Below are 112424 nucleotides of genomic sequence, written 5' to 3'. Positions count from 1 at the left end.
TGACCTTCGCCCTGGCCCTGACCGGCTGCGCCGGCGGCACCTCGCCCCACCCCAACAGCAACCTGGGCTGGAACCACCCCGGCATGCAGCTGGGCGGCGACAAAGGCCTGCCCCTGCGCACAGAAGCCCCATGCCGCAAGCGCGGCTGCGACAATGACAAGCTGTTTTTCAACCCGGGTAAAAGCGAGCCTAGCGTCACCACCATGCACCGCGGCTGGTAGGAAAATTCTTCTTTTAGGCCGGTGACTTAGGTCTTTTGCGAACATTCGCAAGGAAGTGGTTTACAGGCGCCAAACGATCGCTATAATGACGCCCCATTGCCGGTATAGCTCAGATGGTAGAGCAACTGACTTGTAATCAGTAGGTCCCGGGTTCGATTCCTGGTGCCGGCACCATTCAAGGTTCCATAGAAAGCTTTCAAAATCTCTGGAACCCCCGAAAAACCCGCCTTCTGGCGGGTTTTTTCGTTTTGGCGTTCCGTCGGATTCCGAGGGTAGCCAGCGCTAATAAGGGTACTTTTAAGGATACCTACCAATTCGACATTGGAAAGTACCCTTATGGCTCGCACAACGGCTCCCCTTACCGACAACGCCTGCCGCACTGCAAAGGCTCGCGAACGTGAGTACAAGCTTTTTGACGGCGATGGCCTTTACCTGCTCGTGAAGCCCAACGGTCGCAAAGGCTGGCGGCTCAGGTACGTGAAGCCCGATGGTCGCGAGGGCCTGACCTCACTCGGCAATTACCCGGTGGTCGGGCTGGCTGACGCTCGCCACAAGCGCTTCGAGCTCAAACAGCAGCTCGCCAACGGCATTGACCCCATCCAATCCAAGCAGCAGGCCAAGGTGCAAGCCGTAATCAATGGCCGTACCTTCGAAAGCGTTGCGCTCGATTGGTATGCCGGGATGGTGCCCAAGTGGGCGCCGGGCCACGCCAAGACTGTACTCAGCCGGTTGAAGACTCATGTATTCCCTTTGCTCGGTGCCAGGGCAATCGTTGAGTTGGACACCCACGACCTCATGCAGCCACTGGAGGCCGTGACAAAGCGCGGCACCATCGACGTGGCGCTCAGGATCAAGAACTACCTGCAAAGCATCATGCGCGAAGCCAAACGGCTGCGGCTGATCACGACGAACCCAGCCCACGACCTCGATGGCTCAATCAGAGCACCGCGGGTTACACATCGACCCGCACTACCCTTATCGCGGCTGCCAGAGCTACAGGCGCGCATCGACGGCTACAAAGGTCGCCCCCTCACGCGCCTCACCGTGATGCTGTCGCTGCACGTGTTCGTACGCTCCAGTGAACTGCGTTTTGCCCGCTGGGGCGAGTTCGACCTCCAGCGCGGCATCTGGGAGATCCCCGATACCCGCCCAGCGCTGGATGGTGTGCCCTTTTCCACAAGGGGTACAAAGATGGCCGGGGACATCCACGTTGTACCCTTATCGCCGCAGGCAGTGGCCTTGCTTGAGCAAATCCACGCGATCACCGGCATGTTCGAGCTGGTGTTCACGGGAGATGCCAAACCGTGGAAACCGATGTCCGAGAACACGGTGAATGCCGCGCTCAGGACGATGGGCTACGACACCAAGGTGGATATCTGCGGCCACGGATTCCGAGCCATGGCGTGCAGTGCGCTGGTCGAGTCGGGGCTGTGGTCAGAGATAGCGATCGAGCGCCAGATGAGCCACAAGGAACGCAACAACGTGCGGGCCGCTTATACCCACAAGGCCGAGTTCCTCGAAGAGCGCCGGATGATCATGACCTGGTGGAGTCGGTTTCTTGAGGCGAACCGCGAGGACCATGTGACGCCACATGAGTTTGCCAAGCAGACGGGCGAGAACGTCACGCGCCTTCGCAGTGCCAAGAGGACCGAGTAGCCCGCCGCACCACCACCTCAACTCGCTGTGAAGTTACCCACAGCACCGCATGAAGCTCCTCCGCGCGGGTCCTTTCAAACGGGGCTGCAAAGCCGCCCCGTTTGAAAGGACCATCCCTAAGAAAAAACGGCTGGCACAGCTTACGTCTGTGGAAAACCACTGATGTCCACCGGGGGGTAGTTTTATCCACAGGCGCTAAATCCCTGATATCGCGCTGCTTGACGAATATTGTCCACAAGCGTAGACCGGGAGTCGCAAGAGCTGTCGATGACAGCATCCCAGGTGACCCGAACCTTTAAGGTCACGCCGCTCCCGCGGTGGTTCACCCGCAAGTACGATTCGCGTCCGGCAGCTCGTACGGTCACTACCCATGTGATGGATGCCAACTCAATATCGTTGCCCCTGCGGCAACCACCCTACCCATCTGCTCAGCAGCAACCTATCCGCTTGGCCATTTCACGTGCGCCAACCTGCGCCCGTCTCTTTCACTGGAAAGAGACGGGCGCGTTTAACACTGCTGCAGCCCTCATAGCATTTGGCTTTGCGGCAACTTCACTCGTGACAATCGGCGTGACAAACGCCGATGTCACCAGCAACAGCGATGTAGATGATGGTGCCGCAGACCAAGGAATGGACTGCACCTGACTGACAGTCAGGCATGCCCCGGTCATCGCATTGCTGCGCTCACCCGGCTCAGGATCTCGCGGCACTGGTCTCGTCAGCCAATGCAGCCCCCACCCGCCCACCGGTAACGGTGTTCAGGAGGCCAGATCATGAGATGCCCTCGCTCCCGGACGTAAGGAGCCGCCAGTCCCGCGTTAGAGGACATCCCCACAGGTCGCAGGGGCCTTGATCCCTGATAACACTCAGCATTCTTGGCGGGATGACGTGGGACGAGGACTGGAGAGCCTAAGAAGAGGTGACCGATATGGCATTGGTGGGTAGACGCGGCGGGCGCAATTTCGGCTACGGCAGACAATTGAGCTACGCAGGGCCCCAGGCGCTGAAAGACATGTTCGGCGGCGGTCACTACGGCACGGTGAAAGCGCACTGTGATCGGTGGCAAGCATTCGTGAAGTGGTGTCGCTCCGAACAGGGCCCCGGTATCAATGATGCGCAGCAGATTGATCGCAAAGTGTTGGCCGACTATGCGGCGTATCTGCGCGACCTGGTTGGGCGCGGTGACCTCGCCGTTAGCACCGCACAAAACCGGCTATCCAGTGTTAACAGGACCATGGCGGCGCTTCGCGGTGATCAGTACGTGAAATTGCACAGCCCGAGCAAGGCTTTGGGTATGCAGCGCACCGGGGTTCGACAGTCGGTGCCACAGGGCCAAGACCGCGAACAGGTTAAGCAGATCGTCGATGCGCTTTGCAACCAACATCAACTACGGGCCGCCGCGATTGTTTTGTTGGCGCGAGCCACCGGCATGCGCTTGCGTGAGGCCATCTTGGCTGACCTGCCACGGCTAAGCCGTGAGGCTAACGACCTAGGCAGGATTAACATTCAGGATGGCACCAAAGGTGGCCGCGCTGGCGCCTCGGCGCCACGTTGGATTGCGGTGGATGACCATATTCGAGAGACGCTTGAGTTGGCACGGCAGGTGTCGCCTGTGGGTAGCCGCAACCTAATTGCGCCACACGAAAGCTACCTGAATTTTCTGCAAGAAAAAATCCGCCCGGCGCGGGTCATCCTGCATGCACACAACCTCAAGGGCTTCCATGAGCTACGAGCGGCGTACGCATGTGAGCGCTATGAACAAATCACCCAGCATCGGGCGCCTATCAACGGCGGCCAATGTTGCCTAGCAGATAGGAAAACTGATCGTGATGCACGGATGCAAATTAGCTACGAGCTTGGGCATGGTCGAATCGAAGTGGCCGCGGCTTATATCGGGGGACGAGCATGAGCAAACCATTCGATATGGAGTTGTTCTTGGCTGGCGTGCTAATCGGGTCGCACGCGACGCGCCGACGTCATTTGCGGCAGGCGAAAATCATCCAGGCTGAAATTGCAGAGCGCTGGCAGCGAGAAACACCTTGGGGTTGGCAGAAAAAGCATGTGGCCTGGTTTCTCGAAAATCGCATTAGCCACCGAAAGGAAGCAACACGGTATTACTATCTACTAACGGTCAGGCTGCTTACTCGACGATTAGTAAAATCGTGGATTTTCAATCTCTGAGGGAAACCTTCTATACCCCTAAGACCGGACAGGTCGGGTCGGGTCGGGTCGGGTCGGTGACTGAGCTTGCGCATGGCTGGATTCTGCCCAACAGATCATTTCCTCATTGAGGATAACTTTGCTATAAAGCACCATCATGGCCCAATGCCACCAAAACAGGGAAGAAGACGTGCGTAAGGTCTATCAGGAGCAACTGCAGAAAGCTGTTTCACTTTCCTCCCCAGGCGAATCGTTGAGTTATCTGTGCTCTATAATGCGTTCGCTCCTGCAATGCCTCTCGATCAGTGCATTAGAAACGGTCATCCAAGCCACTCCCTCTGTGGATGAGGACGTAGATCTGAAGCCGTTTCTGGACCGCTTCAGTCAGCCGTCTGACGGTTTGCCGGTAGAAATCCTAGATGCACTGGTACCTCGGATTCGCAGTCTGGTGTTTCGCAACTACTTCAATGGGTGGTACGAAACCTTGCCAGAAAGCCAGAGTAGCTTGGTTGAGGAATTGCAGCAGTGGGTTGCTTTCCGCAACGGCCGACCGGCGCACGGCGTCCTAGACGCGCCTACTACCGATCACTGGTCTACCAAAACAGCAGATCTAATCCGACGAATTTTAGCCCGCGCAGATGGCGTGCTACCCACTGCGAAGCAATCGGGATTGGCTGTTCAGATTGGTGATCTGTTGGTGCCGATCAATACACCATTGCTCGTGACCGGGCATGCTGTGGTAATCAAACGTATCGTTTCGCGTAAAGGTGTATTGAAGGCTCAAGGTCATCTGCTGTCGTGGACTGATGCACGCGAATTCACCAGCGACTTACAGCAAAGCAGCGTTTTCTCTGCTGAAAGCCAAACTGTGGAAAAATTTAGATGGACAGAAATCCCCACTCAAAATAGCTCGTTCTTATTGCTTAATAACATTCCAGGCAGGCAAACCTCAACGTTTGTTGGCCGAAGTAGAGAACTAGATAAGCTTAAGGCGTGGATGGGCGACATAGTTGACTCCAGGGCCTGCTTGGTATTTGGTGACGGTGGCTTTGGAAAAACGACTCTTGTACTTGAGTTCTTCAACAGCTTACTAGAGGGCTCTCTCGAGGCAGACTTTCCGCTGCCTTCGATCATCAGTTTTTACACAGCGAAACGAACCAAATGGACTGAACAAGGCCTCATACATTTCAAAGGTATTTCCGAGGCAATGGAGGACAGCGTAAGGGAGTTACTGTATAGCCTTACTCCTATTCTAGGCAAAGAGTGGTACAAGCATGACGGTCGATCACTCATTGACAAAGCGGCCCAAGCGTTTGCCGATGAAGGGTTTACGCGTAATGACGTACTATTGATCATCGACAATACAGAGACCTTGGCTACATCACAGGTTGATGCGCAAGAACTCGGTGACTTTATTTACATGGTCGCCAAAAAGATTGGCCGAGTAGTCATAACCTCTAGACGCCGGGAAATTCTCAATGCGGAACCACTTCCGGTCAGTCAACTTCCTGAGTCGGAAGCGTTCTTGCTATTACAAAAACTAGGATCTGAGTACGGCGCGCGTGCAGTTACTCAAGCCGGTGAAGCTCGACTGCGCAACGTGTGCGCTCAACTAATGTGCAAGCCACTATTGATCGACACGCTGGTTCGCTACATTGCACGATCGTCTTCTAGCATCCAAGATGGCCTTGATCAAATCCTAAAAAAAACCAATGACGAGCTCTTGGAGTTCTTGTACGAAGATGCTTGGGCACGTATGAATACTTCAGTGCAGAAAGTATTCATGACACTGGTCTCGTTAGCCAGCCCTCTAGACGGCAAATGTGTAGGGGATGTATGCACTCAGTTAGGCGTATTGCACGCCGAGTTCCAAGGAAGCCTCGGTGAAACTTACTTCGCTACCATCGTGGACCGAGGCGACAGCTACGATCTAGAGATTGTGGAATTAGCTAAGGAATTCTTCCGTCAAAAGAAGAAGAAATTACCAACTGACGTTTCGGAGCTCATCGACAAGATTGCTCTGAAGGTAGATAAACAGGCTACAGCTCGATTTGAAATAGAAAAAAGTTATCGCACTGACCGAGTCGCTGATGGTTTCAGGAATGAGTACGCAAAAGCCGCCAAAATTGCCATGATCAAAAAAGATCATCTCGCTGCCTGCGAGAATTTTGAGTTGGCGTTACTCGAAGAGCCGCTGAATGCTGCCCTACATGAACGTTATGCCTCGTTCCTATTTAGATCTTTGGGTAAGGCGGACGTAGCCTACCCCTATGCCGAACGAGCCACGACATTGGACGAGCACAGCGCAGATGCATGGCTAACACTTGGGCTGATAAAATACAAACAAGGTGACCTTGAGGGCGGCGACCGGGCCATTGACAAATCCTTAAAATTCGGAAAAACCGAACAACTTTGCGCGTTGAGAAAAGGGATTGCTCGCTATCACGCTGCCAAACAAGAAGTTTACAGCGGGCGCACCGTCAGAATCTTGAAAGAGGCAGAACTGCTAGTAGTACAGTCAACTAAGAGCAGGCACACCAATGACTTTTATCATCACAAGAACAAACGTGAAGCCGAGAAATACATTGTACTTATTCGCAATCTCTCGGATACTGTAAAGAAGCGGATCTCTGCGATGCAAACTCAACCTGACCGCTAAAAATAAGTTCGCTGCCGGCTGATGCTGGCAGCATCCCTCTAAGACTTATCATCCCAAAGCGATGCCACAACTACAAATCCATCGCTAAACACTTTCATCTTCAAAACCGATTGCATTTCCATCCGCAGTGAAAACAAACACGGAACCCACAAAACCTACCTCGCCCGGATTATAGAAATAGGTAAGGATAGCTATAGGGATAGAAGCTTCTTAATTCAAAAAATATTCCCAATTAAATCATGTATTTATGGAAATTTTCGACTCCTGGTGCCGCACCATACGCAGTATCAAAAAAGGCTCACCGAAAGGTGGGCCTTTTTTGTTTTCCCCCCGCAGCCCTCAATCCCTGCCTTACGGATGCCCTGAATCCACCACGATCGGTGTAGGAGCTGGCTTGCCTGCGATGGGCTGCGCAGCAGCCCCAACCACCCCAAGCAGAAGCAATTCTCTGATCACCAGCACAGCTCAAAAACAGACACACTCTCCAACACAAACGCTTTGACTCGCCAACCAATCCACACTACGATTTATCGCAAATTTTAGATATTTCTGCCGAGGCAAGCCGATGGCGCTTCAATTCCACGAAAGCCCTTTCCACGCCACCCACGACGCAGATACCGCCAGCAAAATGGCCTTGAAAATGGACTTGTCCATTTTCATCACTGACTGCATCAAAAAAATGGGCCTCAAACAGCATGATGCCGCAGCCAAGCTGAACGTAACCCAATCCCGCATATCCGAGCTTGCAAATGGCAAGATCGAGAAATTCACCTTGGACGCCATGATGGACATGCTGGACAAGCTCGGCTTTCGCACAACCCTGACCCTGCCCTCGAACGATGCCGGTTCACCGATCCAGATCGTGATCACCCAAACGCCTGGCAGCTAAACCCTGTATCCCATTTTTCTCAGTTCTTGCTTCAACTCCTTCATCCGCTGTTCGGCGACCTGCATCGCGTGCCGTTCGGACCTGTTGGTCGTTTTCACGAACGAATGCAACACGACGACCATGTCTGCAAATTTGGCCACATACACGCATCGGAATGCAGGGCTGCCGTTGATGATGAGCTCAATCGCACCCGCCCCGACCGACTCGGTCAACGACTTGATCGGCCGCTCTGGGTCCTGGCCATACTGTATGCGTCGCAGCCACGGCGAGATGCAGTATTGGGGACGGCATGGATGCCAAGAGGAGCGAATCTAGCGCAGTGGCTTGCAGTTGGCTGAATTAGAAATGTTTCGCGGTATACCCTGAAATATCGTGTTTCTCTCGCCCGCTGAAATCAGTTCGACCTCATTTGGGGCCGGCTACATCACGTTGTACCCCGCCGCATGCAGTGTCCTTGCTTGGGCAGATCCACACGATCACTGGCAAATTCGACTTGGTATTTGCGGGGGTTGCCGCACTCAGGACGATGGCTACGACACCAAGGCGGACATCTGCGGCCACGGGTTCCGTGCCATGGCATGCAGTGCGCTGGTCGAGTCTGGGTTGTGGTCGGAGACGGCTATCGAGCCTGTCAAACCACCCCATGCATGAAGAACTCAACCGGTACGCTGAAAAACTCAGCAAAGCCCTTTATCTGGGCAACCGTCATCTTCCGCTTGTTGTTCAGAATCTCGGATACCGCGCTCTGGGTCGCTATCGCCGACAGGTCCTTCTGCTTCACGCCCCTATCCGACAGCAGAAAGGCCAACGCTTCGGCCTGGCTCGCGAACGGCACCAATACAGACTCACTCTCATACTCGTAGACGCGGTCCGCTACCATCTCGGCAAAGCGTGCCGCAGCGTGGCCTTCGCTGTCCGCATGGGAGTAGAGCTCGTCGATCAAGGCCATGCGTGCCTCAAGCTCGGCATCGTCCTTGATGGGGTCATGGCAGGCGGCTAGAAGCTGGGCCATGGTTGCCATCTGAGTGTTCAGGCCATCGAGCATGGGTGAAATATTAGCGATGAAGGCATCTAGTCCATTGGCTTCGATTTTATCCCGCTTCATGTTGTCACCTGTCGAATTGAAATATCGCGCGGCCCAGGTTGCTACCTGATATCGCTTCTGCACCATTTGTCGTACTCGGCGTGCGACAAAATGGCCTTGATGTAGAGAGTACCCGTTCGCGCATTGAGCCACGCGATCAGGCGGCATTCGTTTTTCTTGATATCGAACACGTAGATATCAAGCGGCCCTTTGCGGCTGGCGGGCCTGAGTTTTGAGTGGGGGATGCGATCAACATTCCAGCCAGACACAGTGGCCCACGTCTGCCTCAACTGTTCAAAAGATTCGAACCGCAGCGTCGCCCTGTCGAAGGTCGTCAGCCACAGGCTTAGGGGCGCTTTCCACTGGCCGTGGACTTCAATCGCCTTGGTAACCGCCGCTTTCGTTATGACCCGCATTGTGTTGTCCCGGCGCACCAACATAGGGTGGAAAATATCTCCGATCCAGATATCTGTCAACCAGATATCTGGATGCGCGATGTACGGTGACCTGGCGATCGCCAATGGATTGATGCCCGTCAAACGACGGGCTGGGCGAGGAGTTTACGTTCAGAACAGGCAGCCCTGAGGGAGGATGAGCATGGCCAAGAGATTCCCCACAAACCCTCGCCACCCCGAGCGAATCTGCTGGGGTTGCGACCTGTACTGCCCTGCCAAGGCGCTAGCCTGTGGCAATGGCGCAGACCGGACCATGCATCCGGTGGAGCTGTTTGGCGAGGATTGGGATAGCTTCGAGGGCCAGTTGGAGAAGCCGGTTGATCCAGGGCAAGCGGTAGAGCCCAGGTAAGAAAGGGCCGCTTGGCGGCCCAGCGCAGGCCTTGAACCCAGCGCTGGTTCTGTGGAAGGGCTTGATCAGAACGCGGTGCTTACCGTCAACGACAGGTTACGCGGGTCGCCATAAATCGCCCCGGCATAGAACCCGTACTGGCTGTAGTAGTGCTTGTCGAACAGGTTGTTGGCGTGGAGGCTGACGCTGGTGTCGTCGGTCAGCTGGTACTTGGCCATGGCATTCCAGATGGCATAACCGGACCAGTTCACGTCAGTGGCACCATTGCTCACACCGTTAGTAGGCTGGCCAGCAGGGCTGGAGATGGCGCGGATGTTGGTCTGCGCAGTCACGCCGGCGCCCAGGGTCAGGCGGTCGAGCGGGCCGCTCAGGCGGTAGGTGGTGGAGGCCTTGAACAAGTGCGACGGGTCGCTGCGGCCGTCGCTGTCGACGCGGCGAAAGTGCAGGTAGGTGTAACCGGCGTAGACGTTCCAGTTGGGGGTCAGGGCGCCTGCGACTTCCAAGTCGATACCATCGGTTTCCTGCCCGGAGCCGGCCTTGTAGGCGCTGCCGCCAGTCGGGGTGGTCAGGTCGCCGTCCAACACGGCCTTGTTTTCCTGCTTGGTGCGGAAGTACGCCGCCGAGGCGTTCAGGCGGCCATCGAACCACTCACCCTTGATACCTGTCTCGTAGCTTTGCCCACGAATCGGCTCGACCTTGCTGCCGCTGCTGGTTTCAGACGTTTGCGGCGTGAAGATATCGGTGTAGCTGGCGTATACCGAGTAGTTGACATTGAGGTCATACACCGCGCCCAGGTAAGGGGTGACGATGCCGTTTTCTTCCTGGCTGCTGCGCTCGCCGGCCACGCTGCGGGTGACCGAGGAATAGTTGCTGGTGCGCACGCCAACGATCACCGACAACGGGTCGGTGATGCTCAGGCGGGTGGCGGCGTACATGCCCTGCAGACGGGTGGTGGTCTTGCTGTGAAGGCCGGTGCGCGAGGCGATGAGGTCGTAGTCGTCATCCACGCCATTGTGCCAGTCGGTCACCGGGAAGCCGTTGTTGGCGCGGAACTGGCAACCCAGTGCAGGCGCGCTGGTCATGCCGTCGCCGACCATGGTGCAGGTGTACTGGGGCGACCAGCCGACGGTGCGGCTGTCGTTGTAGCCGACCATCGCCTGGTGGGTGCGGCCAAACAGCTGGAACGGGCCAGACAGGTCGATCTGCGCCGACTGCTGGGTGGTGTCGCTGGAGCTGTGCAAACCATTCAGTACTGCGCCGCTGCCGTCCTGGTCCCAATAGCCGCCGTAGCTGCCGCGCCCGGCCGAATTCACCTTGGCAAGGCCGCGATGGTTCAGGGCTTCGGTGGTGGCCTGGGCGGCTTTCAGGTCCAGGGTCCAGTCGTTGTCGAAGCGATGCTCGAGCGAACCGAACGCAGTGCGGGTGGTGTACTCGCCAAAGCTCCAGCTGGGCACCAGGTTGGTGCTGCGCGGCAAGTCGGTCTTGCTGCCGTCGCGGTACCAGATCGGGATGTTCGCGCCCCAGCCGCCACCCACGACCTTGTTGTACTCATACTGGTAACCGGCGCCGAGGGTGGTGGCGTCGTCCAGGTCGAACTCGAAATTGGCCAACGCGGCGCGGGAACGTTCGGACTGGTTGTCGCGGAACGAGTTGGCATCCTGCTGGGTCATCACGAAGCGCGAACGCAGGCGGCCATCTTCGGACAGCGGCAGGTTCAAGTCAGCACCCAGACGACGCTTGTCCCAGCTGCCATAAGTGGCATAAGCGCTGCCGCCGAAGGTTTTGGTCGGTGCCTTGCGGATCAGGTTGACGGTGGCCGAGGGGTCGCCGGTGCCGCCCAGCAGGCCGTTGGCGCCGCGCACGATGTCGATGCGTTCGTACAGGTCCATGTTCAGCGCATTGCCGCTGCCACTGAAATCGGAGCCGCCCTGGGTCTGCAGGCCATCGACCTTCCAGTTGCTGATCGAGTAACCACGCGCGCGGTAGTCGGTGCGCCCACCCACCTCGGACTTGTTGGCCGTTACGCCTGGGGCGGTTTCCAATGCCTGCTCGATGGTGTGGATGTCGCGGTCATCCATCTGCTGGCGGGTGATGGTGGTAACCGATTGCGGTGTCTGCCGTGGCGTCAGTGCCAGGCCAGTGGAGCTGCGGGTGCTCTCGACCGTATAGCCCAACTGGCCGGCATCGTCGGCAGGCAGTACTGCGCTGTCTTCGATCTGTGTGGCGTCGAGTTCAAGGGGTTTGCCGTCGGCAGCCACTGCACCACCGCTGATGGCGACGGCAATGCAGAAGGCCAGCGGCTTGAGGCAATTGCCACTTTGACTGAAGGGGATGAACACTGGCGTGATGCTTTGGGGATTCATTTGGGAAGGCTTCGTATTTGCAGATGATTTTTTGTTAGGATTCTAGGGATCAGCCCTCCGGGCTCCAGACCCGACATGTACGGGGATGTAATTGAACGTAACGAGCGCCACCGGCCCTCACCGAACAGGTGTTTTTCTGCATGAGCACGACCCTGCTGGTTGTCGATGATGACGACGAGATCCGCGAACTTCTTTGTGATTACCTGACCGATGCCGGCTACAACGTGCTGGCGGCAGCAGACGGTCAACAGATGCGTGACCAGCTGGCCCGGCACAAAGTGGAGCTGGTGGTGCTCGACCTGATGCTGCCGGGTGAGGACGGCCTTAGCCTGTGCAGGCAGTTGCAGGCCACACCTGGGTTGGCAGTGATCATGCTGTCAGCCAAGGGCAGCACGCTGGACCGCATCATCGGTCTGGAAGTAGGCGCCGACGACTATCTGGCCAAGCCCTTCGAACCACGCGAACTGATCGCCCGGATCAAAGCCGTACTGCGTCGTCCGCAACGCCTGGGCACCTCTGCCGAAGAACCTATGGTGGACGCCCAGCTGTTCGCAGGCTTTCGCCTGGAACACGTCAAGCGCCTGCTCACCCGCCCGGATGGCGAGACCCTGACCCTGCCGCGCTCCGACTACCGTGTGCTGCGCGAACTGCTGGAAGCCAACAACCGAGTGGTCTCCCGTGACCAACTGACCCGCAGCGCGTTCGGCCGCGATCACCTGCCCGACGACCGCTCGGTGGACATGTGTGTCAGCCGCCTGCGCCAGCAGCTGCGCCGGGCGCCGGCGGGGACCGCGCAAATCCTGACCATCCGTAACGAAGGCTATTTGCTGAGTCTCGCCCCCCTCGCGGCTGGTGTCTGACATGCGCTGGTGTCACCGGCTATGGCCCCGCACCTTGTTTGGTCAACTGCTGCTGATCATGGTCAGTGGCACGCTGGTGATCCAGTTGATGTCGAGCAGCATCTGGTTCGACGTGCGTTTCGCTCAGGCGCTAGAGGTGCCCGTACGACTGGTTGCTGCACGCAGCGCCCCCCTGATTGCCCAGGCCGACTGCCACGGCGGTACGCTGCAGGCGCCAGCCCACTACCAGCTTCACTGCGTCGAAAGCCCGCCTGCGCAAGAGCATGACGAGCGCCGCGGGCACAGGCGGGTCGAGCTGTTGTTGCAGCAGGCCCTGAAGTACGAGCTGGGGCATGCCCAGGACGTACGCCTGATGCACGTGCAACTCACCGACGAGCTGGGCCAGCCGATCGTCTGGCGCAGCCTGTTCGGCCTGCGCACGGCCCAGGCGCATATCCAGTTCGCGGTGCCGCTGGCCGATGGCCACTGGCTGACCGTTGCGGGCCAGGAACTGCAGGGCTGGAGCGGCGAGTCGGCCTGGGTGCTGATCAGCGATTACCTGCTGCGGGTGTATGCGCTGCGCATCGTCGCGGTGTTGCTGGTGTGCCTGGTTGCCGTGCGCCTGTGCCTGCGCCCGTTGCGGCGCCTGGCCGATGCCGCACGCGGCCTGGGCAGCAACCTCGAGCAGCCTCCCCTGGCGCTGGATGGCCCGGAGGAAGTGCGCCAGGCGGCGCAGGCGTTCAACGCGATGCAGCAGCGGCTGATTGCCATGGTCAACGACAAGGCCTACTTCCTGGCCGCCGTGTCTCATGACCTGCGCACCCCACTGACCCGCATGCGCCTGCGACTGGAGCGCTTACCCGATGACGAACACCGCCAACGCCTGCAGCAGAACATCACGCAGATGGACAATATGATCGGTCAGGTTCTGGATTACCTGCGTGCCGGAGAGCAGCAGAACTTGCAGCAGGTGGACCTGGACCGGCTGGTGACGCGCCAGTGTGCGGACCTGGCGACTGACCAGGAACCACTGCCGGTGCACGGCCGGGTGAACAGCCTGCGGGGGGATGCCCTGCTGCTGCAGCGCTGCCTGCAGAACTTGTTGGTCAATGCGTTGCGTTATGCCAAGGATGTTTCTGTCACGCTGGAGCGGACCACCACAGGAGTGTTCATCCACATCGACGACCGTGGACCAGGCATTTCGCCAGCGCTGCTGCCGACCATCACCGACCCGTTCGTGCGCGGTGAGGGATCGCGTAACCAGGCATCCGGCGGATATGGGCTGGGGCTGAGCATTGCCCAGCGGATCGCCGCCAGCCATGGGGGTGAGCTGATATTGTCGAACCGTGAGAGCGGTGGATTGCGGGTCAGCATACTGCTGCCTGGCTAACGCGATCTTCTGTGGGAGCAGCCCCACACCATAGGACTGCGCAGGCCAGGGAATTCGCAATCAGGTAACAGTCTTTTACCGATTACCCAGGTTTTCCGTCCCCTGCGTTTGCCTATCCTAGGCCCGGTCATCCTGCCTGCGATGGACCCATGAAACACTCTCTTCCCAGCCGCTACGCCTGCCTCGTACTCTGCCTTGTCTTCACTTTCGCCAGCCTGCCCCTGCTGGCCCAACATGCCTGGCTGTGGCCGGTAACGCTGATCACCGCGCTGCTCAGCCTGGTCGGTCTGAATGACCTGCGCCAAAGCCACCATGCGGTGCGACGCAACTACCCGATCCTGGGCAATATCCGTTACCTGATCGAAACCATCCGCCCGGAAATCCGCCAGTACCTGATCGAAGGTGACGACGACAAGCTGCCGTTCTCCCGCTCGCAACGCTCGCTGGTCTACGCCCGCGCCAAGAACGAAAGCGCCGAGAAAGCGTTCGGCACGCTCAACGACGCCTACAAACCTGGTTTCGAATTCATCAGCCATTCCATGCTACCGGTGGCCACGCCAGACCCTGCGTCGTTCCGCATTGCCATCGGCGGGCCGCAATGCCGAATGCCCTACTCGGCCTCGATCTTCAACATCTCGGCGATGAGTTTCGGCGCCCTCAGCGCCAACGCCATCGCCGCGCTCAACCGCGGCGCGCGCATGGGCCGGTTTGCCCATGACACTGGCGAAGGCAGCATCAGCCCTTACCACCGTGAACACGGCGGCGATCTGATCTGGGAAATTGGCAGCGGCTACTTCGGCTGCCGCACCGAGGACGGTCGTTTCGATCCACAGCGCTTCGCCGAACAGGCCCGCTCGGCACAGGTGAAGATGATCGAGATCAAGCTCAGCCAGGGCGCCAAGCCTGGCCACGGCGGCATTTTACCGGGGCACAAGGTCAGCCCCGAAATTGCCGAGACCCGTGGCGTACGCGCAGGCGAGGACTGCATCTCGCCGGCGGCGCACAGCGCCTTCCGCACACCGGTCGAGCTGCTGCAGTTCGTAGCCGGCCTGCGCGAGCTTTCGGGCGGCAAGCCCGTGGGCTTCAAGTTCTGCCTGGGCCACCCTTGGGAATTCATGGGCATTGCCAAGGCCATGCTCGCCACCGGCATCACCCCTGACTTCATCGTTGTCGACGGCAAGGAAGGCGGCACCGGCGCGGCACCTCGCGAGTTCAGCGACAACATGGGCGTGCCGATGCGCGAAGGCTTGATGTTCGTGCACAACACGTTGGTCGGCCTGAACCTGCGCTCCAGCATCCGCATTGGTGCGGCGGGCAAGATCGTCAGCGCCTTCGACATTGCCAGCGTATTGGCCATCGGCGCTGACTGGGTCAATTCGGCACGCGGTTTCATGTTTGCCATTGGCTGTATTCAGTCGCAGAGCTGCCACACCAACAAGTGCCCGACCGGCGTGGCGACCCAAGACCCTCTGCGCCAGCGCGCCCTGGTGGTGCCAGACAAGGCCGAGCGGGTAGCCAGCTTCCACCGCAACACACTGCACGCACTGGCCGAGATGCTGGCTGCCGCAGGCCTGGAGCACCCTTCGGAGCTCAAGCCCAAACACCTGGCACGGCGCGTCAGCCCCAGCGAAATCGGGTTGTTTTCAGACTTGCACACATTCCTCAAACCAGGTGAGTTACTCAGTGGCTCGATCGAAAGCGAGTTTTATGCGCGGATGTGGCGGATGGCGCGTAGCGACAGCTTTGCACCGGAGACCGTAAGCCCAGCGCCGGCTCAAACAGTAACCGTTCGCCGAAAAGAAACAGCCCCGGCATAGGCCGGGGCTGTTCGATACATCAGATCAGAATCAGAAGATGCTGATCGGGTACTCGACGAATACGCGGACTTCGTTGCCGTCGTCGTTGTAACCGTTCTGCTGCACGGCGTTGTTGGTACGCAAGAACGAGCTACGCAGCTTGATCGACAGGTCCTTGGCCGGGCCGTCCTGCACCACGTAACGGATCTGGTTGAAGATCTCGCGCTCTTTACCTTCGCCGAAGCCTTGCGGGTTGGCGACGTTGCGGGTGTTGATGTTGTCACCCACCACGTAAGCCAGCTTGTAGGTCAGGCCCGGAATGCCGTAGGCACCGAAGTCCAGGCCGTAGCCCAGTTGCCAGGAGCGCTCGTCTTCGGCGTTGAAGTCGGACCAGTACGAGTTGGCCAGGTAGATGGTGGAACCACCGTCACCCACGCCGCCGGCGTTCTGGTAGAAGCCGTAGTTGTAGCCCGTGCTGCCAGTGCTGCGCTGGTGAGCGAGGGTGAACGAGTGCGCACCGTACGCGTAGGTGGCTGCAAGACTCCAGATGGTGTTGGAGTCGCCGTTCAGGCCTGCGGCTTTTACGTACTTGTTGTTGATGTCCGACTTGTAGCCGTTGAAGTCCAGGGTCAGGGACTGGTCGCTGGCGATCGGGAAGACGTAGTTCAAGCCCAGGTAGTGCTTCTTCATCACATCTTCGTTGTCGGCGGTGTACAGCGAAGCGGTGAAGTTGTCGGTGAACTTGTAGCTGCCACCTAAGACGTTGATCGACTTCAGGCCACCACCATCACGGCGCTCGGCGCTCTTGCGCGCTTCCTGGGTGAAGCGGCCGGCGTTCAGTTCCAGGCCCTGGATCTCTTTGGAGGTGATCAGGGTGCCGGTGAAGCTTTCTGGCAGCAGACGTGCATCGTCGTACTGCAGCACTGGCAGTGCTGGCATCTGGTCACCGTACTTCAGCACGGTGTTGGAAATGCGGAACTTCACAGCAGCACCACCACGCGCCAGGTTGTGCGGCGAGCTGGCGTTGCCTTCGGCATTGGTGGTTTCGTGCGGCTTGAAGAAGTCGACGCCGCCACCACCGTTGTGGCCTTTGCCGCCATCCAGGCGCACGGCGTACAGGCCGAATGCGTCTACACCGACGCCAACGGTGCCTTGGGTGAAACCGGAGGAGAAGTTGGCGATGAACGCCTGGCCCCATTCGATCTGGTCGTCGGTGCCATGCTTCTTGTCACGGTTGATGTAGGCGTTGCGCAGAAGGACGTTGGCGTGACTGTCCTCGATGAAGCCCTTGCTGTCAGCCTGGTCATTGGCCTGAGCCTGGGTCGCGGCGATCATCGCCAGGGCGACCAGGCTGATCCTGGTTTTCAACATGTTGTTTTCCTTATTTCTTAATCAAAAACGCGCTGCAATATGACGCCAGGAACCAACGCCCCTTCGTAGGTTCGACGCTATGCGGATCCAGCCGGGTGGGCCGACCGGTAATTTCACGGCGGCCCTTGGCAGCAGCTTGGCCAATACCATGGCCAGCAGGCGTTGGCCGAATCCTAGCCGTGTGCGATTACAAATGTCAAAAAGTCGTGAAATGCAGGTTGATATAACCGAAATTACCGGCCTGTCTGGTGCATTTCCATGCAGGTTTGCGCTATCAGCGGGCAATTTATCTTGTGTAGGAAATTGCCATTTGATCGAACGGACAATTTCCTGGGAGCAGGCAGAGCGTGGCCGCAGAGGCTGTTACAAACGGACACATATGTAAAGACAAGCCTTTACAAATACCCAAGCAAGAGCAAATAACAAGCATTACCATTCGCACTTTATTTTCAACTGCCCGTCCCGGATGTGCCCATGCTTGTACCCTGCCGTCTTTCACCCCTGACGCTCGGCCTGTCGCTGCTGTTCAGCGCCAGCCTGGCCAGTGCCGCCGCCACCACACTGCCGGAGTCGTCGGTTACCGCCGACAGCGAACGCGAGAAGGACAACCCGCGGGTGAAGGAGGTGAGCACCGCAACCCGCACCTCGACGCCCGTGCGTTATGTGCCGCAGGCCATCGATACGGTGAAAACCTCCAATGTGCTGGATTACGGCAGCAACACGCTGGGCAAGGCGCTGGAGGGTATCCCCAACGTCAGCAGCGGCGCCGACACCCGTTTTGACAGCGTACGCATCCGCGGCTTCGAGGCCAGCAACGACTTCTACCTGGACGGTATCCGCGACGACAGCCAGTACATCCGCGACCTGCACAACATCGAGCGGGTCGAAGTGCTGAAGGGGCCTGCAGCGGTACTGTATGGCCGTGGCAGCCAGGGCGGCATCGTCAACAGGGTCAGCAAGGCACCGGAGCCGGGTCGCCGCTCGACCATCGAAGCGCAGGCCGGCAGCGAAGACCTGCGCAGCCTGTATGCCGACCTCAGCGCAGACCCCAGCGACACGGTCAGCCTGCGCCTGAACATGGGCAACCAGGACAACAACAGCTTTCGCGAGGGTATCGACGGCAGCCGCCAACTGTTCGCCCCGTCGATCAGCTGGCAGATCACCCCCGACCTGAACTGGCTGGTGCAGTATGAATACAGCCGCTACAACCGCACACCAGACCGCGGCATCCCGAGTGTCAACGGCCGCCCGGCAGACGTCAGCCGCAGCGCCACCTACGGCGACCATCGCGACTACATTGACGACCGCGCCCAGTCGCTGCGCTCGCGTCTGAACTACCAGCTGAACGAAACCTGGCAGCTGCGCCACACCCTGGGCCTGTTCAAACTCGACAGCGAGTTCGACAACACCTATGTCACGGGCTACAACGCCGGCACCAATACCTTGACCCGCCAACGCTGGCAGCAGGACCTGAACACCCGCAACCTATTCAACAACCTGGAGGCCGAGGGCGACTTCGACACCTTGGGCCTTGAACACAAGCTGCTGCTGGGCCTGGAGTTCGGCAACCAGCGGCGCGATCCGCTGCTATACAGCGCCGGCAGCCAGAGCCTGCCAGGCCTGGGCAAACCCAGCCAGCCGCACAATGGTACGTTGGCGGTATCGAGCAACAACCACACCGTGGTCGACAGCCGCGGGGTTTATCTGCAGGACCAGATTCGCCTGAACGATCAGTGGCAGGTTCTCGCCGGCGTGCGCTTTGACCAGTTCGAAGTGGAAACCACCAACAAGGATGGCTTGCGCGAACCGCAGGACAGCAACAGCACCAGCCCACGCCTGGGCGTGGTCTACACGCCATGGCGCGACCATTCGTTCTACGCCTCGTGGAGCAAGACTTTCTCACCGGTGGGTGGCGGCTTGATCGGCATCACCCCAGGGGCACAGGGCAACACCAATAAAACCGACCCGGAAGAGACCCGGCAGAAAGAAATAGGCGTAAAGAGCGACTGGTTGGATCAGCGCCTGACCACCACCCTGGCCATCTACGAGCTGGAACTTTACAACCGCCGCACCCGCGACCCAAACGACCCGAACATCATCTTGCTCAGCGGCATGCAGCGTTCACGCGGCATCGAGCTGACTGCCACCGGCAACATCGTCGGCAACTGGTATGTACGCGGCGGCATTGGCCTGCAGGATGCGATCATCGTCAAGGACAATAACGGCCAGGAAGGCAACCGCATCAATGACGTGGCCAAGCGCAATGGCAGCCTGTTCGTGACCTGGAAGCCAGAATTGGGGTGGTACGCCGAAACCGGGCTGACACTGGTGGGCGAGCGTTATGCGGACAACCAGAACACCACGGTATTACCAGGGTATGGCCGTTGGGATGCACTGGCGGGGTATCGGACCCATGACTGGGATGTGCGGGCGGCATTGAGCAACATTGCTGACAAGACCTACTACAGCTCGGCGACCAGTGCGGCGCAGATCCAGGTGGGCGATCCGCGTAGCCTTGTGGTGACGGGTAGCTACAGTTTCTGATTTTAAGTTGCCTGTACCTGCCTCTTCGCGAGCATGCCCGCGAAGAGGCAGGTACAGGTGCAATCGATCAGTGCCACACCGCCATCAGCGCCTGCATCTCTGCTTCGCTGATCAACCCTTGGGGGTATCGCCCGGCAAGCAGACGTCGTGGGTCGGTCGTCCTGACCCTGATGCTTCCATGGTGTTTCAACCGCTTCGCCAAAAGCCTGAGCGATTGGCGATCAACTGCCGATGGGCGCAAAGCCGACTCACTTGCTGCGTTCATGTCCACACGTACTCCCTGGCCCGTGAGCGGCTAATTTACGTAGGTATTGTTACAGATCAGAGGCGCGGCCTGACCGTGCCATCTTGCTATCTGCTTGAAAAACAATACAAAACGTATGCCAGCTCGGCTTCCGGGCGTCGCCCGCGCAAAAAAGAGGCCCGTCACATGACGGGCCTCTCATTCATTACGGGCTCAGCGCTTGACCGGCGCCGGCTGCTGTTGGGTCAGGCAGTGAATGTTGCCGCCACCCAAGAGCAGCTCGCGGCCCGGGATCATCACCACCTCATGGTCGGGGAAGATCCTTGCCAGGATCGCTCTGGCTTCGGCATCTGCCGGGTCGTCGAAGCTTGGGGCAATGATGCCACCGTTAACAATCAGGAAGTTCACGTACGAACCCGCCAGGCGCACCGACGGGTCACGCTCCTGGCTGCCGGCGACCTGGTCGACACCGGCGCACTCTTCGGCAGTGGCAAACAGCGGGCCCGGGATCGGCATCTTGTGCACGATGAACTCGCGGCCCTTGGCGTCGCGGGTGTTCTTCAGCACATCCATGGCCGCGTGGCAGCGCGCATAGTTGGGGTCGTTGGAATCATCGGTCCAGGCCAGTAACACTTCACCCGGGCGCACGTAACAGCAGAAGTTGTCGACGTGACCGTCAGTTTCGTCGTTGTACAGGCCATCGGGCAGCCATACCACGGTGTCGACCGCCAAGTGATCGCGCAGCACCGCTTCAATCTGCTCGCGGCTCAGGTGCGGGTTGCGGTTGCGGTTGAGCAGGCATTCCTCAGTGGTGATCACGGTGCCTTCACCGTCTACGTGGATCGAACCACCTTCCAGCACAAAGCCTTCGGTCTGGTAGCGCTGGCAGCGCTCCATTTCCAGCACCTTGGCGGCCAGTTCCTCGTCGCGGTTCCAGGGTGCGTACAGGCCGCCATCGAAGCCGCCCCAGGCGTTGAAGCCCCAATCTACACCGCGCACTTCGCCATGGTCGTTGATGACGAAGGTAGGGCCGGTGTCACGCACCCAGGCATCGTCGTTGCTGATTTCAACCACACGAATGTTCGGCTGGTCGAGTTGGCGCCGGGCGTTCTCGTACTGGCCGGCGGAGACCGCGACGGTTACAGGTTCGAAACGGGCAATGGCCTTGGCCAGGGTTACGTGGGCAGCCTGCGCCGGCTTGCCGCCCAGACGCCAGTTGTCCGGGCGCTCCGGCCAGACCATCCATACCTGAGTTTGTGGGGCCCACTCGGCGGGCATGTGGAAACCATCGGCACGGGGCGTGGAGTTGAGGGTTTTCATGGGTGACCTCTGTGATGGCCCTGAGCCGGGTATGCTGGGGCGTTTGTCAATTTATAACCGATATATATCGATATTTGAAGCCTGAAAATCGAAGAATTCCGCGCCATTCGGCGAATTTAAATCGATAACAATCGACACCTATCAGCGCTGGTCTGGTGAAAGGAACGGCCTGCTGTCTACCATAGCCACACCTTATGCATCCTGTTACAGCTACGCGCGGAAATTTCCGGCAAGGCCGACTAGGGTCAATACTTGAACGACGGGCCAGCGAGCCGCTATGAACATCATCCCTACAGCAATCCCTGAAGTACTGATCATCGAGCCGAAGGTGTTCGCTGACAGCCGTGGTTTTTTCTTCGAGGCATTCAACGCCCGTGAGTTCTCAGAGCAAACCGGCGTGAACGTGACGTTCGTCCAGGACAACCACTCGCGCTCCATCAAGGGCGTGCTCCGTGGGCTGCACTACCAGGTGGCAAACACCCAGGGCAAGCTGGTGCGCGTGGTGCACGGGGAAATCCGCGATATCGCCGTGGACGTGCGCAAAAGCTCGCCAACATTCGGTAAATGGGTCGCGGTGCACCTGTCAGCCGACAACCATCGCCAGCTGTGGATTCCGCCTGGCTTCGCCCACGGTTTTGCGGTGATGAGTGAATCGGCAGAGTTCCTCTACAAGACCACCGACTACTACAACCCTGGCGCCGACCGCTGTATCCGCTGGGACGACCCGCAACTGGCCATCGACTGGGGGCTGCAGCAGCCACCGCTGTTATCGGACAAGGACAAGGTGGGCCTGCCATTGGCAGAGGCGGAAGTGCTGCCTTAACTAGCGCATAATTGCGTCAGACTTTTCTGGCGCATTTACCTGATGATTGCAAAGCCCACGCCCCCACGCCGTCCCCGCTGGCGCAGCCTGGCCCTGCTGGCGCTGATCTTGGCCCCATTACTATGGCCCCTGCATCACTTGGCCGAACGCTATTACCAGGAAGAACTGGCCTCGCAGAACCGCCAGACCCTCGACCTGTATGTCGCCAACCTGCTCGGCACCCTGCACCGCTACGAGACCTTGCCGCAAATTCTCGGCGACTTGCCAGCGCTGCGTGGCGTGCTGGCCGACCCTTTCCGCCTGGAAGCGGTGACCAACGCCAACCGCCTGCTCAAGGACATCGTGCAGAAGACCGGTGCCGAGGTGATGTACCTGATGGACGTCAGCGGCAACACCTTGGCCGCCTCGAACTGGGACAAGCACGACAGCTTCGTCGGCCGAAACTTCGCCTTCCGCCCTTACTTCAACGAAGCCATGGCCGGCCACCTTGGCCGCTTCTTCGGCCAGGGCACCACCTCGGCCAAGCGCGGCTACTTCTTTGCCGCGGCCGTGCGCGACCGCGAGCGGATCGTCGGCGTGCTGGTGGTCAAAGTCGATCTCGACCACACCGAAACCCTGTGGGGCCGTACGCCCGAGCAGCTGTTGCTGACCGATCACAATGGCGTGGTCATCCTGACTTCGCGGCCCGACTGGCGCTTCCGTGCTACCCGCACGCTGACCGACGCCGAGCGCCAGGCCATCATCGCCATCCAGCCCTATCCGACCCAGGCCCCACAGCCGCTGGTTCTCAACCCGCAGGCCTGGATCACCCAGACCCGCGACATCAAGGAAACTGGTTGGCAAGTCAGCATCCTCGCCCCGCGCACGCTGGTTGATCGCTCGGTGCAGACGGTAATGGCCATCGGTGCCGGTACGCTGCTGGTACTGATGTTGCTGGCAGGCCTGGTGATGCAACGGCGGCGCCATTACATCGACCGCATCGACTTCGAAGCCCGTGGCCGCCAGGAACTGGAAAAGCGCGTGGCCGAACGTACCGCCGACCTTGAAGGCCTGAACACCCGCCTGAAAAATGCCGTGCTGGAGCGCGAAAACGCTCAGCAGGAGGCAGTGCGCGCACAGGACGAACTGGTGCAGGCCGGCAAGCTGTCGGTGCTCGGCACCATGTCGGCCAGTATCAGCCATGAGTTGAACCAGCCCCTGGCCGCCATCCGCAGCTACGCAGAAAACGCCGAGATCCTGCTCGACCACCAACGTACCGAAGACGCCCGCGGCAACCTCAAGCTGATCGGCGAGCTGACCGGGCGCATGGCCTCGATCATTGCCCACCTGCGTGCCTTCGCCCGTCGTGACCGTCATGCCCCGGAGAGCGTGGCCCTGCAGCCGGCTCTGGACGATGCCCTGGCGCTGCTGGCCAAGCGCCGCCGGGCGATGGCCGTAGAGCTGATCCGCGACCTGCCGGAAGCCACCTTGTGGGTTCAGGCCGGCGAAACCCGCCTGCGCCAAGTGCTAGGCAACCTGCTGGCCAATGCCCTCGACGCCCTGACCGAAAAAGCCAACCCGCGCCGCCTGTGGCTAAGTGCCGAGCAGCGTGATGACTGCGTCTACCTGTACATCCGTGACAACGGCCCCGGCTTCAGCCGCCAGGCCCTGGAGCACGCCAAGGAGCCGTTCTTCACCACCAAGACCCGCACCCAGGGCCTGGGCCTGGGGCTGGCCATCTGTGAAAGCCTGATGCGCGCCCTGGGCGGTGAACTGCTGCTGGCCAACCACCCGGAAGGTGGCGCAATGCTGACTCTCCAGCTGCGGGTGGCCGCATCTGGCGCTACTTTGCCCAATTCGGAGGACCCCTCGGCATGACCACCGAGACACTGATCGACAGCCGAGCCCAGGTCATCCTGGTGGACGATGACCCCCACCTGCGCCAAGCCTTGAGCCAGACCCTGGACCTGGCCGGGCTCAAGGTAGTCGCGCTGGCCGAAGCCCAAGGCCTGGCCGAGCGTATCGAGGCCGACTGGCCCGGCGTGGTGGTCAGCGACATTCGCATGCCGGGCATCGATGGCCTGCAGTTGCTGGAACAACTGCACGGCCGCGACAGCGAACTGCCGGTGCTGCTGATTACCGGCCATGGCGATGTGCCGCTGGCGGTGCAGGCGATGCGCGCCGGGGCTTATGACTTCCTGGAAAAACCCTTTGCCACAGACGCCCTGCTCGACAGCGTGCGCCGCGCCCTGGCTTTGCGCCGGCTGGTGCTGGACAACCGTAGCCTGCGTCTGGCACTGAGCGACCGCCAGCAACTGGCAACCCGCCTGGTCGGCCATTCACCGGCCATGCTGCGCCTGCGCGAGCAGATCGGCGCTTTGGCCGGCACCCGCGCCGACGTGTTGATTCTGGGCGAAACCGGCGCCGGCAAAGAGGTGGTGGCCCGCGCGCTGCACGACCTGTCCAGCCGCAGCGAAGGGCCGTTCGTGGCGATCAACGCCGGCGCGCTGGCCGAATCGGTGGTCGAAAGCGAACTGTTCGGCCACGAGCCCGGTGCGTTCACCGGCGCGCAGAAACGCCGTATCGGCAAGTTCGAATTTGCCAACGGCGGCACGCTGTTCCTCGACGAAATCGAGAGCATGAGCCTGGATGTACAGGTGAAGTTGCTGCGCATGCTGCAGGAGCGAGTGGTCGAACGCCTGGGCGGCAACCAGTTGATCCCGCTGGACATCCGCATCATAGCCGCGACCAAGGAAGACCTGCGTCAGTCTGCCGACCAAGGGCGTTTCCGCGCAGACCTGTATTACCGCCTGAACGTGGCGCCGCTGCGTATTCCGCCACTGCGTGAACGCGGCGACGACATATTGGTGTTGTTCCAGCATTTCGCCGATGCTGCCAGCCAACGTCATGGCCTGTCGCCGCATGCGCTGCAACCCGCGCAACGCGCCCTGCTGCTGCGTCATGACTGGCCAGGCAACGTCCGCGAGCTACAGAACGCCGCCGAGCGTTTCGCCCTTGGCCTGGAGCTGGCACTGGATGGCCAGGCACCCTCGGCAGCAGCCCCGGCAGCGCCCATGCTCAGCGGCAACCTCAGCGAACAGGTCGAGCAATTCGAACGTTCGCTGATCGCCGCCGAACTGGCCCAGCCACACGGCTCCATGCGGAGCCTGGCCGAAGCACTGGGTATCCCCCGCAAAACCTTGCACGACAAGCTGCGCAAGCATGGCTTGAACTTCGACGGCGGCAGCGGCGGGCATGACGATCAAGAGGACAACCGTTAATGAGCACCGATAGCCAGTACCTGCAGTCCGTACTGCACAGCGACATCCCCCTGACCCGCGAAATGGGCCTGGAAGTGATCGATTGGCAGCAGCACACCCTGCGCCTGCAACTGCCGCTGGCGGCCAACGTCAACCACAAAAGCACCATGTTCGGCGGCAGCCTGTACTGCGCAGCAGTGCTGGTGGGTTGGGGCTGGCTGCACCTGCGCCTGCGTGAACTGGGGATCGATGACGGGCATATCGTCATCCAGGAAGGGCAGATCAGCTACCCGTTGCCAGTGACCGGCACGGCGGTGGCGCGTTGTGCCGCGCCAGACGAGAAAACCTGGGAGCGGTTCCTGACCCTGTACCAGCGGCGTGGGCGGGCACGGTTGACGTTGGAGACCACGGTGAGCAATGACGGCAGTGACGAGCCGGCGGTGAGGTTCAGCGGCCAGTACGTTCTGCACCGCTAGTACGACTAACGCGGCCTTTGTGGGAGCGGCCTTGCGGCCCTTTCGCGACGCAAGGCCGCTCCCACAGGATCGTGCCAGGCAGTTAGATGAGGTTCAGGAAGGCCTGGCGCCATTCAGCATTTACCGGCAACGCCAGGAAGTACGGGTTAAGCAGCGACTCGCGCGGCGGATACCGGAACGGCAAGCCATCCAGCCCGATCACTTCGCCACCGGCCCCCTCCACCACACCCTGCGCCGCAGCAGTATCCCACTGCGAAGTCGGCGCCAGGCGCGGATAACAATCGGCGCTGCCCTCGGCCAACAGGCAGAACTTCAACGAGCTGCCGATATTGGCCAGCTCCAGCTCGCCCACCGCAGCCCCAAGGCCGGCCAACAGCGCTTCCTGCTCCGGGCTGGAATGCCGACGGCTGGCCACCACGGTAAAACGCTCGCCCTGCGCGGGTGCGTTGCGTACTTGGATCAGCTGGGCTGCCTCACCGGCATCTGCACGCCAGGCCCCCATGCCGCGTCCACCAAAATAGCAGCGCCCATTGGTGGGCATCGACACCACGCCAAACACCACCTCGCCGTTCTCGATCAGGGCGATGTTGACCGTGAACTCTTCACTGCCGGCAATGAATTCCTTGGTGCCATCCAGCGGATCGACCAGCCACCAGCGGCTCCAGTTTTGCCGCTCGGCCAGCGCAATATTGCAGTCCTCTTCGGACAGCACCGGAATCTGCGGCGCCAGCGCCAGCAGACCATCGGCGATTACCCGGTGCGCGGCTAGGTCGGCGGCGGTAACCGGCGAATCGTCGGCCTTGTTGGTTACCGCGACATCGGCGCGCCAGAATGGCAGGATCGCCTCGCCTGCCGTCAGCGCCAGCTTGACCACTTCATGCATCAGTTGCAGGTCGTTCATAGCTCCAGCAGCCCCCGCTGAATCAGCAGGTCACGGGCCAGGTACAGCGCCGCCAGGGCGCGGCCCTCGGTGAACTGCGGATGCATGGCCAAGGCCGACAACTCACGCAGGTTGACCTTGTCGACCCGCATCGGCTCGGGCTCGTCGCCTTCCAGGCGCTCTTCGTACAGGTCGCTGGCCAGCACCACCTGAATCTTCTGGCTCATGTAGCCCGGCGACAGCGACAGTTCCGTCAGGTGCTCCAGCTGGCGTGCGCCAAAACCGGCTTCTTCCTTGAGCTCCCGGTCGGCTGCCGCCAGCACGTCTTCGCCCGGCTCGATCAGGCCCTTGGGCAACGACAGCTCGTATTCATCGGTGCCACCGCAGTATTCCTCCACCAGCACGGCGTGCTCGGCATCGAGCATGGCCACGATCATCACCGCGCCGTAGCCGTTACCCCGGCCCACCAGGCGCTCATAGGTGCGCTCGGCACCATTGCTGAAGCGCAGCTGTACGGCTTCGACGCGGAACAGGCGGCTACTGGCGACAATTTCGCGGCTGAGTACGGTGGGTTTCTGGCGCATGGGGCGGCTCCTTGGCGTGAACGGGTTACTATACCGTGGCTTGCCGACTGATCGAGAGTTTCCCATGCCTGTTCTTCCCTGGTCTGCCATCGATACCGTCCTGCTGGACATGGATGGCACCCTGCTCGACCTGCATTACGACAACCGCTTCTGGCTGGACCACCTGCCCCAGCGCTATGCCGAGCTGCACGGTGTAAGCCGGGCCATGGCCGAAATGGAGCTGCAACCGCTGTTCGAACGCAATGCCGGCACATTGAACTGGTACTGCCTGGACTTCTGGAGCCGCGAGCTACGCCTGCCCATTCGCGAGCTGAAGCGGGAAATTGCCGACCTGATTGCCCTGCGCCCGGATGCCGATACCTTCCTGGCGGCGATTCGCCAGGCTGGCAAGCGTGTCGTGATGATCACCAATGCCCACCGTGACTCGCTGTCTCTGAAGCTGGAGCGGGTGGAGCTGGCACCATACTTCGAGCGGCTGATCAGCTCGCACGACTATGGCTACGCGAAGGAAAGCCCGCAGTTTTGGGATGCCCTGCAGGCGGATATCGGCTTCGAACCGGAACGCAGCCTGTTCATCGATGACACGCTGGCGATTCTGCGCAGTGCACGGCGGTTTGGTGTGGGGCACTTGCTGGCGGTGCGCCAGCCGGATAGCAAAGCAGGGCCGCGGGATACTGAAGAGTTTGCGGCGGTCGAGGATTACCGGGAGTTACTGGTAGGCCTGTAAGGCCCCATTCGCGGGCGCGCCCGCGAAGAGGCCTGTACAGACTTCAGCGATCAGTCAGGAATACGCAGCACCTGCCCCGGATAGATCTTGTCCGGGTGTTTGAGCATCGGCTTGTTGGCCTCGAAAATCTTGTTGTACTGATTGGCATTGCCATACACGACCATGGCAATGGCTGAAAGTGTGTCGCCCGATTTCACTGTGACGAACCTTGCCGCCTGGACTACCGGCCCGGTCACGGTGATCTGGTCCTCGACACTGGCCACGCCGCTGATGTTGCCCGCCGCCAGGATGATCTTCTCCTTCTCTTCCTGGCTGGCCACTTCACCCTTGAGGATGATCTTGTCTCCTTCTACAGTGGCGGTGATGTTGGGGTTGCCCAGGCCAACAGCTTCCACGTGTTTCTTTAGCTGCTCCTCGGCATTGGCGTTGCCAGGGGTCAGCAGGTCGATCAACTTCTCGCCGGCTTCCTTCACGAAACTGAACAGGCTCATTGCGCTCTCCTTGTTGACGAAACCTTGGACACAGGAGTCTAGGTCAGCTTTACCACTTCCGCCCTGCGCGACCAATCGACGCGGTCTATCAAGGCATAGACCCTAGCGATTAGACGCCGCCGGCCCACGCGCCTAGGCTTGTGCTATCAGAAAGCCGCCGGTATTCAGCGCCCCGATGAACAGCAAGCCTCCGGTCTGCGCGGCCTCATCGCCCTTGTCCATGCCCGCCGCCAGCAACACCTACGACTACGTCCAGCTCAGCGACGCCAAACGCGACAGCACCCCGCTGGCCGAGGAAGTGGCCCTGGCCATTGTCTATAACGGCCTCAACCAGGCAGTGATGCTGGTCAGCCCTACCGATCTGGAAGACTTCGCCGTCGGTTTCAGCGTCGGCAGCGGCATTGTCGAAGGCACCGCAGAAATCTACGACCTCAAGCTCTCCGGCAGCGGCTCGGCACTGTACGCCGACCTGGAAATCTCCAGCCGGGCGTTCTGGAACCTGAAAAACCAGCGCCGCCAACTGGCCGGCACCAGTGGTTGCGGCCTGTGTGGGGTCGAGGCACTGGAGCAGGCACTGCCGGATCTGGCCGTGTTGCCGGGTGCGCCCCTGCCCCCGGCCCAGTGGCTGGTCGGCCTGCGCGAGCGCATCGACGCCTTCCAGCCACTGGGCCAGCATTGCGGTGCCGTGCATGCAGCATTGTTCATGGACCGCCAAGGCGAACTGCTGCTTGGCCGCGAAGACATCGGCCGGCACAACGCCCTCGACAAACTGATCGGCGCCCTGCTGCGACAACGCATCGACACCCAGGGTGGCCTGGCCATCGTCACCAGCCGCTGCAGCCTCGAGCTGATCCAGAAAGTACTGCGTGCCGGCATCCAGACCCTGGTCAGCCTGTCGGCGCCCACCGGCCTTGCCCTGCAATGGGCGCGCAAGCACAACCTCAACCTTATCCACTTGCCCAAGCACAGCGCACCGCGGGTCTACAGCCCAGCGGCGGAGTCGTAACAGTCGTGACCTCGTACCAACAACTTCCGGACAACACCCCAGCCTCCCCCCCTCGCTACAAGCCCTACCACGGCCCCGCCGGCGGTTGGGGCGCACTGCGTAGCGTGGCCAAGGCCTGGGTCGGCAGCGATAATGCGCTGAAGAACATTCGCGCCCTGCTCAAGACCAACCAGAACGGCGGTTTCGACTGCCCCGGCTGCGCCTGGGGGGACTCCCCGGAAAGCGGCATGGTCAAGTTCTGCGAGAACGGCGCCAAGGCGGTGAACTGGGAAGCTACCAAGCGCCGTGTCGATGCAGCCTTCTTCGCCCGTTACAGCGTCACCTCGCTGCTGCAGCAGAGCGACTACTGGCTGGAGTACCAAGGGCGCCTGACCGAACCGATGGTCTACGACGCACCCAGCGACCGTTACCTGCCGATCAGCTGGGATGCCGCCTTCGCCCTGATCGCCCGCGAACTGAACAAGCTGGCCAACCCTGACCAGGCCGAATTCTATACCTCGGGACGTGCCAGCAACGAAGCGGCGTACCTGTACCAACTGTTCGTGCGCGCCTACGGCACCAACAACTTCCCTGACTGCTCGAACATGTGCCATGAGGCCAGCGGCGTGGCGTTGGGGCAAAGCGTCGGGGTCGGCAAAGGTACAGTCACCTTCGACGACTTCGAGCACGCCGACGCCATTTTTGTCTGGGGCCAGAACCCCGGCACCAATCACCCGCGCATGCTCGACCCACTGCGTGATGCGGTAAAGCGTGGCGCCCAGGTGGTGTGCATCAACCCGCTCAAGGAGCGTGGTCTGGAGCGCTTCCAGCACCCCCAGAACCCACTGGAAATGCTGACCAACAGTGACCGCCCGACCAACACCGCCTTCTTCCGCCCGGCCCTGGGTGGCGACATGGCGATGCTGCGCGGCATGGCCAAGTTCGTCCTGCAATGGGAACGCGAAGCCCAGGCCAACGGCGAACCGGCCGTGTTCGACCACGCCTTTATCGCCGAACATGGCCATGGCGTCGATGAGTACCTGGCCGTGGTGGACGCCACGCCGTGGTCGCACATCCAGGCACAGTCCGGCCTGACCTTGGCCGATATCGAACTGGCCGCGCGCATGTACTGCCAGGGCAAGCGTGTGATCATGTGCTGGGCGATGGGCATCACCCAACACCGTCATTCGGTGCCGACCATTCAGGAAATCGTCAACCTGCAGATGCTGCGTGGCAACATCGGCGTGCCCGGCGCCGGCCTGTGCCCGGTGCGTGGCCACAGCAACGTGCAGGGTGACCGCACCATGGGCATCAACGAGCGCCCGCCAGAGGCGCTGCTGGATGCCATCGAAAAGCGCTTTGGCTTCCCTGTGCCGCGGCGCAATGGCCATAACACCGTCGAAGCCATTCATGCGATGCTCGATGGCCGGGCCAAGGTTTTCATCGGCTTGGGCGGCAACTTCGCCCAAGCCACACCCGACACCGAGCGTACCGCCCAGGCGCTGCGCAACTGCGAGCTGACCGTGCACATCAGCACCAAGCTCAACCGTAGCCACCTGGTCCATGGCAAGCAGGCACTGATCCTGCCATGCCTGGGCCGCACCGACATCGACCTGCAGGCCGACGGGCCGCAGGCAGTCACGGTGGAAGACTCGTTCAGCATGGTCCATGCCTCCAACGGCCAGCTCAAGCCGCTGTCGACGCAAATGCGCTCGGAGCCTGCGGTGATCGCCGGCATCGCTGCCGCCACGCTGGGCAAACAACCGGTAGACTGGCACTGGCTGGTGGCCGACTACGACCGCATCCGCGACCTGATCGGCGACACCATTCCCGGTTTCAGCGGCTTTAACCAGCGCCTGCGTAATCCGGGCGGCTTCTATCTGGGCAACAGCGCGGCCAGCCGCGAATGGGCGACCAGCACCGGCCGCGCCAACTTCAAGGCCAACCTGCTGCCCGACACGCTGCTTGACGAACGCGTACGCGCCAGCGGCCAGTTGCCAGACTTGATCATGCAATCGATGCGCTCGCACGATCAGTACAACACCACTATCTACGGCCTGGACGACCGCTACCGCGGCGTGCGTGGCCAGCGCGAGGTGCTGTTCGCCAACGAAGCCGACATCATCCGCCTGGGCTTCCAGCCGGGGCAGAAGGTCGACATCGTTTCGCTGTGGGGGGATGAACATGTGCGCCGGGTGCAAGGCTTTACCCTGCTGGCCTTCGACATACCTGCCGGGCAGGCGGCGGCATATTACCCGGAGGTGAACCCGCTGGTGCCGCTGGAGAGCATTGGCGTGGGTAGCCATACGCCGACATCGAAGTTCATTGCCATCAAGCTGGAGCGTGCGCGCGAGGACGGGCGTATCCTTTAAAAACGAAAAAAGCCCTGTTCCGTGGCGGCTCAGGGCTTTGTCATAAAGGTCTCAGACAGCCTGAAAACGATAAAGTTTCATAGTAAATACAGCAAGTTAGAGAATTGTGTACAACTCGTGTTACTCGTCGGATTTCCGTTGCCAGCCACGCCTCTTAGCCTCAAATTCGCCTCGTCATCCCTATGAGGCTCTCTTGATGAAGAAGTACTCCTCGATTCTGTTGTTGTCTTTCAGCTTGCTCAGCGGCGTTGCCATGGCAGGCGGCACCACCGAGGCCGGCATTGGCGGCGCATTGGGTGGGGTACTGGGCTCTGTCGTGGGCAACTCCATCGGTGGCAGCACCGGCGGCGCCATTGGTGCCGGTCTGGGCGGTGCAGCAGGTGGCGCCCTGGGCGCAGACAAACGCCAGCGTGGTGAGGCCGCTATCGGCGGCGCGCTGGGCGCTGCAGGTGGTAACGTGGTCGGTCGCTCCGTGGGCGGCACCACGGGTAGCTACATTGGCGCGGCAGCCGGCGGTGGTGCCGGTGGTGCGCTGGGTAACTACCTGGGCAAAGAGGCCGACAAAGACGATTACCGCGATGGCCGCCGCTATCGTCGCGGCTACGACGACGACCGTCGTCACTGGGACCGTGGTCACCATTATGGCCACCGCAAGCACAAGCGCCACTGGCGCGACTAACGCCTGAGGGCCCTGCCCCCGGCAACAAAAGCCCCGCCCCTGCCAGCGGGGCTTTTTTATGCCTGCCGCTCCAGCACGAGGCCGGACAGGATCACCTGCAGCGCCTCTGGCAACGCCACAGGCCGGCCACTGGCGCGCTCGATGAACACCTGCACCACCGTGCCTGCCGCGCATGCGTCCGATTCGCCCGGACGGTACAGCGCCAGCCGGTACTCTACCGTGCTGCCCGCCAGACGCGTCACTCCCAACCCCACTTCCAACAAGTCCGGGAAGCCCGGTAGCGCGTAGAAATCCGCAGCAGAACTGACCACGAAGGCGGCCAGTTCACCGTGCCGCAGGTCCAGTTCAGCCTGCTCGACGAGAAACGCCTGGATCGCGGTTTCGAAAAAACCGTGCACCGTTGCACCGGCGATGTGGCCGTTCAGGTCGTTGTCCTGGGGGCGGGTAAGGATCGGGTGGAAGTGGGAGAAGGCAGTGCGCTGAGGGGCTTCGGTCATCTGGCTGGCTCTTGTCTTCGCAATGGATGCTGACAGTGAAACAGAAAAACCAGACTTTCGCTGCCTATGCGGGCCCCTTCGCGGGCAAGCCCTAACCCACAAAAAAGCCGCCCCTGGGGGCGGCTTTCTCGTTGCGGCTGAGCTCGGCTTACAGCTGCGGGCCAGCGGCCTTGATGGCGTCGGAAACTTCGAACTTCTTGAAGTTTTCGATGAACAGCTTGGCCAGACCTTTGGCAGCCTCGTCGTAGGCCGCTTTGTCAGCCCAGTTGGTGCGCGGGTTGAGCAGTTCGGTTTCAACGCCCGGAACGGCCTTCGGCACGTCCAGGTTGATGATGTCCAGGTGCTCGGTTTCGGCACCGACCAGTGCGCCGCTCTGGATTGCAGCGATCACGGCACGGGTGGTGGGGATGCTGAAGCGCTTGCCAACGCCGTAGCCACCACCGGTCCAGCCGGTGTTGACCAGGTAGACCTTGGAGTTGAAGCCGTTGATACGCTTGATCAGCAGCTCGGCGTACTCGCCAGCCGGACGCGGGAAGAACGGTGCGCCGAAGCAGGTGGAGAAGGTCGACTTGATGCCGCCGCCAGAACCCATTTCAGTGGAACCGACCAGCGCGGTGTAGCCGGACAGGAAGTGGTAGGCCGCCTGCTCGTTGTTCAGGATCGAAACCGGAGGCAGAACACCTGTCAGGTCGCAGGTGAGGAAGATCACTGCGTTAGGCTCGCCGCCCAGGTTCGCTTCCGAACGCTTGGCAACGTGCTCCAGCGGGTAGGCCGCACGGCTGTTCTGAGTCAGGCTGACATCGGTGTAGTCGGCGTGCTTGTTGGCGTCGAGAACGACGTTTTCCAGTACTGCGCCGTGCTTGATGGCTTTCCAGATGACCGGCTCGTTCTTCTCGGACAGGTCGATGCACTTGGCGTAGCAGCCGCCTTCCATGTTGAAGACAACGCCTTCGCCCCAACCGTGCTCGTCGTCACCGATCAGGTAACGGCTTTCGTCAGCCGAAAGGGTAGTCTTGCCAGTGCCGGACAGGCCGAAGAACAAGGTCACATCGCCTTCTTCGCCGATGTTGGCCGCGCAGTGCATAGGCAGTACATCGGCAGCCGGCAGCAGGAAGTTCTGCACCGAGAACATGGCTTTCTTCATTTCGCCGGCGTAGCGCATGCCAGCGATCAGCACTTTCTTCTGAGCGAAGTTGATGATCACGCAACCGTCGGAGTTGGTGCCGTCACGCTCAGGCTCGCACACGAAGTTGGCGACGTTGAGGATCTGCCATTGGTCGCGGCCAGCCGGGTTGAACTGCTCCGGGTTGATGAACAGGCAACGACCGAACAGGTTCTGCCAGGCAGTCTGGGTGGTCATCTTCACCGGCAGGTAGTGCTCGGCTGCGGCCCCTACGTGAACATAGGAAACGAAGTGATCCTGGGCGTTGTTGAACGCCTCGACGCGAGCCCACAGGGCATCGAACTTGTCGGCCGGGAACTTGCGGTTGATCGGGCCCCAGGAAATGGCGTCCTGGGTGGAAGGTTCTTCGACGATGAAACGGTCAGCCGGCGAACGGCCGGTACGGTGACCAGTCTCCACGACCAGTGCGCCAGTATCGGCTAGTACGCCTTCACCGCGTTGCAGCGCTTCTTTTACCAGCTCATCGACGCTCAGGTCGGTGTACACGGTGTTGTTGGCTTGCGTCATGAGATACCCCATCCGGCCCGAGGCCGAGTGCTCCAAACGTTTTGTAGTTGTCTTGAAAAAACTACTACAGCGAAAAAAGTGGCCGGATTATGCCAGAAACGCCCAAAAAAAGTAGGCCCCTCCTGTCAGAACTGCGCTTTTGCGCAATTCGACAGGAGATTATCCTGTGATTTAACGTTTCAGTGACGAGTTTCTGAGGCCACGTCAGTACCGCCACCCGCAAACAATTGCGCCACATCGCTGGCATCGAAGAAGTAGCGCTCGTTGCAGAACTGGCAATCGATCTCTACCGTCCCGCCACATTCGTCCACCAGCGCCTTGGCGTCGTGCTCGCCCAGACTGACCAGCGCATTGCCGGAGCGTTCCCGCGAACAGCTGCAATTGAAGCGCAGTGGCTGGATATCGAACAGGCGCACGGCGTCTTCGTGATACAGGCGGTGCAGCAGTGTTTCGTTGCCCTCTGTCCACTCTTCAGGCTTGAGTGTCTTGGCCAGGGCGACCACATGCTGCCAGCTGTCTTCGCGCTCTTCATCATCCGGCTGGCGATCACGTGGCAGTTGCTGCAGCAATAGCCCACGGGCCTTGCCGCCTTGGGCATTGAGCCAGAAACGGGTATTGAGCTGCTGCGACTGGACGAAGTAGTTGGTGAAACATTCAGACAGGTTGGCGCCATCGAGGTCGACGGTCCCCTGGTAGCGCTGGCCCTTGACCGGGTCGATGGTCAGGGTCAGGTGGCCGTCGGGCATCAGCTGCGACAGGGTGGCACCAGCCGGAATCTGGTCCGCTTCGTAGCGGGCCATGCCACGAATCTCGCGCTCACTGGAACATTCCACCATCAGCAGCGGAATCGGCCCGGCCGAACGCGCCTGCAGAATCAGCAGGCCATCGAACTTCATTGCACCCACCAGCAAGGCGGTGGCGGCCATCAACTCGCCGAGCAGCACCTGGACCGGCTGGGGGTACTCATGACGCGCCAACACCGCGGCGTAGCTGTCATCGAGAGACACCCACTCGCCGCGCACATCGCGCTCGTCGAAGATGAAACGTTGGGTGAAATCGGTATCAGGCAAATCGCTCATAGGTTTCGGCTATCTAAAAAATGATGACAAAATGGTTACAAGGGTTGTCGAAAACCGGCGAGAACCCGTGACAGAGCGCTTACAAGGCGCTCCGATTCCTGTTTGCAATAGAGGTATTTTATGGACAATCGACCACTGTTCCAAGCAAGGTGGTCCTGGGGGCCATTGGCAGCCTCTACGCTGCTTCCCATCGCTCTACTGTGTTTCTGGTTATGGCCTTTTGGCCAGATCCTGTGCCTGACTTTCGACGAGTGGCTGTTCCGCAGCCTGAACGCGCCGCTGGCCGATAGCACCACCTGGCGCTACATCTGGACCATCGGCAGCCTACGCCCGTTCGACATCGTCGTCGGCCTGATCCTGCTGGCAGTGCTCATTCGTGGTGACTGGGTGTTCAAGGCTGCTCAGGTTCGCCAGGCATTCTTCGGCTTTCTGGTCACGCTACTCCTCTTAGTGGTGATTCGCGCGCTGTTTTCCAAGTGGGTGGATGCAGCCGGGTGGCAACACAAGAGTCCCTCGATGATCTTCGACGACGTCGTGCACCTGAGTGACTATTACCCGAACCTGGAGGCTGCCTGGGAACTCAAGGACCGCTCCAGCAAGAGTTTCCCGGGTGATCACGCCTCGGTGCTGCTGATCTGGGCGCTGTTCATGAGCGTGTTCAGCCGCGGCCTTGCGCAATACCTGATGGTCTGGGGCCTCGCAGCGCTGTTCATGCTGCCGCGCCTGGTGGCCGGTGCCCATTGGGGGCAGGACGACTACATCGGCGGCTTGCTGATGGCCGTACTGGCGCTGGGCTGGAGCTACTACACGCCGCTGGCGGCCAAAGGCAGCGAGGCGTTGATGCGCTGGACAGCGCCGTTGTTCAAGCTGCTGTCCACGTTACCGTTGGTCGGACGAATGGCGGTGTTGCGCTAGATTTTTTGGGGCTGCGCAGCAGCCCCATTCAATCGTAACTTCCATGCAGCTGGTGAATCTGCCGCCGCTGCTTCTTGGTCGGCCGGCCATCGATGGTCACGCCCATGGCCCCGGCCTTACGCATTTCAGCCGCCTGTTCACGGCGACGCACACTTTCTTCGGTTTCCTCGTACAACGCCTGCGCCTCTGGGGCACCACGACGCACCACCGACAGCGCCTTCACCACCACCGTGCGCTCATCGAAGCCGGTACGCAGCACGAACTCGTCGCCCACCCGCGGTTCCTTGCCCGGCTTGCATCGCTCGCCCCGGCAATGCACCTTGCCACTCTCGATCGCCGCCTTGGCCAGCGCTCGCGTCTTGTAGAAGCGCGCCGCCCACAGCCATTTGTCCAGGCGAACCTTGTCGTCGTCTTCGGCTTTTTGTGCCATCCCGTTACCTCGGATTCTGTCTTTCATCGAACTGTACTACCTTCACATACGGATGCAAAAAGTCCCCGCCGTGCTTAAAGTTCACCACCTCATTCGCAGGGTGCGCTTCGTGAAGACATTTGACCATTTGACTGTGATCGGCCTGCGCGAGTGGGTCGCCCTGCCTGACCTCGGCGTGGCCGGGCTGCGCGCCAAGATCGACACCGGTGCCAGCACGTCGAGCCTGCATGCCACCGAAGTGGAACCCTTCGAGCGCGACGGCCAGCCCTGGGTTCGCTTCACTGCGCACCTGGGCTCGGTGGTGCAGTTGCGCCACCGCCGCTGCGAGGCACCGTTGGTGACGATGAAAACCATCAAGAGCTCCAACGGCCACGCCCAGACCCGCTACGTCATCCGCACGTCACTGGCGCTGGGTGATGGTGTGTGGGAGGTGGAGTTCACCCTGGCCTGCCGCAAGAACATGCGCTACCGCCTGTTGCTTGGCTCCAAGGCCCTGATACACGGCCAGCTGGTGGTGAACCCAGGCCTGAAATACGTACAAGATAAACCGGCCTTCCCGGCCACCCTTTCCCCTGTCACAGGTGCTGCATGAAGATCGCTGTGCTGTCGCGCAATCCGCGTCTGTATTCCACCCGCCGCCTGGTCGAAGCCGGTACCCAGCGTGGCCACGAAATGGTGGTGATCGATACCCTGCGGGCCTACATGAACATTGCCAGCCACAAGCCGCAGATCCACTACCGCGGCAAGCCGCTGGAAGGCTTCGATGCCGTGATCCCGCGCATAGGTGCTTCGGTTACGTTCTATGGCTGCGCGGTGCTGCGCCAATTCGAAATGATGGGCGTATACCCGCTCAACGAGTCGGTAGCCATTGCCCGCTCGCGCGACAAGCTGCGCTCGTTGCAGCTGTTGTCGCGGCGCGGCATAGGCCTGCCGATCACCGGTTTCGCCCACTCGCCGGACGACATCCCCGACCTGATCCAGATGGTCAACGGTGCCCCGCTGGTGATCAAGGTACTGGAAGGCACCCAGGGCATTGGCGTGGTGCTGTGCGAAACGCCCCAGGCGGCCGAGTCGGTGATCGAAGCGTTCATGGGCCTCAAGCAGAACATCATGGTGCAGGAGTACATCAAGGAGGCCGGTGGCGCAGATATCCGATGCTTCGTGGTAGGCGACAAAGTAATTGCCTCGATGAAGCGTCAGGCCAAACCGGGCGAGTTCCGCTCCAACCTGCACCGGGGTGGCGTCGCCAGCCTGATAAAAATCACCCCAGAAGAGCGCATCACCGCCATCCGGGCGGCCAAGGTGATGGGGTTGAGCGTGGCGGGTGTGGATATCCTGCGCTCCAACCACGGGCCTTTGGTGATGGAGGTAAACTCGTCGCCAGGGCTGGAGGGCATCGAGGTCACCACCGGCAAGAACGTCGCCGGGATGATCATCGAGCACCTGGAGAAGAATGGCGGGCCCAATCAGACCCGGACCAAGGGCAAAGGCTGATTCAAGCCTCTACCCGCCGCTTCGCGGCCAAGCCGCTGCCACAGGTACTGCGCAATCCCTGTAGGTGCGGCTTTAGCCGTGAAGAGGCCAGTGAGCCTCACACAGCATTACGCGGCAGCAGCAGCCCCAGCGGCAACCTGACCCGCGCCTCGATCCCGCCGCCAGACCGGTTACGCAACTCCACGTTCCCGCCATGTTGCGCAGCAATCCGCTTGACGATCGCCAGCCCCAGCCCGGTGCCCTTGCCGCCCCGTGCCCGATCACCGCGAATGAACGGGTTGAAGATGGTTTCCAGCTCCGACTCGTCAATACCGGTGCCCCGGTCCAGCACACTGAGCACCACATACGGCGCACTCTCGTCACCTGACACATAGGCAGCCACCTCGACCCCCTTGCCAGCATGGTGCAGGGCGTTGCCGATCAGGTTGCCCAGCATGCGCTTGAGCGAAACCCGGCGCAGCGGGAACGGTGGAATCGGCTCCAGGCACAGGCGCACACGCTCTTCCGGCTGGTTGTACGGAGCCACCACCTCACGCACCAGGTCAGCAAGGTCGACCTCTTCCACCGGCTCGTCACGGCCATCGCGGATGAAGGCCAGGAACTGATCGAGAATCGCGTCCATGTCCTCGATATCGCGAACCATGTCATCGCTCAGCTCGTTGTCGCTGTTCAGCAAGGACAGCGACAGACGCAGGCGCGTCAGAGGCGTGCGCAAGTCGTGGGAAACCCCGGCCAGCATCAACTCACGCTCGCGCCCGGCCTGCTCGACATCCTCGGCCATCTGGTTGAACGCCTTGTACACCTCGGTCATCTCGCTGGGGGTATCGCTGATCGGCAGGCGCACACTGCGCCCCTGGCCAAGCTGGCGGGCGGCGAACACCAAGCGTTTGAGCGGCTGGTTGAGCTGACGTACAAAAATCCACGCCGAGGCGGTGGACAACAAGCCAATGGCCAGGAACCAGCCCAGCACGTTCCAGATCTTCTGCCCACGCAATGGGTGCGGGTACAGCGGCACTTTCAGCCAACCCGGCCCCAGGCTTGGCGCATTGACCCACAACGCGGGCGGTGCATGGATGCGCAGCCGCACTTCGGTGTCGTCACCCAGCTCGGCCTGCATCTGCCGTTGGTAGATCTCACTGTAGGGCCAATGCTGCTCGCCTTCGGGCACACCCGAGCCGGTCACCCGGATAAGACCTGCCGCCTCGGCGATCTTGTCGCGGTTTTCTTCGTCGGCGGCCCAATAGGCGCGCAAGGTCAGCGCCACACCATGGCTGTACTGACGGTCGACCAGCACGTCCTCGTTCATCAGCAGGTAGACCAGGGTCAGCGCCTTGGAGAACAGAACGACGATCAACACCAGCCACAGGGTGCGGGCGAAGAAACTTTGCGGAAACCAGAGCGGTGTTTTCATCGACGTCCAGGCATCATTTTCCGGCGTTTCCGTCCGGTACGAACACGTAGCCCACGCCCCAGACGGTCTGGATGTAACGCGGCTTGGACGGGTCCGGCTCGATCATGCGACGCAGGCGTGAGATCTGCACATCGATGGAGCGCTCCAGCGCATCCCATTCGCGGCCGCGCGCCAGGTTCATCAGCTTGTCGCGGGTCAACGGCTCGCGGGCGTGCATCACCAGAGCCTTGAGCACAGCGAACTCGCCGGTGGTGAGCATGTGCACTTCGTTGCCACGCTTGAGCTCGCGGGTGGCCAGCGACAGCTCATAGTCGCCGAAGGTGACCGACTCGTCCTCGCTGCCCGGCGCACCCGGCACGCTCGGCGCCTGACGACGCAGCACCGCCTTGACCCGGGCCATCAGTTCGTCCGGGTTGAACGGCTTGCCCAGGTAGTCGTCGGCGCCCAGCTCCAGGCCCTTGATGCGGCTGAGCTCGTCGCCCTTGGCGGTCAGCATGATGATCGGGATCTGGTTGTTCTGCTGGCGCAGGCGCTTGCAGGCGGACAGGCCATCCTCGCCTGGCAGCATCAGGTCGAGCACCACCAGGTTGAACACCTCGCGCTGCAGCAGGCGATCCATCTGCTCGGTGTTGGGCACCGCACGGGCACGGTAGCCTTTGCTGGTGAAGAAACGTTCCAGCAGGCTGCTAAGCCCCGGATCGTCGTCGACGATGAGAATCTTGTCACCTTCAGCGGTGTTTGGCGTGCCGGTCATGAATAACTCCTCTGATATCGCCGCGCATTATGGCGTAGCCATTGCTGCACGTTGCGTGAGCATTGTTAGCAGATTTTTCCCCCGGCGCCAGTTCCGGCTGGCCGGGCGCCATCACCGCAAGCCGTTTGCGATGGGTATAATGCGCGGCTTTCATCCAGCGCCGCCGGGCAAAAAGCCCACAGGCGACCCCCGTATTCACAAATGTCAGGTGGTTTACATGGACAGCATCAACAGCCGTATCGCCGAGGAACTGGGCGTACGCCCGCAGCAGGTCGAGGCGGCCGTGAGCCTGTTGGACGAAGGCTCGACCGTGCCCTTCATCGCCCGCTATCGCAAGGAAGTGACCGGTAGCCTTGACGACACTCAGTTGCGCCACCTGGAAGAGCGCCTGCGCTACCTGCGCGAACTCGACGAGCGCCGCGCCAGCATCCTTTCCAGCATCGAGGAACAGGGCAAGCTGACCCCGGAACTGGCCCGCGAGATCAAGCTGGCCGACACCAAGACCCGCCTCGAAGACCTGTACCTGCCGTACAAGCAGAAGCGCCGCACCAAGGGCCAGATCGCCCTGGAAGCCGGCCTTGGCGAACTGGCCGATGGCCTGTTCAACGACCCGACCCTGGCCCCGGAAAGCGAAGCCGCACGCTTCGTCAACGCCGAAAAGGGCGTGGCCGACGTCAAGGCCGCGCTGGAAGGCGCCAAGTACATCCTGATGGAGCGCTTTGCCGAAGACGCCGCCCTGCTCGACAAGCTGCGCAGCTACCTCAAGCAGGAAGCCGTGCTCAGCGCCCGCGTCGTGGCCGGCAAGGAAGAAGAAGGCGCCAAGTTCCGCGACTACTTCGCTCATGACGAGCTGCTGCGTACTGCGCCATCGCACCGTGCCCTGGCGATCTTCCGCGGGCGCAACGAAGGCGTGTTGAGCGTCTCGCTGAAGGTCGGCGAAGAACTGCCCGGCACCCTGCACCCATGCGAGCTGATGATCGGCAACCACGTCGGCATCGAGAACCGCAGCCGGCCGGCCGACAAGTGGCTGGGTGAAGTGGTGCGCTGGACCTGGAAGGTCAAGCTGTACACCCACCTGGAAACCGACCTGTTCGGCGAGCTGCGCGACAGTGCCGAAGGCGAGGCGATCAATGTGTTCGCCCACAACCTGCATGACCTGCTGCTGGCCGCCCCGGCCGGCCCCCGCGCCACCCTGGGCTTCGACCCGGGCCTGCGCACCGGCTGCAAGATCGCCGTGGTCGACGCAACCGGCAAACTGCTGGACCACACCACGGTCTACCCGCACGCGCCGAAGAACGACTGGGACCGCACCATTTCCATCATGGCCGCACTGTGCGCCAAACACTCGGTGGAGCTGATCGCCATTGGCAACGGTACCGCCAGCCGCGAAAGCGACAAGCTGGTGACCGAGTTGGTCAAGAAATATCCCGCCCTGAAAATCACCAAGATCATGGTTTCCGAAGCCGGCGCTTCGGTGTACTCGGCATCGGAATTGGCCGCCCGCGAGTTCCCGGACCTGGACGTGTCGATCCGCGGCGCCGTGTCGATCGCCCGACGCCTGCAGGATCCGCTGGCCGAACTGGTGAAGATCGATCCGAAATCCATCGGTGTCGGCCAGTACCAGCACGACGTGTCCCAACTGAAACTGGCACGTGGCCTGGACGCGGTAGTCGAGGACTGTGTGAACGCCGTGGGCGTGGACGTGAACACCGCTTCGGTGGCGCTGCTGACGCGCATCTCCGGCCTCAATGCCACCCTGGCACAGAACATCGTCGCCCACCGCGATGCCAATGGTCCGTTTGCCACCCGGGCAGCGTTGAAAAAGGTCAGCCGCCTGGGTGAGAAAACCTTCGAGCAGGCCGCCGGCTTCCTGCGCGTGATGAACGGCGACAACCCGCTGGACGCCTCTGCGGTGCACCCTGAGGCCTATCCACTGGTGCAGCGCATTGCTGCCGATACCGACCGCGACATCCGCTCGCTGATTGGTGACAGCAGCTTCCTCAAGCGCCTGGACCCGAAAAAGTTCACCGACGAAACCTTCGGCCTGCCAACCGTCACCGACATCCTGCAAGAGCTGGACAAGCCCGGCCGCGACCCACGTCCGGAGTTCAAGACCGCCACCTTCCAGGACGGCGTCGAAGACCTCAAGGACCTGGAACCGGGCATGATCCTCGAAGGCGTGGTGACCAACGTTACCAACTTCGGTGCCTTCGTCGACATCGGCGTGCATCAGGACGGCCTGGTGCATATCTCGGCGCTGTCGGAGAAGTTCGTCAAAGACCCGCGTGAGGCGGTCAAGGCCGGCGATGTGGTCAAGGTCAAGGTCATGGAAGTGGACATCCCGCGCAAACGCGTCGGCCTGTCCATGCGCATGAGCGACACCCCGGGCGAGAAGGTCGAAGGCAACCGCGGTGGTAATCGTGGCAATGGCGGCAATCGCCAGCAGCAGGCACCGCGTCAGCGCGAAACCGCCACCGCAGCCCCGGCCAACAACGCCATGGCCGCCCTGTTCGCCAACGCCAAGCAACTGAAGAAGAAGTAATGGACGTACCTCGCGAATACGTCGAAAGCGCCTTCAGCCAGCTGCTGGGCTGCCGCCTGCAACACCTGGACAGCGGTGTTGCCGAGGTAGCCCTGGCGCTCGAGCCCCAGTTGCGCAACCGTGGCCAGAAGCTGCACGGCGGGGCGATCTTCAGCCTGGTGGACATCGCCATGGGCCTGGCCTGCTCGGCCAGCCATGGCTTTGACCAGCAAAGCGTCACCATCGAGTGCAAGATCAACTACATGCGTGCCGTCAGCGACGGCGAAGTGCTGTGCACCGCTCGTGTGCTGCACGCCGGGCGGCGCACCCTGGTGGTCGACGCCGACGTAGTTCAGGGCGACAAGCTGGTGGCCAAAGCGCAAGGAACCTTCGCGGTTCTCTAGCTCACCAAGCAGTATCTGCGGTATTTTCAGCAGTGCGCTGGCACTGCTGGAACCGCGTAAACCAGGCGACAACGCCAGTTCCTTTCTTCCTACCCTTGTAGACCGTTATCTCTACCCCCATATTGGGGCGACTGACGCGTGAAGGAATACATCTTGAGCGAACTCCTCAACCGCCGCCTGAGCCTGCTCGGCGCCAATCTCCCCCTGCTCAAGCAGTGCCTGCACGGTATTGAGCGCGAATGCCTGCGCGTGACCGATGAAGGTCGCCTGGCCCAGACCCCGCATCCGGAAGCACTGGGATCGGCGCTGACCAACGAGCAGATCACCACCGATTATTCCGAGTCGCTGCTGGAGTTCATCACCCCAGCGCTGGCCGACCCGGCCAAGGTGCTCGAAAGCCTCGAAGAGACCCACCGTTTCGTCTACAGCAAGCTGGGCGACGAATACCTGTGGAGCCCGTCGATGCCGTGCACGCTGCCGGCCGAGGAGGATATCCCGATCGCCGAGTACGGCAGCTCGAACATCGGCAAGCTCAAACACGTCTACCGCAAGGGCCTGGCCCTGCGTTACGGCCGCACCATGCAGTGCATCGCCGGTATTCATTACAATTTCTCGCTGCCCGAAGCGCTTTGGCCACTGCTGCGCGAAGCCGAAGGCAGTACGGAAAATGACCGCGACTACCAGTCGTCGGCCTACATCGCGCTGATTCGTAACTTCCGCCGCTACAGCTGGCTGCTGATGTACCTGTTCGGCGCCTCGCCGGCCCTGGACAAAGGCTTCCTGCGTGGCCGCCCGCACCAGCTCGAAGAGCTGGATGCCGAAACCCTGTTCCTGCCTTATGCCACCAGCCTGCGCATGAGCGACCTGGGTTACCAGAGCAACGCCCAGGCCGGCCTTACGCCCTGCTACAACAACCTGGCCAGCTACACCGACAGCCTGCGCAAGGCCGTGGGCACGCCCTACCCGCCTTACGTTGAAATCGGCACGCATGTGGATGGCGAGTGGGTTCAGCTGAACACCAACATTCTGCAGATCGAAAACGAGTACTACTCGAACATCCGCCCCAAGCGCGTCACCTACACCGGCGAGCGACCGATCCAGGCCCTGACCTCGCGGGGTGTGCAGTATGTGGAAGTGCGCTGCCTGGACATCAACCCGTTCCTGCCGGTTGGTATCGACCTGACCGAGGCGCGCTTCCTCGACGCATTCCTGCTGTTCTGCGCGCTGGAAGACAGCCCGCAACTGGACAACGGCGAGTGCGGCCAGTGCACCAGCAACTTCCTGACCGTGGTCAAGGAAGGCCGTCGTCCGGGCCTGGAGTTGCACCGCAATGGCCAGCCGATCAGCCTGAAAGACTGGGCCAGCGAGCTGATCGGGCGTATCCGCCAATTGGCCAATCTGCTCGACCAGGCGCAAGGCTCTGATGAGCACGCCAAGGCCCTGGATGCGCAGCAGGCCAAGGTCGACGACACCTCGCTGACCCCGTCGGCCCAGGTGCTGGCACGCATGACCGAGCATGACGAGAGCTTCGTCCAGTTCTCGCTGCGCCAGAGCCGTGTGCACGCCGAGACTTTCCGCGAGCAACCGCTGAGCAACGAAAAGCAGCAAGCATTCGAGACGCTGGCCCGCGAGTCGCTCGCCAGGCAGTCCGAGCTGGAGCAAAACGAAGTCGGTGACTTCGACCTGTTCGTCGCCGCCTACCAGGCCAGCATCCTGGCAATCAGCAGTTGATGAACCGCACCACCACCCCGCGCAAACCACGCGCCAGCAGCCAGGCCAGGATCGAGGCGATCCTGGCGGCTGCGCGTGAGCTGTTGGCCGAACAAGGGGTGGCAGCACTTTCTATCTACAGCGTGGCCGAGCGGGCGCAGATTCCGCCTTCGTCGGTGTATCACTTTTTCGCCAGCGTGCCGGCCTTGCTGGAGGCACTTACTGCAGATGTGCACCGGGCATTTCGCGAAGCCCTGAGCGCTCCGATCGACAGCAGCGCGTTCAGCACCTGGCACGAACTGTCACGGCTGATCGAACAACGCATGCTTGATATCTATCACGAGGATGCGGCGGCGCGGCAGTTGATCCTGGCGCAGCATGGCCTGAGCGAGGTAGTGCAGGCCGACCGGCAGCACGACATGGAACTGGGCGACTTGATGCACAAGTTGTTCGACCAGCATTTTCACCTGCCGGTGATGCCACCGGATGTGGATGTGTTTGCCCTGGCCATGGAGTTGAGCGACCGGGTGTATGCACGGTCGGTGCAGCTGCACGAGGCGATCACCCCGCGCATGGCCGAGGAAGGCAAGCGGGTGTTCGAAGCGTATCTGGGGTTGTATCTGCCGCCGTTTCTGGCCAAGCGTTCCAGCTGAGAAATCTGGGGCCGCTTGGCGGCCCTTCGCGGGCAAGCCCGCTCCCACAGAGCCCGCGCGCACCCTGGAGCTTGCGAGTACCTGTGGGAGCGGGCGTGCCGGCGAAGGGCTGCAAAGCAGCCCCAATATCGACCCGCCGCATCACAGCTTGGCGATAGACACTTCGGTCGACTTCACAAAGGCAATCACTTCACTGCCCACCTGCAACTCCAGCTCCCGCACGGAACGGGTGGTAATCACCGAAGTGACGATACCCGAAGCCGTCTGCACGTCGATTTCCGACAGTACCGGGCCTTCGAGGATTTCTTTCACAGTACCTTTGAACTGGTTGCGAACGTTGATGGCTTTGATAGTCATGGTTTGTTTCCTTTTGGCTTCTGGGATTCAATGCGCCCAGCGCAGTTGCGTGGGCAGAGGGGCTACAGGATCCGGCTCGGGCGCAGTGCCCGGGGTGGACAGAACACGGTTGAGCACTTCGCTTTCCAGCGCGGCCAGACGGTGCGAACCACGCGCCCGGGGCCGTGCCAGGTCAACAGTGAGGTCGAGCCCGACCTCGCCGTCCTCGATCAGGATCACCCGGTCAGCCACGGCAACCGCCTCGCTGACGTCGTGGGTGACCAGCAGTACAGTGAAGCCGTGCTGACGCCACAGGCGTTCGATCAGTTGCTGCATCTCGATACGGGTCAACGCATCCAGCGCCCCCAGCGGCTCGTCCAGCAGCAGCAGGCGGGGCTGGTGAATCAAGGCTCGGGCCAAAGCCACGCGCTGCTTCTGGCCTCCCGAGAGCGCTGCCGGCCATTCGTTGGCGCGGTCGGCCAGGCCAACCGCATCCAAGGCCTCCAGCGCACGCGGGCGCCAGTCGCCAGACAGCCCAAGGCCAACGTTGTCGATCACCTTCTTCCACGGCAGCAGCCGCGCGTCCTGGAACATCAGGCGGGTTTCTTCACGGGCCTCTTCCAGCGGCGCGGCACCGGCCAGCAGCTGCCCGGCGGTGGGCTGGTCCAGCCCGGCCAGCAGCCGCAGCAAAGTGCTCTTGCCGCAGCCGCTGCGGCCGACAATGGCCACGAACTGGCCGGCCGGAATGTGCAGGTCGATACCCTTCAGAACTTCGCGCTGGCCAAAGGTCTTGCGCAGGCCCTTGGAGGCCAGCGGGGTGCCACGCAGCAGGCGTGGCGGCTGTTCCTTGAGCACGGTCATGCGCCCTCCTTCCTGGCAACTTGATAGGCCGGGTGCCAGCGCAACCACACGCGCTCCAGGCCTCGGGCCGCAAGGTCGGCAATCTTGCCGAGCACGGCATACAGGACGATGGCCAGCACTACCACGTCGGTCTGAAGAAATTCGCGAGCATTCATTGCCAGGTAACCGATGCCGGCGTTGGCCGAAATGGTTTCGGCAACAATCAGGGTCAGCCACATGAAGCCAAGGGCGAAACGCACACCCACCAGGATCGAAGGCAGCGCCCCCGGCAGGATCACCTGGCGGAACAGGCCGAAGCCGGACAAGCCGTAACTGCGCGCCATTTCCACCAACGCTGGGTCGACGTTACGGATGCCGTGGTAGGTATTCAGGTAGATCGGGAATAACGTGCCCAGCGCGACCAGAAAGATCTTTGCCGATTCGTCGATACCGAACCACAGGATCACCAACGGGATCAGCGCGAGGTGGGGCACGTTGCGGATCATCTGTACCGAGCTGTCGAGCAGGCGTTCGCCCCAGTTCGACAGGCCAGTGATGAAGCCCAGTACCAGGCCGATGCTGCCGCCGATGACAAAGCCCAGGCCTGCACGCCAGCCGCTGATGGCCAGGTGGGTCCAGATTTCGCCGCTGCGCACCAGCTCGACGCCAGCGCTTACCACTGCGCTAGGTGCCGGCAGGATACGCGTCGACAGCCAGCCAGCGCTGACGGCCAGTTGCCATATTGCCAACAGCAGCACCGGCAGCGCCCACGGCGCCAGGCGCTGGGTCAGGTTGGAAGAAGTTGCACGACTCATGGCCAGGCCCTCAGCTCTGCGACACAGATTTGGGCAGGATGTCGTTGGCCACCATCTCGCCGAACGGGCTTACATAACCTCCGGCTTTCGGCTGCTCTGGGCGCTGCACATCCAGGTGCGGGAACAGCAGCTCCGCCACGCGGTAAGACTCTTCCAGGTGTGGATAACCCGAGAAGATGAAGGTATCGATGCCCAAGTCGGCATATTCCTTGACGCGTGCTGCCACGGTAGGGCCGTCGCCCACCAGCGCGGTACCCGCGCCGCCCCGTACCAGGCCAACACCTGCCCACAGGTTGGGGCTGACTTCCAGGTTGTCGCGGTTGCCGCCGTGCAGGGCGGCCATGCGTTGCTGGCCCACCGAGTCGAAACGCGCCAGTGAGGCCTGGGCGCGGGAGATGGTGTCATCGTCCAGGTGCGAGATCAGGCGCTCGGCGGCGGCCCAAGCCTCTTCGTTGGTTTCCCGCACGATCACGTGCAGGCGGATACCGAAGCGTACTTCGCGCCCTTGAGCAGCCGCTTTTTCGCGCACCTGTGCGATCTTCTCGGCAACAGCTGCCGGTGGCTCGCCCCAGGTCAGGTACAGCTCGACCTGTTCGGCCGCCAGGTCCTGGGCGGCCTCGGACGAGCCGCCGAAATACAGCGGTGGGCGTGGTTGCTGAATCGGTGGGTAGAGCAGCTTGGCGCCCTTTACCTGGATGTGCTTACCGTCGTAATCGACGTTTTCGCCTTCCAGCACCTTGCGCCAGATACGGGTGAACTCGACCGAAGCTTCGTAGCGCTCCTGGTGGTTCAGGTGCAGGCCATCACCCGCCAGCTCGTCCGGATCACCACCGGTCACCAGGTTGAATAGCGCACGGCCATTGGACAAGCGATCGAGGGTGGCCGCCTGGCGTGCTGCCACGGTCGGCGAAATGATGCCCGGGCGCAGGGCTACAAGGAACTTCAGGCGCTGGGTCACGGGGATCAGCGACGCGGCCACCAGCCAGGAGTCCTCGCAGGAACGCCCGGTCGGGATCAGCACCCCACCAAAACCAAGGCGGTCAGCAGCCTGCGCGATCTGCTGCAGGTAACCGTGGTCGACCGCACGTGCGCCTTCGGAAGTGCCCAGGTACTTGCCGTCACCGTGGGTGGGGAGGAACCAGAAAATGTTAAGGCTCATTGGAGTCGTCTCCTCAAGGGTGGCTCTAGCCGGGGCGGCGCCCCGGCACTGGCAGTCAATCAAGGCGCGCTAGCGACTTTGGCAGGGGGTGTCCAGATCACGTCCTTGATGCTCAGCGGCTTGGGTATCAGCTTGAGCGCCTGGAAGGTGTCGGCGATCTTCTGTTGCGCGGCCACCACCTCTGGGGTCAGCGGCGCAGCGCCGTAGCCTTGGCGTTTGACCGAGGTCAGGGTGATGCCGGCAGGCAGGCCGAGCAGCGGGGCAACCTGGTCGGTCACTTCCTGCGGGTTGGCCTGGGACCACTCACCCACAGCGCGCACTTCCTCGATCACGGTGTTGATCACCGCTGGGTGCTGTGTCGCATAGTTGCGGGTGGCGAGGTAGAACTGGTGGTTGTCGACCAGGCCCTTGCCGTCACGCAGGGTGCGCGCTTGCAGCTGCTGCTCGGCGGCGGCCTGGTAGGGGTCCCAGATCACCCAGGCATCCACGCTGCCGCGCTCGAAGGCGGCGCGGGCGTCGGCCGGCGGCAGGTAGACAGGCTGGATGTCGCTGTACTTGAGGCCGGCGTCTTCCAGGGCGCGGACCAGCAGGTAGTGCACGTTGGAGCCTTTGTTGAGGACGACCTTTTTACCCTTGAGGTCCTTCACCGACTGGATCGGCGAGCCCTTGGGCACCAGGATAGCTTCGCTGTGCGGCGCTGGCGGCTCGTAGGCCACGTAGAGCAGGTCGGCGCCAGCGGCCTGAGCGAACACAGGAGGGGTCTCGCCGGTTACGCCGAAATCGATGGAACCGACGTTCAGCCCTTCAAGCAGCTGCGGGCCGCCGGGGAATTCGGTCCATTGCACCTGTACTCCCTGCTCGGCCAGACGCTTCTCCAGCGTGCCCTTGGCCTTGAGCAGCACCAAGGTGCCGTATTTCTGGTAACCGATACGCAGGCTCTCGGCCTGGGCTTGGGTAATGGCGCCGAAGGACACAGCCGCCGCAAACAGGGCGACCAGACCACGACGCAAGAAGACTGTGCGCATGGCGCTCTCCTGTGCGAATGGGGTTCGGGTTGCACCTGCTTGCCTCGTTAACGGGCGAGTAAGGTGGTGAAGCGGGTAATGCCGTTCAGATGCTCCAGCGAGCGCTGATCAGACGTTCGTTCAATACGCCGGGGGCCACGGGGCGCGGCCGACGGGCCAGGGCAACGTGGAAGGTTTCCAGCGAGTCGTGCAGGCGTTCTTCCAGCGCCTGTACCAACTGCGCGGGCTTTGTGCCTTCTGCGTAAGCCACCTGGCTGTCGTCGGCAAAGATCCCTTGCAGGGTCTCTTGTGCCTTGAGTGCCGACAGCACCGGCTTCAATGCGTAATCCACCGCCAGCATGTGGGCGATGCTGCCGCCAGTGGCGATGGGCAACACGATCTTGTGGGCCAGGGCGCGCTCGGGCAGCAGGTCAAGCAAGGTTTTCAGGGCACCGGAAAACGAAGCCTTGTACACCGGGGTGGAGACGATCAGGCCATCAGCCTGGGCCACCAGCTGTTGAAAGTGTTGCACATGCGGGCTGTCGAAACGGGCATGCAGCAGGTCTTCGGCGGGAAAGTCACGCACCTGGAACGTCACCACTTCAACGCCGCGATCCTGCAGCCACTGGCGCGAACGCTCGAGCAGCACGCCGGAGCGTGAACGGAGACTTGGGCTACCACCGATTGAGACGACCAGCATTGCTGCGCTTCCTTGTGTTCTGTTGGAGGTGACATTAACAGCTGCTACATATATCTAGAAATCATATTTTTTCATTTGTTTATTCCATTATCGTCTTTATCCACGAGGGCCTCTTCGCGGGCGCGCCCGCTCCCACAGGTTTTTTGCAGGCATAAAAAAGGGCCGTCGAAACGGCCCGAAAATCCCTGCTTGGCTAAGAGCAATGCAACGAGGAATCCATTAACGATTGGGTTGAGGGGTCAGGCGCAGATAGGGTTTGACCGCCCGGTAACCTTTGGGGAAGCGCTGCTTGATCTCCTCCTCATCTTTGAGTGAAGGCACGATCACCACTTCGTCGCCGTCCTGCCAGTTACCGGGTGTGGCGACCTTGTGGTTGTCGGTCAGCTGCAGCGAGTCGATCACCCGCAGAATTTCGTTGAAGTTGCGCCCGGTACTGGCCGGGTAGGTAATGGTCAGGCGCACCTTTTTATTCGGGTCGATGATGAACAGCGAGCGCACGGTCAGGGTGTCGCTGGCGTTCGGGTGGATCAGGTCGTAAAGGTCGGACACCTTGCGGTCAGCGTCAGCAATGATCGGGAAGTTGACCACGGTATTCTGTGTTTCGTTGATGTCATCGATCCACTTGTGATGCGAGTCGACCGGGTCCACCGACAGGGCGATGGCCTTGACCCCGCGCTTGGCAAACTCGTCCTTCAGCTTGGCGGTCAGGCCCAACTCGGTGGTGCACACCGGGGTGAAGTCGGCCGGGTGGGAGAACAACACCCCCCAGCTGTTGCCCAGCCACTCGTGGAAGCGGATCTTGCCTTCGCTGGAATCCTGTTCGAAATCGGGGGCGATATCGCCGAGTTTGAGGCTCATGGGCTGCGGCTCCTGGGCTGGGTTCTGTACCGTATGGGTTCAATGTGCCTGCAATCGATTAAAAACAAAAAGAATAAATAACAATTTATTTATAACCAAAATACATATAAATCTGCAGGCATCGAGTAGGAGGCGGATTCACACCCGCCGTCCTCTCACACCACCGTGCGTACGGTTCCGTACACGGCGGTTCAGGTTACGCGGCTAAGCCGGTTAATCGTATCCAGTATCGAGACCAGCCCGAGCCGGTCCCACAGTTTCTTTGGCAGCGCGTAGTTCATATGTTGCGCTCCCGAATTCCACCATGGACCTCGGCCATTGAAGGCTGACTTGTTGGCACGCTCCTCGCTCAACCCCAGGCGCATCAAGTTTCTCAGCCTCGTGGGAGGCTGCTTCCATTGACGCCAGATGACGCAGCGGAGTTTGTGCCTGACCCAACCATCCAGTTCCTCAAGCGGCCGCTTGCTCTGGCTGAGCTTGAAGTAGCTAGCCCAGCCTCTCAGGACGGGGTTGATCCGCTCGATGACAGTCGCCATTTTGCGAGCCCGTACGCTGCGCAGCAGCATTCTGAGCCGGTCGCGTAAGCGGTCTAGGCTCATCCTTGCCACGCGCAGCCTTGGCTGCTGGTGCCAGCTCATCCCATAGCCTAGGTAGTCGCACTTCCACGCCCTTGCCACTTGGCTTTTCTTCCTGTTCACCGTCAGCTTCAGACGTTCTCTCAGGAAGCGCTCGACGCTGACCAACACCCGTTCGCCGGCCCGGGGACTGCGTACATAGATGTTCGCATCATCGGCATAACGTACGAAGCGATGGCCCCGCCGCTCCAGCTCGCGGTCGAGTTCGTCGAGCAGGATATTCGACAGCAACGGCGAAAGCGGGCCGCCTTGCGGCGTCCCCTCCTGCCGTGGGCTGACGACACCGCCCGACATGATCCCGGCTTCAAGGTAGCGGCGAATAAGCCTGAGTACGCACTTGTCTTTGATCCGACGTTCGATGCAGGCCATGAGGATGTCGTGATTGACCCGATCGAAAAACTTCTCCAGATCGAGTTCCACGCACCAGCGGTGTCCCGCTGTCACATGAGCACGGGCCATCTCGATGGCTTGATGCGTACTTCTGCCCGGACGAAAACCATAGCTGTAGTCCGAGAACAGTGGGTCGAAGATAGGTGTGAGCTGCTGCTGCAGTGCTTGCTGGATCAGGCGATCCACGACGCTGGGGATACCCAGTTGCCGTGTGCCGCCCTGCGGCTTGGGAATTTCAACCGCTCGCACTGCTTGGGGATGGTATTCACCGGCCAGCAACCTGGCCTTGAGGGTTGGCCAATACTGTTTCACGTAGCCCGCCAAGTCAGCGACCGTCATGCCATCGGCACCCGGAGCCCCCTTGTTGCTAACCACGCGTTGATACGCACGCCTGAGGTTGGCCGGTGCAAGCACCCGCTCCATCAGCGTGTCCGGCTCCGCGTTCGTCCACGTCGCTGACGCCGCCGGCACCTTTGCACTGTCAGGCATCACCCTCGGCTTCTGGCCGGGATTCGGGATGACAGTTTCCGCTGTGGGAAATTTCTGCATTACGGTTACCAACGAGACGGCGACGCCTACTGGCGGCATAACCTGTTCGGCCCTTGGTGGCGCGGTTAACCGCCACTTACTACGGCTTCGGCTGACTTCTGCACGCTCGTCCCGTCGCCTTTCGACGCGCGGTAGCACAGTGGCAAGCGTACAGATCTCCCAGGGTAATTCGCGCGACCTTCCTGCTTATGCCTGTCGGATCTACGTCACAGCGTTCCGTGCAAGTATTGGGCTTTGGCGATTTGTGCCACCTCACCCCGCTGTGCCGCCTCTATCCGCTTCCTGTTCGTCAGGCCAGCATTTTGCCTCGGGCTTCCTTCAGATTCGCGGTCACCCGCGACACCCTTGCCTCCGGCTAACACTTCCCCTTGCCGGGTGTGTAGAGGACTTTCACCTCCAAGTCACCCACTTGGCCACCACAACCAAGCGGGTTGCGCTTACGCGCAACGCGCCATGCCTGGCGCACACAAAAAAGCCTCGCATCAGGCGAGGCTTCTTTTTCAGCTACGGCTTACAGGAAGTTGTAAGTGTAGTTCACGATGAAGCGAGTCTGGTCTTTGTCCAGGGCGCTTTCGCCGCTACCACGGTAGACACCTTGACGCAGGCTGAAGCCCAGGCCTTTGAGAGTGCCTTCCTGAAGGGTGTAGTCGACGCGGGCGTCACGTTCCCATTCGTTGTAGGTGCCGTCACCCGACCTGTTGCGAACATCATCACCACGCAGGTAGGACACCGAAGCCTTCAGGCCTGGAACACCCAGAGCCGCAAAGTCATAGGAGTACTGACCAAAGGTTGTATTCTCACCGGCGCGGGCAAACTGGTTGATCATGCTATCGGTGAACAGGTAGAAGCTCGCGCCGCCGTTACCTTCCAGAGAGGAAGTGGAGCCGTCTTTACGGACGCTACCTTGGTTCAGCCAGACGAAACCACCATCATCACCCACTTGCTGGTGACCGAGCATCAGCGCATGGCCACCCAGGGTGTAGGTGAACATGGCGCTCCAGGTCTTGTTGTCGACCTCGCCCGAGTTCTTCGCGTAGCCACCGTTGTTGTCGAAGGCATAGCCAGTCTGGCCATTCTTGCCGTCGCTGCTGCTGTCGAAGTAGCGCAGGTCAGTCTTGAACGACTGGTTGTCGGCAATCTTGAATACGTGGGTCGCACCCAGGAAGTGCTGCTTGTAGAAGTCTTCCAGGTTCGAGTAGTAGTACTGCAGAGTCAGGTCTGGGGTGAGCTTGTAATCACCGCCGGCGAACTGGAACTTGTTGCTGTCGCGGAAGGCGCCGGAAACGGAGAGACCGGTACGGTTGCTCGAAGCACGACCCATGGCGTGGGTCAGTTGACCCGCGTTGATGGTCAGGTTGTCGATTTCCTTCGACTGGAGGGTGCCACCCTCGAAGGTCTGCGGAAGCAGACGGCCATCGTTGGAGACCAGGATCGGCAGCATAGGCGCCAGGGCGCTACCGTAGTGGACCTCGGTTTTGGAGAAGCGAGCCTTGGCGTTACCACCAATGCGTGCCCAGTCGTGGACTGCCGAACCATCGGAGTCACTCGGGAAGAACGTGTTGTTGGCATCTGGACGGCTACCACGGCCACCATCCAGGTGAATGCCCCACAGCGCTTGAACATCAACACCAAAACCTACGGTGCCTTGAGTGAAGCCAGACAGGTAGTCGAGCTTGAAACCCTGACCACTTTCTTTCTGGTCAATACCGCTTTCGCGGTTGTCATCGTTGAAGTACATGGTGCGCGAGCTGAGCGACAGCTTGCTGTCCTCAACGAAACCGGCAGCGCCTGCTTGTTGGGCGAGAACCCCCAGTGCCACGGCCAGAGCCAGGCTGGACTTGTACATGTTTTGCTCCTCTACGTTCTAATTTTTGTGTATCTCTGGCGGAGGGGTCTGATGCCCCGCTCACCGGGATGGGCGATTTAGTCCCAAAGCGTGACCGTTAAGTCAATCGTTTCTAAACGTTTCGCGACTTTGGTCTAAGACGCCACCTGCGCTACAGGATAATGACAATCCTATAAATCCAAAATGACTGTTTTATGAATTTGTAAGACTTTTAAGGAATATATTAGAAACCTTTACTGCCATCCGTTGTAGCAGAGAAGATTTTAATACCTTTTGGTTATTTGCAAACGTTTGCTCATAACCTAATGCCAAATCGTTCTATAGGGTCTTGCAAGCACCTCTGGCTTCGTCACGGGTCATGGCTTTAAAGCGTTTGGCCCCTAAGCTAATGCAAAAAAGTTATTTATTTTAATTTTCTTAGATCATTTAGCCTTCTCGTTATCCAACACGACTTGCCTGACGAGAGGTTCAACCATGATCCCGCACGCTCCGCTGCGCCTGTTCGCCGCCCTGACCCTCGCCAGCACCAGCTGGTTGGCCCAGGCAGCCGACCTGACAGTGGCCTACCAGACCACTGTCGACCCGGCCAAAGTGGCGCAGGTCGATGGCGACTACGAAAAAGCCAGCAAGGCCAGCATCGACTGGCGCAAATTTGATAACGGCGCAGACGTGATCACTGCCGTGGCCAGCGGCGACGTGCAGATCGGCTACTTGGGCTCCAGCCCGCTGGCCGCTGCCGCCACCCGCAAGCTGCCGGTTGAAACCTTCCTCATCGCCACCCAGATTGGCGCGGGTGAAGCGTTGGTGGCCCGTGACAGCATCAAGTCGCCGCAAGACCTGATCGGCAAGAAGGTCGCCGTCCCGTTCGTGTCCACCGGGCATTACAGCCTGCTTGCCGCACTGAAAAGCTGGAATATCGACCCTTCCAAGGTACAGATTCTCAACCTGGCGCCGCCGGCCATCATTGCCGCCTGGAAGCGCGGCGACATCGATGCGACCTACGTGTGGGACCCGGCCCTGGGCGTGGCCAAGGAAAACGGCAAGGTCCTGATCACCTCCGGCGAACTGGCCCAGAAAGGCGCGCCTACCTTCGATGCCTGGATCGTGCGCAAGGACTTCGCCGAGAAACACCCCGATGTGGTCAAGGCCTTTGCCAAAGTCACCCTCGATGCCTACGCCGACTACCGCAAGGACCCGAAAGCCTGGCTGGCCGACAAGGGCAACGTAGACAAGCTGGTGAAGCTGTCCGGTGCCAAGGCCAGCGACATCCCGGTGCTGCTGGAGGGCAACGTCTACCCGCTGGCCGCTGACCAGGCCAACGCCCTGGGCGCGCCGACCACCCAGGCGCTGACGGACACCGCCAACTTCCTCAAGCAGCAAGGCAAAGTCGAAGCAGTGCTGCCGGACTACTCGCCGTACGTCAGCGCCAAGTTCCTTCCAAACTGATCCGGAGCCCGTCATGGCCTTGCTCGAGCTGGAGCGCATCAGCGCACAGTACCCAGGCGCCAGCACCCCGGTGCTGGCCGATATCAACCTGAGCCTGGGACCACGCCAACTGCTGGTGGCCCTGGGGCCTTCCGGCAGCGGCAAGACCTCACTGCTCAACCTCATCGCCGGCTTCGTCGCCCCCAGTGGCGGTCACATCACCCTCGATGGTGTGCCGGTGCAGGGCCCCGGTGCAGAACGCGGCGTGGTGTTCCAGGACGATGCCCTGCTGCCATGGCAGAACGTGCTGGGCAATGTCGCCTTCGGCCTCGAACTGGCCGGCGTGCCCCGCGCCCAGCGTGAGGCCAAGGCCCGCGAAATGCTCACCCTGGTCGACCTCGATGGCTTCGGCGAACGGCGCATCTGGCAATTGTCCGGTGGCCAGAAGCAGCGGGTGGGCCTTGCCCGGGCGCTGGCGGCTGACCCTCGGGTACTGCTGATGGATGAACCGTTCGGTGCCCTCGATGCCTTTACCCGTGAGCAAATGCAAGAGCTGCTATTGCAAGTCTGGCAACGCACCGCCAAGCCGGTGTTCCTGATTACCCACGACATCGAAGAAGCGGTGTTCCTCGCCAGCGAACTGGTACTGCTGGCGCCCAACCCGGGACGCGTAGTGGAACGCCTGCAGCTGAACTTCGGCCAGCGCTATGCCGCTGGCGAATCGGCCCGGGCCATCAAGTCCGATCCAGCCTTCATCGAAACCCGCGAGCATGTGCTGGCGCGGGTGTTTTCCCAACGCCAAAGCCTGCAGGAGCGCGCATGAGCAGCCTGGACCTGCCGGTCGCCGGCAAACACAACACCCAAATCCGGCCAGCCGCCACGCTACGCCGCCCGCTGTCCACCCGCTGGATCAGCACCCTGACCCTGGCCAGCCTGCTAATGGTCTGGTGGCTGGTGACGGCCGCCGGCTGGGTAGAGCCCCTGTTCCTGCCCTCGCCCGGCGACATCCTGGCCAAGGCATGGACATTGCTGACCCAAGGCTACATGGATGCCAGCCTGTGGCAGCACCTGAGCGCAAGCCTGGGCCGCATCGGCCTGGCGCTGGTGGCTGCGACCCTGACCGCAATACCAGTCGGCATCGCCATCGGCTACAACCGCGTGGCCCGCGGCATTCTCGACCCGCTGATCGAGTTCTACCGGCCCATCCCGCCGCTGGCCTACCTGCCACTGATCGTCATCTGGTGCGGTATCGGCGAGCTGTCGAAAGTGCTGCTGATCTACCTGGCAATCTTCGCCCCCATCGCCATTGCCACAGCCACCGGTGTGCGCACGGTAGACCCGGCCAAGCTGCGGGCGGCGCAGTCGCTGGGTGCAACCAAGGCCCAACTGATCCGCCACGTCATTTTGCCCAGTGCTTTGCCTGACATCCTTACCGGCATCCGCATTGGCCTGGGGGTCGGCTGGTCGACCCTGGTGGCCGCCGAACTGATCGCCGCCACCAGCGGCCTGGGCTTCATGGTGCAGTCGGCGGCGCAGTTTCTGGTCACCGACGTGGTGGTGCTGGGCATCCTGCTGATCGCCCTGATCGCCTTCGCTCTGGAAATGAGCCTGCGTGCCCTGCAACGCAAGCTGGTGCCCTGGCATGGGCAGATTCACTGAACTCCATTGTCCACGCCAGCACACTGGCGCCCGATTGAAGAGACCGACATGAGCCTGACCATCACTCCCCTAAGCCCAGCACTCGGCGCCCAGATCAGCGGCGTGGACATCAGCCGCGATATCAGCGCAGAAGAGCGCGATGCCATCGAACAGGCACTGCTCCAGCACCAGGTGCTGTTCCTCCGCGACCAGCCGATCAACCCGGAACAGCAGGCGCGCTTTGCCGCACGCTTCGGCGACCTGCACATCCACCCGATTTACCCCAACGTGCCAGACACCCCACAGGTGCTTGTGCTCGACACGGCGGTTACCGATGTGCGCGACAACGCCGTGTGGCACACCGACGTGACCTTTTTGCCGACCCCGGCACTGGGCGCGGTACTCAGCGCCAAGCAATTGCCTGCTTACGGTGGCGATACCCTTTGGGCCAGCGGCATTGCGGCCTTCGAGGCCTTGTCGGCGCCGCTGCGTGAAATGCTGGACGGGCTGACCGCTACCCACGACTTCACCAAGTCGTTCCCGCTGGAGCGCTTTGGCACCACGCCGCAAGACCTGGCGCGCTGGGAGGCTACCCGGCGCAACAACCCGCCGCTGTCGCACCCGGTGGTGCGCACGCATCCGGTGAGCGGGCGCAAGGCGTTGTTCGTCAATGAAGGATTCACTACACGCATCAATGAACTGAGCGAACTGGAAAGCGATGCGCTGCTGAGGCTGCTGTTCGCCCATGCGACGCGACCGGAGTTCAGCATTCGCTGGCGTTGGCAGGAGAATGACGTGGCGTTCTGGGACAACCGCGTGACCCAGCATTTTGCGGTGGATGATTACCGACCGAACCGGCGGGTGATGCACCGGGCGACCATCCTTGGGGATGCACCTTTCTAGCGGTTGCCTGTCTGGCCTCTTCGCGGGCAAGCCCGCGAAGAGGCCAGGACAGGAGAGCTTGGTCAGCGGACCAGGTGCAGGTACTGCATGTGCCGCTCGTACTGGTCGAGGATGTCGTTGATGATCTGCTCCTTGCTGTAGCCCACCAGGTCATAGTTCTGGCTGCCTTCGCTCAGGTGCACCTCCGCCCGGTAATAGCGGCGGTTCTTCAACTCCTGCGTACCCAGCCCCCCCAAGGCGAACGATGGTGTGAAATAGCCACGCATCTGCACCTGGTAAATGAACGGCTGTTCCTCGCCATGGCCGATCTTCAGGCTGACGTTGTCATGGCTAGGGTCGTCCTGGGTAATCAGTACCAGGCCTTTCTGCTCGAACACTTCACGCACATCGGCAATCGCCGGGCGCACCACATCATCCATGAAGCGGTACACCTCATCACGCGACGGGAAGTGCACTGCCTGGCTCAGGCGCTGGCGCCAGCCGCCACGACCACGACGTGACTGGGCGAACGGGGCCAGCGAGTGCATCTGCGCGATCTGCCGCTGCGACTCCAGGTAGAACGCCTTGTGCAGCCCCCACATCATGCACAGCAGAATGAGCGAGAACGGCAGCGACGTCAGCACCACTGCCGACTTCAGCGAATCGATGCTGCCAGCGAACAACAGCGCACTGGTGATCAGTGCAGTCATCGCCCCCCAAAAGATACGCAGCCAGTTCGGCCCATCTTCATCAGCGTCACCACCCTTGGCCGACAAGGTCGACAGCACCACGGTGCCCGAGTCGGCCGAGGTGACGAAGAACACGAAGCTGATGAACACCGTGGTGGCGATCACTGCCTTGCTCCAGGGGTAGGTTTCCAGCAGCAGGTACAGGCTCATCGATGGGTTGTCCAACGCCGACTGACCCAGTGCGGTCATGCCGTGATTTATCACCTGGTCCAGGGCGCTGTTGCCGAAGATCGACATCCACGCCAGGGTGAAGCCCAGCGGAATCAGCAGCACGCCAAAGACGAACTCGCGGATGGTACGGCCACGGGAGATGCGGGCGATGAACAGGCCCACGAACGGCGCCCAGGCAATCCACCAGGCCCAGTAGAACACGGTCCAGCCGCCCAGCCAGCCACGGTTTTCACCATAGGCATACACGTCGAAGCTCTTGCGCGGCAACGCACCCAGGTAGTCGCCCAGGTTCTGGATCAGCGTGTTGAACAGGTGCTGGGTAGGCCCGGCGAACAGCACGAACAGCAGCAGCGCACAGGCCAGGAACAGGTTGATGTCGCTCATCACCCGCACCCCCTTCTCCACCCCGGCCACGGCTACGGCCACAGCCGCGCCCATCATCAGGGTGATGAGGATCACCTGCACCCACTGGCTGTGGCTGATACCGAACAGGTAGTCCAGACCGGCGTTCAGATGCAGCACCCCAAAGCCCATGTCGGCGCCCAGGCCGAACACCGTGGCGATGATGCCGAAGCCATCCACCGCATAGCCGATCGGGCCGTTGATGCGCTTGCCAATCAGCGGGTACAGCGCCGAACGCAGGGCCAGCGGTAGGTTGTGCCGGTAGGCAAAATAGGCCAATGCCATGCCGACGAAGGCGAACACTCCCCAGCCATGCAGGCCCCAGTGCAGGAACAGAATCTGCATCGCCTGGCGCCCGGCCTCGACCGTGCCGGCTTCGCCTTGCGGCGGTTGCAGCATGTGGGTCAGCGGTTCGGAGACACAGAAGAAGAACAACGTGATGCTGATGCCGGCGGCGAACAGCATGCCGGCCCACGACAGGTAGCTGAACTCGGGTTCGTCGTGGTCGGCACCGAGTTTGATCTTGCCGTAGCCAGACAAGGCGGTGACCACCACGAAGACCAGGTACAGCGTCATCGCCAGCATGTAGTACCAGCCGACCGTGTTGGCCGCCCAGTTCTGCGCTGCCAGCAACCAGTCACCTGCGGCTTGCGGGTTGGAGATGACTACCAGGCCAAAGATGAGGATGAAACTCGCCGCAAAGTAGAACACCGGGGGGTTCATGCGGATCTTGCCATTGGCAAGGGAAGGGTTCGGTGCACTCATAGGGCGTGCACCTCGTCGAATGACGTGAGGTTCGGAATGAACGGGTTCAGCAAAGGAATCCTCCTGTTGAACACCGGCAGCGGACCAGCGTTTTTCATTGAACAAGCGTTCAAGTTAAACATGGATCGGATTTCAATGCGAATTGGGGCGCTGATTGGTGTCGTCCTGCTCCGGCCTTTTCGCGGGTTAGCCCTCCCCTACATTGGTATGTTCTTTGTAGGAGCGGGCTTGCCCGCGAAGAGGCCAGCACAGGCAATTGCACTGCGGGATCAGTTCTTGTCCTGGCAGTCCAGCTGCAGGTTGGCCTGAGTAATGTTGCTTTCAGCCGGCACACTGCGAGTCAGCCACACATTACCGCCAATGGTCGAACCCTTGCCGATGGTAATACGCCCCAGCACCGTGGCCCCGGCATAGATCACCACATCGTCCTCGACGATCGGGTGCCGTGGCAGGCCTTTATGCAGCGTACCCGACTCATCGCTGGGGAAACGCTTGGCGCCCAGGGTCACCGCCTGGTAGATGCGCACGCGCTCGCCGATGATCGCGGTTTCACCAATCACCACACCCGTACCATGATCGATGAAGAAGCTCGGGCCGATCTGCGCCCCGGGGTGAATGTCGATACCGGTGGCCGAATGCGCCAGCTCCGAACTGATCCGCGCCAGCAGCGGCAGCCCGGCCTTGTACAGGTGGTGAGCCAGCCGGTGGTGGATAATCGCCAGGATGCCCGGATAGCACAGCAGCACTTCGTCGACGCTGCGTGCCGCCGGGTCGCCGTGGTAGGCGGCCAGCACATCGGTGTCGAGCAGAACGCGCAGTTCCGGCAGCGCAGCTGCAAAGCCCTGGATCAGGCTCAGCGCACGGGCGTCGACGCCCGCCAGCTCAGCCTTGCTTTGCCGTGCTGCGTAGCGAAGTTCAAGACGAGCCTGGGCCAGCAAGGCGGTCAGCGCGGCATCCAGGGTATGGCCGACGTAGAAGTCTTCACTTTCTTCGCGCAGGTCGACTGGCCCCAGGCGCATGGGGAACAGCGCCCCGCACAGTTGCTCCAGAATCTGTCGCATCGCTTCGCGCGACGGCAGCTCGCGCCCGCCCTGCTCGCCAATACTGCGGCCGTTGCGGGTGCGCCATTGCTCACGGGCCCCGCGCAGGCCAGTGACAATGCTCTGCAACTGCCAATGCGCGGATGAAGGTTGTTCGCTCACGGTTTTCTCCTGCCGTATAGGCCATCTGATTGTGTTGCCAGGCCCGCGAAAGGGCCGAACCTGCATGCATGCAATCCACTTTACGGCAAATCCGAGGCTTGGAAAAAACAACGCTTTATTCCATCCTGCGCTAAGTCAGGCATAAGCCGCGATGACGGAGTGGGTATCGTCGCCTACCCTCAAAGCAGCCGGCACCTGGCAAAAATCAAAAAAGGAATATTAAAGTGATTTTTTAGTATTTCCCGGCCTAATCAGCCAACCCTATAGTCGCCACCTCACTACCTAGACAACAAGCGCGGGGCTCTGCCATGTCGAAATTCGCCAAACCGCTACTCAACGCCAGCCTGGCCCTCCTGCTGGGTGCCGGCCTGCTCAGCCAGGCTTTCGCCGGCGAGCAATTGAAGACCATCCAGGAAAAAGGCGTCATCAACGTCGGCCTCGAGGGCACCTACCCGCCATTCAGCTTCCAGGACGAAAACGGCAAACTGACCGGCTTCGAAGTGGAGCTGTCCGAGCTGCTGGCCAAGGAGCTGGGGGTCAAGGCCAAGATCCAGCCGACCAAGTGGGACGGCATCCTCGCCGCGCTGGAATCCAAACGCCTGGATGTAGTGGTCAATCAGGTGACCATTTCCGAAGAGCGCAAGAAAAAGTACGACTTCTCCGAGCCCTACACTGTCTCCGGCATCCAGGCACTGATCCTGAAGAAGAAAGCCGAGCAGCTGAACATCAAGGGCGCACAGGACCTGGCCGGCAAAAAGGTCGGCGTAGGCCTTGGCACCAACTACGAGCAGTGGGTGAAAAAGGACGTGCCGCAAGCCGATGTGCGCACCTATGAAGATGACCCAAGCAAGTTCGCTGACCTGCGCAACGGCCGTATCGACGCCATCCTGATCGACCGCCTGGCCGCGCTGGAATACGCGCAAAAAGCCAAGGACACCGAGCTTGCCGGTGATGCGTTCTCGCGCCTGGAAAGCGGCGTGGCCCTGCGCAAAGGTGAGCCGGAACTGTTGGCAGCCATCAACAAGGCCATCGACAAGCTCAAAGCTGATGGCACGCTGGCCAAGCTGTCCGAGAAGTACTTCGGTGCCGATGTCACCAAATGATCGCTGAAAGCCTGCAACTCGTTGTCGACTCCGCGCCCTTCCTGCTGAAGGGCGCGGGTTATACGGTGCTGCTCAGTGTCGGCGGCATGTTCTTCGGTCTGGTGCTGGGCTTTGCCCTGGCGCTGATGCGGCTGTCGAAGATTCTGCCGCTGAACTGGCTGGCGCGGGTCTACGTGTCGTTCTTCCGCGGCACGCCGCTGCTGGTGCAGCTGTTCGTCATCTATTTCGGCATGCCGCAAATCGGCATCGAGCTGGACCCGATCCCCGCTTCGCTGATCGGCCTGTCGCTGAACATGGCGGCCTATATCTGCGAGATCCTGCGCGCAGCCATTTCCTCGATCGACCGGGGCCAGTGGGAAGCAGCCGCCAGCATCGGCATGACCCGCGTGCAAGCCATGCGCCGGGCGATCCTGCCACAGGCCTTGCGCACCGCGTTGCCACCGCTGGGCAACAGCTTCATCTCGCTGGTAAAGGACACCGCCCTGGCGGCGACCATCCAGGTGCCCGAGCTGTTCCGCCAAGCCCAGCTGATTACCGCGCGCACGTTCGAAGTGTTCACCATGTACGTGGCGGTCGCGGTCATCTACTGGGTGCTGTGCAGCATCCTTGCGCACTTCCAGAACCGCATGGAAGCGCGGGTCAACCAGCATGACCAGGAGCATTGAGCATGATTGAAGTCAAAGGCCTGACCAAGCGGTTCAAGGGCCAGACCGTGCTCAACGGTATCGACCTGACCGTGCAGCCCGGTGAAGTGGTGGCCATCATCGGCCCTAGTGGCTCGGGCAAAACCACCTTCCTGCGCTGCCTCAACCTGCTGGAAACCCCCGATGCCGGGCAGATCCAGATAGGCGCCATCAGTATCGATGCCAACCGCCCTTTGGGCGGGCAGCAGAGTGCGATTCGCCGTCTGCGCCAGCAGGCCGGGTTCGTGTTCCAGAACTTCAACCTGTTCCCCCATCGCACCGCCCTGGAGAACGTGATCGAGGGGCCGGTGATCGTCAAGAAAACGCCTCGCGAGCAGGCCATCGAGCTTGGCCGGCGCCTGCTGGCCAAAGTCGGCCTGGCGGGCAAGGAAGACGCCTACCCACGGCGCCTGTCCGGCGGCCAGCAGCAACGCGTGGCCATCGCCCGTGCCCTGGCCATGGAACCAGAGGTAATCCTGTTCGACGAACCGACCTCGGCGCTGGACCCGGAGCTGGTCGGTGAAGTATTGGCGACCATCCGCGGCCTGGCCGAGGAAAAGCGCACCATGATCATCGTCACCCACGAGATGAGCTTTGCCCGGGACGTGGCGAACCGGGTGATTTTCTTCGACAAAGGCGTGATCGTGGAGCAAGGCGAGGCCAAGGCCCTGTTTGCAGCGCCGAAGGAAGAGCGTACGCGGCAGTTCTTGCGCAAGTTCCTCGGGACTGCGGCCTCCGAGTAAACCTGTTCCGGCCCTTTCGCGGGTAAACCCGCTTCTATCAAACAAAAGATAACCCACTGTTCTTTCTAGCGAAAAAAACAGGCGCGCGGGGTCAATGGCGGCGAAGTGTTCACTCTTCTATACGTGGTCACAGCAAGCTGTGCCGACAGGGATTAACGCCGATGCCATTTGGGCCACTCTCTCATTCGGGAGCAAAGCAGCACACCAGTGCGGTCTACGGCCTCTTTCCCGCGCATTGGGAACCATAGCAAAGTATTCGGCGGCTGACCTACCCGGATCAGTCGGCGAATGCTTTTCTAGATCTCGATGTCAGTGCAGATCTGACGTCATGCGCATCCTGTTTGCTGTGCGACAGCGCAGCCCGGAAGGGCTGGGTGATCTCTCATCAAACAAAATGCAACCCATTGTTTTCTAAGCACTCAAGCGGCCACCAGTTGATACCCCAGTTTCCGGGCTTTGCGAAGCAAAGCCCGGACCTGCCGGTCTTGGCTTCTGGTTTCGAACTCCTCAAGACCTTGTTCAACATAAGCCTGCTTCTTGGTTAACAGGTTGTACACCAGACGTGCCAACTGATGCGCAGTGGCCTTGATGGCGCAGCTGGTATCCATTCGAGTCAGTCTGGCTCGGTGCGATGCGCCAATGAAACCCTTGTCGTTACGGGCATTGGATGCAGCCTGCTTGAGTGCTTGCGCTGCTCGATTGACTATTTTGGGCCCACCACCTGCCAGTCGATGACCGCCGGAAATTCGGGTAGGGGGAGCCAGTCCCAACCAAGAGCAGAAGTGCTGTGAGGACGGGAAGCGTGATAGATCTGTACCGATCTCCCCTGCCAGCACTAATGCAGTGTCCACCCCAATGGTTGGAATTGCGGTTAGGTCCACGCCAAGAACTTTCCACAAAGTCTGATGCAATACAGTCTGTTGGGCGCCGTTTCGGTGTGGGCTCCGTAAAGGCTTCTTGGATGGCTCTGGCTTGTTTTGCAGCACCGGCAACTGCTCTAACGCGGCTTTTATGGCGTCGTCACAATCTGCAATTTGCTGCTCCAGGAAGTCATAGGCAGCCAATTCCTGAGTTAGCGCATGCAAATGCTCGCGCCGCCAATTGCCATGAAGACTCCGAGCGACAGCCTCCTTGCCTGCCTTGATGCGGCGGTCGGTTAGTTCAGCCAGTTGCACTGGGTCCCGTTCACCTGCGCAGATGGCCCGCAAAATCTTCATGCCAGTTACACCGGAAATATCACTGATGACATTGGCCAGCTGGATGTTCATTTGGCTCATGGCCTTTTGCATCCGGTTCAGCGTCTGCGCCTGGTCTTTCACTTTGGAAGCACGCTGCCTGACCAATGACCGGACGCAGCAGGTCAGATCATCGGGGCGGAATGCGCCTCTGAGCAGTCCATGAGTCATCAGCTGCCAGATCCACTGGCAATCCAGCACATCTGATTTACGGCCCGTGATTTGCCGAGTTGCTCTGGCATTGACGAGATAAACGTCAAAACCGCGCTCGCTGAGAATCTCGTAAATTGGAATCCAATAAACCCCCGTGGATTCCATGGCAACGACCTTGATCCCCAGGCTTTCAAGCCAGTTAGCCATCTTGAGCAGGTCGTCAGTAAAGGACGTGAACGACTGGACGGGATTTTCGTGCCGGGGATCGACCGCCACGAAATGCTCTCGACCACCGACATCGATCGCCGCGCAATCGGGATGGACGACGGTAAAGCGTTGCTTGGAAGGCTTGCGCGCCATGATGAATCCTCGCAGGATAAAGGGCGCGCGGGGCACACGGTGGCGAAAGGGTTCACTCTCTCATACGTGGTCACAGCTGAATCAGCTGATGCCTACAGGGACTTCACGCCGATACCGTGCGGATCACTCTCCTACGCGGGTGTGCAGACACACACCAGTGCTGGCTACGATCTCTGTCCCGCGCACACGAACCCTAACAAAGCAAAAGGCGGCTGGCCCTACCGGGCCAACCGCCTTTTCTTTTTCAAAATGTCAGCGTCGCTGCGGAACTGAAGCCGTACACCTCATGTTTGCTGCGCGACAGCGCAGCCCGGAAGGGCTGGGTGATCTCCTACAGTGCACAGATCTTGAGGCATGTGTGTAGGAGCGGGTTTACCCGCGAAGAGCCCGGCACCTCTGTAACAAATCCCCCTTCTATAAATATTCCAAAAAGTTAGTTCATAAAAATTTTATAAATCATTAGGGTATATATACCGGACCACCGGACCAGCACACGTCTGTCGCGATCAGCTGTAGCGACATAACTATTTTGTGAGGTCAGGAATGGTCAGGATCACAATCACCCCAGTGCGTAACGCCAGGGCATTGAGTGCAGCCAAGGAGCGGCACTGATGCCCAGCCAAGCCAACACCCAATTCCATAGCGATCTCGACAGCTCGCCCCCGCTGCTGCCGGCCAAGGTACTGCGCAACGACGCCGAAGCCCTGCAAGCGGCCCGCGAGCTGGCCGAGGTCGCCCGTGAGCAAGCTTCCCGGCGCGACCAGCAACGCAAACTGCCCTGGGCCGAAATCGAACTGTTTACCCGCAGCGGTCTGGGCAGCATCACCGTACCCAAGGCCTACGGTGGCCCCGACGTGTCGTTCGCAACCGTCGCCGAAGTGTTCCGCCTGATCAGCGCCGCCGCCCCCGCCCTGGGGCAGATCCCGCAGAACCAGTTCGGCATGCTGCAACTGCTGCGCCTGACGGCCAGCGAGGCGCAACAAGCGCTGATCTTCCGCAGCGTGCTCGACGGCTGGCGCATCGGCAATGCCGGGCCTGAACGTGGCACCAGGGATACCCTCACCCTCAAGGCCCGAATCACGCGCGCCGGCGACAGCTTCCGCATAAGTGGCGAGAAGTTCTACTCCACCGGTGCCTTGTTCGCCCATTGGGTGGCGGTAAAAGCCCTAGACGATGAAGGCCGCCAGCGCCTGGCATTCGTGCGCCGGGGAAGCCCGGGGTTGCGCATTGTCGATGACTGGTCCGGGTTCGGCCAGCGCACCACCGCCAGCGGTACCGTGCTGCTGGACCAGGTGCCGGTTGACGCGGAACTGGTGATCGACAACTGGCGCCAGCGCGATATCCCCAACATTCAGGGCGCCGCTTCGCAGCTGATCCAGGCGGCGATCGACGCCGGCATCGCCGAAGCGGCTATCGATGATGCGATCACGTTCGTGCGCGAAAAGTCCCGGCCGTGGATAGAAGCCAACGTCGACCGTGCCAGTGACGACCCTTATGTAATTGCCGACATCGGCCGCCTGAAACTCGAGCTGCACGCCGCCGAAGCGCTGCTGCGCAAAGCTGCTCGGGTACTCGACGAGGTCAATGCTGCGCCTATCGACGCAGCCAGCGCGGCACGTGCCTCGATTGCGGTGGCCGAGGCCAAGGTGCTGACCACCGAGATTGCCCTGCAGGCCAGCGAAAAGCTGTTCGAGCTGGCCGGCAGCCGCGCCACCCTTGCCGAGTTCAACCTCGACCGCCACTGGCGAAATGCCCGGGTGCACACCCTGCACGACCCGGTGCGCTGGAAGTACCACGCGGTGGGCGCTTACCACCTTAACGGCACCCTGCCTGCGCGGCATTCCTGGATCTGATTTGCGGGCCCTGGGGGCTGCTTTGCAGCCCATCGCGACACAAGGTCGCTCCCACAAGTAGAGCGCAGTTTCCTGTGGGAGCGGCCTTGTGTCGCGATGTGCCGCAAAGCGGCCCCAATGGCCCCGGAGAACAACATGACTACAAATATCATCACCAGCGATGCCCAAGCCCTGGCCGTCGCCGAAGACATCGCCCAGCAACTGCGCCGCGACAGCGCCTTGCGCGACCGCGAGCGCCGCCTGCCGCTCGCCGAACTCGAGCTGTTCACCCGCTCCGGCCTGTGGGCCATCAGCGTGCCCAAAGCCTTCGGCGGTGCCGGCGTGTCCAACGTCACCCTGGCCAAGGTCATCGCCCGTATCGCGCAGGCCGACGGTTCGCTCGGGCAGATTCCGCAGAATCATTTCTACGGTCTGGAAGTGCTGCGGGTAAACGGCAGCCCCGAACAGCAACAGCGCCTGTACGCCGAGGTGCTGGCCGGCCGCCGTTTCGGCAATGCCCTGGCCGAGCTGGGCACCAAGACCGCCCACGAGCGCACCACCCGCCTGAGCCGTGACGGCGACGGTTTCCGCATCAACGGGCGCAAGTTCTATTCCACAGGCGCCATCTATGCCCAGCGCATTCCAACCTCGGTCGTGGATGAACAAGGCATACAACAGTTGGCCTTCGTCCCGGCCGACAGCCAGGGGCTGCAGGTGATCGACGACTGGAGCGGCTTCGGCCAGCGCACCACCGGCAGCGGTTCGGTGGTGTTCGATAACGTGTACGTCAGCGCAGCCGACGTGGTGCCGTTCCAAAGCGCCTTCGAGCGCCCTACCCCGGTCGGCCCGCTGGCGCAGATCCTCCATGCCGCCATCGACACCGGTATTGCCCGCGCCGCCTATGAAGATGCCCTGCACTTCGTGCGCACCCGCAGCCGTCCGTGGGTCGACTCCGGCCTGGACAAGGCCACGGATGACCCACTGACGCTGAAAAGCTTCGGCCATCTGGCGGTCCGCTTGCACGCGGCCGAAGCCCTGCTGGAGCGCGCAGGCGAATACCTCGACCGCGCCCGCGACGACAGCACTGCCGACAACGTGGCCGCCGCCTCCATCGCCGTGGCCGAAGCACGCGCCATCAGCACCGAAATTTCCCTCACCGCCGGTACCACCCTGTTCGAACTGGGCGGCAGCCAGGCAACATTGGCCGAACACAACCTCGACCGCCACTGGCGCAACGCTCGCGTGCACACCCTGCATGATCCGGTGCGCTGGAAGTACCACGCCATCGGCAACTACTACCTCAACGATGCCAACCCGCCACGCCGGGGGACCATCTGATGGCCAAGCAGATTCTGCTCAATGCCTTCAACATGAACTGCATCGGGCACATCAACCACGGTCTGTGGACCCACCCACGGGACACTTCAACCCAGTACAAGACCCTGGACTACTGGACCAACCTGGCACGCCTGCTGGAGCGCGGTCTGTTCGACGGGCTTTTCATTGCCGACATCGTCGGTACCTACGACATCTACGGCCAGTCACTGGACGTCACCCTCAAGGAGGCGATCCAGCTGCCAGTCAACGACCCGCTGCTGCTGGTGTCCGCCATGGCTGCGGTCACCCGTCACCTGGGTTTCGGCCTTACCGCCAACCTCACCTACGAGGCGCCGTACCTGTTCGCCCGGCGCCTTTCCACACTCGACCACCTGAGCAATGGCCGGGTGGGCTGGAACATTGTCACCGGCTACCTCGACAGCGCTGCCCGGGCCATGGGCCTGGCGCAGCAACCGGAGCATGATCGCCGCTACGACCAGGCCGATGAATACCTGCAGGTGTTGTACAAGCTGCTGGAAGGCAGCTGGGCCGATGACGCAGTGGTCGCCGACCGCGAGCATCGCGTCTATGCCACGCCCGACAAGGTGCGCAAGGTTCAGCACCAGGGCGAGTTCTACAAGGTCGAAGGCTACCACCTGTGCGAGCCCTCACCGCAGCGCACCCCGGTGCTGTTCCAGGCCGGCAGCTCGCCGCGTGGCTTGGCCTTCGCCGGCAACCATGCCGAATGCGTGTTCATCAGTGGCCAGGACAAGGCAGCCACCCGCGCCCAGGTCGACAAGGTTCGCGCGGCCGCCCAGGCCGCCGGCCGCGACCCGCAGGCGGTCAAGGTGTTCATGGGCATCACGGTGATCGTTGCGGCCACCGAGCAACTGGCCCAGGCCAAACATGCCGAGTACCTGCGCCACGCCAGCGCCGAAGCGGGGGTCGCGCACTTCGCCGCGTCCACTGGCATCGACTTCGCCGCCTATGAACTGGACCAACCCATTGCCTTCAACCAGGGCAACGCCATCCAGTCAGCCACGCGCCAGTTGCAAGACAACGCCTGGACCCGCCGGCGCCTGTTGCAACAGCACGCCTTGGGCGGCCGCTACGTAACCCTGGTCGGCGCGCCTGAACAGGTGGCCGAGCAGTTGATCGCGTGGATCGATGAAACCGGCCTGGACGGTTTCAACCTGACCCGCACCGTCACCCCGGAGAGCTTCGAGGACTTCATCGAGCTGGTCATCCCGCAACTTCAGCAGCGTGGCCGCTACAAGACTGCCTACACCGAAGGCACCCTGCGCGAAAAACTGTTCCAGGCCGACCACCCGCACTTACCCGCCGACCATCCTGGCTCGGCTTACCGCTTTACCCCTACCCCGACTGGAGCCCTGCACCATGCTTGAGAAACTGTTCCGGCCCGTCGCGGCCATTGCCATCATCCTCGGCCTGTGCGCCGGTGCCCTTGCTGCCGAGCCGTTGAAGATCGGTACCACCTCGGCCTTTGCCATTCCACTGGAAGCCGCGGTGGAAGAAGCCCACAAGCAAGGCCTGGAAGTGAAGCTGATCGAGTTCAGCGACTGGATTGCGCCCAATGTCAGCCTCAACAGCGGCGACATCGACGTGAACTACTTCCAGCACATCCCGTTCCTGGAAAACGCCAAGGCTGCTGCAGGCTTCAACCTTGTGCCTTACGCCCCGGGCATCATCAACAACGTTGGCCTGTACTCGAAAAAGTACAAAAGCTTTGCCGAGCTGCCTGAAGGCGCCAGCGTGGCCATCGCCAACGACCCGATCAACAGCGGCCGTGGCCTGCTGCTGCTGGCCAAGGCCGGGTTGATCACCCTCAAGCCCGGCGTGGGCTACAAGGCCACCGAGGCTGACATCCTCGCCAACCCTAAAAAGCTGAAGATCCTTCAGGTCGAGGCGGTGCAACTGGTACGCGCCTACGACGACGCCGACCTGGTGCAGGGTTACCCGGCCTACATCCGCCTGGCCAACACCTTCGATGCTACCTCGGCGTTGCTGTTCGACGGACTGGAAAACAAGGAGTACGTGATCCAGTTCGTCATTCGCCCGCAAAGCAAGGACGATCCACGCCTGGCCAAGTTCGTCGACATCTACCAGCATTCGCCAGTGGTGCGCGCTGCGTTGAACAAAGCTCACGGCAAGCTCTACCAAGCCGGCTGGGAAGGCTGAAATGAGCCAGGCCAGCGCGCTCAGGGCGCCTACACCCCAAGCACTGCCGCCAATGGCCAGGGAACAGGCCCTGCGCCCCGACGTCAATGAAGCCCACGTGCGCTTCATCGGCCTGGGCAAGACCTACCCCGGCCAGGCGCAACCGGCGTTGCAAGGCATCGACCTGAACATCCGCCATGGCGAGATCTTCGGCATCATCGGCCGCAGCGGCGCCGGTAAGTCATCACTGCTGCGCACCATCAACCGCCTGGAGCAACCCAGCCAGGGCCGCGTATTGATCGACCAGGTGGATATCGCGCCTTTCAATGAGGACCAGCTTGTGGCCCTGCGCCGGCGCATCGGCATGATCTTCCAGCACTTCAACCTGATGTCGGCCAAGACCGTGTGGCAGAACGTCGAATTGCCGTTGAAAGTCGCCGGCGTGGCAAAAGCCGAACGCCAGCGCAAGGTGCGCGAGTTGCTGGAACTGGTCGGCCTGCAGGAAAAACATCACGTGTACCCGGCGCAACTGTCCGGCGGGCAGAAACAGCGCGTGGGCATTGCCCGGGCACTGGTGCACACCCCCGAGATCCTGCTGTGCGACGAGGCCACCTCGGCGCTGGACCCGGAAACCACCGCCTCGATCCTGGAACTGCTGCGCGATATCAACCAGCGCCTGGGGCTGACCATCGTGCTGATCACCCACGAAATGGCGGTGATTCGCGACATCTGCCACCGGGTAGTGGTGCTGGAACGCGGCGCAGTGGTTGAGCAGGGCGAGGTCTGGCGGGTGTTTGGTTCACCTCGTCACGAGGTTACCCGCACCCTGCTCGCCCCTTTGCAGGCCAAGCTACCCGCCGCACTGCAAGCCAGCCTCCAGGCCCACCCGGCGAGCGGCAACAGCGCCGTAGTGCTGAAACTGACGGTGCTCGGCGAGCCAGAGCTGTCTGCCCTGTTCAACGACCTGGGCGGGCGTGTGCGTCTGCTGCAGGGCGGCGTGGAAACCATCGGCGAACATGCCTTGGGGCAACTCATCCTCTCGGTGCAACACTCGCCGCACGACACCCATCAATTGCTGGAACGTGCCCGCCGTTGGGCCGAGGACGTGGAGGTATTGGGCCATGTGGATTGATCGCCTGCTGGAAGGCTTGCTTGATACGCTGCTGATGGTTGGGGTTTCGTCACTGATCGCCCTGCTGGTGGGTGTACCCATGGCGGTGCTGCTGGTGACCAGCGACAAGGGCGGGATCTTCGAGGCGCGGCTGCTGAACCGGGTGCTGGGCGCCTTCGTCAACCTGTTCCGCTCGATTCCCTTTCTGATCCTGATGGTGGCGCTGATTCCATTCACCCGCCTGGTGGTGGGTACCACTTATGGTGTGTGGGCGGCAGTGGTGCCACTGACCATTGCCGCCACACCGTTCTTTGCGCGGATTGCCGAGGTCAGCCTGCGTGAGGTCGACCATGGTCTGGTGGAAGCCGCACAGGCCATGGGCTGCCGGCGCTGGCACATCGTCTGGCATGTACTGTTGCCCGAGGCGCTGCCGGGGATCGTCGGGGGCTTCACCATTACCTTGGTGACCTTGATCAACTCGTCGGCGATGGCCGGGGCGATTGGTGCCGGCGGGCTGGGGGATATCGCCTATCGGTATGGCTACCAGCGTTTCGACAGCCAGATCATGCTGACCGTGATCGCCATGCTGGTAGCGTTAGTGGCGTTGATCCAGCTGGGCGGGGACCGCCTGGCGAAGGGTTTGAACAAGCGTTGAAATCTGAGGGCTGCTTTGCAGCCCGGTCTCAATCCCAGCGAAGATCCTCAGCCGGCACTGGCCGCCCGAACCAGTACCCCTGCCCCAACTGGCACTCCTCCTGCAGCAGGAAGCTGGCCTGTTCCGCCTGCTCGATGCCCTCGGCATGCACCTGCATCCCCATGCTACGGGCCAAGGCGATGATCACCCGCACAATGGCGATGTCGTCTTCATCCACTGGCAACCCAGCCACAAACCCTTGGTCGATTTTCAGCTTCTGCACCGGCAAACGCTTGAGCCGCAGCAGTGACGAATACCCGGTGCCAAAGTCGTCGATGGCCAGGGTCACCCCCAGTTCGCGCAAGCGGTGCAGTTGCTCCAGCGCCACCTCAGGGTCTTCCATCACCGCGCTTTCGGTCACTTCCAGCTCCAGCAAGGCCGGGGCGAGGCCGGTGTCGTGCAGCACTTCGGCTACCTGCCGATACAGCTCATGCTGGCCAAACAGGCGACTGGAGATGTTCACCCCCACGAATGCCAGCTGCCGGCCTTGAGCCTGCCACTGCACCATTTGCCGGCAGGCCTGGCGCAGCACCCAGGTATCGATCTCGGCAATCAGGCCGGTGCGTTCGGCAATCGGGATGAACTCACCCGGCGGTACCAGACCGCGCCTGGGGTGCTGCCAGCGCACCAGCGTCTCGACCCCGACCTGTCGGCCTGACGCCAGGTCGTGTACCGGCTGGAAGTACACCCGCAGTTCATCCTGCTCCAGGGCCCGACGCAATTCAGCGGCGGTCTCGACCCGATGCTGGGCGTGGGCGGTCAGCTCTTCGGTGTACAGCGCATAGCAGGCCCGCCCGTTGCTTTTGGCCTTGTACAACGCCGAGTCGGCATTGCGCAGCAACTGCTCGGCACCCAAGGCATCGCTGGGGTAAAGGCTGATTCCGACGCTGGCGCTGATGAACAGACGATTGCCGTCGAACTGAAACGGCTCACGCATACGCTCGATGATGCACTGCGCCAGCTTGCCCGCCTGGCCGACCTGCTGGCAGTTCTCGACCAGCACGCCGAATTCGTCGCCGCCCAGGCGCGCCAGGGTCACACCGTTACCCAACACCTCCCCCAGACGCTCGCCCACCAGCTTCAGCAACTGGTCGCCAATGGTATGGCCCAGGCCGTCGTTTATGCTCTGGAAGTGATCCAGGTCCAGCAGCAACAAGGCGCAACCGCGCTTGTTGGCCTGCGCCGCCGCCAATGCCTGCTCCAGCCGGTCGGTAAACAGCAGGCGGTTGGGCAGGCCAGTCAGCGGGTCGTGGTGGGCCAGGTAGGCAAGCTCCTGCTCCGAATGCTTGATGGCGCTGATGTCACTGAACACCGCCACGTAATGGCTGAGCTCACCCTCGTCATCACGAATGGCGCAAATGGTCTGCCACTGCGGGTAGATTTCCCCGCTTTTGCGCCGGTTCCAGATTTCACCACTCCACTCGCCCTTCTCGGCCAGGGTGGCGAAAACCTCCTGGTAGAAGGCCAGGCCATGGTGGCCCGACTTGAACTTGCTCGGGCGCTGGCCGATAACCTCATCCTGCTGGTAGCCGGTGATGCGCATGAAGGCACGATTGACGTGCACGATCAGGCCTTGGCGGTCGGTCACCAGCACACCTTCGAGGGTACTGTCGAACACTGCGGCAGCCATGCGCAGCCGTTCACGGTCTTCACAACGCAAACGCGCGCCATGGCCGATGAAATTGAGCAGGCGCACGCGCGACACATAGATCAGCAAGGCACTGAGCAGCACCCAGACCACCACGTTGATCTGCCGCCCCACGGTCAGTGCCAAGGGATCGTCAGTCATGCTGTGCAGCATCACCTCCGCCAGCGCAAGCCAGAGGATCGAGAGCACCACATACAGCGCAGCCATGCGCAAGGCGTCGCGAACGGAAACAGACATGTCGGGTGGGAAAGGCCATCAAAAAGGAGTGGGCATTATAAAGGCTGAAACATGTCGTGACCTCCTATCTCAACGGTTGACTGGTTTTATTTCCCCGCCAAGGGATAATCAGCCCTTCCCCCTGCATTTCGAGGGTATTTGCACCTATGTGGTATAACGGCCTGCTCGACCTGTCGGCCTGGCAACTGGTCGGCATCACTCTGTTGATGACCCACGTGACCATTGTCAGCGTCACGGTCTACCTGCATCGCTACTCCGCGCACCGGGCCCTGGAGCTCAATGGCGCGCTCAAGCACTTCTTCCGCTTCTGGCTGTGGCTGACCACGGCGCAGAACACCCGCGAGTGGACCGCCGTCCACCGCAAGCACCACGCCAAGTGCGAAACCCCCGACGACCCGCACAGCCCGGTGTACAAGGGCCTGGGCACAGTGCTGCGCAAGGGTGCCGAGCTGTACCGTGAAGAGGCGCGCAACCCCGAAACCCTGCGCATCTATGGCAAGAATTGCCCGGATGACTGGATCGAGCGCAACCTGTACTCGCGTTACAAACTGGGCGGTATCGCACTGATGGCGGTAATCGACCTGCTGCTGTTTGGCACCATAGGCATCACCATATGGGCGGTGCAGATGATGTGGATTCCGTTCTGGGCCGCCGGTGTGGTCAACGGCCTGGGCCATGCCCTGGGCTATCGCAACTTCGAATGCCGCGACGCCGCCACCAACCTAGTGCCCTGGGGCATCGTCATCGGCGGTGAAGAACTGCACAACAACCACCACACCTACCCCAACTCGGCCAAGCTCTCGGTCAAACGCTGGGAGTTCGACATGGGCTGGGCGTGGATCCGCCTGTTCTGCCTGCTGCGTCTGGCCAAGGTGCAGCGCGTGGCGCCCATCGCCCACCGGGTGGCCGGCAAGGCCAGCCTGGACATGGACACCGCCATGGCCATCCTCAACAACCGCTTCCAGATCATGGCCCAGTACCGCAAGCTGGTGATCGGCCCGCTGGTGAAACAGGAACTGGCCCGTGTCGACGCCTCGGTGCGCCACCGCTTCCGCCGTGCCAAACGGCTGCTCTCGCGCGAAACCAGCCTGCTGGAAGACCGCCACCACGTGCGCATCGAGTCCATGCTCGCGCACAGCCAGGCACTGAAAACCATCTACGAAAAGCGCCTGGCCCTGCAGCAGATCTGGGCGCGCACCAGTGCCAACGGCCACGACATGCTGGCAGCCATGAAAGACTGGGTACATGAGGCCGAAACCAGCGGCATCCAGGCACTGCGCGACTTCGCAGCACAACTCAAGACTTACTCGCTGCGCCCGACCGGCGCCTGACCGCCGTTGATCGGCACGCCCCCCAGCGGGGCGTGCCATTCGGAACTTCGCCCCCACCTCTCCACTCGAATCCGGAATATCGCCTGCGTGGCGGGCCGGATGCTGGCCGCACGCTTTCACGTTGAGACCTGCTCCGTGCACATGGCCAAGAACATTCCAACGATTTTCCCCGGCACCCCTCCTCCCGAAGCCGCCCAGACTTTACTGGCGTTACTCCACGCCCAAGGAGAGGTTGCCCGCCTGAGTGAGCGTGATCAGCTGTTCAGCTCGTTGCTCGACAGCGTCAACGCAGTGCTCTGGGCCTTCGACTGGGAAACCCGTCAGGTGCTGTACGTGAGCCCAGCCTACGAGCGCATCTTCGGCCGCCCGGTCAGCCTGGTGCTGGCTGACTACAACGAATGGCGTGACAGCATCTACCCCGACGACCTCGAGTTCGCCGAACGTAGCCTGGCCCAGGTACTGCTCAAGGGCGCGGTGGAAGACCGCGAGTACCGCATCCTCAATGCCGACGGGCAACTGCGCTGGCTGAGCGACAAGTGCTACATCAACCAGCAGCACGATAGCGACCGGGTAATCATTGTCGGTATCGCCGAAGACATCACCGAGAAGAAGCAGCTTGAAGGCGAACTGCAGCGCCTGGCCACCACCGACGTGCTGACCCAGAGCAGTAACCGCAGGCACTTTTTCGAATGTGCTCAGCAAGCCTTCGACAGTGCACGCGAGGACGGTACACCGCTGGCTTTCCTGCTGCTGGATATCGACGACTTCAAACGCATCAATGACAGCTATGGCCACCAGGAAGGCGACCAGGTGCTGCAACACATCGCCGACAGCGGCAAGGCCGTGCTACGCCGGGGCGACCTGTTCGGACGCATTGGCGGCGAAGAATTTGCGGCGGTGTTTCCCGGCTGTACCGCCCAAATCGCGGAGCAGATTGCCGAGCGCTTGCAACGGCAGATACAGCACTTGAGCTTCAGCCATGGCCAGCAGACGTACGGGGTGACGGTGAGCCAGGGGTTGACCGGGCTGACCGATGAGGATGTGGCGCTGGACAGCCTGTATGCGCGGGCCGATGCGGCAATGTACCAGGCCAAGCGGCAGGGCAAGAACCAGATAGTCCGCGGCTGATCAGGCGGCACGGGCACTGGCTTTGGCCGGTATTCGAGGGCCTGTGGGAGCGGGCAAGCCCGCGAAGGACCGCAATGCGGCCCCCGAATCTCAGTTGGAAACCTCGGCCCCAGCCACCGGCGGTTCTTCCTGCGGCTTTACTTCCGGATTCTCCACCTTGCGCAACCGCCTCAGCTCCGGCAGGCCAAGCTTGAGCAGGCGCGCCGTCTTGCCGCTGGCCACCTTCTCCAGCCCCTGCCCAGCCGGCAGCCGCGACAACTGCCCAGCCAGGTTCATGGCCAGGATCTCCAGCGAGTAAACGCCACCACCCAACTGGTAGATCGCAGCGATCAGCTCGCGCAGTGCCAGCGGCAAACGCCAGCGAGTACGCAACGCCGAGCCGAATGCCGCAGCAAATTCTTCCAGCGATTGCTGCACATTGCGCTCGTCCAGATCCCCCCCGGCCAACCGCCACTCTTGCAGGCAGCGCAACACCGCCAGGTCGCCCAGGCAATGCAGCAAGCCCGCGCAATAACAACGCCCCTCGTCCAGTTCGAGCATGCGCGCCAAGGTGCGGCCATATTCGGCAGTGTGCAGTGACAGGTCCCAGTAACGGGTCGCGTGCTCCGCCAACAGCGGGTCACTGAGGCGTGCGCTGCGCTTGAGGGTCATGCCCAGGATCAGGTTCATGCTTTGGGTACTGCCAAGCTTGTTCAGGGCCTGCAGCAACGTCTGCACCGGGGCTTCACGGTGCAATGCCGCACTATTGGCGGCAGCGATCAGCACCGCCGTAACTTGCGGATCGTTACGCACTTCCTCTTCGAGCACCCTGAGGTTCAGGCCCTGGGGGTTCAGCGCTCGATTGATCGCAACCTGCACATCGGCCAGCAGCGGCCCACCATCGGCGGTAGCGCGACGCTGCTCAAGGTAGGCTGACAGGGTGGCCCCCGCCTGCAACGCCGGTACCGGGCAGGCGATCTCCTCGCCAACGGCCAGCAGCAACTCTTGCAGGCGCTTGCGCAGGTTATCCAGGTTCAGCGGCTTGCTCAGGTACGCCGTGGGGTGCAGGGGCAGCGCTTCGCGCACACTGGCGCTGTCATTGCGGTTACTCATGAGAATGAACGGCACCCCTGGCCCTTTGGCGCGCACCTTGCGCAGCAGGTCGAGGCCGTCGACACCGGCCAGCTCACGGGCGGCGATGATCAGGTCAGGCTTGCTGGACAAGGCACTGAGCGCCTGCGAGCCGTCCGCGCATACCTGCAGGCGGGCGTCACAGCGCACGCTGAGCAGCATCTCGCTGAGCATGTCCCGTACCCAAGGATCGCCTTCGACAATCAGTACGCTTGGTGGGGTGGGGGCTGCAGCGCTCATCGCCAACTACTCCTGAATAACCTGACACACAGTCCGTCGCAGCTTCCAAAGCCAGTCCTCCGATAACCATAGCGCCACACGGCTTATCTGGGCATAAAAAAAACCCGCCTAGGCGGGTTTTTTCTGAAGCGCGTCACATCAGGCGATTTCAGCGAAGCACTCTTCGATGATGGCCAGGCCTTTGTCCAGCAGCGCGTCTTCGGCGGTCAGCGGAACCAGGATACGCAGGACGTTGCCGTAGGTGCCGCAAGACAGCAGGATCAGACCCTTTTCACGAGCCTTGGCGACAACCTGGCCAACAGCAGCAGCGTTCGGGGTGTGAGTGCCCTTCTCGAAGACTTCGACGGCAATCATCGAGCCCAGACCACGGACGTCGCCGATGATCGGGTACTTCTTCTGGATTTCGCGCAGGCCGGCGGTCAGGCGCTCACCCACAGCCTTGCTGCGGTCCAGCAGTTTTTCTTCTTCGAACACTTCGATCACGGCCAGGGCCGCGGCGCAAGCGATCGGCGAACCGGCGTAGGTACCGCCCAGGCCGCCAGGCGCGATGGCGTCCATGTATTCGGCCTTGCCGCACACACCGGCCAGCGGGAAGCCGCCAGCGATGGATTTGGCGAAGGTGGTCAGGTCAGGCGCAACGCCCATCTGTTCCATGGCGAAGAAGGTGCCGGTACGGCCAGCGCCAGTTTGTACTTCGTCGGCGATCAGCAGGATGCCGTGCTGGTCGCACAGGGCGCGCAGGCGCTTCATCAGCTCTTTCGGCGCTGGCAGGAAGCCGCCTTCGCCTTGTACTGGCTCGAGGATGATTGCGGCGATGTCGCGCGGCTCGGCGTCGTTCTTGAAGATGCGCTCGACCGAGGCGATGGCGTCGTCAACGCTGATACCGTGCAGTTCGCTCGGGAACAGGGCGCGGAAGATGCCGCCTGGCATCAGGCCCATGCCAGCGGAGTACGGCACGACCTTGCCGGTCAGGCCCAGGGTCATCATGGTACGGCCGTGATAACCGCCGGTGAAGGCGATGACGCCAGCGCGGCCAGTGGCAGCACGGGCGATCTTGACGGCGTTTTCAACGGCTTCGGAGCCGGTGGTGACCAGCAGGGTCTTCTTGTCGAAGTCGCCTGGGACCAGCTTGTTGATCTTTTCGCACAGCTCTACATAGGGCTCGTAAGCCAGCACCTGGAAGCAGGTGTGGCTGACCTTGGTCAGCTGCTCTTGCACGGCTGCAACTACTTTCGGGTGCAGGTGGCCGGTGTTCAGTACTGCGATGCCGCCGGCGAAGTCGATCAGTTCGCGGCCTTCAACGTCGATCACGGTCGAGTTCTTCGCGGTGTCGACGAAGATCGGGTGGATCTGGCCGACGCCACGTGGGACGGCAGCTACACGACGTTGCATCAAGGATTCGTTGGTTTTGCTCATAATGCCCTCATTGCGCCGACAGGAATGGCGCTTTTATTCGGGGGCGGCTGGGAGTGCTCGCGAACAGTATTCGTTGATCGACTGTCGTGAACGCCCTGGCCACCAGGTACTGCAATGTAAAAAAGGCCAGCGAGACGTCGCTCTCGCGCCCCGCTGGCAGAGGTAAAGCCTTTACCGTGCTATCAGACGCTGATGCACAGGTATTTGATTTCGAGGTAGTCCTCGATACCGTACTTGGAACCTTCGCGGCCCAGGCCCGAAGCCTTGATACCACCGAACGGCGCCACTTCGTTGGAGATCAGGCCGGTGTTGATACCCACCATGCCGTATTCCAGGGCTTCGGCGACACGGAACACACGGCTCATGTCGCGGGCGTAGAAGTACGAGGCCAGCCCGAACTCGGTGTCGTTGGACATGGCGATGACTTCGGCTTCGTCTTTGAAGCGGAACAGCGGCGCCAGTGGGCCGAACGTCTCTTCCTTGGCGACAGCAGCGGTCTTCGGTACGTCAACCAGGATGGTCGGCTCGAAGAAGTTGCCTTCGATCAGCTTGCCACCGGACAGCACTTTGGCGCCTTTGCTGACGGCGTCCTCGATGTGTTCCTGGACCTTGGCGACAGCCTTGCCATCGATCAGCGGGCCAGTGGTGGTGCCTTCTTCCAGGCCGTTACCGATCTTCAGCTTGGCAACTGCAGCGGCCAGCTTCTCGGCGAACGCGTCGTAGACGCCGTCCTGCACGTAGATACGGTTGGCGCAGACGCAGGTCTGGCCGTTGTTACGGTACTTGGAGATGATCGCGCCCTCGACCGCCTTGTCCAGGTCGGCGTCGTCGAACACGATGAACGGGGCGTTGCCACCCAGCTCCAGGGAAACCTTCTTGATGTCCTTGGCGCATTCTTCCATCAGCTGGCGACCGATTTCGGTCGAGCCGGTGAAGGACAGCTTGCGTACCAGGGAGTTGCCGGTCAGTTCGCCGCCAACTTCGCCGGCGCTGCCGGTAACCACACTCAGCACGCCAGCCGGGATGCCGGCACGGTGGGCCAGCTCGACCAGGGCCAGAGCGGAGTATGGGGTTTGCGAAGCCGGCTTGAGGACCATGGTGCAGCCAGCGGCCAGGGCCGGGCCGGCTTTACGGGTGATCATGGCGGCCGGGAAGTTCCACGGAGTGATGGCCGCGGTAACGCCGATTGGCTGCTTGATGACAATCAGGCGCTTGTCTGGCTGGTGGCCCGGGATGGTGTCACCGTAGATGCGCTTGGCTTCTTCGGCGAACCACTCGATGAACGAGGCAGCGTAGGCGATTTCGCCCTTGGCTTCGGCCAGCGGCTTGCCCTGTTCGGTGGTCATCAGGCGAGCCAGGTCGTCCTGGTTCTCGATCATCAGTTCGAACCAGCGACGCAGCTTGGCCGAGCGCTCTTTCGCAGTCAGGGCACGCCAGGCCGGCAGGGCCTTGTCGGCGGCTTCGATGGCGCGGCGGGTTTCCGCGGTACCCATCTTCGGCACGGTACCGATGACTTCGCCGGTGGCCGGGTTGGTCACCTTGATGGTCTGGCCGTTGTCCGCATCCAGCCACTCACCATTGATATAGGCTTGCTGGCGGAACAACTGAGCGTCTTTGAGCTGCATGTCGGCTTCCCGAATTGTTGATTGTTGAAAAGCGCCCAAGGCAGGGCATCGAGCGTTTGAAATCTCAAACGAATGCTAAGCGGCTGCTGGGGTGTTGGACAATAGGCTGTTCGAAAAAAAGAACAAAAGGTTGAACACCCTGGCGGAAATTTCACTTTTTTGTGTTGTGGGAGCTGGCTTGCCAGCGATAGGGCCAGTACAGGTTAGACGAATGAACTGAAAGAAATGTGAAGGGGGGACCGACGGCCCTCCCGGAGGGGATGAATCAGAACGCCTTGGCGAGGTCGATCAGCTCAGCACGCCCTGATGCCGTGCTGAAACGATGATGCTGTTGTCATCGGCATCGTAATCGGTGGCACGTTGCCCAGTTGCGCCCTGTACCCACACTCGGGGTGTCGCCAAAGAGCAGGTTACCCTCGGCCAGTTCGTTGGCTAGGCGGTCGTCCTGCTTCTGCACCCCTTCCGGCAACTGAAGGGATCAGCTTCACTTGCTGACCAGGTCACGCAAGTAAGCCCAAGGGTAGATCCCGCGCTCATGCCCATCGCTGAACACCAGTTGTACGCCATACCCTTGCGACTCGATTTGCACCACGCGCACATCGTCGCGCACCAGGCTGATCCCTCCGGACAGGCGCGCCGCACGGCATTGTGAGCAAGGGCAAGCCCCCCGCAAACGGGTATGGCTGAGGCTGTGCTCGCCGTCTTCCCATTGCAGCAGCAGTTGCCCTGGCCCGCGCAAGTTGCGAATGGCTTGCGGGGCGTTCATCAGGCAGCCCCGCGCAGTTGCGCCAAGGCAATCCGCACAGCCTTGCGCACCTCGGGGTCGCTGTCGGCCTCGGCGGCCTGCAGCACCGACAAAGCACGCGCCTGGCCCAGCTCGCCCAGCGCCAGCGCCGCCTCCTTGCGCAGGTTGGCGATGCCATGGCCAAGCAAGCCGCCAAGCGCGTCCAGTGCAGCGGCATAGCGCAGCCGACCCAGTGAGCGCGCTGCCCGCAGGCGTACCTGCCAGAAGTCATCGGCAAGGGCATCCACCAGCGCCGGGCCTGCTTGGTCCTGACCAACTTTGCCTAATGTGGTGGCGGCTTCCTCGCGCACTTGCCAAGCCTGGTCAGTCAGTGCCGCCACCAACGCAGGCAACACCGAGCTGTCCCGGGCAAGGCCCAATGCGCCGATGGCCGCGCGGCGCACCTCTGTGTCTGGCTCGGTCTCGGCGAGCGCTGCCAGCGCCAGCAACGCCGGCTGGTGCTTGAGCCAGCCAAGAATGCCCACTGCCTCACGCCGTACGGCGGCGGCGTCATCGGCCAGCGCCAGCAGCGCAGGGTCGGCAGCATCCTCCAGGCGCAGCTCGCGCAAGGCACGTAGGGCACTGGCGCGGACGAAGGCATCGGCGTGCTTGACCCATGGCAGGATCAGCTGGCCGGCTTCAAGGCTTTTAAGTTCGCTGAGGCTCTGTGCAGCGGCCAGGCGTACAGGCTCGGCGGCATCGGCCAGCGCAGCGCACAGGGCTTGCACAACTTCGGGTTCTTCCCAGGCCTCAAGCAGGCGCGCGGCCTCGGCACGCACCTCGGCGGCGGCGTCCGCCAGCAGGGCATCGGTGAGCCAAGGCAAGCCATCCGGGTCTTCCAGGTCGGCCAGCTCGATCAGGGCGATGCGGCGCACGCCAGCGTCGCTGGCATCAAGGCGAGGTAACAGGGCAAGAATGTCGGGGTTGTCGGTCGTTCGGTCAGTCATAGCGCGATCCGTAGCGGTGGGTGGTCAGTGTCCGGCAGGCCCAGCGGAGTCAGACGCGGCAGTTCGCGGCCTTCCTCGTGGCGCAGCAACGCCAGGCAGTGACGCTTAAGGTGAGTGAATTCAGGGCTGGTCAGCAGGCTGGCGCGGCGTGGGCGCGCAAAGTCCAGGCGCAGGTCTTCGATGAAGCGACCGGGGCGCGGGCTCATCACCAGGATGCGGTCGGCGAGGAACAGCGCTTCGTCGATATCGTGGGTGACGAACAGCACGGTGGTGCGGATACTGGCCCAGATATCGAGCAACAGCTCCTGCATACGGGCGCGGGTTTGCGCATCCAGCGCGCCGAAAGGTTCGTCCATCAGCAAGAGCCGTGGGCGGTTGATCAGCACCCTGGCAATTTCGGCCCGCTGCTGCATACCGCCGGACAGCTGGTTGGGCCAGCGCCCTGCAAAGTCGGCCAGCCCCACCAGTTGCAGCATTTCGCGAGCCTGCCGGTGACGTTCGGTGCGCTCCAGGCCCTGCATCTTCAGGCCGAAGGCCACGTTGTCGAGCACGCTACGCCAGGGCAGCAAGGTGTGGTGCTGGAACACCATGCCACGCTGCGGTGACGGCCCGTCAACGGGCTGGCCGTCCACGTTCAGCTGGCCGCTGCTGGGCACCAGGTGGCCGGCCAGGGCGCCGAGCAACGTCGACTTGCCACAACCGGAGGGGCCGAGGATGCAGACGAACTCGCCCGGCTCCACGGCAAAGTCCAGCCGCTGCACCGCCTCGAACGCTTCGCTGCCGTGCCCCAGGCGAATCGACAGGCCGCGACCATCGATACGCCCCGGCGCCTGTTGATAACGGTTCATCAACTGGCCCTCCGCGTGCGGTACCACGGCGTGGCCAGCGCCCCCAGGCGCTTGACCAGGGCGCTGCTGCCCATGCCCAGCACGCCGATCAGCAGCATGCCGACGACGATGTCCGGGTAGTTTTGCAAGGTGTAGGACTCCCAGGTGTAGTAGCCGATGCCGAACTGCCCGGAAATCATCTCGGCAGTGACCAGGCAGAACCAGGACGTACCCATGCCGATGGCAAGGCCCGTGACGATGCTCGGCAACGCTCCAGGCAATACCACCTCGCGCAGGATCGCCCAGCGCCCGGCACCGAGGCTGCGCGCCGATGCCACCAAGCGCGGGTCGACGGCCTCGACGCCATGCACGGTGTTGAGCAGGATGGGGAACAACGCGCCGGTGAAGGTGATGAACACCATCGACAGTTCCGACGACGGGAACATCAGGATCGCCAGCGGGATCCACGCCACAGCCGGAATCGGCCGCAGCACTTCCAGCGGCGGCAGCAGGGTATCTTCAGCCCATTTCGAGCGGCCGATCAGCAACCCCAGGGCCACGCCAACCAGTGCCGCAGTGGCATAACCGGCAAATACCCGCGCCAGGCTGCTGCCCAGGTGCGCCAGCAGGGTGCTGGAGGTCAGCAACTGCCAGGCAGCGTCCAGCACCGCCTTGGGTGTAGGGACATAGGTGAACGTCAGCAGACCAAGGTCCATTTTCACGTTTGCCGCCACTTGCCAGAACAGCAGGCAGGCCAGCAGCGACGCCAGGCGCACCGGCCAGCGCTTGAGGTTGCGGGTCATGTCGGTGCCTCCCGGTCAGCGCTGGGCGACCAGCTTCTGGTTGGCGCTGACGAAGTCCAGCGCCTCGCCACCATGGGCCTTGGCATACTGCTCGGCCTGGTCCTTGAGCAGGAATGCCGCCAGTTCGCCTTTACCGTTGCGCACGAACCAGGCCTGGTTGGCGAGCAATTTGATGCCACTGTCGGCGGCCTGGGCGTAGATGGCGCGGATGTCCTTGCCCTCCTGCTCCAGCTGGGCCAAGGCACCAAGGGCGGCCTCCGGCGAAGTGTAGTGGCGGACCTTGTCTTCACCGCGCACCCAGATCTGCGCCAGGCGGCTGAAGTCGGTGATCGGTTGGCCGGTCAGCGCGTCATCGGCCTTGAGTGGCAGTACGTCGTAGTCTTTCAGCGCCTTGTCGTAGTCAAGGCCTGCCTCTTTGAAGGCGGCACGGATGTACTGGTCGTCGATGAACTTGCCGGTGTCCAGGCCACGGTCGGTCTTTTTCAGCAGCTTGAGCGTATCGATGGATGTAGCCACTGCCTGGCGGTATTCAGGCTTCCAGGTCAGGTCGCGGGTCTGCAGGCCAAGCGGGCCGTGGAACAGGTAATTGACCTCGGCTTCGATACCCGTGACCTTCTCGATCAACTCGCTGTACTTCTCAGGCTGCGCAGCGATCAGGCGGTCGGCTTCAAGGCTGGCGCGCAGGTAGGCGGTGACCACTTCCGGGTACTTCTTCGCGTAGTCGGCATCGACCAAGGCACCATGGAAGGTCGGTGCGTTGGCCTGGGCGCCATCGTAGATCTTGCGGGCGAAGCCACGGTTGGGGAATAACTCGGCGAACGGCACGAAGTCGGCGTGGGCTTCGATGCGGTTGCTGCGCAGGGCGGAGCCGGCGATTTCCGGCGCCTGGGCGATGATCCGCACATCCTTCTGCGGGTCCCAGCCCTGCGCGGCGACGGCGCGCAACAGCATGCCGTGGGCAGTGGAGGCGAACGGCACGGAAATGGTCTTGCCCTTGAGCTCCGCCAGCGACTGCACGCTGGAGGCGGCGGGCACGACGATGCCGTTGCCGCTGCCATGCACGCTGCCCGACAGCACACTGATGAACAGGCTGCGCTTGCCGGCATCCAGATGGGCAACGCCGTTGAATGACCCTGGGAAGTCGGCCATGGCGCCGAAGTCGAGCTTGCCGGCGACCATTTCGTTGGTCAGCGGCGCACCGCTGGTGAAGTTCTTCCACTCGACCTGGTAGGTGGCGTCCTTGTACTTGCCGTCGTGCGGCAGGTACTTGTCCAGCAGGCCCAGCTCACGGATCAGCAGGCCACCGGTGGCGCAGTTGATGGTGGTGTCCTGGGTGCCGATGGCGATGCGTATGGTTTCGGCGCTGGCGTTCAGGCCAGTGAGCGCCAGCGCGAGGCCGGCCACGGTTGCAACAAGGCGCATGGGTGTTTCCCCTCGAATCGTTATAAGAGTTGGCTTCGTCTCCGCCGCCCGGCTTGGGTGGTGGGAAACGAGGGGCACAGCAGGAGGGCGTCCGGTGGTTCGCCGGATGGCGGGATGAATCAGCGCAGCAGGTACGGAATGTCGACCTTCACCGCACCGGTGGGGCAGTCCTTCTCGCATGGCATGCAGTACCAGCATTCGTCGAAAGCCATGTAGGCCTTTTGCGTAGCCGGGTTGATCGCCAGCAGGTCCATGGGGCAGACCTCGACGCACACGGTGCAGCCTTTTTCGGCGATGCATTTGTCTACGTCGATGGTGACCGGGGCGCTGCTGCGGAAGAAGATTTCTTGCGGCTGGTAGGCCATTTCACGGAGTCCTTGGGGCCGGTGGCCCTCGTTCTGTTTTTTGCAGAGGCTGATGGCCCCATTCACGCTGCATCAGCCTTCACTCGCAGCCGGTCATAGGCGGTCTGCTCATCGGCGTCCAGGGCGATCAGGTAGGGTTCGACGGCCTTCTTGAAGCTGGTCATTTCACCGTTCTCGCCTTTTTTCAGGTGGCAATGGCAGAACCACTCGCCATCGTTGCGCTCAGGGAAGTCCACCCGGTGGTGGTACAGGCCCCAGCGGCTTTCCTCGCGGAACAGCGAGGACCGCGCCGCCATCTCGGCGCAATCGCGAATCACCGACACTTCCATCGCACGCATCAGCTCATGAGGGTTGTTGGCCTTCATCTGCTCCAGATCACGCTCGATCTCGGCAAAGCGCGCCAGGCCGATTTCCATCTTCTTGGTCACCTTCGGCGGCTGCAGGTAGTCGTTGACCATGCGCCTGAGCTTGTACTCGACCTGGGCTGGCGGCAGGCCATGCTCACGCTGCAGCGGGGCAAACACCCGCGCCCGTTCGCGTTCGACCTGCTCGGCATCGACCTCGGCGAGTTCGCGCCCGGCCACGTAATGGGCGGCGTTCACTCCGGCAAACCAGCCATAGGTAAAGGCGCCGAGCATGTAGTTGTGCGGCACCGCAGCCATGTCGCCTGCGGCATACAGCCCTTTGACGCTGGTCTCGGCCTTTTCATTGACCCACACGCCCGACGCCGAATGACCGGAGCAGAAACCGATCTCGGAGATATGCATCTCGACCATGTGTTGGCGGTAGTCGGTGCCACGCCCGGCGTGAAACTGACCACGACTGGGGCGCTCGTTGCTGTGCAGGATCTCTTCGATGTTCTGGATGGTCTCTTCGGCCAAGTGGTCCAGTTTGAGGAACACCGGGCCATTGCCGCCTTCGAGCTCCTGGTGGAACTCCCACATCATCTGGCCGCTCCAGTAGTCGCACTCGATGAAGCGCTCGCCTTTGCTGTTGGCGGTGTACCCACCCAGCGGGCCGGTGACGTAGGCACAGGCCGGGCCGTTGTAGTCCTTGATCAGCGGGTTGATCTGGAAGCACTCGAGGTTGGCCAGCTCGGCGCCTGCGTGGTAGGCCATGGCGTAGCCATCACCGGCGTTCGTCGGGTTCTCGTAGGTGCCCATCAAATAGCCCGAAGACGGCAGGCCCAGGCGCCCGGCGGCGCCGCAGGCAAGGATCACCGCCTTGGCCCGCGCCACCCGAAACTCGCCGCTGCGGCAGTCAAAGCCCAGCACACCCGCGGCGGCGCCTTCGCCATCGAGCAGCACACGGGTGCAGACCAGACGGTTGCTGATCTCCACCCGGGCACGCTTGAGCTGGCGGTACAACACCTTCTTGATGTCGTGGCCTTCGGGCATGGGCAGCACGTACGCGCCCATGTGGTGAACCTTCTTCACCGCGTAGTCGCCGGTCTCGTCCTTCTCGAACTTCACGCCCCAGCGGTCGAGTTGCTCGATGGTTTCAAAGCTGTGGGTTGCGTAGGCATGCACGGTGGCCTGGTTGACGATGCCGTCATTGGCCACGGTGATTTCCTTGGTGTACTGCTCGGGGGTGGCGTGGCCGGGGATGATGGCGTTGTTCAAGCCGTCCATGCCCATACTAATGGCACCGCTGCGCTTGACATTGGCCTTGTCCAGCAGCAGCACGCGCAGGCTTTTGTCCTGCTCCTTGGCCTTGATCGCCGCCATCGGCCCGGCCGTACCGCCACCGATGATGATGATGTCGTAGTCCTGGGTCTGGATGCTCATGCCTTGCCCCCTTTCTGACGATCAATGCGCAGGCGGTACTGGAAGGCATCGCCGCGGTAGTAAAGGTGTTCGAAGTCCAGCGGCGTGCCGTCGGCAGCATGGGTCAGGCGCTCGATGCGCATGATCGGCGAGCCTTCTTCAACATCCAGGGCCTGGGTCAGGTCGCTGTCGGCCAATACCGCATCGATGGCCAGGTCGGCGTGGCCAAGAGCGATGCCGCAGTCGTTTTCCAACAGCAGGAAGATGTCACGGGTGACCAGATCGGCCTTCTCCAGTTTTTCGCCGACGGCCTTGGGCAGCCACGTCAGTTCCAGCGACACCGGCTCGCGGTTGATCAGGCGCACCCGGCGGATCTCGGTGACCAAGCTACCCTCCTCGACCTGCAGCCGGGCGGCAACCAATGCGTTGGCCGGCACATGGCGAAAGCTGCGCAGGCGGTTGATCACTTCGTAACCCATCTGCGTCATCGACTCGCCCAAGCCCTGCAAGGTACTGACGTTCTGGAACGCCTTGGGCTTGGCAACGAACGTGCCTTTGCCGTGGATCTTGAAGATCAGCCCTTCCTTTTGCAGGTCGCCCAGCGCCTGGCGCACGGTGATGCGGCTGACGTCGAAGGCCTTGCCCAGTTCGCTTTCCGAGGGCATGCGGCTATGTGATGGATAAGTACCGTCGAGGATGCGCTCGCGTAGCAGTTCCTTGAGCTGGGTATAGAGCGGTACCGGGGACAGGGGGAGCAGTTCGGCCATGGGGTCTCTTCGCTGATCGATGACTCGTTATAACAAGTTGTGACCAGAGGATAGACGGCATAAGAAGGGTGGGGGAAATATTGATATCGCATATGGATAGATAAATTTGCGCGGCCGGTGGCCCGCAAAAGCCGCCTGTGCAAAAAGAGGAAAAAGGCCACAGATCAAGGCGATGGACGTCAACGACACAGATGGGTATCATGCGTGCGCGTTGCACTCGTAGCTCAGCTGGATAGAGTACTGCCCTCCGAAGGCAGGGGTCGTGGGTTCGAATCCCGCCGAGTGCGCCATATCAATAAAGCCCTGGGCCTGAGCCCGGGGCTTTTTCGTTTGTGCGACATGTCACCTTTCTGGTACTCCCGTACCACGGGTCATTGGTGTTAGCGTGGGCGTCTTCCCGTTTCCCGAACGGGTAACCCTGAACAATGATTGGCAAAGGAATGCGCACAACCATGCAGTTGAAAAAACTCACCGCCACCACCCTGCTGCTGGCCGGCATCGGCCTGTTTACTCTGCCTGCTCAAGCCAACCTCACCCAGCAGCAGTCCGCAGCCATCATCAAAACCTTCGACGGCAGCGACCCAAGCGACTTCAGGCAATTCCTCGGCAAGCTCAAAGACAGCGACCAGGGCAAGGCCGACAACCTCGAGGCAACCGTCGACGCCTACCTGGCCGACAAGCCATTGGCCGCCGGGCAACAAGACGAGATCAACCGCCTGCTCGGCCTGTATACCCGCATCAAGTATGGCAAAGCCGCTACCGAAACCCTGCGCGAACTGGTAGCCATCCCCACCTTCAATGTCGAGGGTACGCCGCAGTACGAAAACCCTGAATTCCTCAAGATCGCCGACAAGATCAAGGCCTTGGCCGACCGCTTCGGCCTGGCCTTCCGCAACATCGACAACCGGGTGTACGAGATCTCACTGGGCAGCGGGAAGGAAGTGATCGGCATCCATGCCCACGCTGACGTCGTGCCGGTCAACCCGGACAACTGGAAGCTGGCCGACGGTACGCGCCTGGACCCGTTCAAGGTCACCCTTGTAGGTGACCGCATGTACGGTCGCGGCACCGAGGACGACAAGAACGGCATCGTGGTGGCGATGTACGCGCTGAAAGTGGCCAAGGACGAAAACCTGCCGCTCGCCCGGCAGTTCAAGCTGCTGATCGACACCACCGAAGAAACCAGCGGTGATGCCATACCCTACTACTTTGAGCGCAACCCTACGCCCGATTACAACCTGGCCCTCGACGGCGGCTACCCGGTGGTGATTGCCGAGAAAGGCTACGGCACGGTCATGGCCAGCTTCACCAAGCGCCCGGCCAGCGGCAAGGGTGCCGAGATCGTCAACCTGACCGGTGGGCTGGCCACTAACCAGATCCCAACAACGTCGGTTGCGACCCTGATTTCTGACAACCCGGCACAGCTGGTCAAGCACCTGCAGCAAGCCGGTGCCAGATATGTGAAGCAGCATGGAAGCGACTTCAGCATCGACGCCAAGGCCGACGGCAAGCAAGTCTTGCTCACCGTGACCGGTGTTTCCGCACACTCTTCGGAGCCGGAATCCGGCATCAACCCGGTGGCGCGTATGCTCGACTTCATCAATGGCCTCGGCCAGCAGGTGTCGCTCAAGCACAACCACTTTACCGACGCGGCCCGCTACGCCGCCGAAAACTGGGGCCTGGACTACCTGGGCAACAAGCTCGGCGTGGCCTTCAAGGACCCGTTCATGGGCCCGCTGACCACCTCGCTGACTTTTGTCGGGGTGGATGAAAAAGGCGTGAAACTGGCGGTGAATCTGCGCATTCCCAAGGGGAAGCCGATCGCCACGATCAAGGATGAACTGGCCGACAAACTGGGCAAATGGACCCGGCAAAGCAACACTTCGGTGGCCTTCGACTTCAGCCTGGACGAGCCGATGTACCGCAACCCTGAAGGCGAGTGGGTCAAGGCCCTGCTCGCTGTGGCCACCGAGAACCTGGGTATGAAGCATGAGTTCGGTACCTCGGCCGGCGCGACTTCGGTGCACGATCTTCCCAACGGTGTGCAATTTGGCCTGGCCATGCCGGAGGTGAAGTACACCGGGCACAACGACAACGAGTTCAAGACCGTGGAGCAGTTCATGCTGGACTTGCAGGTGGTGAGCGAAATGGTGGCGCGGATCGGGCAGATGCCGAAGCTTTGATGCGCAGTACCGGCCTCTTCGCGGTTTTAGCCGCGAAAAGGCCGCTACAAGCGAACAGCCATGACGTTTTTCAATCGCCTCCATGCCGTTTCCTGCATTGCCGTGCAGAGCGCCGTACCGGATGCTTTAGTTACTCCGAGACAGTGCTTTTTTCACCCGCAGAGGCCCGTATGAAGACCGTCGAACAAATCCTCAAGACCAAGTCCCAGCACCAGACCGTGTACACCATCGGCCCGGATGACTCGGTGCTCGACGCCCTGAAGCTGCTGGCGGAGAAAAACATCGGTGCGCTGCCCGTGGTCGAGGGTGGCCAGGTGGTGGGTATCGTCAGTGAACGGGACTATGCGCGCAAGCTGGTCCTCAAGGGCCGCTCTTCTGCCGCCACGCCGGTACGCGAAATCATGAGCGCACCGGTGGTCACCGTGGAGCCCAAGCAAAAGCTCGATTTCTGCATGAACCTGATGACCGACCGGCACCTGCGTCACCTGCCGGTGGTCGACAACGGCAGATTGCTCGGCCTGCTGTCGATCGGCGACCTGGTCAAGGAAACCATTGACGAACAGGCCAGCCTGATCAAGCAAATGGAGCAGTACATCCGCGGCGAATGAAGCGCCTCAATGGTAGGCGCGCTCCAGCTCGTCCAGCTGATGGTCGAAGCTACGCAAGCGCGCCGACCAGGTGTACACCAGCACTTCCAGGTCACGGTTGAGCACTGCCGTATTGCCGTGGCCGCTGTGCGTGGGCTCGCCGAGGTCCAGCTGGTAGCGTTCGCGGGCCATCGCCTGGGCCACGCTGGACAGGTCGCGAGCGTTGGCCAGCCAGTGGTGATGGCGGTCATGGATTTCGCGGTCGAGCACCCGGCACTGGCGCTTCAGCGCATCCAGGCTCTGCTCCAGCGGAGTGCCCCTGAGCTCGCCCATGACCTCTTCGAAGGTGCGCCCCGAATGCCAATAGCTGCCCCAGAAATAACGGTCGAAAACCGTCTCGACGCGGCGTAGCGCAACCTTGGTATTCCAGATGGTCAGCAACGTTCGCCCCTGCACCACTTCGCGCTTGTTCAGGCGCAGCTGCTGCCAGGCGATCCATGTCAGCGCCACCAGTGCAACCGCTACAGTGACTGCGGCAGCGGCGTACAGGAAATGCACGGCCTGGTTCATCTGTTGCGTCTGTCTGATGCCATAGAAGTAACTGGCCGTCAGGGTGCCCAGGATCGTCACGGAACACCAGAAACCTGGTGCGTAGGGATCTTTCATCGCGCTATCCCCTTATTGTTTTCCTGAGCATAGCAACGGCCGATCACTCGTCAGGTGCCGCTCGGCGCTTTATTTTCGGGGGCGGCGCAACGCTTCGTTGAGTTGATCGAAGGGCACGGCCCAATCGGAATCTTCAATGATGCTGTCCTTGAGAAATGCCCGCTGAGAGTCGTTCCAGAACGGCGCATCCACCAGCTTGATTTCGTTCTTCAGCGGGGAATGGCTGGTGATGAACTGATCGATACTCGTGGGATCGTCGGGTAAGCCCAGCTGCTTGAACAGTTCGGCAAAGGGATGGATCGGCGCTTCCATGGTTCCTCCTGAGCGCCAGGCAAGCCGTCCACGACGCCCGCCTGGCATTGGTTTGAAAACATCAGCACAGCTCGCGCACTTCGGCGTGCGGCACCAGTTTCATGTACTGCTCCATGCTCATGTGAATCAGGTGATCGTGGTCACCCGCCTCCAGGTAGACATCGCCTTGGCGGGTAAGACTCGGGTCGAGCAGCATTTTTATCTGGTAAGCATCGCCAAGGGCCGGCACAGCACCGCGTTCGCAGTCATTGAACAGGCTCGGCAGACCGCTTTCACGGGTCAGATGCCAGGCCCCGGACATGCGCACCTTGTCCATGTCCAGATGCCGGTTGGCCGGTAGCACGGCCATGATGTAGTTGCCGTGACGGTCATCGACCATCACCGCCTTGGCGACCCGTTCGGCGGGCACGCCGGCCATACGGGCCGACTCCAGGCTGGTGGCCGAATGTGGGTGGGGAATGATGTCGTAGTCGCAGTTGGCCTTGTCCAGGCTGGCCTGCAGGGTTTTTGCCATACGCATGATGCACCTCCGGTTTCGCCCCCCAATCTCCAATTTTAGGCCGGGTACGGGTGGGCGGGGCTAAACTTGTGTAATACGCGCAAATGAGGTGACGACAGGTGATCGCCCGCTGCTGGCGTTGGCTGTTGCTGCTGTTGTTGCTTGGCATCACGCCAGGTGGCCAGGCAGCGCCCGGCGCGGTGTGGGTGCTGAACATCGACGACGCCATCGGCCCGGCCAGCGCCGACTACCTGGTGCGCAGCCTCGGCCAGGCCCAGGCGCAAGGCGCGCAACTGGTGGTTATCCGCATGGATACCCCGGGCGGGCTGGACAGTGCCATGCGCCAGATGATCAAGGCAATTCTCTCCAGCACCGTACCCGTCGCCAGCTACGTTGCCCCCAGCGGCGCCCGCGCCGCCAGCGCCGGCACCTATATTCTCTACGCCAGCCATATTGCAGCGATGGCGCCCGGGACCAACCTGGGCGCCGCCACGCCGGTGCGGATCGGCGGCGCGCCTGGCACGCCCAGTGACGATAAAGCCAAAGGCGGCGACGATGAAACCCTCGCACGCAAACAGGTCAACGACGCTGCCGCCTACATCCGTGGCCTGGCGCAGATGCGCGGCCGCAACGCCGACTGGGCGGAGAAGGCCGTGCGCGAGGCGGTCAGCCTGTCCGCCAGCGAGGCCTTGCGCCTGAACGTGATCGATCAGGTGGCCGATGACCTGCCTGACCTGCTGCGCAAGCTCGACGGCAAAACGCTTCAGGTGGCCGGCCAACCACGGCAGTTGCAGACCGCAGGCGCCAGCGTGGTCGAGCATCTGCCGGACTGGCGCACACGGTTTCTGGCGGTCATCACCAACCCCAGCGTAGCGCTGATCCTGATCATGATCGGCGTTTACGGCCTGTTGTTCGAATTCATGAACCCAGGTTCTGCGGTGGGCGGTGTGGTCGGTGGTATCTGCCTGCTGCTGGCGCTGTATGCGCTGCAGCTGTTGCCGGTGAGTTTTGCCGGGGTGGCGCTGATCCTGCTTGGCATCACCTTCATGATCGCCGAAGCCTTCTTGCCCAGTTTCGGCGTGGTCGGCTTCGGCGGCATCGTTGCCTTTGTGGTCGGCGCATTGATCCTGATCGACACCGACGCTCCCGGTTTCGGCATCCCCCTGGCCTTGATCGGCACCTTGGCGCTGCTCTCGGCACTCCTGATCGGTGGCGTGCTGGGCATGGCTCTCAAGGCCCGGCAACGGGCGCTGGTCAGTGGCGACGCCGGCCTGGTCGGCAGCCTGGTCACCGTCACCCAGGTGATGGCAAGCGACCCCTTCTGTGGTGTCGTGCTGGCTCAGGGCGAGCAATGGCAGGTGCAGTGCGCAACGCCGCTGCAAACTGGCCAGAACGTACGGGTGACCGCGCGCCATGGCGTGATGCTGGAAGTGAGCGCCGCCGCCCCAGCGACGCAAGGAGAATGACCATGTTCATGCAAGTCGGTTTCGGCGCTGTGCTGATCGTGCTGGCCATGCTGGTGCTGTCGGCGTTTCGCATCCTGCGCGAATACGAGCGGGGCGTGGTGTTCCAACTGGGGCGCTTCTGGCAGGTCAAAGGGCCGGGTCTGATCCTGTTGATCCCGGTGATCCAGCAAATGGTACGGGTCGACCTGCGTACAGTGGTACTGGATGTACCGCCGCAGGATGTGATCACCCGCGACAACGTTTCGGTCAAGGTCAACGCAGTGTTGTACTTTCGCGTGCTCGACCCGCAGAAAGCGATCATTCAGGTCGAGGATTTTCTGGTGGCGACCAGCCAGCTGGCCCAGACGACCCTGCGTGCGGTGCTGGGCAAGCACGAACTGGATGAGCTGCTGGCAGAACGAGAGCAACTGAATCTGGACATCCGCCAGGTACTGGATGCGCAGACGGATGCCTGGGGCATCAAGGTGGCCAACGTCGAGATCAAGCACGTTGACCTGAACGAGTCGATGGTACGCGCCATCGCCCGCCAGGCCGAGGCCGAGCGCGAACGTCGGGCCAAGGTGATTCATGCCGAGGGTGAACTGCAGGCGTCGGAGAAACTGATGCAAGCCGCGCAAATGCTGAGCAAGGAACCGGGGGCGATGCAGTTGCGCTATATGCAGACACTGGGGACGATTGCCGGGGACAAGAGCTCGACCATCGTCTTCCCGCTGCCGATAGATCTGCTGAAGGGGTTGGTGGACAAGGAGAAATAGTGATGGGCCAATCGCGGGTTTGCCCGCGAATGGCCTGTATGCGGTCTGTCAGACCGGCGCGCGGCGCAAGGTCGCGAGGAAGGTGGCTGCACCAATGAACAACCCGGCAAAGGTGCGGTTCAAACGCTTCTGCTGTTTGGGCGTGCGCAGCATGCGCAACACATGCGAAGCCAACCCGGTGTATCCCGCCATCACCAGCAGGTCGACCGTGACCATGGTCACGGTGATCGCCACATATTGCGGCAGCAGCGGCGCATGGGGATTGAGGAACTGCGGCAGCACCGCCAGCATGAACACCAGCGCCTTGGGGTTGCTGATGTTGACCAGGAAACCACGGAACACCAGGCTCAGCGGCTTGCCGATCGGGCGCACGCCTGATTCATCGCTCATGTCCATCGGCAGGGCACGCCACTGCTTGTAGGCCAGGTACACAAGGTAGCCGACGCCAAACCACTTGATGACCTGGAACGCCGTGGCCGAGGCAGCCAGGACGGCACCGACGCCGGCGGCGATGATGGCGATCTGCATGATCAGGCCCAGCTGCAGGCCCAGGGCGTTCCAGTAACCACGCCAGAAGCCGTATTGCAGGCCGCTGGACATCGAGGCAATTGCCCCGGCACCGGGTGAAAGGCTGATCACCCAGCAGGCGGCAAAAAAGCCTAACCATACTTCCATCGACATCACACACCTCGCTCGAACATTTGTTGCAAAACGTTAAGCTAAGGTCTTGGCGAAAAAATAACCAGTGATTTCTGATGGATTTGTGTGGCCAGTGCAGGCTCAGTCCGCTTCGGCAGCTGTTTCTTTGTGCAGGGCCTGTACCTCGGCCCCGCGCCAGCGCCGCACGGACTTCTGGAAGAACTGACTATTGGGCACCTGCACCAGCGCCCCGCCCGCTTCGGGCACTTCCAGCAGGGTGGTGAACAGCAGGTTGATAGCGATCACCCGGCCTTTCACGCCAGGCTTGTCGAGGGTGTCGACCAGCTCGACCACATCGCCGATGCGAAACGGCCCGACCGTGAAGATCAACACTGCGCACAACAGGTTGGACAGCACGCTCCACATGGCGAAGAAGGCCACCGCCGCTACCGCTACGAAGCCGGAAAGTGCTGTCCACAACACGGTTGCCGAAACACCCATGCGCTCCAGCACGAACAGCAGCGCGCTGCCCATGATCAGCCAGCGCAGGCCACCGCGCACGGGCACCAGCAGCTCCGGCGGTAACGGGTAACGCTGGCCCAGGCGGCTCAGCCCGCGGGCGACGATACGTTGCAGGATGAACGCCGCTGCCAGGATCAAGAGGATCTGCAAACCCAGCCAGAAGGTGTCCATCCATTGCCCTGGCAGCAGCGAACGCAGTTCCTCCATCAGGACAACGCCTCGAGTTCGGCCTGCATGCTTTCAAGGGTTTCCAGCGCTTCCATCCAGGCCTCTTCCAGCTCGCCTTCGCGTTGCTTGAGCTTGGTCTGCCGCGCCAGCAGGTCGCGCAACTCGTCCTTGCGCGCCGCATCGTAAAGGCCACCATCACCCAGCGCGGTCTCGATCTCGGCCAATTGCGCGTGCACCTGGTTGAGCTCGGTTTCCAGCTTGTCGGCAGCCTTCTTGTGCGGTGCCAACTGCTGACGCAAGGCTGCGGCAGCCTGGCGCTGGGCTTTCTTGTCGGTCTTGTCCGGGTTGGCCGGTGCAGTACTGGCCGGCGCACTGCGCTGGCGGTACTCGACCAGCCAGCGGCTGTAGTCCTCCAGGTCACCGTCGAAGGTGTCGACCTTGCCGTCGGCCACCAGCAGGAAGTCATCAGTGGTGCTCTTGAGCAAATGACGGTCGTGGGACACCACCACCACTGCACCGGCAAACTCCTGCAAGGCCATGGTCAGCGCCAGACGCATTTCCAGATCGAGGTGGTTGGTCGGTTCGTCGAGCAGCAGCAGGTTTGGCCGCTCCCAGGCAATCAGCGCGAGTGCCAGGCGGGCCTTTTCGCCACCGGAGAAGTTAACCACCGGCTCGTCGCAGCGGGCACCATGGAAGTCGAAGCCGCCAAGGAAGTCGCGCAGCGTCTGCTCACGCTCGGTAGGGGCGATGCGCTGCAAGTGCAGCAGGGGGCTGGCCTTGTCGTCCAGCGAGTCCAGCTGGTGCTGGGCAAAGTAGCCTACCGCCAGGTTCTCGCCACGAACCAGGCGGCCCGACAACGGCTCCAGCTCACCTGCAAGGTTCTTGATCAGGGTCGACTTGCCGGCGCCGTTGGGCCCGAGCAGACCAATACGAGCACCCGGGGTCAGCTGCAGCTTGACCTTGTCGAGGATGGCCTTGTCGCCATAACCGAGGCGACCTTCGGAAAGGCTCAGCAACGGGCTGGAAATTTTCTGCGATTCACGGAAGACAAAGTCGAACGGTGAATCGACATGCGCTGCCGACAGCTCTTCCATGCGCTCCAGGGCCTTGATCCGGCTTTGCGCCTGGCGGGCCTTGGTGGCTTGCGCCTTGAAGCGGGCAATGTACTTCTCCATGTGCGCGCGCTGCGCCTGCTGCTTCTCGTAGGCCTGCTGCTGCTGCGCCAGGCGCTCGGCACGGGTGCGCTCAAAGGCGGTGTAGCCGCCTTTGTACAAGTTGAGCTTGCGCTGCTCGACGTGCAGCACATGGTCGACCACGGCATCGAGGAAGTCACGGTCGTGGGAGATCAGCAACAACGTGCCGGGGTAGCCCTTGAGCCAGTCTTCCAGCCACAGGATCGCGTCGAGGTCGAGGTGGTTGGTGGGCTCGTCGAGCAGCAACAGGTCGGACGGGCACATCAGTGCCTGGGCCAGGTTCAGGCGCATCCGCCAGCCACCAGAGAAATCGCCGACACGGCGGTCCATCTGTTCGTTGGTGAAGCCCAGCCCAGCCAGCAACTTGCGCGCACGGGCGTCGGCGGTATAGCCGTCGGCGCTTTCCAGCTCACTGTGCAGGCGCGCCAGGGCGGTGCCGTCGTGGGCCTGCTCGGCCGCGGCCAGTTCGGCCTGGACCTTGCGCAGGCGCACGTCGCCGTCAAGCACATAGTCCACAGCCAGGCGGTCGAGGGTGTCGACCTCTTGGCGCATGTGGGCGATGCGCCAGTCGCCGGGCAGTTGGCAGTCACCGGCATCGGGCGACAGCTCACCGCGCAGCAAGGCGAACAGGCTGGATTTTCCGGCGCCGTTGGCGCCGATCAGGCCGGCCTTGTGACCGGCGTGCAGGGTCATCTCGGCGCCTTCTAGCAAGCGCTGCGGACCACGCTGTAAAGTGAGGTTGGATAGTCTGATCATGATGGTCGCGGAGTCTACCAGCTTCCTCGGCCCATAGCGCGAGTGGAACCATGCACACCGACCTGTGGAATTACGCCCTGGCCCTGTATGCCAGGCCCGGCGTGGAAGCCGCCTGCCTTGAACTGCAGGCACTGGGTGGCGATGTCTGCCTGCTGCTGTGCGCGACCTGGCTGCAAGCACGTGGTGTGGCTGTACTGGGCGAACGTGCGCAAGCACTGCAAGAACTTGCCGAGCCTTGGCAGCGTGACGTGGTCGCCCCGCTGCGCAGCCTGCGCCGGCAATGGCGAACCCCAGCATCGGGTGATGCACAATTGGCCGCATTGCGTGAACAGGTGAAGGGGTTGGAATTACAGGCAGAAAAAGCCTTGCTGGAGCGCTTGCAGGAACGTTCGCAACAGTGGCCCGTGGGCTCCCATGAGCCCGCGGACGACTGGCTGGCCCGGCTGGCACCGGACCAGGCTCTGCATCATGACGCGCTAGTTCAGTTGCGCGTCGCAGCGGCTGCGCTTCAGGACGCCGAAGGTGCCTGAGACGGCGTGCTCACAGGTGCCGACGGTGCTGCAGCAGCCGGGCTCACCGAGTTGGTTGTGGCGGCCGGTGTAGCGGGTTTGGCTTCAGCAGGTTTGGCGGCGGGTTTGGCGGCCGTGCGTGCTGGTGCCTTGGTGGCAGCTGGTTTTGCGGCCGGCTTGGCAGCAGGGGCTTTGGCAGCTGGCTTGGCCGCAGGTTTGGCTGCCGCAGCCGCCTTGGCAGCCGGTTTGGCCGCAGGCTTAGCGGCAGCGGTCGCCTTGGCAGCTGGTTTGGCCGCAGGCTTGGCGGCAGCGGTCGCCTTGGCAGCCGGTTTGGCCGCAGGCTTGGCGGCAGCGGTCGCCTTGGCAGCCGGTTTGGCCGCAGGCTTGGCGGCAGCGGTCGCCTTGGCAGCCGGTTTGGCCGCAGGTTTGGCGGCAGCGGTCGCCTTGGCAGCCGGTTTGGCCGCAGGCTTGGCGGCAGTGGTCGTCTTGGCAGCTGGTTTGGCCGCAGGCTTGGCGGCAGCGGTCGCCCTGGCAGCTGGTTTGGCCGCAGGCTTGGCAGCAGCGGTTGCCTTGGCTGCCGGTTTGGCCGCACGTTGATCAAGGGCCTTGCCTGCAGCTTCGCGTACTTTACCTACACCCTGAGCCAGCTTGAGGCTGTCCTGAGCATCGCGTTTGAGTTGCTGAATGTAAGAGCGCGTCTGGGTTTGACGTTCCTTGAGAGACTCGAGCAGTTCTTCAAGTTCACCGATGGCTTTTTGCGCCTTGCTTTGCGCCTTGGCTTTACCTGCCTTGGCCGCGTCTTGCAGTTTCAGGCGACCGTTGTGCAGTTTTTCCTGCGCCTTGCCACGCTGCTTTTCCAACTTCGCCAGCAGTTTTTCCGCATCAGCCAGCGCTTGCGAGCAGGCCTCTTCCAAGTGTTCGAGCAAGCTGCCCGAAAGTTGCTGGAGCAGGTGTAACGGCGTACTTACTGGCTTCTTTTTGGCCGACATGGTTTACCTCCTGGCTGACGAGATTGCGGCTCATACTATGCTTCTGCTGCTACCGCCGCTAGGGCATGTTGACCGTAATGTTTACGCCGCGTTGCATGCCTGGGCAAAGTTGTTATCTTGCAGCTGCGTGAAAGTGTAGTTGCTGAATTAATCATTGCTGGTATTTGGGAGTCAGGCGTTGCCTCGATATCTTGTTTTGGGTTTATGCCTGATGGCACCCCTCGCCTTGGCCGACAACGACGACCACGATTTGGCCTACAGCCTGGGTGCCAGCCTGGGTGAACGCCTGCGCCAGGAGATGCCAGGCTTGCAGCTGGATGCACTGGTCGAAGGCCTGAAGCAGTCCTATCAGGGGCAACCCCTGAAACTCGACAAGGCACGCATGCAGGCAGTGCTGCAGCAGCATGAAGCCCAGGAAGGTGACGCCGCTGCGCAAAAGCTGCAGGCCGCCGAAACGCGTTTCATGGCTAATGAACGTGGGCGTTATGGGGTGCACGAACTAACGGAAGGTGTGCTGTACAGCGAATTGCAGGCAGGCACGGGTGCACAGCCAAAAGCGGGCGGCAAAGTGCAAGTGCGCTATGTGGGCAGATTGCCGGACGGCTCAATATTCGACCAGAACCAGACCCCCCAATGGTTCAACCTGGATTCGGTTATCGAAGGCTGGCAGGTCGCCTTGCCGAAAATGCACACCGGCGCCAAATGGCGCCTGGTAATTCCTTCAGCGCAAGCCTATGGCGCCGAGGGGGCGGGAGACCTGATTGCACCCTACACCCCCTTGGTATTCGAGATCGAACTGCTGGCGGTTGGCGACTGACGCCAACCTCAGGCCTGCACTGCACCCTCTTCCTTGTGTGCGTTGTGCAGCACTTCGATCAGGCAGTCTTCAAGCTCGAAGCGCTCATGCAACAACCCGCCCAATTTGGCCAGCTTCTCGGCAAAGCGTTCGGTGTCCTTGCACTCCCCCTTGGTGCAATGGTCATTGAAGGCCAGTGCGATCTGAGTACTGTCGTTGATCCGTGGGTTGATCTCTTCGGCCAGTTTCAGCGCCTTCTTGTCTCCGAACGCCTTGGCCTCGCTGACCAGTTGCTCGCAGACTTCGAAGTGCCACGCCGAAACGTAGTCGACCAGAAGGGCGCAAAAGTCCCCGTTGGTGTCCTTGTCGGCGAAGGCTGGCCTCACATCGCGCAGGGCGCGAAAAGCCTGCACCAGTTCCTGGCGCTCCTCCAGCCAACGGTCGATCAGCTTGTGAACCCCACCCCAGCGTTCCTGGGCGTTCTGACAACTATCGAGCATGGCGATCTCTTCCCTTCTGGGTAGATGCCGCTGCACCTCGCACCACGACCGCGCAGCACAAGGTGACATCAGCAGGACGGCATCGAGCAGTTGTTTTTCCGGTATGCGTGCTGGGAGATTATTCCCGCGCGTGCTGCCCTTCAAGGTACGCAGCACACAAAGTTCATACAAGTGTTTAATACCCTGTTACATCACCATTGGTCGCGCTAATGGCACAACCTTGCGCCAGGTCATGTTCTTGCCAAGGTGCGGAAACGATACGCCAGCAGGCAACTCAAGGGCAGCACCGCCAGCAGCAGGAAGGCCAACAGGCTCCATTCCGGCAGTGTCAGATCGAGAAAACTCCAGGCAAGCGAACGGCAATCCGGGCCACCCAGCAGCAGTTGCCGTGCCGCCTCACTCCAGGATTGTTCGAACACTCGCCCGATCGGCACCGGACATACCTCATTGACCCCCTCAGCCCCCTGCAACCAGACATGCCGTGCTGCCAGCAAAGCGCCGGCCAGCGAGCAGCCCAGCGCCAGCCGAGCATAACGAAGGATGCCCCGCGTGCCCGGCGCCTGCAGCACGGCTGCGAAACACAGGAGCGCGTACCCGCCAAGCAGCAACCGTTGGCTGAGGCACAATGGGCACGGCATCAGCCCCACTGTGTTTTCCAGACGGAAAGACGCAACCAGTACTGCCAGTGCGACCAGGCAGGCAGGAAGAAAAAAGGTGCGCAAACGGGCCGGCAGCATGGGCGGTGAAGGTCCCGGGGAAAAAGTAGTGGCTTGAAACGGTAGAGGAAAGACACGCTTTGTTTCAAGGCACGACAGCAACGACAAGTCACTGAATCGCGTAGGAAATTTCCAGATATGCCGTAGGAGGCGACGGAAGAAATGGACTTCAGATCAAACTGACAGCGAAAGATAAATTACCTGCCCCCAAAGCCCGCACCTTTGCGCGGGCCTTGGGGTAGGTCAGGCGCGCACGCCTTCTGGCAAAGGCAGCGCCAGCAGGCGCTCGTCCAGCAGGCCAAGGCCCTCCTGGAACAGCTGGTTGCTGCGCTCGGTCTCGCCCAGCCCCGCGAGCAGGCGGGCCAGCTCAGCACAGGCCTCGGGGTTGCGCTCCATGCGCAGGCTGCTTTCCAGGTAGTCACGCGCCTTGCCCCACAAGCGGTTTTGCAGGCTCAGACGGCCCAGGGTCAGCAGCAGGCTGGCATCTTGCGGGTGAGCCTTGAGCCAACCTTCAGCGGTTTGCAGCTGACGCGCCGGGTCATCACCACGCACCAGGCCGTAAAGGCGGGCCAGGTGGCTTTCGTAGTCGCGCTTGAGGGCCGTGCGCAGCACCTGTTCGGCCTCGTTCTGGGCACCTACCTGACGCAGTTGCTCGGCGTACGCCAGCACCAGTTGTGGCTCCTGGCGCTGGGCTGCGGTCAGCTGCTGCCAGGCGCGCTCCAAGGATTGACGTGCACTGAGCGCATCTTCGCCACGGGTGGTCGCCAGGCTCAGATTCTGGCCCCAGGCGCGTTGTTCCAGAGCAGCCAGCTCGGCGGGCGGCAGCACCTTGCCCTTGCGCAGGTCGGGCAGCAGGCGGATCAGTGCAGACCAGTCGCCGCGCTCCACGTACAGGCGTTGCAGCAAGCGCAGCACCTGGCCGTTGTGCGGGTGGCGTTCCTGCATGGCCAGCAGGGTTTCCAGGGCCCCATCGTTTTCGCCACGGTCCATTTGCAACTGGGCATGGGTCAGGGCAATGGCCAGCTCCGCTTGCGGCTGGCGCTCCAGGGCACGCTCCAGCAGGTTGTCACTGTCTTCGGTACGGCCTTGCTCGTTGGCAGCACGCGCGGCACCAAGGTAGTACAGCAACGGTTGGCGCTCCGCCTCGGCGGCACGGTGCAAGTGCCGTTGGGCACTGGCCCAGCGGCCTTCGGCAAGATCGAGCTGGCCCTGTTCGATCGCCAGGCGGATACGTCGGCTGCGGTTACGCCGTGACCACGGGTTGACCACACCACTGGAAGTCAGCACCAGGCCGACCAGATAGCGCAGCAACCACAGCAGCAGGACGACCGCCAAAATACCCGCCAAGGCTGCCCACAGCCCCGACTGATAACGGAAGCCACCATAGGAAATCAGTACATAGCCGCTGTGCTTGGCAACCGCGATGCCCAGTGCCGCAGCAACCACGATCGCAAGCACGGCCAACAGGTAGACACGCTTCATGGCTTGCCCCCTTCAGCCTCGGCCGGCAGGTGACGGCGCTGAATATAGGCCTGCACTGCCGCCAGGCTTTCACTAAGGTCAGGGGTAACCACCGACACCGGCTGATCGGCCAAGGCATTGAGGCTGTCGAGCATGGCCTTGCTTTGCGGGTTGTCTGCATTGAAGTTGGCCAGCAGTACGCTGCGGGCGTCGTCCAGCGCCTGCGTGTAAACCTTGGCATCACCATTGAGCGCCGCCCACTGGGCCTGCTCGATAGTCAGGCTCAGGGCCAGGCGCAGCTGGTTCAGTTGCTGCCCGGCCAGCAACGGACGCACGTTTTCATCGGCATTGAAGTCGATCTGGAAGTACTTGGATATTTCTGCCCACCACTGCGACAGCCTGCTGGCACCATCACCGTCGGCGGTCAGGGCGCCAAGCGCATCGGCGTTACTGTCGAACTCGGGGGACTGGGCGCTCAGCTGCTGTACCAGCTCACGCTGCGCAGCCAGTTTCAAGAACAGGCCAGTACGGTCCGGTTGCTGAGTGCTGTTGAGCGTGGCCAGGCTGCGGGCCAGTTGCTCGCGGGCGGCGAAGGCACCCGGGTCGCTCTGCTCGCGCAGGATCTCGTCGGCGCCTTCGACCAGGGCTTTGGCACTGGTGATGTCCTGCAACGCCGAAAGGCGCAGGGTAGCCAGCCGCAGGAGGTGCTCGGCTTCGGCCAGGCGCCACTCTTTGCGGCTTTCTCCCAGCACGGTTTCCAGGCGCTGGCTGAGACGCTGCTGGTCGCCCTGCAACTGGGCTACCAAACGCCGGCGGTCTTCTAGCTCGCTGGCGGCTGGCAGACTGGCCAGTTGCGCACTGATCTGCTGTTCACGTTGCTGCAGCGCCTCGGCGCGCTGGGTCAGCGCCTCGATGTGCTGGCCCTGGTTGAACTCACTGCCCTGCAGTTGACGCACCTGCCAGACACCCCAGCCACCTACCGCCACCCCGGCCGCACCAAGCAGCAAGGCCAGCGCTGCCAGGCCACTGCCGGAGCGCTTGGCAGGTGGGGTGGTAACGGGTTCCGCAGGCGCCTGCGCCGACGGTTTATCGTTATTGGACAAGACAGTCTCGCTCACGTATCCATCCTTTGCATGGGGGCGCACCGCATTCAGCTTAGCGCCTTAAGAGGCAGGTGCAGCGCTACGCTGCACGGCTGCCAGCAAGGCCGTGGCACTGGCGCCACGGCAATCCACAACCTGTTGGGCCCCGGCGGCCTTGGCCTGCTCGGCGACCCGCGGGCTGGGCACGAACAGCGGCAACTGGGCCAACCGCAGCCAATCGGCACCGGCCATCTGCTGCAAATGTTCAAAACCCTGCCCACTGCTGACCACCAGGCCATTGAGGCGTTCCGCTTCAATGCGGCGCATCAGCGTACCCGCCGGGTAGGCCGGCAGGCAGCGACGATACAGTTCCAGATATTCGACACTAGCACCTTGCTCTGCAAGACGCTCTGCCAGCAGTTCGCGACCTCCGACGCCGCGAACGATCAAGACACGCGGTGCCGGCTCGGTAAGTGCCTGGCGCAGGGCCGGCAGTGCCAGCAAGGCTTCGCTGTCATCGCCACGCGGCGGAAAGCAAACCTTCAGCCCAGCACCCTGCAGCACACCAGCGGTTGCCTCACCCACGGTGAACCAGCCTCGCTGCGGAGGCTGGATGCTGGTCTCGGCCAGATGCTCAAGCAACAGCCGGGCGGCCGGCTTGCTGACCACAATGATCGCCTGGAAGTCATGCAAGCCTTCCAGCGACAGCCGCTGTGGGGCTTGCACGGTAATGGGTTCAATCTCCAGCAGGGGCAGGCAACTGCTGCCCACTCCCGCTGCCGCCAGGCTTTGCGCCAGCGCCGCGCAGTCCTCGGCAGGCCGGGTCAGCAACAGGCGCCATTGGCTCACGGGTGACCGGCCTCGCCGTAGACTTCCTTCAGAATGGCCTCGGCGCCCTGCCCCAGCAGGTCTTCGGCCACCTGTACGCCCAGGGCCTCGGCAGCAGCACGGGGTGCACGGGCATCGGCCACCAGCAAGGTCCCGCCGCTAGGCTGGCCGACCAGGCCGCGCAGCCACAGCTGGTCACCTTCAAGTACCGCGTAGCAGGCGATCGGCACTTGGCAGCCACCATTCAGGCGTTTGTTCAGCGCGCGCTCGGCGATCACCCGGTCAGCGGTGTCGACATGGTGCAGTGGCGCCAGCAGTGCATGGATCTCAACGTCGGCACTGCGGCACTCGATGCCCACCGCGCCCTGACCACCTGCCGGCAGGCTGTCATCGACGCTGATGGTGGAGGTGATGCGGTCTTCGAAGCCCAGACGGATCAGGCCCGCCGCGGCGAGGATGATGGCGTCGTACTCACCGGCATCCAGCTTCGCCAGGCGGGTGTTGACGTTGCCGCGCAGAAAGCGGATTTGCAGGTCTGGGCGGCGCGCCAGTAACTGGGCCTGACGGCGCAGGCTTGAGGTACCGACGATACTGCCGGCGGGCAGCGCTTCGAGGCTGTCAAAGGTATTGGAAACGAAGGCATCACGCGGGTCTTCACGCTCGCAGATGCAGTACAGGCCCAGGCCCTCGGGGAAGTCCATGGGCACGTCTTTCATCGAGTGCACGGCGATGTCGGCTTCGTTGTCCAGCAGCGCGGTTTCCAGTTCCTTGACGAACAGCCCCTTGCCGCCGATTTTTGCCAGCGGCGCGTCGAGCAACTTGTCACCGCGACTGACCATGGGTACCAGGGTCACCTGCAGGCCGGTGTGGGCCTGCTCGAGGCGGGCCTTGACGTATTCGGCCTGCCACAGGGCCAAAGCACTTTTACGGGTGGCAATGCGGATTTCGCGAGTGGACATGAAACGCCCCGATCCAGAGAAATACCGTCGATCATAACAGCATCGCCGGTATCGCTTGCAGATACGGATCAACAGGTCATACGCAGTCAGGTGCAGGTGCGGGCCGAGTCCAAGGGCCTCAGAGGGTCTGCATCATCTTGCGCACACCGGCCACATGGCGACGGCTGACGGTCAAGGCATCGCCATCCAGGCCTTTCAGATACAGCTGAAAGTGCCCCAGTGGGGTGCGCTGCAAGCGTTCGATGCGCTCGCGGGCGACCAACGCATTGCGATGGATGCGCACGAAGCGTTCGCCAAATTCGTCTTCCAGGGCTTTGAGTGGCTCGTCAAGCAGCACTTCACCGGCTTCGTGACGCAAGGTCACATACTTGTGGTCGGCAATGAAATAGATCACCTGGGGTAACGGGATCAGTTCGATGCCTTTGCGCGTGCGGGCGCTGATATGGCTGCGTGGGCCGCCGCCTTCATTGGCCGGCCGGGTAAGCGCCGCCAATTGGGCGCGGTTGGGTTTTTCGGCCTTGCGCAAGGCATCGCGCAAGGCGTGGGCCTGGAAGGGCTTGGTCACATGGCTGAGGGTACTGTCCTTGAATGCCTCTGCACCGTATTCATCATCCCCGGAGCAAAACACCACCGCGGGCGGCGCCTCGCGTTCGCACAGGCGAGCGGCAACCTGCAGGCCATCCAGGCCTGGCATGCCGATGTCCAGCAGGACCACATCGGGCTTGAGGCTTTCAATCAGCGCCAAGGCCTCATCGCCGTTGGTGGCGCTGGGCTCCAGCACAGTGTAACCCTCCAGTTCGCCGAGCAGCCGGGTGAGGCGTTCACGGCCTTGGGGTTCGTCATCAACGATCAGGACATTCATAATTGCGCTGGATTCCTGAATGAGTCTCGCACAGGTATAGCGTAGACAGGTGTGGTTCGAGCGACACTGCGGTCACGCTCTAGACCGGTGCGATGGCCAAAGATTCACTCGGCCCGGCAGATTCACTGCCAGTCCTTTGTCCAACTGTAGACGGTCCGTGGAACACTGCCGTTCATTCCTTGAAATCCTTCTCTGCGATTTTCCGGGCATTTCTCTCGACCGGCGCCCTGCGGCAGCCAGCCCAACCCTGCTATCATCGACGCCACTTTTTCGTTCACGCCTGCAATGAGTGAATCCATGAGCACCGAGAAGACCAATCAGTCCTGGGGCGGCCGCTTCAGTGAGCCCGTCGACGCCTTCGTCGCCCGTTTCACCGCCTCGGTAGATTTCGACAAGCGCCTGTACCGTCACGACATCATGGGTTCGATTGCCCATGCCACCATGCTGGCGCAGGTCGGCGTGCTCAGTGATGCCGAGCGCGACACCATCATCGATGGCCTGAAAACCATCCAGGGCGAGATTGAAGCCGGCAACTTCGACTGGCGTGTCGACCTCGAAGACGTGCACATGAACATCGAAGCACGCCTGACCGACCGCATCGGCATCACCGGCAAGAAGCTGCATACTGGGCGTAGCCGCAACGACCAGGTGGCCACCGACATCCGCCTTTGGCTGCGCGACGAAATCGACCTGATCCTGGGCGAAATCACCCGCCTGCAGCAGGGCCTGCTGGAGCAGGCAGAGCGTGAAGCCGAAACCATCATGCCTGGTTTCACCCACCTGCAGACGGCGCAGCCGGTCACCTTTGGCCACCACCTGCTGGCGTGGTTCGAAATGCTCAGCCGCGACTATGAGCGCCTGGTCGACTGCCGCAAGCGCACCAACCGCATGCCACTGGGCAGCGCCGCGCTGGCCGGCACCACCTACCCGATCGACCGTGAACTGACCTGCAAGCTGCTGGGCTTTGAAGCCGTGGCCGGCAACTCGCTGGATGGCGTGTCGGACCGTGATTTCGCCATCGAATTCTGCGCCGCTGCCAGCGTGGCGATGATGCACCTTTCGCGCTTCTCCGAAGAGCTGGTGCTGTGGACCAGCGCGCAGTTCCAGTTCATCGACCTTCCGGACCGCTTCTGCACTGGCAGCTCGATCATGCCGCAGAAAAAGAACCCGGACGTGCCAGAGCTGGTACGTGGCAAGAGCGGCCGCGTGTTCGGCGCCCTGACCGGCCTGCTGACCCTGATGAAAGGCCAACCGCTGGCCTACAACAAGGACAACCAGGAAGACAAGGAACCGCTGTTCGACGCCGCCGATACCCTGCGCGACTCGCTGCGGGCCTTCGCTGACATGATCCCGGCGATCAAGCCCAAGCACGCCATCATGCGTGAAGCGGCCCTGCGCGGTTTCTCCACCGCTACCGACCTGGCTGACTATCTGGTTCGCCGTGGCCTGCCGTTCCGTGACTGCCACGAGATCGTTGGCCACGCGGTGAAGTATGGTGTGGACACTGGCAAGGACCTGGCCGAGATGAGCCTGGACGAACTGCGCCAATTCAGCGACCAGATCGAGCAGGACGTGTTTGCCGTGCTGACGCTGGAAGGCTCGGTGAATGCGCGTGACCACATTGGTGGTACGGCGCCGGCGCAGGTGCGTGCTGCCGTCGTTCGTGGCAAGGCCCTGTTGGCGTCTCGCTAATCCCCCAAGGCGAGGGCTTCGCCCTCGTTCGCGGGCACGCCCGCTCCCACAGGTAATGCACAAGTTTCAAAAACGGTGCAGACCTGTGGGAGCGGGCATGCCCGCGAAGGGCTCAACACCAGACTCAGCGCTTGCCGCTGCGGATCATCTCCATGAAGGCCGGCATCGACGCTTCCTTGTCCGCCAAGATCCGCGGCATGTGCGGGTTCTCCCCCATCAGTTGCAGCAACGCCTTGGCCTGCGGGAAGTCCGCCAGGAAGTCGATGTTCAGCACCTTCTTGCCCACCGCGTTGGCCAGGTCGACCGAGAAGCAGAACATCAGGTCTGCCAGTGTCAGTTGCTCGCCCGCAACATAAGGTGCAAAGCGCCCGTTGCGCTTGAGCGTGGCAAACCCGGCCAGCAGGTCAGCACGCGCTTTCTCTTTGATCAGCGGTTCGACCGACATGCCAAAGAAGGACTCGGCGTAGCAGGTACGCGCAGGCAGCTCGATGTACAACTCGATTTCCTTGAGCAGCTCCCGCACCTTGGCTTGGCCGAACGGGTCGGCTGGCAGCAGTGCCTTGCCGCCCTGGGTCTGCTCGATATAGTCGAGGATCACACTGGTTTCGCTGAGGAAGCCATGCTCGGTTTCAAGCACCGGCACCTTGCCCCGTGGGCTCACTTCCAGCGCCTGTGGCGCCTGGCCGCCATAGAAGGTGACTTCCTCGAAAGTCAGGCCTTTTTCGAGCAGGGCCAGCTTGACCATGTTGTAGTAGTTGCTGACCGAGAATCCATAAAGCTTGAGCATGACGAAACAGCCTCCAGGCCGTAAGGGGTTGGCGTGGCCTTTATAGACTGAACACCTGCCACTGACCAGCGTCATGCACCCCGTCAATGCCCGGGCATTGCCGCCATAGCCATGGCACACTGTTGCATCCCATCCTAGGAGTACCGCGATGAGCGAGCCCACCGACATCGACAATGACGACGACGAAGCCTTCGCCGAGGCAACGCTGACCCAAGCCATCGAAAACCAGATCGAAAGCGGCGAGCCGCCTGCGGCCAAGGCCACGTTCAACAAGCTGACGCTGGTCGGCTATGAGCGTGAAGACATTCTGAACCTGATGGCCCATGTGCTGGCCTTCGAAATCGACAACATGCTGGTAGAGGACCGTGCGTTCAACGGTGAGTGGTATGAGAACGCTCTGCGGGCACTGCCGGAGCTGCCGCCTGAGATGGATCAAGGCGACGACGAATAACCCGGCTACACTCGAAGATCAGGCACCGTAGAATGTGCCGCAATCCTTGTCTGGAAGTCAGGAGTCGCCATGCCTTTTACCCCCGATTTGATCGACGAAATGGAAGTACTCGCGCTGTTCAAACACGACAGCAGCCAGGAAGGCATCAAGATAACCAGCACCGCATCCCCTGCCCTGATCGCGGCTGCGCAACGCCTGCATGAGAAGGGGCTGACCGATCAGCCGGATGGCGGCTACCTGACCAGCCTGGGTCATGACGCCGTTGAAAGTGTCCAATTGCTACAGAACATTCTCAAGGCGCCACAGCCAGCCTGAGCATCAGGCTTGCGCAAGATCTGAGACCTTGCGCGGTCCCTGTGGGACCGCGCAGGCTCCAGTCAGTTGGCCGCAGCACTGCGCTTTTCGGCCAGCCACGAGCGGCCGTAAAGGAACACGATGGCCAGCAAGGCCACCGCTTGCGCCGACAGCGAGTAGGCATCGGCATGAATCCCCAGCCAGTCGAACTCAAAGAACGCCACTGGCCGTGTGCCCAGCACACCGGCCTCTTGCAACGCCTTCACGCCATGCCCGGCGAATACTACCGACAGCGCGCACAGCAGCGCGGCGTTGATGCTGAAGAACAGCGATAGCGGCAGCTTGGCCGAACCCCGCAGAATCACCCAGGCCAGGCCCACCAACAGCACCAGTGCCGTCGCGCCACC

General features: G+C 61.7%; 106 protein-coding genes, 2 tRNA genes and 2 pseudogenes (2 of these 110 cut by a window edge). 54 read left to right on the top strand and 56 right to left on the bottom strand.

Annotation, left to right across the window (positions count from 1 at the left end; translation table 11 throughout):
* From LU682_RS01290 to LU682_RS01255, 8 genes are all read left to right on the top strand, one after another.
* Nucleotides 1-221, top strand: the 3' portion of a protein-coding gene (locus tag LU682_RS01290) for a hypothetical protein (protein WP_010951646.1). 28 nt of this gene lie to the left of the window's left edge; 221 of the gene's 249 nt are visible here — the last part of the coding sequence; its start codon lies beyond the left edge, outside the window; it ends in the stop codon at nt 219-221.
* Between the two features lie 98 nt (nt 222-319).
* Nucleotides 320-395 (top strand) — tRNA-Thr (locus LU682_RS01285).
* A 162-nt stretch (nt 396-557) separates the two neighbouring features.
* The gene (locus LU682_RS01280) at nt 558-1877 is read left to right on the top strand and encodes a tyrosine-type recombinase/integrase (RefSeq protein ID WP_161989611.1); all 1320 of its coding nucleotides are present in this window, start codon (nt 558-560) and stop codon (nt 1875-1877) included.
* 267 nt (nt 1878-2144) lie between these two features.
* Nucleotides 2145-2522, top strand: a complete 378-nt coding sequence (locus LU682_RS01275; protein WP_232857132.1) for a hypothetical protein — start codon at nt 2145-2147, stop codon at nt 2520-2522.
* 283 nt (nt 2523-2805) lie between these two features.
* Nucleotides 2806-3786, top strand: a complete 981-nt coding sequence (locus LU682_RS01270) for an integrase domain-containing protein (protein WP_161989610.1) — start codon at nt 2806-2808, stop codon at nt 3784-3786.
* On the top strand, nt 3783-4058 hold the full coding sequence (locus tag LU682_RS01265; RefSeq protein WP_080516504.1) for a hypothetical protein: 276 nt from the start codon (nt 3783-3785) through the stop codon (nt 4056-4058). The genes LU682_RS01270 and LU682_RS01265 overlap by 4 nt, the downstream gene beginning before the upstream one ends.
* 169 nt (nt 4059-4227) lie before the next feature.
* Nucleotides 4228-6696: an AAA family ATPase gene (locus LU682_RS01260; protein WP_161989609.1), complete on the top strand. Its 2469-nt coding sequence runs from the start codon at nt 4228-4230 to the stop codon at nt 6694-6696.
* A 565-nt stretch (nt 6697-7261) separates the two neighbouring features.
* Nucleotides 7262-7585 (top strand): helix-turn-helix domain-containing protein, encoded by a 324-nt coding sequence (locus LU682_RS01255; RefSeq protein WP_010951645.1) that lies wholly within the window; start codon nt 7262-7264, stop codon nt 7583-7585.
* Here LU682_RS01255 and LU682_RS01250 read toward each other — a convergent pair.
* Nucleotides 7582-7797, bottom strand: coding sequence for a type II toxin-antitoxin system RelE/ParE family toxin (locus LU682_RS01250; RefSeq protein ID WP_010951644.1), 216 nt, complete (start codon nt 7795-7797; stop codon nt 7582-7584). The two genes, LU682_RS01255 and LU682_RS01250, sit on opposite strands and share 4 nt — an antisense overlap.
* A gap of 227 nt (nt 7798-8024) precedes the next feature.
* Here LU682_RS01250 and LU682_RS01245 point away from each other — a divergent pair.
* A pseudogene (locus LU682_RS01245) lies at nt 8025-8212 on the top strand (tyrosine-type recombinase/integrase); the annotation flags it as partial.
* A 4-nt stretch (nt 8213-8216) separates the two neighbouring features.
* Here the strand turns inward: LU682_RS01245 and LU682_RS01240 are convergent.
* Entirely contained in the window at nt 8217-8690 is a 474-nt protein-coding gene (locus tag LU682_RS01240) for a helix-turn-helix domain-containing protein (RefSeq protein ID WP_004575922.1), read from the bottom strand.
* A gap of 41 nt (nt 8691-8731) precedes the next feature.
* Nucleotides 8732-9208, bottom strand: coding sequence for a type II toxin-antitoxin system HigB family toxin (locus tag LU682_RS01235; RefSeq protein ID WP_020190010.1), 477 nt, complete (start codon nt 9206-9208; stop codon nt 8732-8734).
* Nucleotides 9209-9266: 58 nt separating this feature from the next.
* Here LU682_RS01235 and LU682_RS01230 point away from each other — a divergent pair, with 58 nt between their 5' ends.
* Entirely contained in the window at nt 9267-9473 is a 207-nt protein-coding gene (locus LU682_RS01230; protein ID WP_014860378.1) for a DUF3079 domain-containing protein, read from the top strand.
* 65 nt (nt 9474-9538) lie between these two features.
* Here the strand turns inward: LU682_RS01230 and LU682_RS01225 are convergent, their stop codons facing one another.
* Nucleotides 9539-11836, bottom strand: a complete 2298-nt coding sequence (locus LU682_RS01225; RefSeq protein WP_010951641.1) for a TonB-dependent siderophore receptor — start codon at nt 11834-11836, stop codon at nt 9539-9541.
* Between the two features lie 140 nt (nt 11837-11976).
* Here LU682_RS01225 and LU682_RS01220 point away from each other — a divergent pair, with 140 nt between their 5' ends.
* From LU682_RS01220 to LU682_RS01210, 3 genes are all read left to right on the top strand, one after another.
* On the top strand, nt 11977-12696 hold the full coding sequence (locus LU682_RS01220; RefSeq protein WP_010951640.1) for a response regulator: 720 nt from the start codon (nt 11977-11979) through the stop codon (nt 12694-12696).
* 1 nt (nt 12697) lies between these two features.
* The gene (locus LU682_RS01215; protein ID WP_010951639.1) at nt 12698-14065 is read left to right on the top strand and encodes an ATP-binding protein; all 1368 of its coding nucleotides are present in this window, start codon (nt 12698-12700) and stop codon (nt 14063-14065) included.
* Nucleotides 14066-14214: 149 nt separating this feature from the next.
* Nucleotides 14215-15882: an FMN-binding glutamate synthase family protein gene (locus LU682_RS01210; RefSeq protein ID WP_010951638.1), complete on the top strand. Its 1668-nt coding sequence runs from the start codon at nt 14215-14217 to the stop codon at nt 15880-15882.
* A 30-nt stretch (nt 15883-15912) separates the two neighbouring features.
* Here the strand turns inward: LU682_RS01210 and LU682_RS01205 are convergent, their stop codons facing one another.
* A complete protein-coding gene (locus LU682_RS01205; RefSeq protein WP_003255784.1) occupies nt 15913-17232 on the bottom strand; it encodes an OprD family porin in 1320 nt (439 codons plus the stop codon).
* Nucleotides 17233-17706: 474 nt separating this feature from the next.
* On the opposite strand from LU682_RS01205, the gene LU682_RS01200 reads away from it, so the two are divergent.
* A complete protein-coding gene (locus LU682_RS01200; RefSeq protein ID WP_010951637.1) occupies nt 17707-19776 on the top strand; it encodes a TonB-dependent receptor in 2070 nt (689 codons plus the stop codon).
* A gap of 457 nt (nt 19777-20233) precedes the next feature.
* Here LU682_RS01200 and aguA read toward each other — a convergent pair whose 3' ends face one another.
* Nucleotides 20234-21340: an agmatine deiminase gene (gene aguA, locus LU682_RS01190; protein ID WP_010951636.1), complete on the bottom strand. Its 1107-nt coding sequence runs from the start codon at nt 21338-21340 to the stop codon at nt 20234-20236.
* 277 nt (nt 21341-21617) lie between these two features.
* Here aguA and rfbC point away from each other — a divergent pair, with 277 nt between their 5' ends.
* Genes rfbC through LU682_RS01170 form a run of 4 tightly spaced genes read left to right on the top strand, consistent with a single transcriptional unit; the run spans nt 21618 to nt 25878 of the window.
* On the top strand, nt 21618-22163 hold the full coding sequence (gene rfbC, locus LU682_RS01185; RefSeq protein ID WP_010951635.1) for a dTDP-4-dehydrorhamnose 3,5-epimerase: 546 nt from the start codon (nt 21618-21620) through the stop codon (nt 22161-22163).
* 42 nt (nt 22164-22205) lie between these two features.
* A complete protein-coding gene (locus LU682_RS01180; protein WP_010951634.1) occupies nt 22206-24020 on the top strand; it encodes a sensor histidine kinase in 1815 nt (604 codons plus the stop codon).
* On the top strand, nt 24017-25423 hold the full coding sequence (locus LU682_RS01175; RefSeq protein ID WP_010951633.1) for a sigma-54-dependent transcriptional regulator: 1407 nt from the start codon (nt 24017-24019) through the stop codon (nt 25421-25423). Before LU682_RS01180 ends, LU682_RS01175 begins: the two co-directional genes overlap by 4 nt.
* Nucleotides 25423-25878 (top strand): thioesterase domain-containing protein, encoded by a 456-nt coding sequence (locus LU682_RS01170; protein WP_010951632.1) that lies wholly within the window; start codon nt 25423-25425, stop codon nt 25876-25878. The genes LU682_RS01175 and LU682_RS01170 overlap by 1 nt, the downstream gene beginning before the upstream one ends.
* An 82-nt stretch (nt 25879-25960) precedes the next feature.
* Here the strand turns inward: LU682_RS01170 and cysQ are convergent, their stop codons facing one another.
* Together cysQ and nudE are read right to left on the bottom strand one after the other, a co-directional pair.
* Complete coding sequence (gene cysQ, locus LU682_RS01165; protein WP_049588063.1) at nt 25961-26779, bottom strand: 3'(2'),5'-bisphosphate nucleotidase CysQ; 819 nt, start codon at nt 26777-26779, stop codon at nt 25961-25963.
* Nucleotides 26776-27342, bottom strand: a complete 567-nt coding sequence (gene nudE, locus LU682_RS01160; protein ID WP_003255794.1) for an ADP compounds hydrolase NudE — start codon at nt 27340-27342, stop codon at nt 26776-26778. The genes cysQ and nudE overlap by 4 nt, the downstream gene beginning before the upstream one ends.
* A gap of 64 nt (nt 27343-27406) precedes the next feature.
* Between nudE and yrfG the strand changes: the two genes are divergently transcribed.
* Complete coding sequence (gene yrfG / locus LU682_RS01155; protein WP_010951630.1) at nt 27407-28069, top strand: GMP/IMP nucleotidase; 663 nt, start codon at nt 27407-27409, stop codon at nt 28067-28069.
* Between the two features lie 50 nt (nt 28070-28119).
* Here yrfG and lysM read toward each other — a convergent pair whose 3' ends face one another.
* Nucleotides 28120-28560: a peptidoglycan-binding protein LysM gene (lysM, locus tag LU682_RS01150; protein ID WP_010951629.1), complete on the bottom strand. Its 441-nt coding sequence runs from the start codon at nt 28558-28560 to the stop codon at nt 28120-28122.
* 175 nt (nt 28561-28735) lie between these two features.
* Between lysM and fdhD the strand changes: the two genes are divergently transcribed.
* The 3 genes from fdhD to LU682_RS01135 all read left to right on the top strand — a co-directional run bounded on the left by fdhD (nt 28736) and on the right by LU682_RS01135 (nt 32596).
* On the top strand, nt 28736-29566 hold the full coding sequence (gene fdhD, locus LU682_RS01145) for a formate dehydrogenase accessory sulfurtransferase FdhD (protein WP_010951628.1): 831 nt from the start codon (nt 28736-28738) through the stop codon (nt 29564-29566).
* Between the two features lie 5 nt (nt 29567-29571).
* Nucleotides 29572-31917: an FdhF/YdeP family oxidoreductase gene (locus tag LU682_RS01140; protein ID WP_010951627.1), complete on the top strand. Its 2346-nt coding sequence runs from the start codon at nt 29572-29574 to the stop codon at nt 31915-31917.
* A 196-nt stretch (nt 31918-32113) separates the two neighbouring features.
* Entirely contained in the window at nt 32114-32596 is a 483-nt protein-coding gene (locus tag LU682_RS01135) for a YMGG-like glycine zipper-containing protein (protein ID WP_010951626.1), read from the top strand.
* Nucleotides 32597-32652: 56 nt separating this feature from the next.
* Here the strand turns inward: LU682_RS01135 and LU682_RS01130 are convergent, their stop codons facing one another.
* The 3 genes from LU682_RS01130 to hslO form a co-directional block, all read right to left on the bottom strand.
* Nucleotides 32653-33093, bottom strand: coding sequence for an acyl-CoA thioesterase (locus tag LU682_RS01130; RefSeq protein ID WP_010951625.1), 441 nt, complete (start codon nt 33091-33093; stop codon nt 32653-32655).
* 148 nt (nt 33094-33241) lie between these two features.
* Complete coding sequence (locus tag LU682_RS01125) at nt 33242-34783, bottom strand: phosphoenolpyruvate carboxykinase (RefSeq protein ID WP_003255806.1); 1542 nt, start codon at nt 34781-34783, stop codon at nt 33242-33244.
* Between the two features lie 179 nt (nt 34784-34962).
* Entirely contained in the window at nt 34963-35862 is a 900-nt protein-coding gene (gene hslO / locus LU682_RS01120; protein ID WP_010951624.1) for an Hsp33 family molecular chaperone HslO, read from the bottom strand.
* Nucleotides 35863-35982: 120 nt separating this feature from the next.
* Here hslO and LU682_RS01115 point away from each other — a divergent pair, with 120 nt between their 5' ends.
* Complete coding sequence (locus tag LU682_RS01115) at nt 35983-36777, top strand: phosphatase PAP2 family protein (RefSeq protein ID WP_010951623.1); 795 nt, start codon at nt 35983-35985, stop codon at nt 36775-36777.
* 28 nt (nt 36778-36805) lie between these two features.
* Here the strand turns inward: LU682_RS01115 and LU682_RS01110 are convergent, their stop codons facing one another.
* Complete coding sequence (locus LU682_RS01110) at nt 36806-37207, bottom strand: RNA-binding S4 domain-containing protein (RefSeq protein WP_060489787.1); 402 nt, start codon at nt 37205-37207, stop codon at nt 36806-36808.
* 109 nt (nt 37208-37316) lie between these two features.
* Between LU682_RS01110 and rimB the strand changes: the two genes are divergently transcribed.
* Both rimB and rimK read left to right on the top strand, forming a co-directional pair.
* The gene (gene rimB, locus LU682_RS01105; protein ID WP_004576370.1) at nt 37317-37799 is read left to right on the top strand and encodes a retropepsin-like aspartic endopeptidase RimB; all 483 of its coding nucleotides are present in this window, start codon (nt 37317-37319) and stop codon (nt 37797-37799) included.
* Nucleotides 37796-38701 carry a 30S ribosomal protein S6--L-glutamate ligase gene (gene rimK, locus LU682_RS01100; protein WP_003255817.1) on the top strand — a complete coding sequence of 302 codons (906 nt, stop codon included), beginning with the start codon at nt 37796-37798 and terminating at the stop codon, nt 38699-38701. The genes rimB and rimK overlap by 4 nt, the downstream gene beginning before the upstream one ends.
* 97 nt (nt 38702-38798) lie before the next feature.
* Here the strand turns inward: rimK and LU682_RS01095 are convergent, their stop codons facing one another.
* Both LU682_RS01095 and ompR read right to left on the bottom strand, forming a co-directional pair.
* Nucleotides 38799-40112 (bottom strand): ATP-binding protein, encoded by a 1314-nt coding sequence (locus LU682_RS01095; protein WP_003255819.1) that lies wholly within the window; start codon nt 40110-40112, stop codon nt 38799-38801.
* A gap of 13 nt (nt 40113-40125) precedes the next feature.
* Entirely contained in the window at nt 40126-40866 is a 741-nt protein-coding gene (gene ompR, locus LU682_RS01090) for an osmolarity response regulator transcription factor OmpR (protein ID WP_003255821.1), read from the bottom strand.
* Between the two features lie 217 nt (nt 40867-41083).
* Between ompR and LU682_RS01085 the strand changes: the two genes are divergently transcribed.
* The 4 genes from LU682_RS01085 to LU682_RS01070 all read left to right on the top strand — a co-directional run bounded on the left by LU682_RS01085 (nt 41084) and on the right by LU682_RS01070 (nt 46154).
* Entirely contained in the window at nt 41084-43408 is a 2325-nt protein-coding gene (locus LU682_RS01085; protein ID WP_049588059.1) for a Tex family protein, read from the top strand.
* Nucleotides 43408-43791, top strand: coding sequence for a PaaI family thioesterase (locus LU682_RS01080; RefSeq protein WP_010951620.1), 384 nt, complete (start codon nt 43408-43410; stop codon nt 43789-43791). Before LU682_RS01085 ends, LU682_RS01080 begins: the two co-directional genes overlap by 1 nt.
* 153 nt (nt 43792-43944) lie before the next feature.
* Entirely contained in the window at nt 43945-45522 is a 1578-nt protein-coding gene (gene gshA, locus LU682_RS01075; protein WP_269805814.1) for a glutamate--cysteine ligase, read from the top strand.
* The gene (locus LU682_RS01070; protein ID WP_010951618.1) at nt 45522-46154 is read left to right on the top strand and encodes a TetR/AcrR family transcriptional regulator; all 633 of its coding nucleotides are present in this window, start codon (nt 45522-45524) and stop codon (nt 46152-46154) included. Before gshA ends, LU682_RS01070 begins: the two co-directional genes overlap by 1 nt.
* 141 nt (nt 46155-46295) lie before the next feature.
* On the opposite strand, the gene LU682_RS01065 is transcribed toward LU682_RS01070, so the two are convergent.
* The 9 genes from LU682_RS01065 to LU682_RS01025 form a co-directional block, all read right to left on the bottom strand.
* Nucleotides 46296-46511: a TOBE domain-containing protein gene (locus LU682_RS01065; protein WP_003255829.1), complete on the bottom strand. Its 216-nt coding sequence runs from the start codon at nt 46509-46511 to the stop codon at nt 46296-46298.
* A 27-nt stretch (nt 46512-46538) separates the two neighbouring features.
* Nucleotides 46539-47351 (bottom strand): aliphatic sulfonates ABC transporter ATP-binding protein, encoded by an 813-nt coding sequence (ssuB, locus tag LU682_RS01060; protein WP_010951617.1) that lies wholly within the window; start codon nt 47349-47351, stop codon nt 46539-46541.
* Nucleotides 47348-48145 carry an aliphatic sulfonate ABC transporter permease SsuC gene (gene ssuC, locus LU682_RS01055; protein WP_010951616.1) on the bottom strand — a complete coding sequence of 266 codons (798 nt, stop codon included), beginning with the start codon at nt 48143-48145 and terminating at the stop codon, nt 47348-47350. The genes ssuB and ssuC overlap by 4 nt, the downstream gene beginning before the upstream one ends.
* 10 nt (nt 48146-48155) lie before the next feature.
* Entirely contained in the window at nt 48156-49304 is a 1149-nt protein-coding gene (gene ssuD / locus LU682_RS01050; RefSeq protein ID WP_003255833.1) for an FMNH2-dependent alkanesulfonate monooxygenase, read from the bottom strand.
* 59 nt (nt 49305-49363) lie between these two features.
* A complete protein-coding gene (locus tag LU682_RS01045; RefSeq protein WP_010951615.1) occupies nt 49364-50329 on the bottom strand; it encodes a sulfonate ABC transporter substrate-binding protein in 966 nt (321 codons plus the stop codon).
* Nucleotides 50330-50414: 85 nt separating this feature from the next.
* The gene (gene ssuE / locus LU682_RS01040; protein ID WP_003255835.1) at nt 50415-51008 is read right to left on the bottom strand and encodes an NADPH-dependent FMN reductase; all 594 of its coding nucleotides are present in this window, start codon (nt 51006-51008) and stop codon (nt 50415-50417) included.
* Nucleotides 51009-51227: 219 nt separating this feature from the next.
* Nucleotides 51228-51866 carry a peroxiredoxin gene (locus tag LU682_RS01035; protein WP_003255836.1) on the bottom strand — a complete coding sequence of 213 codons (639 nt, stop codon included), beginning with the start codon at nt 51864-51866 and terminating at the stop codon, nt 51228-51230.
* A gap of 191 nt (nt 51867-52057) precedes the next feature.
* A complete protein-coding gene (gene ltrA, locus LU682_RS01030) occupies nt 52058-53479 on the bottom strand; it encodes a group II intron reverse transcriptase/maturase (protein ID WP_010952877.1) in 1422 nt (473 codons plus the stop codon).
* A gap of 472 nt (nt 53480-53951) precedes the next feature.
* Entirely contained in the window at nt 53952-55286 is a 1335-nt protein-coding gene (locus LU682_RS01025) for an OprD family porin (RefSeq protein ID WP_010951614.1), read from the bottom strand.
* 474 nt (nt 55287-55760) lie between these two features.
* Between LU682_RS01025 and tauA the strand changes: the two genes are divergently transcribed.
* The 4 genes from tauA to tauD are packed head-to-tail and all read left to right on the top strand — an operon-like array spanning nt 55761 to nt 59252.
* On the top strand, nt 55761-56732 hold the full coding sequence (gene tauA, locus LU682_RS01020; RefSeq protein ID WP_003255840.1) for a taurine ABC transporter substrate-binding protein: 972 nt from the start codon (nt 55761-55763) through the stop codon (nt 56730-56732).
* Between the two features lie 13 nt (nt 56733-56745).
* Nucleotides 56746-57534, top strand: coding sequence for a taurine ABC transporter ATP-binding subunit (gene tauB / locus LU682_RS01015; RefSeq protein WP_010951613.1), 789 nt, complete (start codon nt 56746-56748; stop codon nt 57532-57534).
* Complete coding sequence (gene tauC, locus LU682_RS01010) at nt 57531-58370, top strand: taurine ABC transporter permease TauC (RefSeq protein WP_010951612.1); 840 nt, start codon at nt 57531-57533, stop codon at nt 58368-58370. The genes tauB and tauC overlap by 4 nt, the downstream gene beginning before the upstream one ends.
* Nucleotides 58371-58418: 48 nt before the next feature.
* Complete coding sequence (gene tauD / locus LU682_RS01005; protein ID WP_010951611.1) at nt 58419-59252, top strand: taurine dioxygenase; 834 nt, start codon at nt 58419-58421, stop codon at nt 59250-59252.
* Nucleotides 59253-59314: 62 nt separating this feature from the next.
* Here tauD and betT read toward each other — a convergent pair whose 3' ends face one another.
* Complete coding sequence (betT, locus tag LU682_RS01000; protein WP_010951610.1) at nt 59315-61276, bottom strand: choline transporter BetT; 1962 nt, start codon at nt 61274-61276, stop codon at nt 59315-59317.
* A 311-nt stretch (nt 61277-61587) separates the two neighbouring features.
* A complete protein-coding gene (gene epsC, locus LU682_RS00995) occupies nt 61588-62520 on the bottom strand; it encodes a serine O-acetyltransferase EpsC (RefSeq protein WP_003255846.1) in 933 nt (310 codons plus the stop codon).
* A gap of 308 nt (nt 62521-62828) precedes the next feature.
* On the opposite strand from epsC, the gene tcyJ reads away from it, so the two are divergent.
* Genes tcyJ through tcyN form a run of 3 tightly spaced genes read left to right on the top strand, consistent with a single transcriptional unit; the run spans nt 62829 to nt 65049 of the window.
* Nucleotides 62829-63623, top strand: a complete 795-nt coding sequence (tcyJ, locus tag LU682_RS00990; RefSeq protein ID WP_010951608.1) for a cystine ABC transporter substrate-binding protein — start codon at nt 62829-62831, stop codon at nt 63621-63623.
* Nucleotides 63620-64288, top strand: coding sequence for a cystine ABC transporter permease (gene tcyL / locus LU682_RS00985; RefSeq protein WP_003255849.1), 669 nt, complete (start codon nt 63620-63622; stop codon nt 64286-64288). The genes tcyJ and tcyL overlap by 4 nt, the downstream gene beginning before the upstream one ends.
* 2 nt (nt 64289-64290) lie before the next feature.
* Nucleotides 64291-65049, top strand: coding sequence for an L-cystine ABC transporter ATP-binding protein TcyN (gene tcyN, locus LU682_RS00980; RefSeq protein WP_010951607.1), 759 nt, complete (start codon nt 64291-64293; stop codon nt 65047-65049).
* A 419-nt stretch (nt 65050-65468) separates the two neighbouring features.
* Here tcyN and LU682_RS00975 read toward each other — a convergent pair whose 3' ends face one another.
* On the bottom strand, nt 65469-66797 hold the full coding sequence (locus LU682_RS00975) for an IS110-like element ISPpu9 family transposase (protein WP_010952293.1): 1329 nt from the start codon (nt 66795-66797) through the stop codon (nt 65469-65471).
* A gap of 611 nt (nt 66798-67408) precedes the next feature.
* Between LU682_RS00975 and LU682_RS00970 the strand changes: the two genes are divergently transcribed.
* From LU682_RS00970 to LU682_RS00945, 6 genes are all read left to right on the top strand, one after another.
* A complete protein-coding gene (locus LU682_RS00970; protein ID WP_060489672.1) occupies nt 67409-68650 on the top strand; it encodes an SfnB family sulfur acquisition oxidoreductase in 1242 nt (413 codons plus the stop codon).
* Between the two features lie 135 nt (nt 68651-68785).
* Complete coding sequence (locus LU682_RS00965; RefSeq protein ID WP_049588088.1) at nt 68786-69967, top strand: SfnB family sulfur acquisition oxidoreductase; 1182 nt, start codon at nt 68786-68788, stop codon at nt 69965-69967.
* Entirely contained in the window at nt 69967-71352 is a 1386-nt protein-coding gene (locus LU682_RS00960) for an LLM class flavin-dependent oxidoreductase (RefSeq protein ID WP_010951604.1), read from the top strand. The genes LU682_RS00965 and LU682_RS00960 overlap by 1 nt, the downstream gene beginning before the upstream one ends.
* Nucleotides 71345-72145 carry a MetQ/NlpA family ABC transporter substrate-binding protein gene (locus LU682_RS00955; protein ID WP_010951603.1) on the top strand — a complete coding sequence of 267 codons (801 nt, stop codon included), beginning with the start codon at nt 71345-71347 and terminating at the stop codon, nt 72143-72145. Before LU682_RS00960 ends, LU682_RS00955 begins: the two co-directional genes overlap by 8 nt.
* A gap of 1 nt (nt 72146) precedes the next feature.
* Nucleotides 72147-73256, top strand: coding sequence for a methionine ABC transporter ATP-binding protein (locus LU682_RS00950; RefSeq protein WP_010951602.1), 1110 nt, complete (start codon nt 72147-72149; stop codon nt 73254-73256).
* Nucleotides 73246-73890: a methionine ABC transporter permease gene (locus LU682_RS00945; RefSeq protein WP_010951601.1), complete on the top strand. Its 645-nt coding sequence runs from the start codon at nt 73246-73248 to the stop codon at nt 73888-73890. The genes LU682_RS00950 and LU682_RS00945 overlap by 11 nt, the downstream gene beginning before the upstream one ends.
* A gap of 28 nt (nt 73891-73918) precedes the next feature.
* On the opposite strand, the gene dibA is transcribed toward LU682_RS00945, so the two are convergent.
* Entirely contained in the window at nt 73919-75814 is a 1896-nt protein-coding gene (dibA, locus tag LU682_RS00940; RefSeq protein WP_010951600.1) for a phosphodiesterase DibA, read from the bottom strand.
* Nucleotides 75815-75960: 146 nt separating this feature from the next.
* On the opposite strand from dibA, the gene desA reads away from it, so the two are divergent.
* Both desA and LU682_RS00930 read left to right on the top strand, forming a co-directional pair.
* Nucleotides 75961-77145: a delta-9 fatty acid desaturase DesA gene (gene desA, locus LU682_RS00935; protein ID WP_010951599.1), complete on the top strand. Its 1185-nt coding sequence runs from the start codon at nt 75961-75963 to the stop codon at nt 77143-77145.
* A gap of 99 nt (nt 77146-77244) precedes the next feature.
* Nucleotides 77245-78273, top strand: a complete 1029-nt coding sequence (locus tag LU682_RS00930; protein WP_049588052.1) for a GGDEF domain-containing protein — start codon at nt 77245-77247, stop codon at nt 78271-78273.
* Nucleotides 78274-78363: 90 nt separating this feature from the next.
* On the opposite strand, the gene LU682_RS00925 is transcribed toward LU682_RS00930, so the two are convergent.
* From LU682_RS00925 to LU682_RS00875, 12 genes and pseudogenes are all read right to left on the bottom strand, one after another.
* A complete protein-coding gene (locus tag LU682_RS00925) occupies nt 78364-79623 on the bottom strand; it encodes a response regulator (RefSeq protein WP_010951597.1) in 1260 nt (419 codons plus the stop codon).
* A gap of 138 nt (nt 79624-79761) precedes the next feature.
* The gene (gene gabT / locus LU682_RS00920) at nt 79762-81039 is read right to left on the bottom strand and encodes a 4-aminobutyrate--2-oxoglutarate transaminase (RefSeq protein ID WP_003255866.1); all 1278 of its coding nucleotides are present in this window, start codon (nt 81037-81039) and stop codon (nt 79762-79764) included.
* 182 nt (nt 81040-81221) lie between these two features.
* Nucleotides 81222-82664 (bottom strand): NADP-dependent succinate-semialdehyde dehydrogenase, encoded by a 1443-nt coding sequence (gene gabD, locus LU682_RS00915; RefSeq protein WP_010951596.1) that lies wholly within the window; start codon nt 82662-82664, stop codon nt 81222-81224.
* A 297-nt stretch (nt 82665-82961) separates the two neighbouring features.
* A pseudogene (locus tag LU682_RS29770) lies at nt 82962-83142 on the bottom strand (aryl-sulfate sulfotransferase); the annotation flags it as partial.
* Nucleotides 83143-83148: 6 nt separating this feature from the next.
* On the bottom strand, nt 83149-83430 hold the full coding sequence (locus LU682_RS00910) for a DUF971 domain-containing protein (RefSeq protein WP_010951595.1): 282 nt from the start codon (nt 83428-83430) through the stop codon (nt 83149-83151).
* Complete coding sequence (locus tag LU682_RS00905) at nt 83430-84395, bottom strand: HEAT repeat domain-containing protein (RefSeq protein ID WP_060489670.1); 966 nt, start codon at nt 84393-84395, stop codon at nt 83430-83432. The genes LU682_RS00910 and LU682_RS00905 overlap by 1 nt, the downstream gene beginning before the upstream one ends.
* Nucleotides 84392-85243: an ABC transporter ATP-binding protein gene (locus LU682_RS00900; RefSeq protein WP_010951593.1), complete on the bottom strand. Its 852-nt coding sequence runs from the start codon at nt 85241-85243 to the stop codon at nt 84392-84394. Before LU682_RS00900 ends, LU682_RS00905 begins: the two co-directional genes overlap by 4 nt.
* Nucleotides 85243-86025: an ABC transporter permease gene (locus LU682_RS00895; protein ID WP_010951592.1), complete on the bottom strand. Its 783-nt coding sequence runs from the start codon at nt 86023-86025 to the stop codon at nt 85243-85245. Before LU682_RS00895 ends, LU682_RS00900 begins: the two co-directional genes overlap by 1 nt.
* A gap of 15 nt (nt 86026-86040) precedes the next feature.
* Entirely contained in the window at nt 86041-87447 is a 1407-nt protein-coding gene (locus tag LU682_RS00890; RefSeq protein ID WP_010951591.1) for an ABC transporter substrate-binding protein, read from the bottom strand.
* A gap of 119 nt (nt 87448-87566) precedes the next feature.
* Nucleotides 87567-87812, bottom strand: a complete 246-nt coding sequence (locus LU682_RS00885) for a 4Fe-4S dicluster domain-containing protein (protein WP_010951590.1) — start codon at nt 87810-87812, stop codon at nt 87567-87569.
* 62 nt (nt 87813-87874) lie between these two features.
* A complete protein-coding gene (locus tag LU682_RS00880) occupies nt 87875-89599 on the bottom strand; it encodes a fumarate reductase/succinate dehydrogenase flavoprotein subunit (protein WP_010951589.1) in 1725 nt (574 codons plus the stop codon).
* Nucleotides 89596-90345 carry a GntR family transcriptional regulator gene (locus LU682_RS00875; protein WP_010951588.1) on the bottom strand — a complete coding sequence of 250 codons (750 nt, stop codon included), beginning with the start codon at nt 90343-90345 and terminating at the stop codon, nt 89596-89598. Before LU682_RS00875 ends, LU682_RS00880 begins: the two co-directional genes overlap by 4 nt.
* A gap of 213 nt (nt 90346-90558) precedes the next feature.
* On the opposite strand from LU682_RS00875, the gene LU682_RS00870 reads away from it, so the two are divergent.
* The 3 genes from LU682_RS00870 (at nt 90559) to LU682_RS00860 (ending at nt 93136) form a co-directional block, all read left to right on the top strand.
* Nucleotides 90559-90635 (top strand) — tRNA-Arg (locus LU682_RS00870).
* A 162-nt stretch (nt 90636-90797) separates the two neighbouring features.
* On the top strand, nt 90798-92528 hold the full coding sequence (locus tag LU682_RS00865) for a dipeptidase (protein ID WP_010951587.1): 1731 nt from the start codon (nt 90798-90800) through the stop codon (nt 92526-92528).
* A gap of 170 nt (nt 92529-92698) precedes the next feature.
* Nucleotides 92699-93136, top strand: a complete 438-nt coding sequence (locus LU682_RS00860; protein WP_010951586.1) for a CBS domain-containing protein — start codon at nt 92699-92701, stop codon at nt 93134-93136.
* A gap of 6 nt (nt 93137-93142) precedes the next feature.
* On the opposite strand, the gene LU682_RS00855 is transcribed toward LU682_RS00860, so the two are convergent.
* The 3 genes from LU682_RS00855 to LU682_RS00845 form a co-directional block, all read right to left on the bottom strand.
* A complete protein-coding gene (locus LU682_RS00855; protein WP_003255871.1) occupies nt 93143-93781 on the bottom strand; it encodes a hypothetical protein in 639 nt (212 codons plus the stop codon).
* Between the two features lie 69 nt (nt 93782-93850).
* Entirely contained in the window at nt 93851-94093 is a 243-nt protein-coding gene (locus tag LU682_RS00850; protein ID WP_020190423.1) for a DUF2789 domain-containing protein, read from the bottom strand.
* Nucleotides 94094-94154: 61 nt separating this feature from the next.
* Entirely contained in the window at nt 94155-94613 is a 459-nt protein-coding gene (locus LU682_RS00845) for an aminoacyl-tRNA deacylase (protein WP_049588045.1), read from the bottom strand.
* A 98-nt stretch (nt 94614-94711) separates the two neighbouring features.
* Here LU682_RS00845 and LU682_RS00840 point away from each other — a divergent pair, with 98 nt between their 5' ends.
* Nucleotides 94712-96058 carry an NfeD family protein gene (locus LU682_RS00840; protein ID WP_010951584.1) on the top strand — a complete coding sequence of 449 codons (1347 nt, stop codon included), beginning with the start codon at nt 94712-94714 and terminating at the stop codon, nt 96056-96058.
* 2 nt (nt 96059-96060) lie between these two features.
* Nucleotides 96061-96813 carry a slipin family protein gene (locus tag LU682_RS00835; protein WP_049588043.1) on the top strand — a complete coding sequence of 251 codons (753 nt, stop codon included), beginning with the start codon at nt 96061-96063 and terminating at the stop codon, nt 96811-96813.
* Between the two features lie 48 nt (nt 96814-96861).
* Here LU682_RS00835 and LU682_RS00830 read toward each other — a convergent pair whose 3' ends face one another.
* The 3 genes from LU682_RS00830 to LU682_RS00820 all read right to left on the bottom strand — a co-directional run bounded on the left by LU682_RS00830 (nt 96862) and on the right by LU682_RS00820 (nt 100091).
* Nucleotides 96862-97494 (bottom strand): LysE family transporter, encoded by a 633-nt coding sequence (locus LU682_RS00830; RefSeq protein ID WP_010951582.1) that lies wholly within the window; start codon nt 97492-97494, stop codon nt 96862-96864.
* A gap of 99 nt (nt 97495-97593) precedes the next feature.
* Entirely contained in the window at nt 97594-98181 is a 588-nt protein-coding gene (locus LU682_RS00825; protein WP_010951581.1) for a mechanosensitive ion channel family protein, read from the bottom strand.
* Complete coding sequence (locus LU682_RS00820; protein ID WP_010951580.1) at nt 98181-100091, bottom strand: ATP-binding cassette domain-containing protein; 1911 nt, start codon at nt 100089-100091, stop codon at nt 98181-98183. Before LU682_RS00820 ends, LU682_RS00825 begins: the two co-directional genes overlap by 1 nt.
* Before the next feature lie 50 nt (nt 100092-100141).
* On the opposite strand from LU682_RS00820, the gene LU682_RS00815 reads away from it, so the two are divergent.
* Nucleotides 100142-100621 carry a TIGR02444 family protein gene (locus LU682_RS00815; RefSeq protein WP_010951579.1) on the top strand — a complete coding sequence of 160 codons (480 nt, stop codon included), beginning with the start codon at nt 100142-100144 and terminating at the stop codon, nt 100619-100621.
* Here the strand turns inward: LU682_RS00815 and LU682_RS00810 are convergent.
* Nucleotides 100600-101589, bottom strand: a complete 990-nt coding sequence (locus LU682_RS00810; protein WP_010951578.1) for an AlgP family protein — start codon at nt 101587-101589, stop codon at nt 100600-100602. The two genes, LU682_RS00815 and LU682_RS00810, sit on opposite strands and share 22 nt — an antisense overlap.
* 178 nt (nt 101590-101767) lie before the next feature.
* Here LU682_RS00810 and LU682_RS00805 point away from each other — a divergent pair, with 178 nt between their 5' ends.
* On the top strand, nt 101768-102406 hold the full coding sequence (locus LU682_RS00805) for an FKBP-type peptidyl-prolyl cis-trans isomerase (RefSeq protein ID WP_049588040.1): 639 nt from the start codon (nt 101768-101770) through the stop codon (nt 102404-102406).
* 8 nt (nt 102407-102414) lie between these two features.
* On the opposite strand, the gene LU682_RS00800 is transcribed toward LU682_RS00805, so the two are convergent.
* From LU682_RS00800 to LU682_RS00770, 7 genes are all read right to left on the bottom strand, one after another.
* Nucleotides 102415-102885 (bottom strand): Rsd/AlgQ family anti-sigma factor, encoded by a 471-nt coding sequence (locus LU682_RS00800; RefSeq protein WP_003255887.1) that lies wholly within the window; start codon nt 102883-102885, stop codon nt 102415-102417.
* Nucleotides 102886-103115: 230 nt separating this feature from the next.
* Nucleotides 103116-103622 (bottom strand): disulfide bond formation protein B, encoded by a 507-nt coding sequence (locus tag LU682_RS00795; RefSeq protein ID WP_010951575.1) that lies wholly within the window; start codon nt 103620-103622, stop codon nt 103116-103118.
* Between the two features lie 222 nt (nt 103623-103844).
* Entirely contained in the window at nt 103845-105083 is a 1239-nt protein-coding gene (locus LU682_RS00790; RefSeq protein WP_010951574.1) for a heme biosynthesis protein HemY, read from the bottom strand.
* A complete protein-coding gene (locus LU682_RS00785) occupies nt 105080-106180 on the bottom strand; it encodes a uroporphyrinogen-III C-methyltransferase (RefSeq protein WP_049588039.1) in 1101 nt (366 codons plus the stop codon). Before LU682_RS00785 ends, LU682_RS00790 begins: the two co-directional genes overlap by 4 nt.
* Before the next feature lie 45 nt (nt 106181-106225).
* Entirely contained in the window at nt 106226-106993 is a 768-nt protein-coding gene (locus LU682_RS00780; RefSeq protein ID WP_010951572.1) for a uroporphyrinogen-III synthase, read from the bottom strand.
* On the bottom strand, nt 106990-107931 hold the full coding sequence (gene hemC / locus LU682_RS00775) for a hydroxymethylbilane synthase (protein WP_003255895.1): 942 nt from the start codon (nt 107929-107931) through the stop codon (nt 106990-106992). The genes LU682_RS00780 and hemC overlap by 4 nt, the downstream gene beginning before the upstream one ends.
* 118 nt (nt 107932-108049) lie before the next feature.
* Complete coding sequence (locus LU682_RS00770) at nt 108050-108793, bottom strand: LytR/AlgR family response regulator transcription factor (RefSeq protein WP_010951571.1); 744 nt, start codon at nt 108791-108793, stop codon at nt 108050-108052.
* Nucleotides 108794-109090: 297 nt separating this feature from the next.
* Here LU682_RS00770 and argH point away from each other — a divergent pair, with 297 nt between their 5' ends.
* The gene (gene argH, locus LU682_RS00765; RefSeq protein ID WP_049588037.1) at nt 109091-110485 is read left to right on the top strand and encodes an argininosuccinate lyase; all 1395 of its coding nucleotides are present in this window, start codon (nt 109091-109093) and stop codon (nt 110483-110485) included.
* Between the two features lie 124 nt (nt 110486-110609).
* Here the strand turns inward: argH and LU682_RS00760 are convergent, their stop codons facing one another.
* A complete protein-coding gene (locus tag LU682_RS00760) occupies nt 110610-111272 on the bottom strand; it encodes a glutathione S-transferase (protein ID WP_010951569.1) in 663 nt (220 codons plus the stop codon).
* Nucleotides 111273-111420: 148 nt separating this feature from the next.
* Between LU682_RS00760 and LU682_RS00755 the strand changes: the two genes are divergently transcribed.
* Together LU682_RS00755 and LU682_RS00750 are read left to right on the top strand one after the other, a co-directional pair.
* On the top strand, nt 111421-111723 hold the full coding sequence (locus LU682_RS00755; protein ID WP_010951568.1) for a hypothetical protein: 303 nt from the start codon (nt 111421-111423) through the stop codon (nt 111721-111723).
* Nucleotides 111724-111792: 69 nt separating this feature from the next.
* On the top strand, nt 111793-112038 hold the full coding sequence (locus LU682_RS00750) for a TIGR02647 family protein (protein WP_003255900.1): 246 nt from the start codon (nt 111793-111795) through the stop codon (nt 112036-112038).
* Between the two features lie 62 nt (nt 112039-112100).
* Here LU682_RS00750 and LU682_RS00745 read toward each other — a convergent pair whose 3' ends face one another.
* A protein-coding gene (locus tag LU682_RS00745) for an FTR1 family protein (protein WP_049588034.1) crosses the window boundary here: on the bottom strand, nt 112101-112424 show its final stretch. 1620 nt of this gene lie beyond the right edge of the window; the window shows 324 of its 1944 coding nt (coding positions 1621-1944); its start codon lies off the right edge, out of view; it ends in the stop codon at nt 112101-112103.

Origin of the sequence: Pseudomonas alloputida (assembly GCF_021283545.2) — a bacterium.
Taxonomy (GTDB): Bacteria; Pseudomonadota; Gammaproteobacteria; order Pseudomonadales; family Pseudomonadaceae; genus Aquipseudomonas; species Aquipseudomonas alloputida.
This window is presented reverse-complemented; position numbering and strand designations above follow the sequence as displayed.

What these genes read in the sequence shown, in the direction of transcription:
- LU682_RS01280 (WP_161989611.1), top strand. Translation starts at nt 558, where the DNA reads ATGGCTCGCACAACGGCTCCCCTTACCGACAACGCCTGCCGCACTGCA.
- LU682_RS01275 (WP_232857132.1), top strand. Translation starts at nt 2,145, where the DNA reads ATGACAGCATCCCAGGTGACCCGAACCTTTAAGGTCACGCCGCTCCCG.
- LU682_RS01270 (WP_161989610.1), top strand. Translation starts at nt 2,806, where the DNA reads ATGGCATTGGTGGGTAGACGCGGCGGGCGCAATTTCGGCTACGGCAGA.
- LU682_RS01265 (WP_080516504.1), top strand. Translation starts at nt 3,783, where the DNA reads ATGAGCAAACCATTCGATATGGAGTTGTTCTTGGCTGGCGTGCTAATC.
- LU682_RS01255 (WP_010951645.1), top strand. Translation starts at nt 7,262, where the DNA reads ATGGCGCTTCAATTCCACGAAAGCCCTTTCCACGCCACCCACGACGCA.
- LU682_RS01240 (WP_004575922.1), bottom strand. Translation starts at nt 8,690, where the DNA reads ATGAAGCGGGATAAAATCGAAGCCAATGGACTAGATGCCTTCATCGCT.
- LU682_RS01230 (WP_014860378.1), top strand. Translation starts at nt 9,267, where the DNA reads ATGGCCAAGAGATTCCCCACAAACCCTCGCCACCCCGAGCGAATCTGC.
- LU682_RS01225 (WP_010951641.1), bottom strand. Translation starts at nt 11,836, where the DNA reads ATGAATCCCCAAAGCATCACGCCAGTGTTCATCCCCTTCAGTCAAAGT.
- LU682_RS01220 (WP_010951640.1), top strand. Translation starts at nt 11,977, where the DNA reads ATGAGCACGACCCTGCTGGTTGTCGATGATGACGACGAGATCCGCGAA.
- LU682_RS01215 (WP_010951639.1), top strand. Translation starts at nt 12,698, where the DNA reads ATGCGCTGGTGTCACCGGCTATGGCCCCGCACCTTGTTTGGTCAACTG.
- LU682_RS01210 (WP_010951638.1), top strand. Translation starts at nt 14,215, where the DNA reads ATGAAACACTCTCTTCCCAGCCGCTACGCCTGCCTCGTACTCTGCCTT.
- LU682_RS01205 (WP_003255784.1), bottom strand. Translation starts at nt 17,232, where the DNA reads ATGTTGAAAACCAGGATCAGCCTGGTCGCCCTGGCGATGATCGCCGCG.
- LU682_RS01200 (WP_010951637.1), top strand. Translation starts at nt 17,707, where the DNA reads ATGCTTGTACCCTGCCGTCTTTCACCCCTGACGCTCGGCCTGTCGCTG.
- aguA (WP_010951636.1), bottom strand. Translation starts at nt 21,340, where the DNA reads ATGAAAACCCTCAACTCCACGCCCCGTGCCGATGGTTTCCACATGCCC.
- rfbC (WP_010951635.1), top strand. Translation starts at nt 21,618, where the DNA reads ATGAACATCATCCCTACAGCAATCCCTGAAGTACTGATCATCGAGCCG.
- LU682_RS01180 (WP_010951634.1), top strand. Translation starts at nt 22,206, where the DNA reads ATGATTGCAAAGCCCACGCCCCCACGCCGTCCCCGCTGGCGCAGCCTG.
- LU682_RS01175 (WP_010951633.1), top strand. Translation starts at nt 24,017, where the DNA reads ATGACCACCGAGACACTGATCGACAGCCGAGCCCAGGTCATCCTGGTG.
- LU682_RS01170 (WP_010951632.1), top strand. Translation starts at nt 25,423, where the DNA reads ATGAGCACCGATAGCCAGTACCTGCAGTCCGTACTGCACAGCGACATC.
- cysQ (WP_049588063.1), bottom strand. Translation starts at nt 26,779, where the DNA reads ATGAACGACCTGCAACTGATGCATGAAGTGGTCAAGCTGGCGCTGACG.
- nudE (WP_003255794.1), bottom strand. Translation starts at nt 27,342, where the DNA reads ATGCGCCAGAAACCCACCGTACTCAGCCGCGAAATTGTCGCCAGTAGC.
- yrfG (WP_010951630.1), top strand. Translation starts at nt 27,407, where the DNA reads ATGCCTGTTCTTCCCTGGTCTGCCATCGATACCGTCCTGCTGGACATG.
- lysM (WP_010951629.1), bottom strand. Translation starts at nt 28,560, where the DNA reads ATGAGCCTGTTCAGTTTCGTGAAGGAAGCCGGCGAGAAGTTGATCGAC.
- fdhD (WP_010951628.1), top strand. Translation starts at nt 28,736, where the DNA reads ATGAACAGCAAGCCTCCGGTCTGCGCGGCCTCATCGCCCTTGTCCATG.
- LU682_RS01135 (WP_010951626.1), top strand. Translation starts at nt 32,114, where the DNA reads ATGAAGAAGTACTCCTCGATTCTGTTGTTGTCTTTCAGCTTGCTCAGC.
- LU682_RS01130 (WP_010951625.1), bottom strand. Translation starts at nt 33,093, where the DNA reads ATGACCGAAGCCCCTCAGCGCACTGCCTTCTCCCACTTCCACCCGATC.
- LU682_RS01125 (WP_003255806.1), bottom strand. Translation starts at nt 34,783, where the DNA reads ATGACGCAAGCCAACAACACCGTGTACACCGACCTGAGCGTCGATGAG.
- hslO (WP_010951624.1), bottom strand. Translation starts at nt 35,862, where the DNA reads ATGAGCGATTTGCCTGATACCGATTTCACCCAACGTTTCATCTTCGAC.
- LU682_RS01115 (WP_010951623.1), top strand. Translation starts at nt 35,983, where the DNA reads ATGGACAATCGACCACTGTTCCAAGCAAGGTGGTCCTGGGGGCCATTG.
- LU682_RS01110 (WP_060489787.1), bottom strand. Translation starts at nt 37,207, where the DNA reads ATGGCACAAAAAGCCGAAGACGACGACAAGGTTCGCCTGGACAAATGG.
- rimK (WP_003255817.1), top strand. Translation starts at nt 37,796, where the DNA reads ATGAAGATCGCTGTGCTGTCGCGCAATCCGCGTCTGTATTCCACCCGC.
- LU682_RS01095 (WP_003255819.1), bottom strand. Translation starts at nt 40,112, where the DNA reads ATGAAAACACCGCTCTGGTTTCCGCAAAGTTTCTTCGCCCGCACCCTG.
- ompR (WP_003255821.1), bottom strand. Translation starts at nt 40,866, where the DNA reads ATGACCGGCACGCCAAACACCGCTGAAGGTGACAAGATTCTCATCGTC.
- LU682_RS01085 (WP_049588059.1), top strand. Translation starts at nt 41,084, where the DNA reads ATGGACAGCATCAACAGCCGTATCGCCGAGGAACTGGGCGTACGCCCG.
- LU682_RS01080 (WP_010951620.1), top strand. Translation starts at nt 43,408, where the DNA reads ATGGACGTACCTCGCGAATACGTCGAAAGCGCCTTCAGCCAGCTGCTG.
- LU682_RS01070 (WP_010951618.1), top strand. Translation starts at nt 45,522, where the DNA reads ATGAACCGCACCACCACCCCGCGCAAACCACGCGCCAGCAGCCAGGCC.
- LU682_RS01065 (WP_003255829.1), bottom strand. Translation starts at nt 46,511, where the DNA reads ATGACTATCAAAGCCATCAACGTTCGCAACCAGTTCAAAGGTACTGTG.
- ssuB (WP_010951617.1), bottom strand. Translation starts at nt 47,351, where the DNA reads ATGACCGTGCTCAAGGAACAGCCGCCACGCCTGCTGCGTGGCACCCCG.
- ssuC (WP_010951616.1), bottom strand. Translation starts at nt 48,145, where the DNA reads ATGAGTCGTGCAACTTCTTCCAACCTGACCCAGCGCCTGGCGCCGTGG.
- ssuD (WP_003255833.1), bottom strand. Translation starts at nt 49,304, where the DNA reads ATGAGCCTTAACATTTTCTGGTTCCTCCCCACCCACGGTGACGGCAAG.
- LU682_RS01045 (WP_010951615.1), bottom strand. Translation starts at nt 50,329, where the DNA reads ATGCGCACAGTCTTCTTGCGTCGTGGTCTGGTCGCCCTGTTTGCGGCG.
- ssuE (WP_003255835.1), bottom strand. Translation starts at nt 51,008, where the DNA reads ATGCTGGTCGTCTCAATCGGTGGTAGCCCAAGTCTCCGTTCACGCTCC.
- LU682_RS01035 (WP_003255836.1), bottom strand. Translation starts at nt 51,866, where the DNA reads ATGAGCCTCAAACTCGGCGATATCGCCCCCGATTTCGAACAGGATTCC.
- ltrA (WP_010952877.1), bottom strand. Translation starts at nt 53,479, where the DNA reads ATGCCGCCAGTAGGCGTCGCCGTCTCGTTGGTAACCGTAATGCAGAAA.
- LU682_RS01025 (WP_010951614.1), bottom strand. Translation starts at nt 55,286, where the DNA reads ATGTACAAGTCCAGCCTGGCTCTGGCCGTGGCACTGGGGGTTCTCGCC.
- tauA (WP_003255840.1), top strand. Translation starts at nt 55,761, where the DNA reads ATGATCCCGCACGCTCCGCTGCGCCTGTTCGCCGCCCTGACCCTCGCC.
- tauB (WP_010951613.1), top strand. Translation starts at nt 56,746, where the DNA reads ATGGCCTTGCTCGAGCTGGAGCGCATCAGCGCACAGTACCCAGGCGCC.
- tauC (WP_010951612.1), top strand. Translation starts at nt 57,531, where the DNA reads ATGAGCAGCCTGGACCTGCCGGTCGCCGGCAAACACAACACCCAAATC.
- tauD (WP_010951611.1), top strand. Translation starts at nt 58,419, where the DNA reads ATGAGCCTGACCATCACTCCCCTAAGCCCAGCACTCGGCGCCCAGATC.
- betT (WP_010951610.1), bottom strand. Translation starts at nt 61,276, where the DNA reads ATGAACCCCCCGGTGTTCTACTTTGCGGCGAGTTTCATCCTCATCTTT.
- tcyJ (WP_010951608.1), top strand. Translation starts at nt 62,829, where the DNA reads ATGTCGAAATTCGCCAAACCGCTACTCAACGCCAGCCTGGCCCTCCTG.
- tcyL (WP_003255849.1), top strand. Translation starts at nt 63,620, where the DNA reads ATGATCGCTGAAAGCCTGCAACTCGTTGTCGACTCCGCGCCCTTCCTG.
- tcyN (WP_010951607.1), top strand. Translation starts at nt 64,291, where the DNA reads ATGATTGAAGTCAAAGGCCTGACCAAGCGGTTCAAGGGCCAGACCGTG.
- LU682_RS00975 (WP_010952293.1), bottom strand. Translation starts at nt 66,797, where the DNA reads ATGGCGCGCAAGCCTTCCAAGCAACGCTTTACCGTCGTCCATCCCGAT.
- LU682_RS00970 (WP_060489672.1), top strand. Translation starts at nt 67,409, where the DNA reads ATGCCCAGCCAAGCCAACACCCAATTCCATAGCGATCTCGACAGCTCG.
- LU682_RS00965 (WP_049588088.1), top strand. Translation starts at nt 68,786, where the DNA reads ATGACTACAAATATCATCACCAGCGATGCCCAAGCCCTGGCCGTCGCC.
- LU682_RS00960 (WP_010951604.1), top strand. Translation starts at nt 69,967, where the DNA reads ATGGCCAAGCAGATTCTGCTCAATGCCTTCAACATGAACTGCATCGGG.
- LU682_RS00955 (WP_010951603.1), top strand. Translation starts at nt 71,345, where the DNA reads ATGCTTGAGAAACTGTTCCGGCCCGTCGCGGCCATTGCCATCATCCTC.
- LU682_RS00950 (WP_010951602.1), top strand. Translation starts at nt 72,147, where the DNA reads ATGAGCCAGGCCAGCGCGCTCAGGGCGCCTACACCCCAAGCACTGCCG.
- LU682_RS00945 (WP_010951601.1), top strand. Translation starts at nt 73,246, where the DNA reads ATGTGGATTGATCGCCTGCTGGAAGGCTTGCTTGATACGCTGCTGATG.
- dibA (WP_010951600.1), bottom strand. Translation starts at nt 75,814, where the DNA reads ATGTCTGTTTCCGTTCGCGACGCCTTGCGCATGGCTGCGCTGTATGTG.
- desA (WP_010951599.1), top strand. Translation starts at nt 75,961, where the DNA reads ATGTGGTATAACGGCCTGCTCGACCTGTCGGCCTGGCAACTGGTCGGC.
- LU682_RS00930 (WP_049588052.1), top strand. Translation starts at nt 77,245, where the DNA reads ATGCTGGCCGCACGCTTTCACGTTGAGACCTGCTCCGTGCACATGGCC.
- LU682_RS00925 (WP_010951597.1), bottom strand. Translation starts at nt 79,623, where the DNA reads ATGAGCGCTGCAGCCCCCACCCCACCAAGCGTACTGATTGTCGAAGGC.
- gabT (WP_003255866.1), bottom strand. Translation starts at nt 81,039, where the DNA reads ATGAGCAAAACCAACGAATCCTTGATGCAACGTCGTGTAGCTGCCGTC.
- gabD (WP_010951596.1), bottom strand. Translation starts at nt 82,664, where the DNA reads ATGCAGCTCAAAGACGCTCAGTTGTTCCGCCAGCAAGCCTATATCAAT.
- LU682_RS00910 (WP_010951595.1), bottom strand. Translation starts at nt 83,430, where the DNA reads ATGAACGCCCCGCAAGCCATTCGCAACTTGCGCGGGCCAGGGCAACTG.
- LU682_RS00905 (WP_060489670.1), bottom strand. Translation starts at nt 84,395, where the DNA reads ATGACTGACCGAACGACCGACAACCCCGACATTCTTGCCCTGTTACCT.
- LU682_RS00900 (WP_010951593.1), bottom strand. Translation starts at nt 85,243, where the DNA reads ATGAACCGTTATCAACAGGCGCCGGGGCGTATCGATGGTCGCGGCCTG.
- LU682_RS00895 (WP_010951592.1), bottom strand. Translation starts at nt 86,025, where the DNA reads ATGACCCGCAACCTCAAGCGCTGGCCGGTGCGCCTGGCGTCGCTGCTG.
- LU682_RS00890 (WP_010951591.1), bottom strand. Translation starts at nt 87,447, where the DNA reads ATGCGCCTTGTTGCAACCGTGGCCGGCCTCGCGCTGGCGCTCACTGGC.
- LU682_RS00885 (WP_010951590.1), bottom strand. Translation starts at nt 87,812, where the DNA reads ATGGCCTACCAGCCGCAAGAAATCTTCTTCCGCAGCAGCGCCCCGGTC.
- LU682_RS00880 (WP_010951589.1), bottom strand. Translation starts at nt 89,599, where the DNA reads ATGAGCATCCAGACCCAGGACTACGACATCATCATCATCGGTGGCGGT.
- LU682_RS00875 (WP_010951588.1), bottom strand. Translation starts at nt 90,345, where the DNA reads ATGGCCGAACTGCTCCCCCTGTCCCCGGTACCGCTCTATACCCAGCTC.
- LU682_RS00865 (WP_010951587.1), top strand. Translation starts at nt 90,798, where the DNA reads ATGCAGTTGAAAAAACTCACCGCCACCACCCTGCTGCTGGCCGGCATC.
- LU682_RS00860 (WP_010951586.1), top strand. Translation starts at nt 92,699, where the DNA reads ATGAAGACCGTCGAACAAATCCTCAAGACCAAGTCCCAGCACCAGACC.
- LU682_RS00855 (WP_003255871.1), bottom strand. Translation starts at nt 93,781, where the DNA reads ATGAAAGATCCCTACGCACCAGGTTTCTGGTGTTCCGTGACGATCCTG.
- LU682_RS00850 (WP_020190423.1), bottom strand. Translation starts at nt 94,093, where the DNA reads ATGGAAGCGCCGATCCATCCCTTTGCCGAACTGTTCAAGCAGCTGGGC.
- LU682_RS00845 (WP_049588045.1), bottom strand. Translation starts at nt 94,613, where the DNA reads ATGCGTATGGCAAAAACCCTGCAGGCCAGCCTGGACAAGGCCAACTGC.
- LU682_RS00835 (WP_049588043.1), top strand. Translation starts at nt 96,061, where the DNA reads ATGTTCATGCAAGTCGGTTTCGGCGCTGTGCTGATCGTGCTGGCCATG.
- LU682_RS00830 (WP_010951582.1), bottom strand. Translation starts at nt 97,494, where the DNA reads ATGTCGATGGAAGTATGGTTAGGCTTTTTTGCCGCCTGCTGGGTGATC.
- LU682_RS00825 (WP_010951581.1), bottom strand. Translation starts at nt 98,181, where the DNA reads ATGGAGGAACTGCGTTCGCTGCTGCCAGGGCAATGGATGGACACCTTC.
- LU682_RS00820 (WP_010951580.1), bottom strand. Translation starts at nt 100,091, where the DNA reads ATGATCAGACTATCCAACCTCACTTTACAGCGTGGTCCGCAGCGCTTG.
- LU682_RS00815 (WP_010951579.1), top strand. Translation starts at nt 100,142, where the DNA reads ATGCACACCGACCTGTGGAATTACGCCCTGGCCCTGTATGCCAGGCCC.
- LU682_RS00810 (WP_010951578.1), bottom strand. Translation starts at nt 101,589, where the DNA reads ATGTCGGCCAAAAAGAAGCCAGTAAGTACGCCGTTACACCTGCTCCAG.
- LU682_RS00800 (WP_003255887.1), bottom strand. Translation starts at nt 102,885, where the DNA reads ATGCTCGATAGTTGTCAGAACGCCCAGGAACGCTGGGGTGGGGTTCAC.
- LU682_RS00795 (WP_010951575.1), bottom strand. Translation starts at nt 103,622, where the DNA reads ATGCTGCCGGCCCGTTTGCGCACCTTTTTTCTTCCTGCCTGCCTGGTC.
- LU682_RS00790 (WP_010951574.1), bottom strand. Translation starts at nt 105,083, where the DNA reads ATGAAGCGTGTCTACCTGTTGGCCGTGCTTGCGATCGTGGTTGCTGCG.
- hemC (WP_003255895.1), bottom strand. Translation starts at nt 107,931, where the DNA reads ATGTCCACTCGCGAAATCCGCATTGCCACCCGTAAAAGTGCTTTGGCC.
- LU682_RS00770 (WP_010951571.1), bottom strand. Translation starts at nt 108,793, where the DNA reads ATGAATGTCCTGATCGTTGATGACGAACCCCAAGGCCGTGAACGCCTC.
- argH (WP_049588037.1), top strand. Translation starts at nt 109,091, where the DNA reads ATGAGCACCGAGAAGACCAATCAGTCCTGGGGCGGCCGCTTCAGTGAG.
- LU682_RS00760 (WP_010951569.1), bottom strand. Translation starts at nt 111,272, where the DNA reads ATGCTCAAGCTTTATGGATTCTCGGTCAGCAACTACTACAACATGGTC.
- LU682_RS00755 (WP_010951568.1), top strand. Translation starts at nt 111,421, where the DNA reads ATGAGCGAGCCCACCGACATCGACAATGACGACGACGAAGCCTTCGCC.
- LU682_RS00750 (WP_003255900.1), top strand. Translation starts at nt 111,793, where the DNA reads ATGCCTTTTACCCCCGATTTGATCGACGAAATGGAAGTACTCGCGCTG.